Origin of the sequence: Nocardiopsis alba (genome assembly GCF_000710955.1) — a bacterium.
Classification (GTDB): Bacteria; Actinomycetota; Actinomycetes; order Streptosporangiales; family Streptosporangiaceae; genus Nocardiopsis; species Nocardiopsis alba.
Map to the genome: position 1 here is coordinate 270,839 of NZ_BAZE01000005.1, position 115,343 is coordinate 386,181.

At 70.4% G+C, this 115,343-nt stretch carries 101 protein-coding genes and 1 pseudogene (1 of these 102 cut by a window edge); 43 read left to right on the forward strand and 59 right to left on the reverse strand.

Annotated features, from left to right (window positions below):
* Positions 1–240: 240 nt before the first annotated feature.
* From recD2 to TR33_RS11820, 3 genes are all read right to left on the reverse strand, one after another.
* Positions 241–2,496, reverse strand: coding sequence for an SF1B family DNA helicase RecD2 (recD2, locus tag TR33_RS11810; RefSeq protein ID WP_187294526.1), 2,256 nt, complete (start codon positions 2,494–2,496; stop codon positions 241–243).
* Positions 2,435–2,917 carry an MmcQ/YjbR family DNA-binding protein gene (locus TR33_RS11815; RefSeq protein WP_014911329.1) on the reverse strand — a complete coding sequence of 161 codons (483 nt, stop codon included), beginning with the start codon at positions 2,915–2,917 and terminating at the stop codon, positions 2,435–2,437. Before TR33_RS11815 ends, recD2 begins: the two co-directional genes overlap by 62 nt.
* 69 nt (positions 2,918–2,986) lie before the next feature.
* Entirely contained in the window at positions 2,987–3,538 is a 552-nt protein-coding gene (locus TR33_RS11820; protein ID WP_014909583.1) for a hypothetical protein, read from the reverse strand.
* Positions 3,539–3,862: 324 nt separating this feature from the next.
* Here TR33_RS11820 and TR33_RS11825 point away from each other — a divergent pair, with 324 nt between their 5' ends.
* The 3 genes from TR33_RS11825 to TR33_RS11835 all read left to right on the forward strand — a co-directional run bounded on the left by TR33_RS11825 (position 3,863) and on the right by TR33_RS11835 (position 8,295).
* Complete coding sequence (locus TR33_RS11825) at positions 3,863–6,010, forward strand: bifunctional metallophosphatase/5'-nucleotidase (RefSeq protein WP_042283116.1); 2,148 nt, start codon at positions 3,863–3,865, stop codon at positions 6,008–6,010.
* Between the two features lie 265 nt (positions 6,011–6,275).
* Positions 6,276–6,944 carry a response regulator transcription factor gene (locus TR33_RS11830; RefSeq protein ID WP_014911258.1) on the forward strand — a complete coding sequence of 223 codons (669 nt, stop codon included), beginning with the start codon at positions 6,276–6,278 and terminating at the stop codon, positions 6,942–6,944.
* Between the two features lie 64 nt (positions 6,945–7,008).
* Positions 7,009–8,295: a sensor histidine kinase gene (locus TR33_RS11835; protein WP_026124799.1), complete on the forward strand. Its 1,287-nt coding sequence runs from the start codon at positions 7,009–7,011 to the stop codon at positions 8,293–8,295.
* A gap of 376 nt (positions 8,296–8,671) precedes the next feature.
* On the opposite strand, the gene TR33_RS11840 is transcribed toward TR33_RS11835, so the two are convergent.
* From TR33_RS11840 to wecB, 3 genes are all read right to left on the reverse strand, one after another.
* On the reverse strand, positions 8,672–10,864 hold the full coding sequence (locus TR33_RS11840) for a glycosyltransferase (RefSeq protein WP_042283118.1): 2,193 nt from the start codon (positions 10,862–10,864) through the stop codon (positions 8,672–8,674).
* A gap of 166 nt (positions 10,865–11,030) precedes the next feature.
* On the reverse strand, positions 11,031–12,782 hold the full coding sequence (locus tag TR33_RS11845; RefSeq protein ID WP_017533457.1) for a hypothetical protein: 1,752 nt from the start codon (positions 12,780–12,782) through the stop codon (positions 11,031–11,033).
* A gap of 177 nt (positions 12,783–12,959) precedes the next feature.
* The gene (gene wecB, locus TR33_RS11850) at positions 12,960–14,069 is read right to left on the reverse strand and encodes a non-hydrolyzing UDP-N-acetylglucosamine 2-epimerase (protein ID WP_014912035.1); all 1,110 of its coding nucleotides are present in this window, start codon (positions 14,067–14,069) and stop codon (positions 12,960–12,962) included.
* Between the two features lie 284 nt (positions 14,070–14,353).
* Here wecB and TR33_RS11855 point away from each other — a divergent pair, with 284 nt between their 5' ends.
* The 4 genes from TR33_RS11855 (at position 14,354) to TR33_RS11870 (ending at position 19,651) form a co-directional block, all read left to right on the forward strand.
* Positions 14,354–16,027, forward strand: a complete 1,674-nt coding sequence (locus tag TR33_RS11855) for a glycosyltransferase family 4 protein (RefSeq protein WP_199806132.1) — start codon at positions 14,354–14,356, stop codon at positions 16,025–16,027.
* A 101-nt stretch (positions 16,028–16,128) separates the two neighbouring features.
* A complete protein-coding gene (locus TR33_RS11860) occupies positions 16,129–17,502 on the forward strand; it encodes a nucleotide sugar dehydrogenase (RefSeq protein ID WP_042283121.1) in 1,374 nt (457 codons plus the stop codon).
* A gap of 234 nt (positions 17,503–17,736) precedes the next feature.
* The gene (locus TR33_RS11865) at positions 17,737–18,936 is read left to right on the forward strand and encodes a glycosyltransferase (RefSeq protein ID WP_042283236.1); all 1,200 of its coding nucleotides are present in this window, start codon (positions 17,737–17,739) and stop codon (positions 18,934–18,936) included.
* A gap of 109 nt (positions 18,937–19,045) precedes the next feature.
* Positions 19,046–19,651 (forward strand): malonic semialdehyde reductase, encoded by a 606-nt coding sequence (locus TR33_RS11870; protein ID WP_042283123.1) that lies wholly within the window; start codon positions 19,046–19,048, stop codon positions 19,649–19,651.
* Positions 19,652–19,798: 147 nt separating this feature from the next.
* Here TR33_RS11870 and TR33_RS11875 read toward each other — a convergent pair whose 3' ends face one another.
* The 8 genes from TR33_RS11875 to TR33_RS11910 all read right to left on the reverse strand — a co-directional run bounded on the left by TR33_RS11875 (position 19,799) and on the right by TR33_RS11910 (position 26,925).
* On the reverse strand, positions 19,799–20,629 hold the full coding sequence (locus TR33_RS11875) for a glycosyltransferase family 2 protein (RefSeq protein ID WP_193789589.1): 831 nt from the start codon (positions 20,627–20,629) through the stop codon (positions 19,799–19,801).
* Between the two features lie 301 nt (positions 20,630–20,930).
* Positions 20,931–21,701 (reverse strand): CDP-alcohol phosphatidyltransferase family protein, encoded by a 771-nt coding sequence (locus tag TR33_RS11880; RefSeq protein WP_014912685.1) that lies wholly within the window; start codon positions 21,699–21,701, stop codon positions 20,931–20,933.
* A complete protein-coding gene (locus TR33_RS11885) occupies positions 21,679–22,728 on the reverse strand; it encodes an iron-containing alcohol dehydrogenase family protein (protein ID WP_014909142.1) in 1,050 nt (349 codons plus the stop codon). Before TR33_RS11885 ends, TR33_RS11880 begins: the two co-directional genes overlap by 23 nt.
* Before the next feature lie 5 nt (positions 22,729–22,733).
* Positions 22,734–23,465: a phosphocholine cytidylyltransferase family protein gene (locus tag TR33_RS11890; RefSeq protein ID WP_014908159.1), complete on the reverse strand. Its 732-nt coding sequence runs from the start codon at positions 23,463–23,465 to the stop codon at positions 22,734–22,736.
* Between the two features lie 33 nt (positions 23,466–23,498).
* Entirely contained in the window at positions 23,499–24,257 is a 759-nt protein-coding gene (locus TR33_RS11895; RefSeq protein ID WP_234305829.1) for a DUF5941 domain-containing protein, read from the reverse strand.
* The gene (locus TR33_RS11900; RefSeq protein ID WP_014913134.1) at positions 24,254–24,940 is read right to left on the reverse strand and encodes a hypothetical protein; all 687 of its coding nucleotides are present in this window, start codon (positions 24,938–24,940) and stop codon (positions 24,254–24,256) included. The genes TR33_RS11895 and TR33_RS11900 overlap by 4 nt, the downstream gene beginning before the upstream one ends.
* A 198-nt stretch (positions 24,941–25,138) precedes the next feature.
* A complete protein-coding gene (locus TR33_RS11905; RefSeq protein ID WP_014909394.1) occupies positions 25,139–26,077 on the reverse strand; it encodes an ABC transporter ATP-binding protein in 939 nt (312 codons plus the stop codon).
* Positions 26,077–26,925 carry an ABC transporter permease gene (locus tag TR33_RS11910; RefSeq protein WP_042283126.1) on the reverse strand — a complete coding sequence of 283 codons (849 nt, stop codon included), beginning with the start codon at positions 26,923–26,925 and terminating at the stop codon, positions 26,077–26,079. The genes TR33_RS11905 and TR33_RS11910 overlap by 1 nt, the downstream gene beginning before the upstream one ends.
* 418 nt (positions 26,926–27,343) lie before the next feature.
* On the opposite strand from TR33_RS11910, the gene TR33_RS11915 reads away from it, so the two are divergent.
* A complete protein-coding gene (locus TR33_RS11915; RefSeq protein ID WP_042283128.1) occupies positions 27,344–28,111 on the forward strand; it encodes an IspD/TarI family cytidylyltransferase in 768 nt (255 codons plus the stop codon).
* The gene (locus TR33_RS11920) at positions 28,108–28,860 is read left to right on the forward strand and encodes a glycerophosphodiester phosphodiesterase (RefSeq protein ID WP_014909055.1); all 753 of its coding nucleotides are present in this window, start codon (positions 28,108–28,110) and stop codon (positions 28,858–28,860) included. Before TR33_RS11915 ends, TR33_RS11920 begins: the two co-directional genes overlap by 4 nt.
* Here TR33_RS11920 and TR33_RS11925 read toward each other — a convergent pair.
* Both TR33_RS11925 and TR33_RS11930 read right to left on the reverse strand, forming a co-directional pair.
* Complete coding sequence (locus TR33_RS11925) at positions 28,857–29,927, reverse strand: DUF4429 domain-containing protein (RefSeq protein WP_042283129.1); 1,071 nt, start codon at positions 29,925–29,927, stop codon at positions 28,857–28,859. The two genes, TR33_RS11920 and TR33_RS11925, sit on opposite strands and share 4 nt — an antisense overlap.
* Positions 29,928–30,027: 100 nt before the next feature.
* Positions 30,028–31,023 carry a glycosyltransferase family 2 protein gene (locus tag TR33_RS11930; protein ID WP_014910779.1) on the reverse strand — a complete coding sequence of 332 codons (996 nt, stop codon included), beginning with the start codon at positions 31,021–31,023 and terminating at the stop codon, positions 30,028–30,030.
* Between the two features lie 302 nt (positions 31,024–31,325).
* Between TR33_RS11930 and TR33_RS11940 the strand changes: the two genes are divergently transcribed.
* From TR33_RS11940 to TR33_RS11970, 7 genes are all read left to right on the forward strand, one after another.
* Positions 31,326–32,837, forward strand: a complete 1,512-nt coding sequence (locus tag TR33_RS11940; RefSeq protein WP_042283239.1) for an LCP family protein — start codon at positions 31,326–31,328, stop codon at positions 32,835–32,837.
* A 43-nt stretch (positions 32,838–32,880) separates the two neighbouring features.
* A complete protein-coding gene (locus tag TR33_RS11945) occupies positions 32,881–33,582 on the forward strand; it encodes a hypothetical protein (protein WP_042283133.1) in 702 nt (233 codons plus the stop codon).
* A gap of 257 nt (positions 33,583–33,839) precedes the next feature.
* Complete coding sequence (locus TR33_RS11950) at positions 33,840–35,171, forward strand: UDP-glucose dehydrogenase family protein (protein ID WP_014913087.1); 1,332 nt, start codon at positions 33,840–33,842, stop codon at positions 35,169–35,171.
* 141 nt (positions 35,172–35,312) lie between these two features.
* The gene (locus TR33_RS11955) at positions 35,313–36,047 is read left to right on the forward strand and encodes a TNT domain-containing protein (protein WP_014912149.1); all 735 of its coding nucleotides are present in this window, start codon (positions 35,313–35,315) and stop codon (positions 36,045–36,047) included.
* A 194-nt stretch (positions 36,048–36,241) separates the two neighbouring features.
* Positions 36,242–36,424, forward strand: a complete 183-nt coding sequence (locus TR33_RS11960; RefSeq protein WP_017533445.1) for a DUF397 domain-containing protein — start codon at positions 36,242–36,244, stop codon at positions 36,422–36,424.
* A 145-nt stretch (positions 36,425–36,569) separates the two neighbouring features.
* Positions 36,570–37,307, forward strand: coding sequence for a VOC family protein (locus TR33_RS11965; protein ID WP_042283135.1), 738 nt, complete (start codon positions 36,570–36,572; stop codon positions 37,305–37,307).
* A 162-nt stretch (positions 37,308–37,469) separates the two neighbouring features.
* Positions 37,470–38,033 (forward strand): DUF6939 family protein, encoded by a 564-nt coding sequence (locus tag TR33_RS11970; RefSeq protein WP_042283137.1) that lies wholly within the window; start codon positions 37,470–37,472, stop codon positions 38,031–38,033.
* 29 nt (positions 38,034–38,062) lie between these two features.
* Here TR33_RS11970 and TR33_RS11975 read toward each other — a convergent pair whose 3' ends face one another.
* On the reverse strand, positions 38,063–39,583 hold the full coding sequence (locus TR33_RS11975) for an MFS transporter (protein ID WP_042283139.1): 1,521 nt from the start codon (positions 39,581–39,583) through the stop codon (positions 38,063–38,065).
* Between the two features lie 69 nt (positions 39,584–39,652).
* Here TR33_RS11975 and TR33_RS11980 point away from each other — a divergent pair, with 69 nt between their 5' ends.
* Positions 39,653–40,228 carry a TetR/AcrR family transcriptional regulator gene (locus TR33_RS11980; protein ID WP_042283142.1) on the forward strand — a complete coding sequence of 192 codons (576 nt, stop codon included), beginning with the start codon at positions 39,653–39,655 and terminating at the stop codon, positions 40,226–40,228.
* Positions 40,229–40,286: 58 nt separating this feature from the next.
* Here the strand turns inward: TR33_RS11980 and purE are convergent, their stop codons facing one another.
* Positions 40,287–40,820: a 5-(carboxyamino)imidazole ribonucleotide mutase gene (gene purE / locus TR33_RS11985; RefSeq protein ID WP_014911560.1), complete on the reverse strand. Its 534-nt coding sequence runs from the start codon at positions 40,818–40,820 to the stop codon at positions 40,287–40,289.
* Positions 40,817–41,974, reverse strand: a complete 1,158-nt coding sequence (locus tag TR33_RS11990) for a 5-(carboxyamino)imidazole ribonucleotide synthase (protein WP_042283145.1) — start codon at positions 41,972–41,974, stop codon at positions 40,817–40,819. The genes purE and TR33_RS11990 overlap by 4 nt, the downstream gene beginning before the upstream one ends.
* A 198-nt stretch (positions 41,975–42,172) precedes the next feature.
* Between TR33_RS11990 and TR33_RS11995 the strand changes: the two genes are divergently transcribed.
* The gene (locus TR33_RS11995; protein ID WP_042283147.1) at positions 42,173–42,652 is read left to right on the forward strand and encodes a GtrA family protein; all 480 of its coding nucleotides are present in this window, start codon (positions 42,173–42,175) and stop codon (positions 42,650–42,652) included.
* Between the two features lie 8 nt (positions 42,653–42,660).
* Here the strand turns inward: TR33_RS11995 and TR33_RS12000 are convergent.
* Positions 42,661–43,675, reverse strand: a pseudogene (locus tag TR33_RS12000) (CPBP family intramembrane glutamic endopeptidase).
* A gap of 376 nt (positions 43,676–44,051) precedes the next feature.
* On the opposite strand from TR33_RS12000, the gene TR33_RS12005 reads away from it, so the two are divergent.
* Positions 44,052–45,191 carry an Mrp/NBP35 family ATP-binding protein gene (locus tag TR33_RS12005; RefSeq protein ID WP_014908528.1) on the forward strand — a complete coding sequence of 380 codons (1,140 nt, stop codon included), beginning with the start codon at positions 44,052–44,054 and terminating at the stop codon, positions 45,189–45,191.
* A 79-nt stretch (positions 45,192–45,270) separates the two neighbouring features.
* On the opposite strand, the gene TR33_RS12010 is transcribed toward TR33_RS12005, so the two are convergent.
* From TR33_RS12010 to sigE, 4 genes are all read right to left on the reverse strand, one after another.
* Positions 45,271–46,404 (reverse strand): S1C family serine protease, encoded by a 1,134-nt coding sequence (locus tag TR33_RS12010; protein WP_042283149.1) that lies wholly within the window; start codon positions 46,402–46,404, stop codon positions 45,271–45,273.
* Positions 46,405–46,916: 512 nt separating this feature from the next.
* Entirely contained in the window at positions 46,917–47,990 is a 1,074-nt protein-coding gene (locus tag TR33_RS12015) for a sigma-E factor regulatory protein RseB domain-containing protein (protein WP_042283150.1), read from the reverse strand.
* Positions 47,987–48,793, reverse strand: a complete 807-nt coding sequence (locus tag TR33_RS12020; protein ID WP_042283153.1) for an anti-sigma factor family protein — start codon at positions 48,791–48,793, stop codon at positions 47,987–47,989. The genes TR33_RS12015 and TR33_RS12020 overlap by 4 nt, the downstream gene beginning before the upstream one ends.
* A 2-nt stretch (positions 48,794–48,795) precedes the next feature.
* Positions 48,796–49,410: an RNA polymerase sigma factor SigE gene (sigE, locus tag TR33_RS12025; protein ID WP_042283155.1), complete on the reverse strand. Its 615-nt coding sequence runs from the start codon at positions 49,408–49,410 to the stop codon at positions 48,796–48,798.
* Between the two features lie 320 nt (positions 49,411–49,730).
* Here sigE and TR33_RS12030 point away from each other — a divergent pair, with 320 nt between their 5' ends.
* Positions 49,731–50,321, forward strand: a complete 591-nt coding sequence (locus TR33_RS12030) for an O-methyltransferase (RefSeq protein WP_014909692.1) — start codon at positions 49,731–49,733, stop codon at positions 50,319–50,321.
* Positions 50,322–50,393: 72 nt separating this feature from the next.
* On the opposite strand, the gene TR33_RS12035 is transcribed toward TR33_RS12030, so the two are convergent.
* The 4 genes from TR33_RS12035 to TR33_RS12045 all read right to left on the reverse strand — a co-directional run bounded on the left by TR33_RS12035 (position 50,394) and on the right by TR33_RS12045 (position 53,859).
* On the reverse strand, positions 50,394–51,881 hold the full coding sequence (locus tag TR33_RS12035; RefSeq protein ID WP_042283156.1) for a leucyl aminopeptidase: 1,488 nt from the start codon (positions 51,879–51,881) through the stop codon (positions 50,394–50,396).
* Between the two features lie 95 nt (positions 51,882–51,976).
* Complete coding sequence (locus tag TR33_RS26010) at positions 51,977–52,144, reverse strand: DUF3117 domain-containing protein (RefSeq protein ID WP_014909697.1); 168 nt, start codon at positions 52,142–52,144, stop codon at positions 51,977–51,979.
* Between the two features lie 371 nt (positions 52,145–52,515).
* A complete protein-coding gene (locus tag TR33_RS12040) occupies positions 52,516–53,097 on the reverse strand; it encodes a hypothetical protein (protein WP_042283158.1) in 582 nt (193 codons plus the stop codon).
* 222 nt (positions 53,098–53,319) lie between these two features.
* Positions 53,320–53,859 carry a hypothetical protein gene (locus TR33_RS12045; RefSeq protein WP_187294527.1) on the reverse strand — a complete coding sequence of 180 codons (540 nt, stop codon included), beginning with the start codon at positions 53,857–53,859 and terminating at the stop codon, positions 53,320–53,322.
* A gap of 63 nt (positions 53,860–53,922) precedes the next feature.
* Between TR33_RS12045 and TR33_RS12050 the strand changes: the two genes are divergently transcribed.
* Entirely contained in the window at positions 53,923–54,327 is a 405-nt protein-coding gene (locus tag TR33_RS12050; protein WP_017533435.1) for a hypothetical protein, read from the forward strand.
* Between the two features lie 28 nt (positions 54,328–54,355).
* On the opposite strand, the gene TR33_RS12055 is transcribed toward TR33_RS12050, so the two are convergent.
* The 3 genes from TR33_RS12055 to TR33_RS12065 form a co-directional block, all read right to left on the reverse strand.
* Positions 54,356–55,132, reverse strand: a complete 777-nt coding sequence (locus TR33_RS12055) for an LOG family protein (RefSeq protein ID WP_187294528.1) — start codon at positions 55,130–55,132, stop codon at positions 54,356–54,358.
* A gap of 96 nt (positions 55,133–55,228) precedes the next feature.
* Positions 55,229–56,293, reverse strand: a complete 1,065-nt coding sequence (dapE, locus tag TR33_RS12060; protein WP_042283240.1) for a succinyl-diaminopimelate desuccinylase — start codon at positions 56,291–56,293, stop codon at positions 55,229–55,231.
* A gap of 151 nt (positions 56,294–56,444) precedes the next feature.
* Positions 56,445–57,281: a 2,3,4,5-tetrahydropyridine-2,6-dicarboxylate N-succinyltransferase gene (locus TR33_RS12065; RefSeq protein ID WP_014912853.1), complete on the reverse strand. Its 837-nt coding sequence runs from the start codon at positions 57,279–57,281 to the stop codon at positions 56,445–56,447.
* Between the two features lie 267 nt (positions 57,282–57,548).
* Between TR33_RS12065 and TR33_RS12070 the strand changes: the two genes are divergently transcribed.
* Positions 57,549–58,421 carry a hypothetical protein gene (locus tag TR33_RS12070; protein ID WP_017533433.1) on the forward strand — a complete coding sequence of 291 codons (873 nt, stop codon included), beginning with the start codon at positions 57,549–57,551 and terminating at the stop codon, positions 58,419–58,421.
* A 45-nt stretch (positions 58,422–58,466) separates the two neighbouring features.
* A complete protein-coding gene (locus tag TR33_RS12075; RefSeq protein ID WP_017533432.1) occupies positions 58,467–58,802 on the forward strand; it encodes a VOC family protein in 336 nt (111 codons plus the stop codon).
* A 48-nt stretch (positions 58,803–58,850) separates the two neighbouring features.
* Here the strand turns inward: TR33_RS12075 and dapC are convergent, their stop codons facing one another.
* A complete protein-coding gene (gene dapC / locus TR33_RS12080; protein WP_026124793.1) occupies positions 58,851–59,963 on the reverse strand; it encodes a succinyldiaminopimelate transaminase in 1,113 nt (370 codons plus the stop codon).
* Between the two features lie 158 nt (positions 59,964–60,121).
* Positions 60,122–60,442 (reverse strand): ferredoxin, encoded by a 321-nt coding sequence (gene fdxA / locus TR33_RS12085; protein WP_014908468.1) that lies wholly within the window; start codon positions 60,440–60,442, stop codon positions 60,122–60,124.
* Between the two features lie 181 nt (positions 60,443–60,623).
* Between fdxA and TR33_RS12090 the strand changes: the two genes are divergently transcribed.
* The 3 genes from TR33_RS12090 (at position 60,624) to TR33_RS12100 (ending at position 63,539) form a co-directional block, all read left to right on the forward strand.
* Entirely contained in the window at positions 60,624–60,869 is a 246-nt protein-coding gene (locus TR33_RS12090; RefSeq protein WP_017533430.1) for a putative acetyltransferase, read from the forward strand.
* A gap of 163 nt (positions 60,870–61,032) precedes the next feature.
* Positions 61,033–62,394: a hypothetical protein gene (locus tag TR33_RS12095; RefSeq protein WP_014909873.1), complete on the forward strand. Its 1,362-nt coding sequence runs from the start codon at positions 61,033–61,035 to the stop codon at positions 62,392–62,394.
* A 101-nt stretch (positions 62,395–62,495) separates the two neighbouring features.
* Entirely contained in the window at positions 62,496–63,539 is a 1,044-nt protein-coding gene (locus tag TR33_RS12100; RefSeq protein WP_042283160.1) for a site-2 protease family protein, read from the forward strand.
* Positions 63,540–63,545: 6 nt separating this feature from the next.
* Here TR33_RS12100 and TR33_RS12105 read toward each other — a convergent pair whose 3' ends face one another.
* Together TR33_RS12105 and mshB are read right to left on the reverse strand one after the other, a co-directional pair.
* Complete coding sequence (locus tag TR33_RS12105; RefSeq protein WP_234305831.1) at positions 63,546–64,067, reverse strand: hypothetical protein; 522 nt, start codon at positions 64,065–64,067, stop codon at positions 63,546–63,548.
* Positions 64,068–64,112: 45 nt separating this feature from the next.
* Complete coding sequence (mshB, locus tag TR33_RS12110; protein ID WP_193789587.1) at positions 64,113–64,979, reverse strand: N-acetyl-1-D-myo-inositol-2-amino-2-deoxy-alpha-D-glucopyranoside deacetylase; 867 nt, start codon at positions 64,977–64,979, stop codon at positions 64,113–64,115.
* A 122-nt stretch (positions 64,980–65,101) separates the two neighbouring features.
* On the opposite strand from mshB, the gene TR33_RS12115 reads away from it, so the two are divergent.
* A complete protein-coding gene (locus TR33_RS12115; protein WP_017533426.1) occupies positions 65,102–67,282 on the forward strand; it encodes a S9 family peptidase in 2,181 nt (726 codons plus the stop codon).
* Between the two features lie 73 nt (positions 67,283–67,355).
* Here TR33_RS12115 and TR33_RS12120 read toward each other — a convergent pair whose 3' ends face one another.
* Genes TR33_RS12120 through TR33_RS12135 form a run of 4 tightly spaced genes read right to left on the reverse strand, consistent with a single transcriptional unit; the run spans position 67,356 to position 74,964 of the window.
* Complete coding sequence (locus TR33_RS12120) at positions 67,356–69,386, reverse strand: serine/threonine-protein kinase (RefSeq protein WP_042283163.1); 2,031 nt, start codon at positions 69,384–69,386, stop codon at positions 67,356–67,358.
* 34 nt (positions 69,387–69,420) lie between these two features.
* Positions 69,421–71,211 (reverse strand): serine/threonine-protein kinase, encoded by a 1,791-nt coding sequence (locus TR33_RS12125; protein ID WP_042283164.1) that lies wholly within the window; start codon positions 71,209–71,211, stop codon positions 69,421–69,423.
* A gap of 56 nt (positions 71,212–71,267) precedes the next feature.
* A complete protein-coding gene (locus TR33_RS12130; RefSeq protein ID WP_042283166.1) occupies positions 71,268–73,196 on the reverse strand; it encodes a serine/threonine protein kinase in 1,929 nt (642 codons plus the stop codon).
* A 43-nt stretch (positions 73,197–73,239) separates the two neighbouring features.
* Entirely contained in the window at positions 73,240–74,964 is a 1,725-nt protein-coding gene (locus TR33_RS12135) for a serine/threonine-protein kinase (RefSeq protein WP_042283168.1), read from the reverse strand.
* Positions 74,965–75,141: 177 nt separating this feature from the next.
* On the opposite strand from TR33_RS12135, the gene TR33_RS12140 reads away from it, so the two are divergent.
* The 5 genes from TR33_RS12140 (at position 75,142) to TR33_RS12160 (ending at position 78,158) form a co-directional block, all read left to right on the forward strand.
* Entirely contained in the window at positions 75,142–75,519 is a 378-nt protein-coding gene (locus tag TR33_RS12140; RefSeq protein ID WP_014910708.1) for a DUF3054 domain-containing protein, read from the forward strand.
* 45 nt (positions 75,520–75,564) lie between these two features.
* Positions 75,565–75,945 (forward strand): hypothetical protein, encoded by a 381-nt coding sequence (locus TR33_RS12145; RefSeq protein WP_017533421.1) that lies wholly within the window; start codon positions 75,565–75,567, stop codon positions 75,943–75,945.
* Between the two features lie 80 nt (positions 75,946–76,025).
* Positions 76,026–76,727: a TrmH family RNA methyltransferase gene (locus tag TR33_RS12150; protein WP_017533420.1), complete on the forward strand. Its 702-nt coding sequence runs from the start codon at positions 76,026–76,028 to the stop codon at positions 76,725–76,727.
* A 61-nt stretch (positions 76,728–76,788) separates the two neighbouring features.
* The gene (locus TR33_RS12155; protein WP_042283169.1) at positions 76,789–77,424 is read left to right on the forward strand and encodes a GNAT family N-acetyltransferase; all 636 of its coding nucleotides are present in this window, start codon (positions 76,789–76,791) and stop codon (positions 77,422–77,424) included.
* A gap of 98 nt (positions 77,425–77,522) precedes the next feature.
* The gene (locus TR33_RS12160; RefSeq protein ID WP_042283171.1) at positions 77,523–78,158 is read left to right on the forward strand and encodes a GNAT family N-acetyltransferase; all 636 of its coding nucleotides are present in this window, start codon (positions 77,523–77,525) and stop codon (positions 78,156–78,158) included.
* A gap of 62 nt (positions 78,159–78,220) precedes the next feature.
* On the opposite strand, the gene TR33_RS12165 is transcribed toward TR33_RS12160, so the two are convergent.
* From TR33_RS12165 to TR33_RS12175, 3 genes are read right to left on the reverse strand one after another with little or no spacing between them, the layout of a single operon-like run.
* Positions 78,221–78,967, reverse strand: a complete 747-nt coding sequence (locus tag TR33_RS12165) for a succinate dehydrogenase/fumarate reductase iron-sulfur subunit (protein WP_014913004.1) — start codon at positions 78,965–78,967, stop codon at positions 78,221–78,223.
* Positions 78,964–80,910, reverse strand: a complete 1,947-nt coding sequence (locus TR33_RS12170; RefSeq protein ID WP_014913164.1) for a fumarate reductase/succinate dehydrogenase flavoprotein subunit — start codon at positions 80,908–80,910, stop codon at positions 78,964–78,966. The genes TR33_RS12165 and TR33_RS12170 overlap by 4 nt, the downstream gene beginning before the upstream one ends.
* Positions 80,911–81,561, reverse strand: a complete 651-nt coding sequence (locus tag TR33_RS12175) for a succinate dehydrogenase cytochrome b subunit (RefSeq protein ID WP_081536465.1) — start codon at positions 81,559–81,561, stop codon at positions 80,911–80,913.
* Between the two features lie 131 nt (positions 81,562–81,692).
* On the opposite strand from TR33_RS12175, the gene TR33_RS12180 reads away from it, so the two are divergent.
* Both TR33_RS12180 and TR33_RS12185 read left to right on the forward strand, forming a co-directional pair.
* Positions 81,693–82,667, forward strand: coding sequence for a LysR substrate-binding domain-containing protein (locus TR33_RS12180; RefSeq protein ID WP_014913455.1), 975 nt, complete (start codon positions 81,693–81,695; stop codon positions 82,665–82,667).
* Positions 82,668–82,789: 122 nt separating this feature from the next.
* Positions 82,790–84,532 (forward strand): glycosyltransferase family protein, encoded by a 1,743-nt coding sequence (locus TR33_RS12185; protein ID WP_042283173.1) that lies wholly within the window; start codon positions 82,790–82,792, stop codon positions 84,530–84,532.
* A 301-nt stretch (positions 84,533–84,833) separates the two neighbouring features.
* On the opposite strand, the gene TR33_RS12190 is transcribed toward TR33_RS12185, so the two are convergent.
* The 5 genes from TR33_RS12190 to TR33_RS12210 all read right to left on the reverse strand — a co-directional run bounded on the left by TR33_RS12190 (position 84,834) and on the right by TR33_RS12210 (position 90,846).
* Positions 84,834–85,469, reverse strand: a complete 636-nt coding sequence (locus TR33_RS12190) for an MBL fold metallo-hydrolase (RefSeq protein ID WP_017533415.1) — start codon at positions 85,467–85,469, stop codon at positions 84,834–84,836.
* Between the two features lie 94 nt (positions 85,470–85,563).
* The gene (locus TR33_RS12195; RefSeq protein WP_017533414.1) at positions 85,564–86,559 is read right to left on the reverse strand and encodes an adenylate/guanylate cyclase domain-containing protein; all 996 of its coding nucleotides are present in this window, start codon (positions 86,557–86,559) and stop codon (positions 85,564–85,566) included.
* A gap of 135 nt (positions 86,560–86,694) precedes the next feature.
* On the reverse strand, positions 86,695–87,216 hold the full coding sequence (locus TR33_RS12200; protein WP_026124788.1) for a PH domain-containing protein: 522 nt from the start codon (positions 87,214–87,216) through the stop codon (positions 86,695–86,697).
* 91 nt (positions 87,217–87,307) lie between these two features.
* A complete protein-coding gene (locus TR33_RS12205; RefSeq protein ID WP_042283176.1) occupies positions 87,308–88,147 on the reverse strand; it encodes a biotin--[acetyl-CoA-carboxylase] ligase in 840 nt (279 codons plus the stop codon).
* Between the two features lie 137 nt (positions 88,148–88,284).
* Complete coding sequence (locus TR33_RS12210; protein WP_042283178.1) at positions 88,285–90,846, reverse strand: phosphoenolpyruvate carboxylase; 2,562 nt, start codon at positions 90,844–90,846, stop codon at positions 88,285–88,287.
* A 324-nt stretch (positions 90,847–91,170) separates the two neighbouring features.
* Between TR33_RS12210 and TR33_RS12215 the strand changes: the two genes are divergently transcribed.
* The 5 genes from TR33_RS12215 to TR33_RS12235 all read left to right on the forward strand — a co-directional run bounded on the left by TR33_RS12215 (position 91,171) and on the right by TR33_RS12235 (position 98,207).
* Positions 91,171–92,781, forward strand: coding sequence for an acyl-CoA carboxylase subunit beta (locus TR33_RS12215; protein WP_017533411.1), 1,611 nt, complete (start codon positions 91,171–91,173; stop codon positions 92,779–92,781).
* Positions 92,778–93,002 carry an acyl-CoA carboxylase subunit epsilon gene (locus TR33_RS12220; protein WP_014909689.1) on the forward strand — a complete coding sequence of 75 codons (225 nt, stop codon included), beginning with the start codon at positions 92,778–92,780 and terminating at the stop codon, positions 93,000–93,002. The genes TR33_RS12215 and TR33_RS12220 overlap by 4 nt, the downstream gene beginning before the upstream one ends.
* Positions 93,003–93,090: 88 nt before the next feature.
* Positions 93,091–94,857, forward strand: coding sequence for an acetyl/propionyl/methylcrotonyl-CoA carboxylase subunit alpha (locus TR33_RS12225; protein ID WP_017533410.1), 1,767 nt, complete (start codon positions 93,091–93,093; stop codon positions 94,855–94,857).
* 457 nt (positions 94,858–95,314) lie between these two features.
* Positions 95,315–96,778 (forward strand): dicarboxylate/amino acid:cation symporter, encoded by a 1,464-nt coding sequence (locus TR33_RS12230; RefSeq protein WP_014909129.1) that lies wholly within the window; start codon positions 95,315–95,317, stop codon positions 96,776–96,778.
* 190 nt (positions 96,779–96,968) lie between these two features.
* Positions 96,969–98,207, forward strand: a complete 1,239-nt coding sequence (locus TR33_RS12235) for a hypothetical protein (protein ID WP_017533409.1) — start codon at positions 96,969–96,971, stop codon at positions 98,205–98,207.
* Here TR33_RS12235 and TR33_RS12240 read toward each other — a convergent pair.
* The 3 genes from TR33_RS12240 to TR33_RS12250 all read right to left on the reverse strand — a co-directional run bounded on the left by TR33_RS12240 (position 98,204) and on the right by TR33_RS12250 (position 100,759).
* Positions 98,204–98,908, reverse strand: a complete 705-nt coding sequence (locus TR33_RS12240; protein ID WP_014912215.1) for an AAA family ATPase — start codon at positions 98,906–98,908, stop codon at positions 98,204–98,206. The genes TR33_RS12235 and TR33_RS12240 overlap by 4 nt on opposite strands.
* A 7-nt stretch (positions 98,909–98,915) precedes the next feature.
* A complete protein-coding gene (locus tag TR33_RS12245; protein ID WP_014909029.1) occupies positions 98,916–99,227 on the reverse strand; it encodes a TFIIB-type zinc ribbon-containing protein in 312 nt (103 codons plus the stop codon).
* Positions 99,228–99,370: 143 nt separating this feature from the next.
* The gene (locus TR33_RS12250; RefSeq protein ID WP_042283182.1) at positions 99,371–100,759 is read right to left on the reverse strand and encodes an NAD(P)H-quinone dehydrogenase; all 1,389 of its coding nucleotides are present in this window, start codon (positions 100,757–100,759) and stop codon (positions 99,371–99,373) included.
* A 235-nt stretch (positions 100,760–100,994) separates the two neighbouring features.
* Between TR33_RS12250 and TR33_RS12255 the strand changes: the two genes are divergently transcribed.
* The gene (locus TR33_RS12255) at positions 100,995–101,819 is read left to right on the forward strand and encodes a purine-nucleoside phosphorylase (RefSeq protein ID WP_017533407.1); all 825 of its coding nucleotides are present in this window, start codon (positions 100,995–100,997) and stop codon (positions 101,817–101,819) included.
* Between the two features lie 458 nt (positions 101,820–102,277).
* Here TR33_RS12255 and TR33_RS12260 read toward each other — a convergent pair whose 3' ends face one another.
* From TR33_RS12260 to TR33_RS12280, 5 genes are all read right to left on the reverse strand, one after another.
* Complete coding sequence (locus tag TR33_RS12260) at positions 102,278–102,925, reverse strand: PH domain-containing protein (RefSeq protein WP_042283242.1); 648 nt, start codon at positions 102,923–102,925, stop codon at positions 102,278–102,280.
* A complete protein-coding gene (locus TR33_RS12265; protein WP_042283185.1) occupies positions 102,925–104,022 on the reverse strand; it encodes an adenosine deaminase in 1,098 nt (365 codons plus the stop codon). The genes TR33_RS12260 and TR33_RS12265 overlap by 1 nt, the downstream gene beginning before the upstream one ends.
* A gap of 99 nt (positions 104,023–104,121) precedes the next feature.
* A complete protein-coding gene (locus tag TR33_RS12270) occupies positions 104,122–105,357 on the reverse strand; it encodes a M20 family metallopeptidase (RefSeq protein WP_042283187.1) in 1,236 nt (411 codons plus the stop codon).
* Between the two features lie 30 nt (positions 105,358–105,387).
* Positions 105,388–106,560 carry a glutamate--cysteine ligase gene (locus TR33_RS12275; protein WP_017533404.1) on the reverse strand — a complete coding sequence of 391 codons (1,173 nt, stop codon included), beginning with the start codon at positions 106,558–106,560 and terminating at the stop codon, positions 105,388–105,390.
* A gap of 158 nt (positions 106,561–106,718) precedes the next feature.
* On the reverse strand, positions 106,719–107,831 hold the full coding sequence (locus tag TR33_RS12280; protein WP_042283190.1) for a YihY/virulence factor BrkB family protein: 1,113 nt from the start codon (positions 107,829–107,831) through the stop codon (positions 106,719–106,721).
* Between the two features lie 208 nt (positions 107,832–108,039).
* Between TR33_RS12280 and TR33_RS12285 the strand changes: the two genes are divergently transcribed.
* Together TR33_RS12285 and TR33_RS12290 are read left to right on the forward strand one after the other, a co-directional pair.
* Positions 108,040–109,161: a galactokinase family protein gene (locus TR33_RS12285; protein ID WP_042283192.1), complete on the forward strand. Its 1,122-nt coding sequence runs from the start codon at positions 108,040–108,042 to the stop codon at positions 109,159–109,161.
* 142 nt (positions 109,162–109,303) lie between these two features.
* Positions 109,304–110,557, forward strand: coding sequence for an LCP family protein (locus tag TR33_RS12290; RefSeq protein ID WP_014910162.1), 1,254 nt, complete (start codon positions 109,304–109,306; stop codon positions 110,555–110,557).
* A gap of 496 nt (positions 110,558–111,053) precedes the next feature.
* Here the strand turns inward: TR33_RS12290 and TR33_RS12295 are convergent, their stop codons facing one another.
* Both TR33_RS12295 and TR33_RS12300 read right to left on the reverse strand, forming a co-directional pair.
* On the reverse strand, positions 111,054–112,271 hold the full coding sequence (locus tag TR33_RS12295; protein WP_014908604.1) for an NADP-dependent isocitrate dehydrogenase: 1,218 nt from the start codon (positions 112,269–112,271) through the stop codon (positions 111,054–111,056).
* A 175-nt stretch (positions 112,272–112,446) separates the two neighbouring features.
* The gene (locus TR33_RS12300) at positions 112,447–112,809 is read right to left on the reverse strand and encodes a DUF3017 domain-containing protein (RefSeq protein WP_017533403.1); all 363 of its coding nucleotides are present in this window, start codon (positions 112,807–112,809) and stop codon (positions 112,447–112,449) included.
* Positions 112,810–113,337: 528 nt separating this feature from the next.
* On the opposite strand from TR33_RS12300, the gene TR33_RS12305 reads away from it, so the two are divergent.
* A complete protein-coding gene (locus TR33_RS12305) occupies positions 113,338–113,943 on the forward strand; it encodes an FHA domain-containing protein (protein ID WP_014909505.1) in 606 nt (201 codons plus the stop codon).
* Between the two features lie 66 nt (positions 113,944–114,009).
* Here the strand turns inward: TR33_RS12305 and TR33_RS12310 are convergent, their stop codons facing one another.
* Positions 114,010–114,870: a bifunctional methylenetetrahydrofolate dehydrogenase/methenyltetrahydrofolate cyclohydrolase gene (locus TR33_RS12310; protein WP_014909936.1), complete on the reverse strand. Its 861-nt coding sequence runs from the start codon at positions 114,868–114,870 to the stop codon at positions 114,010–114,012.
* Between the two features lie 17 nt (positions 114,871–114,887).
* Positions 114,888–115,343: the end of a bifunctional phosphoribosylaminoimidazolecarboxamide formyltransferase/IMP cyclohydrolase gene (gene purH, locus TR33_RS12315; protein WP_014909912.1), read on the reverse strand. Its footprint extends 1,110 nt past the window's final position; only the last 456 of its 1,566 coding nucleotides appear in the window; its start codon lies off the right edge, out of view — the gene reads right to left on this strand; the stop codon is at positions 114,888–114,890.

The window sequence follows — 115,343 nt, forward strand, 5'->3', positions numbered from 1 at the left end:
AAAACACACCCCCGGGCGCCGGCCTTCTGCGGCCGGCGCCCGGGGGTCGGCGCTCTCCGGGGGGAGGAAAGGGCGCCGTTTCTCATGTTGGCCTCGATAGCACTCGCGGGAAGCTTCTCGCCGGTGAACGAGTGACTGTTCGAGAGCCTATGCATCCGGATGAGCCCATGGGGGTGGTTCGGGGAAGGTTTTCGAACTTATTCAGGGACGAAAACGGTCTTTTCCCCACGCAATGGGCGCTCAGTTGAGGGAATCGGCGCTCGAGTAACCGGAGAGACGCAGTCGATGGCCGAGCGCGGTGTGACGACGCCCCGAGGAGACGTTGCGCACCGCCTGCGCCAGGGCACGACGGGACCCCACCAGCACGACCAGCCTCTTGGCCCGGGTGACGGCGGTGTAGAGCAGGTTGCGCTGCAACATCATCCAGGCGCTGGTGGTCACGGGGATCACGACCGCCGGATACTCGCTGCCCTGGGAACGGTGCACGGTGATGGAGTAGGCGTGGGCCAGCTCGTCGAGTTCGGCGAAGTCGTAGGCGATCTCCTCGTCCTCGTCGGTGCGCACCGTCACCTCCTGGGCGACGGGATCGAGGCCGGTGACCACCCCGAGGGTGCCGTTGAAGACACCGTTGCGGCCCTTCTCGTAGTTGTTGCGGATCTGGGTGACCTTGTCGCCCACCCGGAAGATCCGGCCGCCGAACCGACGTTCGGCGACACGTTCGCCCGGCGGGGTGAGCGCGGCCTGGAGCGCGGAGTTGAGGTTGGCCGAACCGGCGGGGCCGCCCTTCATCGGGGTGAGCACCTGGACGTCGCGGAGCGGGTCGAGCCCGAAGCGTCGGGGGATGCGGCGGGCGACCACGTCGACGGTCATCTCCGCGGCCTCCTCCGTCTCCTCACAGGGGAAGAGGAAGAAGTCGGCCATCCCCCGCAGGTGGGGAGGCTCCCCCTGGTTGATCCGGTGCGCGTTGGTGACCACCCCGGACTGTTGGGCCTGCCGGAAGACGTGGGTCAACCGCACGCTGGGGATCGGCGACCCCTCCTCCAGAAGGTCGCGGAGGACCTGCCCGGCGCCGACCGAGGGGAGCTGGTCGACGTCCCCCACCAGCAACAGGTGGGCTCCCGGCGGGACCGCCTTGACCAGCTTGTTCGCCAGGATGAGGTCGAGCATGGAGGCCTCGTCGACCACCAGTAGGTCGCAGTCGAGGGGGTTGTCCCGGTCGTGCGCGGCCTCACCACCCGGGCGCAGCTCCAGGAGCCGGTGCACGGTGGAGGCCTCGTGTCCGGTGAGTTCGGTGAGGCGCTTGGCGGCGCGACCGGTGGGCGCGGCCAGGATGACCTCGGCGCCCTTGGCCCGCGCCATGGTGACGATGGAGGAGACGGTGAAGGACTTGCCGCAGCCGGGTCCGCCGGTGAGCACGCACACCTTCCGGGACAGGGCCTCCCGGACCGCCTCCTTCTGGGCCTCGGCGAGGGAGGTACCGGCGCGGCGGTCGAGCCAGTCCAGCGCCACCGGCCAGTCGACGTCGGCGAAGGCGGGCATGCGCTCCTCGGGTGTGTCCAGCAGGGTGCGCAGCCCGGTGGCCAGACCCATCTCGGCACGATGGAAGGGCAGCAGGTAGACGGCCCGGACCGGCTCCCCCTCGGGGCCGGGGACGTTCTCCCGGGCCACCCCCTCGTCGGCGACGAGGCGGGCCACGCACTCGATCACCAACCCCGCCTCCACCTGGAGGATCTTCACGGCGGCGGAGATCAGCCGCTCCTCGGGCAGGAAGCAGTGCCCCTCGTTGCTCGACTCGGACAGGGTGAACCGGATCCCGGCCATGACCCGCTCGGGGCTGTCGTGCGGGATGCCCACCGCCTGGGCGATGGTGTCGGCGGTCTTGAAGCCGATCCCCCACACGTCGTCGGCGAGCCGGTAGGGCTCCTTCTGGACGACCTCGATCGAGGCGTCGCCGTACTGCTTGTAGATGCGCACGGCCAGCGAGGTGGTGACCTGAACCCCTTGGAGGAAGAGCATGACCTCCTTGATGGCCTTCTGTTCCTCCCACGCGTCGGCGATGAGCCGGGTGCGCTTGGGGCCCAACCCCGGAACCTCGATCAGCCGGGCGGGGTCCTCCTCGATGACGTCCAGGGCGTCGGTTCCGAAGTGGCCGACGATCCGTTCGGCCATCTTGGGTCCGATGCCCTTGATCAGGCCGGATCCGAGATAGCGGCGGATGCCCTGCACCGTGGCGGGCAGCACGGTGGTGTAGTCGTCGACCTGGAACTGGCGGCCGTACCGGGGGTGGGAGCCCCAACGGCCGCGCAGCCTCAGTGCCTCGCCGGGCTGGACCCCGAGGAGTGAGCCGACGACGGTGAGCAGGTCGTCGGAGCCCCGACCGGTGTCGACCTTGGCGACGGTGTACCCGGTCTCCTCGTTGGCGTAGGTGATGCGTTCAAGGACGCCCTGGACCACGGCCTGTTTGAAGGGAGGAGAGGTCTCGGATGGGGTGGGCACCGCGCGTCGCCGTCCTTTCTCGGTCGTCGGCGTCGTCCGTCGGAAGTCGGTCTCCCAGGGCCCCGAGCACCCGGTCGCGGTCGGCGCGACGCAGGCCTCGGGCGACGCTCCGGTAGGAGTGGTCGACCATCTCCACGAACTCGTCGTCGGGGACGGTCCCGTCCAGCCGCACGGAGTTCCAGTGCCGCTTGTTCATGTGCCACCCGGGGGTGACGGCCGGGAAGAGGGCCCGTAGTTCCAGCGCCGTCTCCGGGTCGCACTTGAGGTTGACCACGGCCGGCCGGTCCTCGTCACCCGGCATGAGCAGCGCGAACATCCTCTGCCGGGCGATCTTGTAGACCAGGGGCCCGGGGCCGAAGGGTTCGCTCTCCTCCGTCTCGGGGAACCACAGGGCCACGTCGATGAACCGTTCCGGTGTCATCCGTCCTCCCTCGCCGACGATCGTCGTCTCCTCCGAGAGTGCCAGAGGTCGACGACGATCGGGACGACGTCAGAGGAGCCCGTAGTGGGCGCGCCCCTCCTTGGAGAACATGTTGGCCAGCATCCAGCAGGTGAAGCCCAGCGGGACGAGCATGAGGAGCCCGCCGCCGAGGACGTTCCACAGCAGGAACAGGCCGGCCAGCCCCTGGAACACCACGACGCCCCAGTAAGCGCCGACGGTCCGGCGGGCCAGCCGCCGACCCAGCATGAGGGAGGCCACGCCGTACAGGCCGGTGACGAGCGCGTAGACGGCCATCAGGGCGCGCATCGTCTCGACGTCCATGACCATCTCCACCCCCTCCTCGGCCATGAGGGCGGTCTGCTCGTCCAGGGCCTGGGCCATCATGTCGGTCGGGAACGCCAGGGGCAGCAGGAAGATGAGGGAGAGCAGGACACCGCACGCGCCGCCGATGTACATCAGCATGCGGGTCGTCACGACCTTCGCGGGCATGGGGGCGTCGGGGCCCATGGCCTCGAAGCGTGCGTTGAAGTCCGACATCCCGCGCGGCGAGGGGACCCCGCCCCGATTCGGGTCGTACGGGTCCTGGCCAGAGGAAAACACGGACGTCCTCCGAGGGATGAGCGAGCCGACGGTCCCCACCATGGTAGAGGCGCGCCGGTGCGACGGCCACGGGCTCCCGACGATCGGTACGGGATCGCGCCCCGGTCCGGTCACCCGGGGCGACCGGCCGCGGCGGACGGTGACCTCGGACGACCCGTGCGGGGCGGTCGTCCTTCGAACGCCGGGAGATTCTGCAAATCGTAACCCCCTGGTCCGTGCCTCAACACCCGACCACGCCTAGGGTGAACAGGCTCCGCCCCCGTTCACCCCGGCGGTGCCCCCGACAGTTCCCCCGCACGATCCCCCGAAGGAGTAACAGCGGACATGTCCAGACTCGTGCGTGCCTCCGGCGCACTGTTCCTGAGCGGCGCGCTGGTGGTGCCCCTAGCGCCGGCCGCCGCGGCCGAACCCATGAACGCCTCCGACGAGGCGGCCTTCACCCTCACCGTCCTGCACGCGAACGACCCCGAGTCGGCGCTGCTGGGTGCCCCCGCCGATCCGGAATACGGCGGAGCCGCCCGGTTCGGCACCCTCGTCCAAGAGCTGCGAGAGGACGAGAACGCCGGCGTCGACGCCGAGGCCGGCGAGTCCGAGAACCGCGGCGTGGTCACCGTCAACTCCGGTGACATGTACCTGCCCGGCCCGGAGCTCGCCGCCTCCCTGGAGGAGGACGCCCCCTTCTACGACGCGATCGGCGCCTCCTACGTCGGCTACGACGCGATCTCCATGGGCAACCACGAGTTCGACTTCGGCCCCGACCTGTACGCCGACTTCATCGGTGAACTGTCCGAGAACACCACCGTGGTCGCCGCCAACGTGGACGTGTCCGCCGAGCCCGGGCTGGCCGCGCACGAGGCCTCCGGCAGGATCGCCCCGAGCACCGTCGTGGACGCCAATGGCGAGCAGGTGGGCATCGTCGGCGCCCTCTACCCGCCGCTGGCCACCATCACCAGCTCCCGCGACGTGGTCGTGGACGAGGTCGTCGGCCCGGTGCAGGCCGAGGTCGACCGCCTCACCGAGGAGGGGGTGGACAAGATCATCATGATCTCCCACCTCCAGAACATCACCTACGAGGAGCGGGTCGCCCGTGAGCTGACCGACGTCGACGCCATCGTCGCGGGCGGCGGCCACGAGGTGATGGGCTCCGAGGACGACGTCCTCGTGCCCGGCGACTCGGTGAACACCCACCCCGGGACCGGTGAGCCGCTCACCTATCCGCTGGTGGCCCAGAACCCCGACGGGGTCGACGTCCCGATCGTGACGGCCGGCTCCAACTACAAGTACGTGGGCCGTCTCGTCATCAACTTCGACGCCGAGGGGAACCTGGTCTCCGTCGGCGACCGTTCCGGTCCGGTCGTGGTGGACGGCTCCGTCACCCCGCACCCGGAGATCGAGGAGCGCGTCTCCGGCCCCGTGGCCGACCACGTGAACGAACTCGCCGAGACCGAGATCGCTCAGAGCGAGGTCGACCTCGAAGGCCGCCAGTCCCCCGGCGTGCGCACCCAGGAGACCAACCTGGGGAACCTGATGGCCGACGCCCTGCTGGACACAGGCGCGCGCAACGCCGCCGAGTACGGGGTTCCCGAGCCGCAGATCGGTATCCAGAACGGTGGCGGCATCCGCAACGCGTCGCTCATCCCGTCCGGTCCGATCACCGTGCTGGACACCTACTCCATCGCCCCGTTCGCCAACCAGGTCGCGGTGGTCCCGGACATCCCCCGCTCCCAGGTCAAGGAACTGCTGGAGCAGAGCGTGGTGGCCGCGCCGGCGGCCAACGGCGGGTTCATGCAGGTCGGCGGGGTCAACTTCGCCTACGACCCCGAGCGCACCGCGCAGGTGGTCGACGAGGAGGGCACCGTCCTCACCCCGGGCGAGCGCGTGCGCAACGTGATCCTGCACGACGGGACCGTGCTGGTCGAGGACGGCGAGGTCGTGGAGGGCGACCCCATCACCATCGCCACCAACGACTTCTCCGCGCGGGGCGGCGACATGTACCCGTTCCGCGGCGCCGACTACACCGTGGTGGGCTCCAACTACCAGGGCGCCCTGGAGCTGTTCGTCACCGAGACCCTGGAGGGCCGGATCGGTGCCGAGGACTACCCCGAGGGCGGTTCCGGCCGCATCGTGGTGGGCGACGAGGCCACCGTCCCCGGTGACGACGGAGGCGAGGGCGGCGACCCCTCCTCCACGCTGGAGCTGGACCGGACCCCGGTCCGCGACGGCATCGCGATGCACCTGCGCTACACGACCGACGCCCCGGACGCCGGGAACGTCGTGGCGATCTTCCGCGGCGGTGACGAGCCGGGGGTCGACGCCCCCTTCGCGGAGATCAAGGCCCACAAGTCCGAGGGCCGTGCCGTGACGAACACCCGCGGGCTGGGCACGGGCGAGCACCGGGCCTACCTGCTGACCGACACCGGTGAGGTGTTGGCGGGTCCGCTGACCTTCGAGGTCGTGCCCCGCAGGGGCTGAACGAGGATCCGGTGATCCGGGATCGAGGGGCCGACGTCCATGACGGGCGTCGGCCCCTTTCCGTGTTCCGTGCTTCTTTTCGTGCGCGCGGTACTCTTCGTCATCGGAGTTCCTCCCCGACCACACCAAGAAAGTCCAAAGAAAAGAATCTACGTAGCCGATTAACCTATTTGACCGTTATGTGATTAGCGTATTTTCGGTCAACCTTGGGCCATCCGGCGCGCATAATAGGGAAATGCGCCACCCTGGACCTACGATCGGCTCCATGACCTGCGTTTTGCTGGCCGAAGACGATGTCTCGATCTCCGAGCCTCTCGCGCGTGCGCTACGCCGCGAGGGCTACACGGTGGACGTGACCGTCAACGGCGTTGAGACACTCGACCGCGCCCGCGCCGGAGACATCGACCTCATGGTCCTGGACCTCGGCCTGCCCGAGATGGACGGTCTGGAGGTGGCACGTCGTCTCCGCGCCGAAGGACACGGAACGCCGATCCTCATCCTCACCGCCCGCGCCGACGAGGTCGACACCGTCGTCGGCCTGGACGCCGGTGCCGACGACTACGTCACCAAGCCCTTCCGGCTCGCCGAGCTCCTCGCCCGCGTCCGCGCCCTGCTGCGTCGCGGAGGAGCCGAGGTCCCCGTCGTCCACGGGGTCCGCATCGACAACGACTCTCGTAGAGCCTGGCTCGGCGACCGTGAACTCCAGCTCACCACCAAGGAGTTCGACCTGCTCCGCGTCCTCGTACGCGACGCGGGCAAGGTGGTCACCAGGGAACAGATCATGCGCGAGGTGTGGGACACCAACTGGTGGGGGTCGACCAAGACCCTCGACATGCACATCTCGTGGCTGCGCCGCAAACTCGGCGACGACGCCAACCAGCCGTCCTACATCACGACCGTCAGGGGCGTCGGCTTCCGGTTCGAACGAGACTGACACGACCTTGGGTTCGACGCGTTCCCCGGTCGACCTCGCCCGGGTCGGACGGACGTGAGGTGACATGCGCAGGCGGATGGTTTTCTCCACCCTGGTGGTGACCGTCATCGCCGTCATGCTGCTCGGACTGCCGCTGGGTGCGCTCACCTACAAACTGGTGCACGACGAGAACAGCCGCCAGATCGAGGGCGAGGCGGAGCTGCTCGGCTTCGAGATCGACAACATGCTCGAGCGGGACGACGAGGTCGACCTGACCTCGATCGACCGGGAGTACAAGGACCGTTACGTGCGGATCACCACCGCCGACGGTTCCACCGTGCTCACGGCCGGAGACCCGAGGCTCAATCCTCGCGCCGCGGACTCCCCCGGGCTGATCCGGGGCTCGGCGACCACCGAGGCGGGCACCACCGTCGAAGTGTGGACCGACTCCGAATCACTTCAGGAGAGCGTCATCCGGGCCTGGCTCGGCATCGCCTCACTGTCTCTGCTGGCCATCGGCGTCGCCGTCGGTCTGTCCATGGTCCAGGCCCGCAGGCTCACCCTGCCCCTGGTCGACCTGGCGGCCACCGCCGAACGTCTCGGCTCCGGCGTCACCACGCCCTGGGGCCACCGCTACGGCATACCGGAGGCCGACCGCGTCGCCGAGGTCCTGGACCGCAGCGCCGAACGCATCGCAGGCCTCATCGCCACCGAACGCCACTTCGCCACCGACGCCTCCCACCAACTGCGCACCCCGCTGACCGCGCTCACCATGCGGTTGGAGGAGATCATCGCCGAGGCCCGCAACCCCGAGGTCGTACGCGAAGAGGGAGAAGCGGCCCTCGCCCAGGCCGAACGCCTCACCGAGACCGTCGAAAGCCTGCTCGGCCGCGCCCGCAAGAGCCAGAACCCCGAGGTCGAGGCCGTCGCCCTCGACCCCGTCCTCAACCATCTCCAGGCCGAATGGTCCCCCGTCTTCCAGCAGGAACAACGCAGGCTCCTGGTGACCGGCGACCCCGGCCTGACCGCCATGACCGTCCCCGCCGACCTCGCCCAGATCCTGGCGACCCTCGTCGAGAACGCCTACAAACACGGCGCCGGGACCGTCACCATCCGCCGCCTCGACACCGGACAGTCCGTCCGCATAGAGGTCAGCGACGAAGGTGAGGGCGTGCCCGAACACCTCTCCGGACGCATCTTCGAACGCGAGGTCAGCGGCGGCGGAGGCACCGGCCTCGGCCTGGCGCTCGCCCGCCACATCGCCGAATCCGAAGGCGCCCGCATCGAACTCGTCCAGACCAGGCCCACCACCTTCGCGCTCTTCCTGCCCGCCGGAGCCGGCGGCCTGTCGAAGATGACGGGGCCTGTCTAGGGGTGTGCCTCCGCCGGTGCTTCGAGTGCCCCGGGGGGAGGTAGGAGGTCGGGTGACCGTGACACCACAGGGGGTCGAGGTAGGAGACCGCGGGCCCGTTCAACCCTGCTGGGGCTGGGGCCCGAGAGTGTTTGCTTTGCGCCTCCGCTGGCGCTTCGGCGCGTGTTCGGGCGCCAAGGGAGGGAGCGTTCTTCATCCTCGTCTACGCCTGGCTCGTTCCTCGCTGGCGGCTTGACTCGTCTTGCAGAACACTCCCGGCGCCCGAACGGGCAACCCCCCGTGGCCGGGACAGGAGACCGCGTACAGCGACCCCAGGGGGTGCGGGTAGGAGACCACGTGCACCGACCCCTGGGCCTCTTCGGCCCAGGGGCGAGGGTCAGCCTCCGGTGGTGGCGTGGGCGGTGGAGGGGGCCTGTTCGGGAAGCCGGCCCTGGACGACCAGGTCGCTCCAGAGGGAACGCACCCGCTCCAGGCCGTAGACCGAGGTCACCTCGGCGCGGGCGCGTTCGCTCTCCTCGGCGAACCGGCCCTCGGAGACCGTCGCGTGGATCGCCTCGGCCATCGCCACCGGATCGTCGTGGATCCAGTGCGGGTCGTAGATGGTGTCCGAACCGGGCCACGGCAGCAGAGCCGGCACTCCCCCGGAGGCCGCGCATTCGGCGGGCGCCAGGTGGAAGGACTCGTCGTCGCTGGTGGAGAGCATGAAACCGACCCGGCGCAGCCAGGTGGCCACGTCGGGGCCGAAGGGGTCGAAGATCACCCCTGAGGCGAGCGACTCGTCGCGCTGGATCCTCCGGTAGACCCGTTCGAAGTAGGTCCGCTCCTCAGGACGGTTCCAGATCCACCAGTACTCCCAGGGCTGCTTGGTCTTGACCGACATCGTGTAGCGCGGGTCCAGACGTCGCAGCTCGGCGAGCACGTCCAGGCCTCGGTCCAGGCGTTTGCGGGAGGGCGCGATACCGATCATGCCCAGCGAGTACTCGGCCCCCGCCAGCTTGGGACGGTCCAGTTGGCGATCGTCCACCCAGTTGGGCAGGACCACCACCTTCTCGGCGGGCCAGCCGGTGATCTCGCGGGTCAGGTCCGCGTAGTGGGGGCTCACGCACACCACGGCGTCGACCTTGGACACGTCCAGGCGGCGCGGCCACTCCGCGTACAGCTCGAAACGGTGCAGGCGGACGATCAGGCGCTGCTCGGGCCGCTTCCACTTGGCGTAGAAGAGGGCGTTGGGGCCGCACCACTCACAGATGACCACGTCCGCCCAGGCGGCGAGTTCGCGGGAACGGTACTGGTCGTGGGTGCTCAGTCCCTCCCACTCGTCGATGCGCACGTCCAGACCGGGCAGCGAGTCGAGGTACTCGGCGAGGCGGGTGAAGAACTTCAGGTCGTGGCCGGCGATGACCACCTTCAACGGCAGTTCGGGGTCGGTGCCCTCGGGGGCGGCCGGCAGGGCCTCGGCCAGGTGGCCGCGCAGTCGTTCGGCGGCCCGCTCCAGGGCGTGGTCGGCGGCGGCCGTCCGGCAGCGTTCCGCCGCGTCGGCGTACACGGCGCGGTCGTTGTAGGCGCGGGCGATCACGGCGGCCACCGAGGCGGTGTCCTCCCCCGCGAAGAGCGGGTAGTCCTCACCGAGCATCGCCTCGTGCATGGGGGTCCGGTTGAGCACCACCGGTAGGCCGAGCGCGCCCAGCTCCAGGACCTTGGTGGACAGCTCCAGGCTCGCGTCCATGTCCGGGTCGCGCCAGGAGAGCCCGAAGTCGCACTCGGCCGACTGGCGCAGCGCCTCGGCGCGGGCCATACCGCCGCGCCAGTCCACGTTGGGCGTGCCCTCCAGGGCCTTGCGCATCCGTTTGGCCCAGTCGGCGGGTTCGGCGTGGATCTTGTCGCCGATCATCACCAGTTCCGAGTCGACTCCCAGACGGGAGAGCTCCTCGGGCAGCCCGGTCATCTCCAGGGTGTTCCAGCGCGGGGCGAACTTGCCCGTGTAGGTCAGGCGGGTGCGGGCGTGCACCTGTCCGTCGGCGGAGACGCCCGGGGGCACCACCACGACCGGGGGGAAGAGCACCGAACGTCCGCACGCGGCGGGGACCGTGGTCTCCAGGAACGCCCGCAGTTCCTCGGTCTGGCAGAGCAGGAAGCGGGAGGCCAGGGCGATCTCGGTGAGTTCGGCGGTGGCCGTGGCGGTCAGTTCGTCGACGCTGTGCGGGAAGTCGGTGAGGTAGGTCCACAGACGTCCGGACAGGGCCTCCTCCTGGGCGGCCAGACCGGCGACCCGACGGCCCCGGACGACCACCAGGTCGAAGGGCTTACGGGCGTGCAGTCGTCCCGCCAGCTCCACGGCCTGCTCGGGGGTGATCCCCCGGGGACCGAGGTCAGAGAGCATACGGTCCTCGTAGGGACGGACCAGTCGGACCCCGGGGACCTTCTTCAAGGGCGCCGTGAGCCGGTCGGTGCGCACCGGCGCCTTCAACAGCAAGGTGACCTCGCAACCTGCCGCGGCCAGGGCCTGGGCCATCGACTGCGCCCAGATCGCCGAACCGTCGATGATGTTGAGGTCCACGTCGCCGTACAAGAGTGCGCGCGGAGGAACTGTGCTCACGTTCTTCCCTTCGGATGCTGGTGGGTGGCCCATGCGGGAGAGTTCGCCGCGCCGGAGCCGTCGCCGCCGGGCGACGGACGGGAGTCACCGCGCCGCGGGCGTCCGTCGAGGGTGGCGGCGGGTGACGAACGGACGGGGGTCAACCCACGGCCCCCGTGGAGGCGTCGACGTGGGTGGAACCCTCGTCGTCGCCGTCGGGCCCCGTCCCGTGGTCCGGTCCCAGGGCCAGGAGCCGGGTGCCGCGCCGGTTCCATTCTCGTGGGTGCCAGGACTTCCGGAGCAGGTCGGTGCGGGCCAGCTCGGGCTCGATCCCGGTGACGAACACGTACTGTCGGACCCCGGTGTTCCGGTCGAAGAAGCCGCGTTCCCCGCCCCCGTCCGGTTCGGTTCCGTGTTCGGCGGTGTCGGGGATCCCGACGGCGTCGGCGCCGGAGCACTCGGCCGCGCAGACGAGGTCGACCAGACGGTGTCCGCCGATCGTTCCGGTCCACAGGTAGGCCCAAGGTCTGGTGGCGCGTTCGGCCAGGGCGGCCCACTGCCCGGGGGCCAGGCCGCCCGGTCCGGTGGTGCCGGCCTCCCGTTCCAGCTCCTCCGGGGTGTCGGGCGCCGAGAGGTGGACCGTGAGGACGGTGACGCCCTCCGCCCGCAGCCGTTGAAGGCCGGGCAGCCGGCCCGCGGTGTCGGGGACGACGACCTCGGCCGGTCGCAGGCGCGAGGAGAGCAGGTCCTCGGCGAGTCGATCGGCCTCCTCCGCGGAGCCCGGGTCGGCCAGGACCGCGACGCCACGCCCGCTGAGCGGGAGTTCGGTGCCGGGGGTCCCCTCGGAGAAGTCGAGGCCCTCCAGGAGCGTGGCCAGGCGGACCGGGGTGGCCTCCTCCAGGAAGACCTGGCGGAGCATGGTCCGTACCTCGCGCGGCGTGGGGCCGAGCGAACGCAGTCGGGGAACGCTGACGGTCAGGTCCTCGCTCTCGGGGGCGGGGACGGCCGGGTGGGAGACCACCCGGGTGCCGCAGGCCCAGGCCCGGCGCCGCAGGGCGGCCTCGCCGGGGGTGGATTCGGGGATCACCGCGACGTTCGCGGCGCGCAGGGCGTCGGCCAGTCCGGGCGAGTCCACGTCGATCACGCCCACGCCGAGTTCGAGGAGCACGTCGGGGACGACGGTGTCCGGGCCGGTGCGGACGTAGACCGCCTCGGGGCCGAGGGCGAGCTCGGCCGCGACCGGGTTGAACAGGTGCAGGGGCACCCCGGCGTCGCCCTTGTACACGCGGTCGAAGCCGAGCCTGCGCAGTGCGGGCGGGGCGGTCCCGTCGTCGAGGAGGACGGTGGGGATGCCTCGGGAGCCGGCGGACTCCAGGACCCAGTGCAGGGCCCGGGTGCGGTCGACGGCGGCCGGGTCGCCCACGTGCGCCCACGAGGAACCGGGGGCGGCGGCCGAGGACGAGACCAGGAGAAGGTCGACGTCGACGGCGTCCATGACGATCTGCGCGTCGTGCGGGCGCAGCACCACCGAGCTCAGATAGGGGTCGATGGCCTTCTGGACCTCGGGTCCCACGACGGTCGCGGCGACCAGACGGTCGGTGCCGCCTCCTCCGAGGCCGGTGAGGAGGCGGGCCTCCTGGCGTTCGGCGTCGAAGGAGCGGACCGGTTCGACCCGGCGGCGTTCGGCGTGGTTGGTGGTACCGCTGCGGCGCCATAGGCGGTAGAGGTCGCGCGGCAGGCGGACCAGGGAGCGGCCCGGTCGTTTGGCCGCCGCGGTGAGAGCCCGCCCCACTTGGAGGGAGGTGGACCCTTCCAGCGCCGCCAGGCGGGCCTGGGCCTCCTGAAGCTGGGCCTCGCGTTCGGCCAGGGCTTGCCGAAGCTGTTCGGTCTGGCTCTGTTCACGCCGTTTCACGGTCTGCCACCTTGTGCTCGGGTCGGACGGCCCTGTCGCCCCTCGGGTGCGCGGCACCCTGGTTCGGCGGGAACGCCGTCCGACGTGTGCCGGGACGGGTGCGAAGGCCCGGGGTCGACCGGACGGCGGACCGTTCGGGACCCCCGGGGTGCGCGTGGGAGGGCTGCATGGCTTCTCTCACCTGGACCACTGCGTGAGGACCGAGGCGATGCGCTCACCGGACCGTCCGTCCCACAGCGGCGGGGTGTCTCCGAGGCGTTCGCCGACGTGGCCGTCGAGGACCTTGTCGAGCGTGGCGAGCAGGTCGGCCTCGGTGACGAGCCGGTTGGTGCCGTGGGTGATGGTGATCGGCCGTTCGGTGTTGGGGCGCAGGGTCAGGCAGGGGACGCCGAGGATCGTGGTCTCCTCCTGGACGCCGCCGGAGTCGGTGACCACGGCCTCGGCGCCCCGGGTGAGGGCGACGAAGTCGAGGTAGCCGAGCGGTTCGAGGAGGCGTACGCGCGGGTGGTCGCCGAGACCGGCCCGGTCGAAGGAGGCCTTGCCGCGCGGGTGCACGGGCATGACGACGTCGACGATGTCGGCGATCTCGTGCAGGCGTCCGGTCAGGCGGGCGACGCTGTCGGGGTCGTCGACGTTGGCCGGCCGGTGCAGGGTGGCCGCCACGTAGCGTTCGGGCAGATCGAGTCGTGCGCGCAGCGCGTCGGCGTCGAAGCGGTCGAGGTTGCCCAGAAGGGTGTCGATCATCGGGTTGCCGACGAGGTGCACGCGGCTCGGGTCGATGCCCTCGCCGGCGAGGTGGCCGACGGCCTCCGGGCTGGTCGCGAAGCACAGGTCGCTGAGCCGGTCGGTGACCTTGCGGTTGATCTCCTCCGGCATGGTGTCGTCGAAGGAGCGCAGCCCCGCCTCGACGTGCGCGACCGGGATGCCGAGCTTGGCGGCGACCAGGGCCGCGGCGACGGTCGAGTTGACGTCGCCGTAGACCACCACGGCTCCGGGCGGGTTCTCGACGAACTCGCGTTCCAGACCGACCATGAGCGCGGCGGTCTGGGAGGCGTGCGAGCCCGATCCGACGCCGAGATCGACGTCGGGGGTGGGCAGGCCCAGGTCCCGGAAGAAGACGGCGGACATGCGGTCGTCGTAGTGCTGTCCGGTGTGCACGACCCGCTGGTGCGCGCCTCGACCGCGCAGGGCGGAGACGACCGGGGCGGCCTTGACGAAGTTGGGACGGGCGCCGACCACGTGCGCGATCGCGGTGTCCTCACTGCCTGGGGGGGCACTCGTTGCCACGGTTGTTTCCTTCTGCTGGTGTTCACGTTGGCTGTGGTGTCGGTGGCTCGGAGGGGGCGTCTCCGAGGCGGACATCGGGAACATACGGGACGATCCGTTCGAGTGGCGGGCTTCTTTGCCCCATCTGTCCCGCCCATGTCGCCGTGGTGTCACCACCTGGTCACGTCCACGTGGTTGTGTGACTGACCGTGCAAGACACCCAGACTCCCGAACCCCGACCGTCTCGTCCGCGCGCTCTGTGGCCCCGGGCGGTGACCTTCACCGCGTCGCTGGCCTGGAACCACATGCGGTCCGACCCCGCCCGGCTGCCGCTGTTGGCCGCCCGGTTGATGCCGGGTCCGCTGCGTGGTCCGGTTCGCGCCGTGGCCGCCCGCTCGGGTGCCCTGCCACGCGCCTACTCCCTGTGGGACCAGGGTCGACGCGAGGAGGCCCGAGAGGCGCTGCTGGCCGCGGCGCCCCGCCGTTCTCCCCGAGGACTGGGGCGCCTGGTCACCGCGGCCTTGGCCGCCGGCGATTCCGAGACCGCCCGTGAACTCGTGGAACGCATCCCACCGGGTCCGCATCGGAGTACGGCCGAGCACCGGACGGCCCTGGCCACGGGACGTGCCGTCCCCGCGTCCATGTCCGTTTCGCCTGACCGTCACGGGATCACGTTAACCCGCGATGCGCCAACGCGGCCTGACGACACGGTGAACGCTCGGCGACCGGCCCTCGCGGAGGACGCCCCCCGGGTCCTGCACCTGGTCACCAACGCCCTGCCGCACACCAACGCCGGGTACACCCAGCGCACGCACAAGATCGCGGTGGCCCAGCGTGAGGCGGGCATGGACGTGCACGTGGTCACCCGGGTCGGCTACCCGCTCACCAAGGGCGTTCCGGATCCGCGGACCCGGGTGGAGATCGACGGTGTGACCTACCACCGACTGCTGTCCTGGACCGCCCCGGCCGATCCCGCCGAGGAGCTGCGGGTCGGGCTGCGGTTGGCCTCACGGCTGGTGGAGGAGGTGCGCCCGGACGTCCTGCACGCGGCGAGCAACCACCACAACGCGCGGCTGGCCCTGGAGCTGGGACGCCGGTACGACCTGCCCGTGGTCTACGAGGTGCGGGGATTCCTGGAGGAGTCGTGGCTGTCCAGGGATCCCTCCCGGAGCGTGGACGACGCCTTCTACAAGGCCGAACGCGCCAGTGAGACCGAGTGCATGCTCGCCGCCGATCTGGTGGTCACCCTGGGCGAGGCCATGCGCGCCGACATCGAGGACCGCGGGGTCCCCTCGGAGCGGCTGCTGGTCGTGCCCAACGCCGTCGACGCCTCCTTCCTGGACCCGTTGCCCTCGGGTTCCGAGGTCCGCGAGGGCCTGGGCATCGGGGCCGAGGAGTTCGTGGTGGGGACCACCACGAGCTGCTTCGGGTACGAGGGGCTGGACGTGCTCTTGGAGGCGGTGGCGCTCCTGCGCGAACAGGGCGGGTCGGCGCACGCCCTGATCGTCGGCGACGGGCCCGAACTGCCGGCCCTGCGCTCCCTGGCCGACCGGCTCGGCCTTGAGGGCGCCGCGCACTTCACCGGGCGGGTCCCGGCCGATCGGGTCCGTCACCATCACGCGGCGCTCGACGTGTTCGTCGTCCCTCGCCGAGATGAACGGGTCTGCCGTCTGGTGACGCCTTTGAAACCCGTGGAGGCCATGGCGGGAGGACTTCCCGTTGTTGCCAGTGATCTTCCTGCTCTTAGAGAGATCGTGGAACCAGGGGTGACAGGAGAGTTAATTCCGGCGGGCGAATCGGCACGTCTAGCTGATGTCATCACAAAACTCGCCTACAGTCGGCAAAAGCGGACGTCCTATGGACGAGCAGGTCAGGACCGTGTAGGCGCGAAGCGCACATGGACTGAAGCCGCATACCGCTACAACCAGGCGTATCGGGTTCTCATTCGAAAAATGTCCGGACCAGGCCAGATCCCGTAACCGTGGACAACAGCTGCCTACACTCGGACGTCCATCACTCCGAATGGCAGTCCTCGAATATGTGCGCCCGTTCACGAAATGAATGCGAGTGTGACCACGAAGTGGATGCCGCAGCCAACAACCCAGCCACTGTCCCCGAGCAGAACAACGGCTCGGCGACCGATCTCGTCGTCCTCGGGCTCGGTTACGTCGGTCTACCCTTGGCCGCCGAGGCCGTGTCCTCGGGGCTGAGAGTGACCGGCTTCGACGTCAGCGACCGTGTGGTCGACGGGCTCAACCAGGCGATCTCGCACGTCGACGACCTGTCCTCGGACGACGTGGCCATGATGCTGGACCAGGGGTTCAGCGCGACCACGGATCCCGCGTGCCTGGCCACGGCGCGCACCATCGTCATCTGTGTGCCCACCCCGCTGTCCGCGGAGGGCGGCCCGGACCTGGGCGCGGTCACCTCGGCCGCCAAGGCCATCGCCGCCCACCTGACCCCGGGCACCCTGGTGATCCTGGAGTCCACCACCTACCCGGGCACCACCGACGAGGTCGTCCGCCCGCTGTTGGAGGAATCGGGCCTGGTCGCGGGGTCCGACTTCCACCTGGCCTTCTCGCCCGAGCGCATCGACCCGGGCAACCCGACCTTCGGCGTCGCCAACACGCCCAAGGTCGTCGGCGGCCTCACCGAGGCGTGCGGAGAGGCCGCGGCCTCCTTCTACGGACGGTTCGTGGAGACGGTCGTCCGCGCCCGGGGCACCCGCGAGGCCGAGATGGCCAAGCTCCTCGAGAACACCTACCGGCACGTCAACATCGCCCTGGTCAACGAGATGGCCATCTTCTGCCAGGAGCTGGGCGTGGACCTGTGGGACTCCATCGCCGCGGCGGCCACCAAGCCGTTCGGCTTCCAGGCCTTCTACCCGGGCCCGGGCGTGGGCGGTCACTGCATCCCGATCGACCCGAACTACCTCTCCTACAAGGTCAAGACCCTCGGCTACCCGTTCCGGTTCGTCGAGCTGGCCCAGGAGATCAACGGGCGGATGCCGTCCTACGTCATGCAGCGGGCCCAGGAGCTGCTCAACGACTCCGGGCTCGCCCTGTCGCGCTCCAAGGTCCTGCTGCTGGGCGTGACCTACAAGGCCGACATCGCCGACCAGCGTGAGTCGCCCGCGCGTCCGGTCGCCCGCAAGCTGGCCGCCAAGGGCGCCACGCTCACCTACCACGACCCGCACGTGGAGTCCTGGCAGGTGGACGGCGTCGACGTGCCCCGCTCCACCGACCTGGAGCAGGCCCTGGCCGAGGCCGACCTGACCATCCTGCTCACGGACCACAGCGACTACCGGCCCAAGCTGCTGAGCGAGTACGCGCGACTGCTCCTGGACACCCGGGGCGTCCTGCGCCGCTCCGAGCCGGAGGAGACCGCGATCGCCGCCGGGGTGCCGACACAGGAGCGCCGGCGAATCCAGCGCGAAGGTCTTCAGGTGTTGTAGAACAGAGCCGTTCACCAGGGCACGCCGCTCTGAACGCCCATGGCGTTCGACGGCGTGCCTTCGTGTGTTCACCACCCGCCGACCGAAGGTTCACCGGAACCACCCCCGGAGTCCATCCGGGTGTCCTCCGTGCGTTTCCCCAGGTGAATACCGTGTCGTACAGCGAATATCGCCGCTAAACGGCGGATCATCGCTGTAGTCGGTACAAATCGGTGACACACGTAGGTGATCTTCATGCACGCGCTTGTGGCCACGATCGTGCACCACCCGGAGGACGCCAGGATCCTGCACCGCCAGATCCGTGCCCTGGTGGACGCAGGACACACCGTCACCTACGTCGCCCCGTTCCGGGAGTGCGGGGTGACCCCCTGGGACCGGGTCCGCTCCGTCGACGTACCGCGTGCCCAGGGGCGTGACCGACTCTCCTCACTGCGCGCCGCCAGGTCCGCCCTCGCGGCGCTGGCGCCCCAGGCCGACCTGCTGCTCTTCCACGACCCCGAGCTCCTGCTCGCCCTCCCCTCCAAACGCCCCGTGACCGTCTGGGACGTGCACGAGGACACCCCGGCCGCCCTGCTCACCAAGCCCTGGATCCCCGGACCGCTGCGCCGCCCGCTCGGTCGGGTCGTCCGGGGCTTCGAACGCAGGGCCGAGCGTCGGATGCGTCTGCTCCTGGCCGAGGAGGGATACCGCCCCCGCTTCCGCGGGAACCACCCGGTGGTCCCCAACACCACCGAGGTCCCCGACGCCCCGCTGCGCCCTCCCGGCGACGAGCGCGTCGTCTACCTGGGCCACGTGTCCGAGGCCCGCGGCGCCCTCGAGATGGTGGAGATGGGACGTCGGCTGCGCGAGCACGGCGTGCGTCTGGAGATCATCGGCAACGCCGACGGGGCGATCCGACCGCTTCTGCGCGAGGCCCACCAGGAGAACGCCCTGCACTGGTACGGGTTCGTGCCCAACGACCGCGCGCTGCGGATGACCGCGGGCGCCCTGGCCGGGATCAGCCTGCTCCACGACACCGACAACTACCGGCACTCCCTGCCGACCAAGGTCGTGGAGTACATGGCGCACGGGCTTCCGGTGGTGACCACCCCGAACCCGATGGCCGAGGCCCTGGTGACCCGTCGTCCCGAGGGTCGTTCCGGGACCGTGGTGCCCTTCGGCGACCCGGAGGCCGCGGCGGAGGCGGTGCTGGAGCTGCGCCGGGACGAGCGGGTCCGCCGCGAGTACGCGCGCACCGGCCACCGGATCGCGCAGAGGTCCTTCCACTGGCCGGTCCAGGCCCGGCTGTTCGTGAAGCAGTTGGAGGAGTGGGTGGCCGAGGCCGGGGGGCCCAAGGTCTCCGATGAGCGCCCCGAGCCCACCACCCCGACCATCGTGCCGGGGCTCGTACCTCGTCAGCACCGGCGGCATCCGCGCACCGCCCTTAGTGAATGACGTCACATATGGTCGGTTGCAGAAATATCTTCCTAGCAAACTAGGTTGTGCTGCTCGTCGCCCTCGGGCGAGACTTCCCACGTTCAAGAGCACAACGAGGTTTTCGATCATGACCGACACCCTGGCCCTCGACAAGAACGCCCAGGACCTTCTGTTCCGCAGCGCCCGCACCGCCAACTCCTTCACGGACGAGCCGGTGACCGACGAGCAGCTCCGCGCGATCTACGACCTCGTCAAGTTCGGCCCCACGGCCATGAACAACCAGCCGCTGCGCGTCACCGTCGTGCGTTCCCCCGAGGCCCGTGAGCGTCTGGTCCGCCACATGCAGGGCAACAACGGTCCCAAGACCTCCACCGCTCCCCTGGCCCTGGTCCTGTCCGCCGACAGCGACTTCCACGAGCACTTCCCCAAGACCTTCCCGGTCGCCCCGGACGCCCGCGACAACTTCGCCGGCATGCCGGTCGAGGCCCGCGAGTCCATGGCCCTCCAGAACGCCTTCCTCCAGGTCGCCTACCTGATCGTGGGCGTGCGCGCCGCCGGCCTGGCCGCCGGCCCGATGACCGGCTTCGACGCCGAGGGCCTGCGCAAGGAGCTCTTCGGCGAGGACTCCAAGCAGCGTCCGATCGTCGTCATGAACATCGGCAAGCCCGGCCCCGACGCCTGGTTCGACCGTCTCCCCCGCCTCGACTACGACGAGGTCGTCACCGAGATCTGATCTCTCGGAAGAGCACACGAAGGGGGCGGGCGCCGTACGGCGCCCGCCCCCTTCCTCACGCATGGGATGAACCGTCAGGGCCCGAGGGGACCCCTCCGTCCCGAGTGGGCGCCCGGAACGGCCTCCTCGGGAAGGACGGTGCGATGCTCAGATGATCGGCGGCCGGCCGGCCCGGGTCATCCGCCAGGCGGTACGCCAGCCGATCGGCGTGCGACGGCCGGCGTCCTCGCGCCAGCCCTCGCGGAAGCCGCCGAACCAGGCCTTCAACGACTCCTTGTCGCGTTCGCGCAGGACCGTGAGCCCCACCCAGGTGCCCAGGTAGGCGAAGGCCAGCGGCCAGGGCAGGTTACGGCGGGCCAGCCACACCCGGTTGCGGGCGTTGAGCCGGTAGAAGTTCTCGTGTCGGGTCGGCGCCACCGCGGGGTGGTACATCACGGCGTCGGCGTCGTACTCGATGGTGTAGCCGGCGTCCATGATCCGCCAGGCCAGGTCGGTCTCCTCGTGGGCGTAGAAGAACTCGCCGGGAAGACCGCCGCCCTCCTCGAAGGCGGTGCGACGGATGGCGCACGCCCCGCCCAGGAACGTGGTGACCACACTCGACCTGCGGGAGTCGCCCACACGCAGGCGGGGGACGTGTCGACGCTGGTCGGGGCCGCCGTCGGGGTCGGCGATACGGAACGAGAGGGCGCCCAGCCTCGGCTCCTCGGCGAAACGGTCGCGCACGTGCCGGGCCAGGTCCATGGAGCGGTACCAGCCGTCGTCGTCCAGGAACAGGATCACGTCGCCGTGGGCCGCCCGCACCCCGTGGTTGCGTCCCTCCGGGATGCCGAGGTTCTCCGGCAGCCGCACCGTCACGACGTTCTCCGGCAGCTCCGGAAGGTCGGCGCCGTTACCGACGACGATGACCTCGACGTCGGCGCCCTCCTGCTCGAACACGCTCGTGATCGCCCTGCGCAGCTCGGCGGGGCGGGTGCCCATGGTCAGCAGGACACAGGACAGAGTGGGTTTACCGGGCACCTGAGGACCGCTCCGTTCCTGCGCTCGGGGGTCCCGCGCCCTGGACGTACCGGAGTCGGTGGACGAGACGGAGCCCTGCGAGGGCGGAATCACTGGTGTGGCCATGATCGCGAACCGTTCAATGGACGACGTGCGGCTGACAGGTGGACACATGTCAACGTTCGCAGAAACAGACTAACGAAAGGATAAAAGTGGAGTGTACGGAGCCGTGGACCGGGTACCGTCCACGGCCCCGTAACGTCACCGGAGCGTCATCGACGCGTTATTCGAGGCGTCGGGAGGCGAGCACGCTCACGAAGTGGGCGAAGCTCATCAGGACGGCCACCGCCGCGCAGGCCACCACCAGGATCCGGGTGGCGAGCAGATCCCCGAGGAAGAGGTCGGCCACGGCCGCCACCACCACGATCAGGGACAGCTCGACCGCCTGGATGAGGCGGTGCACCTTGAGCGCCGAGGCCAGACGACGGGCCAGACTCAACCCCGAGGACTTGGGCCGCATGGCCTCCTCGGTGATCTTCTCGGGCAGCCCGGCCTTGGCACGGGCCACGACCACGTTGTCGGTCTCGGCCTTGATCAGCACGACGCCGAGCGCGGCCGCCATACCGAGGACGACCCAGCCGCCCGCCTCGAACTCTCCCTGGGCGCGGATGCCCAGACCGACGAGGAGGGCGACCTCGGACACGTAGTGACCGATCCGGTCGAGGTAGATCCCGGCCACGCTGGTGCGCCCCGTGTAACGGGCCACCTCGCCGTCGGAGCAGTCCAACAGCAGGTAGATCTGCACCATCACCGCGGCCAGGATCGCCGACCACAGTCCACCGAAGGCGACGACGACGCCGGCGAGCACCCCGAACACCATCATCAGGTAGGTGATGGGGTTCGGGGGGACCCGCAGCCGCACGAAGAGCGTGGACAGGTACGGGGAGATGTCCCTCATGTAGAGACGACCCGCCCAGTGCTCCTCGTTGACGCGCTCCTTGATCCCCGCGGGCTGACCTCCCGCGCGGACCTCAGCGACCGACGGCTTCGACATAGTCCGCGACACTCCGCCCGATCTCGGCCTCGGAGAGGTTCAGGTGTTCAAGGATGGTGAACCGTCCCGGACGGGTGTCCGGGGCGTGCGCCACCGCCTTCGCGAACGAGGCCTCGTCGAGACCGACGTCGGAGGGGACGATGGGCAGTTCGTGGCGGAGCAGGCAGGAACGGATCTCGTCCAGCCGGGCCTGAGGCCAGTCCAGGTGCCGTACGCGCAGGAACGACGCGTACAGGGAGCCCAGACCCGCGAGCTCGCCGTGGTTGGCCGCCCCCGGGTACAGCTGGGTCACCGCGTGCAGGACCTCGTGGCAGGCGCCACTGGCGGGCCGGCTGGAACCGGCGACCGACATGGCCATCCCGGACAGCACCAGCCCTTCGGCCAGCACCTTGAGGAAACCGTCGGACTCGATGGAGTCGGGGCGGTGCAGGACCGCCTCGGCCGCCACGCGCGCGAAGGTGACCGCCATGCCGTCGACCGGCTCGTCGTTCACCCTCCCGGCGAGTTCCCAGTCCTCGATCGCCGAGATGTTGCTGACCACGTCGCCGATCCCGGAACGGACCAGACGCGAGGGGGCCGCCTGGACGTAGTCGACGTCGATGACCACCGCGATGGGCATGGTCACGCCGATCGACGGCTTGCCGCCCTCGTGCTCCAGGGAGCTGACGGGAGAGGCGATGCCGTCGTGGGCCAGGTTCGTGGCCACCGCCACCATGGGGATGCCCGCCATCGTCGCGGCGAACTTGGTGACGTCGATGGTCTTGCCGCCGCCGATGCCGGCCACGGCCTCGTAGGCGCCCGAGCGCAGCTTCTTGCCGAGCTCGGTCGCCGCGTCGACGGTGCCCTCCTCGACCTGGAAGACCTCGCACTGGGGCAGGTCCAGGTCGGCGGCGATCTGCGCCCCCTGACCCGGGCCCACGGCCACGGCGATACGTCCCTCGGTGGCGATGCGGCGGTCGGCCAGCACCGTTCCCAGCGAGGAGATGGCGCCGCGGCGCACGTCGATCGCCAGGGGCGAGGGGAGCATTCGGGCTAGTAGCGGCACGCGATCTCCCTCGCCTTGGCCAGGTCGTCGTGGTCGTCGACCTCGACCCAGTCCACCTTGCCGATGGGGGCGACGGCGATCTTCTCGCCGCGGCGGACCAGCTCCTGGTAGCCGTCCTCGTAGTAGAGCTGCGGGTCGCGCTCCCAGGTGGCCTTCAGGGCGTCGGCCAGACGGGAGTCGAGCGAGCTCTCGATGAGGGTGGCGCCGATGTACTCGCCGGCGGCGGTGGCCGGGTCCATCAGCTTGGTGATGTTCTGGAGGTGGCCGTCCTCGTCGAGGGTCACCTTCATCTCCTCGTCGGCGAGGTTTTTCACGTTGTCCACCGCGAGGAGGAGTTCCGGTCCCCTGGCGGCGAGTAGCGTTTCCTCGACACTCACGGGGTGAACGGTGTCGCCGTTGACCAGGAGGACGCCCTCGGAGAAGAACTCACGCGCGGTCCACAGGGAGTAGGCGTTGTTCCACTCCTCGGCCTTGTCGTTGTAGCTGAGGGTGATCTTGACGCCGTGGCGCTCCTCCAGGGCCTCCTTGCGCTCCTCGACCGCCTGGGCGCAGTAGCCGACCACGACGACGACGTCGGTGAGCCCGGCCGCCGCCAGGTTGCGCAGCGAGATGTCCATGATGGTCGTCTCGCCGTCGACGGGCACCAGGGCCTTGGGGAGGCTGTCGGTGTAGGGACGCAGACGGCGCCCCGCGCCTGCGGCGAGAACCATTCCGAGCATGAGGGCGAGTTCCTCCTTAGGTCGAGGAGGCGCTCACGCCTCCCCGTTCGTTCCGGAGGCCGATTGGCCCCCGTCTCCGTCGTGGGGGATCGACCGATCCCCCGGGTCCGCCCCGCCGGGGGTGGCGGGTCGGGTCCGCACGTCGGACACCGGTGTCGCGCTCCAGGTGCGCACGCACTCGCGCACCATCAGGACCACCAGGTATCCGGCGAGTATGCCGTAGGCGGCGGTGAGAGCGGAAAACGCGCCCCCGACCGCGATGACGAGCATCCGGCCGTCCCACCCGAGCGCCGCGTGGCGTACCCCGAGGGGTCGATCCACACCGACCGCGGGCCGCGCGACGTCGTCGCGATGGTGACAGACGATCGTCACCAAGAGTACGAACACCATAGGACCGGGTACGCCGGACGCCGAACCCAGCACCGCCAGGTAGCCGTATTCGGTGACACGCAGGACGGGCGGCACGAACAGGTCGAACCGTCCGTCGTGGGGATGGCCCGAGGCCGCACCGGACAGTAGCAGGGCAGCGACCGGTGCGAACAGGGTAATGCCTGTGAGCTGTCCGCGGTCCGCCGCCAACAGGACGGCGACGACGAGGGCTCCGGCCACCGCCGTGAGCAGCGGCGGAGCGATCCCCGGGGCGACCCTCCCCCACAGCCGGGCGATATGACCGTCATCACGCAGGTGACGCAGATCCGGTACGGCGGGCACGAGCCTCTCCCGCGCCCGGGGCACGTCATGGCCGTTCACGCCTTCTCCGGTCCCGAAGCCGTTCACCGGTCTTCCGTTCATCGGCCCTCCCCGCGCGAGGAGGGATCGACGAGTTCTCCGGTGATCGCCACGGCGCAGCCCACGATGAGGCTGACGAAGGCGATCCTGGCGTCCCACAGCGTGGTGGCCACCGCGATGACGAGGAAGCGGGTCGGCTGCCCGAAGGCCATGACCCGACGGACCAGGAGCGGCAGCGGCAGCGAGGGCTCGGGGACCCCGGCGGGGCGGGGCCTGGGCACCCCGGGTGGCCGAACGGCCTCAGAACGTCGCTGGGCGGGCACGAAGAGGGCGGGCGACGCCGAACTCGCGGGCGGGGCCGCGAAGGCCACCAGGAGCGCGTTGCGCAGAGCCAGGGCGATCAGGGCGCCGGCCGCCCATCCCCAGGCGCTGGCGTGGCCGGCCGCGGCGGCTCCGAAGGCCAGTCCGACGTAGACCACGTACTCCCGAAGTTGGGAGGCCATGGACACGGTCCACAGCGTGAGGGCGTCCCGGCGGTCGGAGCGCATCCGGGAGCGGACCGCGTCACAGGCGAGGATCAGCGCGAGGAACAGGGATCCGAGGACGGCCCCGGTGGGGTCGGCCCGGCTGAACCAGACCGCGGCGGCGACCGAGGCGACGAGGCTGACACGGGTCACCCCCGACCGGGTGACGTGCCTTCGCTCGATGATCCTCGCGGTCGCCCGCGCCACGGTTCCCTCGGCCATGTCCGTGCCCTCCCGATGTCAACTGAGAGTCACCGTCACCCACCGTCTGTACACAATCCATCACCGACACGCTCAAGGCCGCCGTTACGCCCTTTTCGCACGTGGAAAGCGGTTTCAGACAGGTCCGAACAGCGAAGAACGCACCTCCGGAACATGCCGTGGTGCGCTCTCGCCGCAGGTCGTGAAGGGTGGATCCGGTCAGGCCGCCCGGCCCCCGTCCTTGCCCTCGCCCTTCTCGTCCTTCTTCTCGGCCTTGTCCTCGGCGTCGGCCTCGACGGCCTTCTGCTCGGACTCGACCTTCTTCGCCTTCTCCTCGGCGCGCTTCTTCTTCGCCTCGTCCTTCTTCTTGCGCTCCTCGATCTCCACCTTGGTGTCCGCGTTGTAGGCGGCCAGGGCCGAGTCGATGTCGGTGTCCAGGGCGAGCTCGCCGCCCTTGATGTACAGACCCCGGTTGCAGAAGCGCTTCAGGTCCCGTTCGTTGTGCGAGACCAGCACCATGGTGCGCTCGTTGGCGAGCATCCGGTCGATGGCCTCGTAGCACTTGCGCTTGAAGGCCTTGTCGCCCACCGCGAGCACCTCGTCGACCAGCATGATCGGGTGCTCCAGCTGCGAGATGAGGGCGAAGCCCAGGCGTACCTTCATCCCGCTGGAGTAGTGCCGGACCGGGGTGTCGATGAACTTCGGCTTGACCTCGGCGAAGTCGACGATCTCGTCGAAGCGCTCGTCGATCTGCTTCTCGCTCATGCCGTGCAGGGAACCGACCAGGTACACGTTCTCGCGTCCGGTCAGATTGTCGTTGAACCCGGCGCGCAGCTCCAGCAGAGGCGCCACCTTGCCCCGGACCTCGACCGTGCCCTCGTCGGGGATGAGCACCCCGGCGATCATCTTGAGCAGGGTGGACTTGCCCGTGCCGTTCTTGCCGACGATGCCGACGCAGTCGCCCTTGGCGATCTCGAAGGACACGTCGCGCAGCGGCCAGAACTCGTTGCCCTCGGCGTTGGGGTCGCGCTTGTTGCCGTGGATGAACATCTCACGCAGGCTGCGCTTGCGGCGACGGTTCACGGCGAACTTCACGCCGAGCCCCTTGGCCTCGATGACCGGACCGCCGGTGACCGCGGCCTCGTAGGTGGACGCCATCACAACTCCTTCAGTACGGACATCTCCAGACGACGGAACGTCCAGTATCCGATGGCGAGCATCAGGATGGAACCGACCACCGCGGAGGTCACGGCGAGCGGGCTCGGGGTCAACTCCTCGAACCCGGCGAACCATACGGTGCGGTGCATCTGGAAGATACCCATAAGCGGGTTGAGCTCATAGATCGTCTTCGCCCACCCGGGCACTCCGTCGCTGTGGAGCACCATCGAGGCCGGGAAGAGGATCGCCGAGCCGTAGAACAGGATTCGGGTCAGGATACGTGTCAGTCGTTCCACATCGCGAAGCAACACGTTGACCGAGGCCAGGAACAGGGTGACGCCCAACCCGAAGGCGAAGGTCAGCACGATCGCCAGGGGCAGCCAGACGAGCATGCCCTCCCAGGTGAAACGGCCGCCCAGGGCGAACACGAAGATGAGCAGGACCGGCCAGGTCAGCAGGTACTCGACGAACTTGGTGCCCACGGTGGCCATCGGGAAGATCTCCCGGGGCACCTTCATCGTGGTGATCAACTTCGAATGCGTGAGCATGGCCTTCGGCGCCTCGCCGAGGATCGCGCCGAAGGTCGTCCAGGGCAGAATGCCGGCGACGAGGAAGAGGACGTAGCCGCCGTAGGGCTTGGCCTCCTCGGGTATGCCGCGGTCGGCCTCGAGTACGAGACCGAAGACGAAGTAGTACACCAACGTCAGGGCGAGGGGTTCCAACATCGTCCAGGCGTACCCCAGCACGGACTGCTGGTACTTGACCTTCAGGTCGCGCCGGACCAGGAGGCCGACGACCTTCCGGTGCTCCCAGACGGCCAGCGTCCTTGACGCCACCGCCACCTCCAAGGTTTGAGATCGTCCGGTTCACGATGTGCCGGACAGTCGCGTCTACGAACTCACCTGTGCGCACCGGCCGTCGACGCGGTCCTACCCTCACCGGGACCGGAACGGGGGGATCCGGCGGAGTCCGGGGGGCGGTCATGAACCACGCCCGGCTCCAACGTCCGAATCGAAAGGAGGTGGGGACCGGGCACGCCCAACAGGCGTCCATAGGTTACCGCCGCATCGGACAGACCGTGTCAACCACATACCGTCCTCCCCCGATCCGACGCCTCTCCTCCTCCCTCCGTTCGGTTAGGGTCGGCCTTCGCACGCCCGTGTTCCCGGAGAGTCGTCCCCTCCCCCTTCCCGTCGTCTCCGGCCCACGAGAGGCGTGTCCCCGTTCGGTCGCCGCCGGCGACCGACGATCGATACGGAGGCGACGATGTCCACAGGTCCGCAGGTGATCGCGGCGGTTCTGGCCGGAGGGGTCGGTTCCCGGATGGGGGCGCCCAGGCCCAAACAGCTGCTCTCGCTGGAGGGCCGCACCATCATCGAGCGTTCGATCGCGGCCTTCGAGTCCGCGCCCGAGGTGGACGAGATCGTGGTGTTGATGGTGGACGAGTACGTGGGCGAGGTCGAGGAGATCGTCGCGCGCGCCGGGTTCGCCAAGGTGAGCCGGGTCCTCCCGGGCGGTGCGACGCGGACGGACACCTCCTACGCGGCCCTGACCGCGGTCGCTTCGGCGGCCGACGACGATCTGGTGCTGCTGCACGACGCCGCCCGCCCCCTGGTGCTCCCCCGGACCATCGCCGCCTGCGTGTCCGCGTTGGGCGAGGCCGGGGCCGTGGGCGTGGCGGTGCCCAGCGCCGACACCGTGGTGAGGGTGACCGAGGGACGCTCCGGCGGCGAGGTCATCGCCCAGACCCCGGACCGTTCGTCCCTGCGCCGGATGCAGACTCCCCAGGGGTTCCGGCTCGGGGTGGCCCGGCGCGCCTACGAGGCGGCCATGGCCGACCCCGATCTGGTGGCCACCGACGACTGCGGGGTGGTGTTGCGCTACCTCCCCGAGGAGGAGGTGCGGATCGTTCCGGGTGAGGAGGACAACATCAAGGTCACCAACCCCGGGGACGTGGAGATCGCCGAGACCCTGCTGCGTCGTCGACGTGCCCACGACGCGTCCGGGAACGCGATCGCGGAGGGGGTCTCGTGAGCGGGGTGTTCGAGGCGACCGAGGTGATCGGCCATCGGGGCGCCGGCCGGGGCGTGGTGGACGGCGCGGTGGAGAACACCGCGGCCTCCTTCGAGGCGGCCGTGCGCTCCGGAGCCGACTGGGTCGAGATCGACGTACGGCGGACCGCCGACGACGCGCTCGTGCTCCATCACAACGCCGCTCTGGACGACGGACGCGCGATCGTGGACCTGGATCTCGCGGAGTGCCGACGGGCCGGACTGATCGGGCTGGAGGAGGGTCTTGAGGTCGTTCCCGACCACATCGGCCTGGACGTGGACGTCAAGACGGTGATGGAGGACGCCGTCGACGCTCCGGCGCGACGGACCGCCGCGCTGCTGATGCCCTTCCTGCGCCGGGAGGCCGACCGCCGGCGCACGTTCGTCTGCTCTTTCGACCCCGGGCTGCTGGTCGCCGTCCACGAGGGCGCCCCCGGGGTCCCGACCGCCTGGATGCCCTTCGTGCGCAACCCGGCGGACTCGGCGATCCCCGGCGCAGTGGGGCTGGGCTGCCCGGTGGTCGCGGTGGACTCCCGTGCGCTGGACACAGGCGTGGAGGGCCCCGTACCCGGGCGCCGCCCGCTGGAGTACACCGTGGAGATCGCGCACCGGGCCGGGCTGGAGATCATCTCCTGGTGCCCGGACCCGGAGGTCTCGGCGCGGTTCGCGGAGGCCGGGATGGACGCGGTCGTGGTGGACGACGTCCCCGGAACGGTGGCCGCCCTCCGCTAGATCCGGTCGAGGAGTTCGGCCTTCTTGGTCCCGAACTCCTCGTCGGTGAGCAGCCCCTTGGCGTGCAGGTCGCCGAGGCGTTCGATCTGCTCGAAGATCCACGCGGTGTCGGCCCCGGTCCCCCGTTCCGGGGCCGGGTCCGTACCCTCTCCCGCCGTGATGGCGGCCTCGTCCCCGTCCTCCTCCACGGTGGCGCCCCGGCCTCCGGAACCGGGGAGATGGAAGGAGATCCGAGGACCGCGCAGGACGTCGACCGCGTTGCGGGCGGTCTCCTTCCACCATTCGGGGTCGTCGAATCCGGGCTTCGTCTCCTCCTCGGCCTCCGTCCCACCGGAGCCCAGGGCCGGGCGGGGCCGCACGTCGCGGGCCCACTGGTGCGCGGTGACGGTGGCGGCCAGCAGGAAGGCCTGCTGGATCTCGTTGCCCTCCTCGCCCGCGCGCAGCACGTTGAGGTCGTTCTTGGGCTTGGCGTCGGCGACGCGGCCGCGGGTCACCACCCGGACGAAGCCCCAACCCCACTCGTCGACCGGGGCCCACTCCATGTGGGCGATCTCCGAGAGCTCGAACTCACGACGCTGTTTCTTCTTCTTGTAGCCGCTCGCGTAGGTACCGGACCACACCAGGGACAGCCGATCGGCCTCGAAGCGGGCGGTGCCCTCCGAGGTGAGGACGTGCAGAGGCGTCGACGGCACCAGGGAGAGCACGGTGGCCGGGTCGGGAGGGCCGGCCTGCTCGGCGGCGAATCGGAGCTGGTCGACCAGGTACTCGGCCACCAGCTCGGTCTTGGCTGGGCCGGTCAACCGGAAGGGCTGGTACTTCTCGTCGAGCATGGCGCCGACGGCGGCGTAGGGGTCCATGCGGTCGTGCAGCCGCAGCTGGAGGACCCACCCCTTCTTACGACCCGCGCCCGGCCGGAAGTCGATCTCCCGGATCGCCCCGACCGGAAGGTCGAGGGTCCCCAGGAGTTTGAACAGGGGGCTCTTGAACCAGCCCTTCGTCTCGAAGCGCACACGAACGATCTCACTGTCGAACGCCCATGACGCCTGGTCCCCGCGCAACTCGTCCATATCGTCCTCTCCGGTCGTCTCCGCTCTCTTGACTAGCAGAAGCGGAGAATCCACGGGAGGGTGAGAACCCTTACGGGTAGGGCCTCGCCGCCCGGTCTCGTCAGGAACCGGCGGCCTGCGCGGTCCGCGAATCGGCGCCCAGGCCGGGCGGGCTGGTGATGAAACCGACGCCCCACGACATGTGCATGGTCGCCAGCGCGGCCGGGACGAGCGGCCAGGACGAGACCGGCAGCCCCCGGATCAGCGGAACCGAGGCCACGGTGATCAAGGCCAGGTAGGCCGCCGGGACCAGCCACAGCGGCCAGAACAGGAACCCGCCGAGGAGACCGGCGACGATCCCGGCCACGGCCACCGGTGGTGCCAGGTAGCGCAGGTTGATGGTGCCCTTGTGCTGGCGGGCGACCACACGCCGCCAGCGGCCGTAGTGGAAGTACTGCTTCCCGAGCAGCCGCATGTTGCGTCGGGGACGGTAGGAGACGCGCATCCTCGGCTGGAACCAGACCGTGCCGCCGGTGGTGCGGATGCGGTGGTTCATCTCCCAGTCCTGCGCCCGCAGGAAGGCCTCGTCGTAGCCGCCCACGCGCTCCAGGGCCGAACGCCGGAAGACGCCGAGGTAGACGGTGTCGGCCGGGCCGCCCTCACCACCGGTGTGGAAACGGGCGTTGCCCACGCCCACCTTGGAGGTCATGGCGGCCGCGACGGCCTTCTCCCACGGGGTGGTGCCCTCGGCCGCCATGATGCCGCCGACGTTGTCCGCGCCCGTCTCCTCCAGGGTCTCCACCGCCACCTTGAGGTAGTCGGAGGGCATCATCGCGTGACCGTCGATACGGGCGACGATGTCGTGCGAGGAGGCGCCGATGGCGGCGTTCAGGCCCGCCGGGGTCTTCCCCGTGGGGTTGTCCACCACCTTGACCCGGGGATCGGCCGCGGCCAGACCGTCGGCGACCTCCCTGGTGCGGTCCTCGGAGGGACCGACGCCCAGCACGACCTCCAGCTCGCCCGGGTACTCCTGGGCGAGGACGTGCTCCACCGCCGAGGCGAGGTGGCGCTCTTCGTTCAGTACGGGCATGACGACGGAGACAGGCGGCCAGGACACGGGCACTTCCCAGGGTCAGAACATGGCGGGACGGCGTACGGGGGGATCTACGCGCCGTCAACCGTACTGCACACCGCGCCGCCGCTCATCCGTCCGGCGGGGTGTGGAGCCCTACCCCCCGGGGCAGATGTTCCGAGACGTGCGACCCCCCGGAGAACGTTTTCGCCTTCCGACGCGTCCGACCTTGATGAGGACGCCGGGGAGCACAACACGCCGATGGTCGACATCCCGCGCCCTTCGGCGGATCGGGTGACAACCTTAGGTACCGAGGACACCGTGGAACGGGTGGGACGGGGATGCCGATGAGCGACGACGCCGGACGGCACGGACCAAAGGGCGAGTTCCGACGCGAAAGGTCCACGCCCCTACCCCCGGAGGAGCCGGGACGTTCCGCGCGTTCGGGGCGGATCACCGTACCCGGCGCCGGGGTCCGCCGTCGCCGCAACGGTCTGTTGCTGATGAGCGTACTGTCCGTACTGGTCCTGTTGGCCTCGGGCACCTCCTGGGCGATCACCGGATGGATGTCGGGGTCGATCAACCGCTTCGACGTGTTCGGCGGACTGAGCGACGGCGACCGTCCCGACGAGACCGGTGGGCTCACCTTCCTCGTCATCGGCTCCGACAGCCGCGACGAGATGAGCACCGAGGACCAGAACGCGCTCAGCGTCGGCTCCACCCCGGGGCAGCGCTCCGACTCCATGATGCTGGTGCGCCTCAACCACGAACGCGATCACCTCACCGTGGTGGGCCTCCCCCGCGACCTGTGGGTGAACATCCCCGGTGAGGGCGAAGACAAGATCAACGCCGCGTACGCCTACGGAGGGCCGGGGCTCGCGGTCCAGACCGTGGAATCGGTCACCGACGTGCGCGTCGACCACTACGTCGAGGTGGACTTCAACGGCTTCGTCGACGTGGTGGACGCCTTGGACGGCATCGAGGTGTGCCTGCCCGAGGCGATCCAGGACCCCAAGGCGCAGTTGGACATGGAGGCCGGAACGCACCAGGTCGACGGGGTCGAGGCGCTGGCCTTCGCCCGGACCCGGGCCACCGCCCGCGGCGACCTGGACCGGATCGACCGTCAGCAGCAGGTGCTCTCGGCCATGCTCGACAAGGCGATGAGCTCGCAGACCCTGTCCGATCCCGGGAAGCTCACCGCCTTCCTCGACAGCTCCCTGTCCTCGGTGACCGTGGACGAGGGGCTGACCACCAGCGCCATCAACGACCTCGCCTATCAGATGCGCGACCTGGACCTGAAGGACGTCACCTTCGCCCAGGTGCCGATCTCGGACATGGACCACTGGACCCCGCGCGGCGACGTGGCCCTGCTGTGGGACGAACCCGCCGCCCGGGAGATGTTCGCCGCCATCAACGCCGACCGACCGTTGGAGGCCCCCGAGCCCGAGGCCGAGGACGACGGCGGGAAGGACGACGAGCCGGTCCCGGCCGACGTCGGCCTGCGGGTGTTCAACGGCACCGCCACCCCGGGTCTGGGCGCCCGGCTCGACGACAGCTTCACCACGGCCGGTTTCAACGTGACCGACCCGGCCGAGAACTGGACCGACCGGAGCGTGGAGCGGACCGAGGTCAGGTACGGGCCCGGAGAGGAGGCGCTCGCCGAGTACGTCTCCGGCACGCTCCCCGGTTCGGAGACGGTCGAGGACGGGACCCTGGACGAGGGCCTCCAGGTGGTGATCGGGTTCGACTACACGACCTTCGAGGCGCCCACGGCCCCCACCGCTCAGGCCGGGGCCGAGCCGGAGGCCGCGCCGTCCGCCCCCGACACCACCACCGCTCGGGACAACATCTGCGCATAGCCTGGACAAGGGCCGTGGAAGGCCCTGGAGAGAAAGGGACAGAGTGCTCCGCCACCTGCTCGGCCTGCTCGCCGGCATCGCCTTGGCCCCCGTGTTGTGGGTGGGGCTCGCCTGGTCGTCCGAGACGTTCCCGCGGATCGTCGAGGGTGACGTGGGCTTCGCGACGGTCTCGTCCGTGGTGGTGTTGTGCCTCCTGGGAGGCCTGGGCGCCTATCTGGTGGCCTCGCGACGATCGCCGATGGTCGCGGCCTCCTCCGGGGTGCTGCTGAGCGCCCTGTGCCTGTGGCCGGTCCTCTCCCGGGAGAGCCTGGACTCCGCGCTGAGCTGGCTCAACGACGCCAGTTTCCTCTACCCGAACGGGACGGGGCTCGTCGTCGCCCTGCCCTTGGGCGTCCTGCTCGCCGGATCGGCCTTCCTGCCCACGCGGTGGCGCGCCGCCGACGACCTCGGACCCCTGCCCGGCACCAGGGTGGTCGCCTCCGCCAACCGCGACCGGTACCGTTCCGCCCCGATGGAGGAGGCCGACGGGTCCGGCCCGGAGGTCTCCGACGGCGGCCCCTGGAACGACGGAGGCCCGGTCGGCGACACCGTCCCCGACGTCCCGCCGCCCGCCTCGCCCCGGCGCGGCCTCGACGACCCGAACAAGACCACGACCCCGTTCCGGCGTGGAGGCAGCGGGGCCGTGTGGACCCCGCTGGACGATGACTCCGAACACACCCGGATCCTCGACGACGACCGCCGTTGACCCGCCGTCCCCCGGGCTTCACGGCTCCGCGGATCCCCCGTGCGGACGGCCTCCCACCCACCGGTAACCTGTGCGCCTGACTGTTCACGTGTTGTTGGGTCGGGCGCCACGCCCTTGAGCGTAGGGTGATGCACCGTCCCTCTTGGGCACCCCCATCGGCCGTACCATGTCCGTTTTCTGCCCTCGTGCGGGATGTCAGCCGTCATGAGCGGGAAGACTCAGTACGAGGCGCGTGCGGAAGCGAGGAAGGAACACCAGTGGTCGAAGCGGAAAGCAGGCGGGTCACCGTCATCGGGACCGGCTATCTCGGCGCCACCACCGCCGCCTGTCTGGCCGAAATGGGTTTCGAGGTCCTGGGACTGGACGTCGACGAGGCCAAGATCGAAACGCTCCGCTCCGGTCGCGTCCCCTTCTACGAACCCGGTCTCGACGAGCTCCTGACCTCCGGGCTGGAGGCCGGTCGACTCCGGTTCACCACCAGCTTCGCCGAGGCCGCCGAGTTCGCCGACCTCCACCTGATCTGCGTCGGCACCCCCCAGCGCGACGAGAGCGGCGCCGCCGACCTCAAGTACGTCAACGCGGCCGTGGAGTCCCTCGCCCCGCACCTGACCCGACCGGCCGTGGTCGTGGGCCGCTCCACCGTCCCGGTGGGCACCGCCGCGACCCTGGCCGCGCGCCTGAGCGCCCTCGCCCCGGTCGGCGAGGAGGCCGAGCTGGGCTGGAGCCCCGAGTTCCTCCGTGAGGGCTTCGGGGTGGAGGACACCCTGCGCCCCAACCGCATCGTGATCGGCACGGACTCCCCCCGGGTGGAGAAGGCCGTCCGCGCCCTGTGGCAGCGACAGGTCGACGCAGGAACCCCGTTCCTGGTCACCGACCTCCAGACCGCCGAACTGGTCAAGGTCTCCGCCAACGCGTTCCTGGCCACGAAGATCTCCTTCATCAACGCGATGGCCGAGGTCTCCGAGGTGGCCGGCGCCGACGTGATCCAGCTCGCCGAGGCCCTGTCCTACGACGACCGGATCGGCGGCAAGTTCCTCGGCCCCGGGCTCGGCTTCGGCGGCGGCTGCCTCCCCAAGGACATCCGCGCCTTCATGGCCCGCGCCGACGAGCTGGGCGTGGAGCCCGCCCTGTCGTTCCTGCGCGAGGTGGACGCGATCAACCAGCGTCGCCGGGCCCGCACCATCGACATCGCCCGCCAGCTGATCGGCGGCAACTTCGCCGGCCGCACCGTGACGGTGCTGGGCGCGGCGTTCAAACCCAACTCCGACGACATCCGGGACTCGCCCGCCCTGGACGTGGCCTCGACCATCGCCTCCTTGGGCGCCCGGGTGACCGTGTACGACCCGCAGGCCCTGGAGCGGGCCCGGGAGGCGCACCCGGAGCTCAACTACGCCGACTCCATGCTGGAGGCCGCCCGCGACGCGGACGTGGTCCTGCTGCTCACCGAGTGGACCGAGTTCCGCGAGGCCAACCCCGAGGAGCTGGCCGAGGTCGTCGCCCAGAAGCGGATCGTCGACGGCCGCAACGCGCTGGACCCGACGTACTGGCGCGCCTCCGGCTGGACCTACCGGGCCCTGGGCCGCCAGTAGGCACCACCGCCGTTCGAGCCGAAGGAACGGCCGCTCCCGTACGGGGGCGGCCGTTTCCCATGTTCAGAGCCTCGCACCATGGTTGACTTCTCTCTGTAGTTCTCGCGGAACACACCGTGTTCAAGGATCGAACGGAGACCGATGCCGACCTTCCGCGCGGCGGCCCTCACCGCCCTGGCCCTGATCTCGAGCGCCTCCCCCGTCCTGGCCGCGGAGGCCGTCCCCTCCCCGCCCCTCGCACCCGTCACGCCCCTGGTGCCCGAGGCCGGATGCCCCGCTCTGGACCCGCCGCCCACCGAGGAGGACCGGGACCGCTACCTGTGCGGCGACCGACGCTTGGGGCCGAGGGAACTGCCCGCCGACGGGCCGGTCGGCGAACTGGTCGAGGGATACGACCGGCTCGGCGGCCTGACCCCCGTCGAGTTCCTGGACCGCTGGGCCACCGAGGACGGCTGGGACTACCCCGAGCACGACGGCTTCGTGGTGGAGGACGGCAAACCCGTCCAGGAACTGCGGAAACTGCCGGAGGGGTGGATGCTGGACCGCTTCGGCTCCCCGTGGGGGACCTTCCTCGCGCCGGCCGGAGCCTCCTACGCCGAGCGGGCGCTGCCCCCGGACTCGCTCAACACCTGGCCGGACGGACCCGAGCACAACTACAACTGCTACGAGGTCGTCCGCCCCGTCACCGCGCTGGTGGGGCCGATCGCGCCGCACTTCGAGCAGCCCGGCGGCGGAGAACAGCTCCTCGTCCCCGCCGAGCAGGTCCCCGAGGCCGGCGGAGAGGGCTACGTGCCCGTCAACGACCTGCTGGAGTGGCGCTACCTGGAGCAGCGGTCCACCTCGGAGTGCCTCTTCCCCGAGGAGTTCGCCGCCTAGACGGTTCGCGGGGAGGACTCCGGCGCACCGGGGTCCTCACCCCGCGCCGCCCGGTGGATGACACGTTCCTCCGCAGGCGGGCCCGGAGCCGGCCGAGGGGCCGTGCGGGCCTTGTGACGGAATCCCTGACACCGGGCGCCCAGGGGTGGGATCCTTGTCGGAGAGGTCGAGAAGCATCCCCCAGGAGGCACGTCATGGCCGAGCACCCGTCCCTCGTCTTCCACAAGTCCTCGTACAGCACCACCCGGCAGGAGTGCGTCGAGGTCGCCGAGTTCCCCGCGGGCGCCGCCGTCCGCGACAGTGAGCGTCCGGTCGCGGGGCACCTCGTCTTCCCCGCCCACGAGTGGGCCGCCCTTCTGGTCGTCGTCACGCGGTGACGACCGGATCCGGTCACGAAAATCCGTTGCGATGCCCGAGTCCCCCTGCCACTGTCGACCCGCACGCACCACGCTCATCGTCACGCGGTGACGGACGGATCCTCTTCGGACGCCTTCGGGCCCGGACGATCCTCGAAAGGACGGCATGACCCTCCGCTTCGTACAGGTCAATATCAAGGCCCTGGACGCGCCACGACTCGGACGCTTCTGGGCCGAGGCCGTCGGCTGGGAGTTCGACGACAGCAGCCCCGGGGAGATCAACCTCGAACCGGCGGGCTTCGACTACCCGAACCCGAGCGACCTCGTCATCGACCTCGTGCCCGTCGAGGACCCGAAGACGGTCAAGAACCGCGTCCACATCGACCTGACCTCGCGTTCCTCGGAGCACCAGGCGGAGACGGTACGGCGGCTGAAGGCGCTCGGCGCCACACCGGTCGACATCGGCCAGGGCGACAGCTCGTGGGTCGTCCTCGCCGACCCCGAGGGCAACGAGTTCTGCGTCCTCGCGCCGGACGCCCCTTACGAGGGCACCGGTCCGATCGGCGCGATCGCGGTGGACTGCCGCGACCCCGAGGCGATGGTCCGGTTCTGGGACGCGGCCACCGACTGGACGGTGCACGAGGTGAACGAGGACTACGCGAGGATGCGTTCCTCCACCGGGATCGGCCCCTACGTCGACTTCTTCCGGGTCCCGGAGGAGAAGACCGTGGTGAACCGCGTCCACCTCGACCTTCGCCCCTACGCGGACGGCGACCGGGAGAAGGAGGCCGACCGGCTCTGCGAGCTGGGCGCGACGCGCGTGAACGTCGGCCAGGAGGACGTGCCGTGGACGGTCATGGCCGACCCCGAGGGCAACGAGTTCTGCGTCCTCACGCCGAAGTAGGCGAGGTACCCGCACGACGACGGCGAGGCGCTCCTTCCGGGGCGCCTCGTCTCGTTCCACGTGAAGGCGTCGCGATGTCTCCGATCGAGGTCGATTCCAGGGGATATGTCGGTGCCAGGGGGGATACTCGGAGCCCGTGCCGCCGAGACGGAAGGCCTCCCCATGACGATCCACGTCGCCTCCCGCCGCCGCTCGCCCGCCTCACTCGCGGCCGCGTTCCCGGAGGCGGAGATCATCGACGTGACCTCCAGGGCTCCGGAACCGTGGGTGCGGCTGAGCCCGTTCTTCCCGCACGGCGGGATCCCGATCCCCTTCGAAGAGGACCTGACCGGCGCCTCCGTGGAGGGGATCTGGCAGGGCCTCAAGGTCTTCGAGGGCTCGGACGTCGATCCGTCCAGGTTCGACGTGACGACGATGAGGGGGCTGAAGCGGACGGTGCGCCGGTACGGGCCCGTCCTGGGGCACCGCGCCGGTCCGCGTGGAGATCGACTGCTCCCCTACGAGGCGGCGCGGCGCCTGATCTACCTGCCCGTCTACCGGTGGGTCCTCGAACACCGGGTCGCCGACCTGGTGGAGCGGCTGCGCGCGAAGGAGGAGGTCGTGCTCCTGGACCACACCACCAACGGCGACGTCTCCGATCCTTCCAGCCCGCTCTCCCACGCCGCGCTCGTCCGGTCGTACGTCGAGGACGCGTGGCCGGAGGAGCGCGAGCCGACGTCCCCGTGAACTCCCCCTTCGAGGCGGGGAGATCGGGGTCAGGCGTCGATCCGCTCGGGGGCCTCGGTTCCGGCGGGCAGGCGCCGCAGGGCGACCAGGACCACGAGGGACAACGCTCCCAGGAGGGCGACACAGGCCAACGCGGCGGTGTTCACCCCGTGGGTGAAGGCGGCGAAGGCTCCTTCCAGGAGACGCTCGGCCTCCGCGGCCGGTAGCCCCGGCGCCGTGTCCACGGCCCCGGTGACGGTCTCCCCCGCCGGCCCGTCGACCCCCGACATCCCGTTCCGGTAGGCGGTGAGGGAGATCGTGCCGAGGGCGGCGACGCCCAGCGCCGCGCCGAGCTCGGTGCCGGTCTCCGAGATACCGGCGGCGGCCCCGGCGCGTTCCGGCGGCGCGGTGGCCAGCACGAGGGTGTTGGCCAGGGCGCCCACCATTCCAGCGCCGAGGGTGATCAGCGTGTATCCGCCGACGAAGATCGGCAGCGCCGTGTCCGGCCGGACCAGGGCGATCACGGCGAACCCTCCCGCGCCCAGGGCCAGGCCGGCCGCCATGATCGGCGCGGGCCGGACCCGTGAGGAGAGCGCTCCTGAGACGGTCGCCCCCAGAACGGTGCCGAGGAAGGTCGGCAGCGCCCACAGGGCCGCGTGCAGCGGGCCGAGCCCGTGCACGCTCTGGAGGAACGTGAAGGTCAGCAGCCCCATGCCGGCGGCGGCGAAGGAGACGACCGCGTTGCCCGTGACTGCGGCCCCGAAGGCGGGGCGGGCGAACAGCGACAGGTCGATGAGCGGATGTTCGACACGGCGCTGTCTCCTGACGAACAGGGTCAGGAGGAGCAGCCCGAGCGCGAGCGCCCCGATCGCTCGGGGGTCGGCCCCGTACTGGACGAGGCGTTTGACGGCGTGGACCAGGCCGAGGATCGCCATGAGGGACAGCAGCGCCCCGGGCAGGTCGAATCGGGCTCCGGCGGGGTCGCGCGATTCGGGGACGAGGAAGGGGCCGGCCAGGAGCAGCAGGGCCATGAAGGGCAGGTTGATCAGGAAGACCGAGCCCCAGGGAAGGAACTCCAGCAGCGCGCCACCGATGATCGGTCCGGCGACGGCCCCTCCGGTGAAGGCCACGGTCCAGGCTCCGACGGCGGCGGCCCGCTGTCGGGCGTCGGTGAACATCGCCCGGATCAGGGAGAGCGTGGAGGGCGCCAGGGTCGCCCCGGCCAGTCCGAGCAGGGCCCGCCCGATGATGAAGAGCCCGCTGGAGGGGGCGAAGGCGAGCAGGGCCGAGGCGAGCCCGAACAGCAGGGCACCGGTGAGCAGTAGCCGGCGCCGGCCGATCCTGTCCCCGAGGGCGCCCATGGTGACCAGGAGTCCGGCCAGGACGAAGCCGTAGACGTCCATCATCCACAGCCACTGGGCGGCGGTGGGTTCGAGGTCGCGGGCGATGGCGGGGGCCGCGACGAAGAGCACCGACAGGTCCATGGAGACCAGCAGTGCCGGGATGAGCAGAAGGAGCAGCCCGATCCGGGTGCGGACGGGCGCTCGTGGGGATCCGGTGGTCGTGTTCATGGATTTTATCGTACGTACGTCAAAATCCACCGTCAATATGTACGTACGTCAAAATGTTAGGGTGGGCGCATGAGCCAACGTGAGGACCTGCTGGCCGGCGCCAAGAGGTGCCTGGCCGAGAAGGGCTACGGCAAGACCACCGCACGCGACATCGCGGCCGCCTCGGGCGCCCACCTGGCGTCCATCGGCTACCACTTCGGTTCCAAGGACCGACTGATGAACACCGCGGTGCTGGAGGCCACGAGCGAGTGGGGCGACGTGCTCACCCGACTCGTCCGGGAGTCCTCCTCCGCGGCCGCCCCCGAGGAGCGGATCAGGGCCGTGCTCACCTCGCTGTTCGAGGCCGTCCCCGCCCACCGGGACCTCATGGTCTCCAGCGTCCAGGCCTTCGCCCAGGTCCAGTTCGACGACGAGACGCGCGCCGCCCTGGCCGACGGGATCGAAGGGGCCCGCGAAGAGCTCGCCGCCCTGCTCCTGGGGGTCGCGCCGGAGGAGCTCGACGCCGACACCGTGGCGGGCCTGGGCTCCATGCTCTACAACATCGTCACCGGCTACGTGCTCCAGTACCTGGTCTCCCCCGAGCACATGCCCACCGTGGACCAAGCGGTGGCCGGGATCCGCGCCCTCCTGCCCCCGACCCCCTGACCCGGGACGGGAGAAGGCCCCGGCGTCCACGAGGGACGCCGGGGCCTTCTCCTGGCCCTCAGAAGCCGAAGCCGGTGGGCTTGTCGCCCTCGGAGACCTCGCGGCGCAGCCGCTCGCCCTTGGCGTGCGCCTGGGACTTGAGCTTCTCCTGGAAGCGGGACATCCTCTCGGCCAGCTCCGGGTCGTGGGCGGCCAGCTGGCGCACCGCGAGCAGGCCGGCGTTGCGGGCCGCGCCCACCGCCACCGTGGCCACCGGGACCCCGGCGGGCATCTGCACGATCGACAGCAGCGAGTCCATCCCGTCCAGGTACTTCAGCGGCACCGGGACGCCGATCACCGGGAGCGTGGTCACCGAGGCGAGCATGCCGGGCAGGTGGGCGGCGCCCCCGGCCCCGGCGATGATCGCCTTCAGGCCCCTACCGGCGGCCTCGGAGCCGTAGGCGATCATCTCGTGCGGCATGCGGTGCGCCGAGACCACGTCCGCCTCGAAGGGCACGTCGAACTCGCGCAGGGCCTCGGCGGCCTCGCGCATCACCGGCCAGTCCGAGTCCGACCCCATCACGATGCCCACCACGGGGCTGTTCTCGGTCACTTGTGGTCTCCTCGCAGATAGTCGGCGGCGTCGCGGGCGCGCTCCAGCAGGTCCTGGTGGTCGTCGCCCATCACGGTGACATGCCCGATCTTGCGGCCGGGACGCACTTCCTTGCCGTAGAAGTGCACCTTGACCTCGGGGTCCTTGGCCATGACGTGCAGGTAGCGGCGGTAGACCTCGGGGTCGTCGCCGCCCAGCAGGTTGGCCATGACGGTGAAGGGGGCGTTGAGGCGGGGGGAGCCCAACGGCAGATCGAGCACGGCGCGCAGGTGCTGCTCGAACTGGGAGGTACGGGCGCCCTCGATGCTCCAGTGCCCGGAGTTGTGCGGACGCATGGCCAGTTCGTTGACGACCACCCCGTCGGCGGTCTCGAACAGCTCCACGGCGAGCATCCCGGTGACGCCGAGCGCGTGCGCGATCTCGATGGCCAGCCGCTGGGCGCGGGTGGCCTTCTCCTCGTCCAGGCCGGGGGCCGGCGCGATCACCTCGTGGCAGATCCCGCCGCGCTGCACGGTCTCGACGACCGGATAGACCGCCACCTGGCCGTAGGGGGACCGGGCGACCTGCACGGCGAGTTCGCGGGTGAACTCGACCTTCTCCTCCACCAGCAGCGGCACGTCCTCGGCGGCGGCGCGTTCCACGACCTCGCGGGCCTCGTCGACGTCGGCGACGACCCACACGCCCTTGCCGTCGTAACCGCCGCGCGCGGCCTTGAGCACGACCGGCCAGCCGGCCTCCTCGGCGAAGGCGGTGACGTGTTCGAGGGTGGTCACGGCACGCCAGAGCGGGGAGGGCGCGCCCAGTTCCGCCATACGCGTCCGCATGCGGAGCTTGTCCTGGGCGAAGCGCAGGGCGTCGCGGCCCGGACGCAGCAGCCCACCGGCCTCCTCCACGGCGCGCAGGACGGGTTCGGGCACGTGCTCGTGGTCGAAGGTGACCACGTCGTTGGCCTTGGCGAAGGCCAGGACGTCGTCGAGCCCGCGGTCGTCACCCAGGGTGACGTCACCGCAGACCAGGGCCGCGCTGTCGTTCGGACGGGCCGCCAGGACGGAGAAGTCCACCCCCAGGGCGATGCCCGCCTGGTGGGTCATTCGGGAGAGTTGACCTCCACCGACCATTCCCACGCGGGGGACGATGCGGTTACGCTCGCTCACAGTTCCTCAACTCAATGCTCGTGAACCGCGGATGCGGGACGGTCCCGCCCCTGGCGGAACCTGGCCGTTCCGGCTCGGAACCCGCGGCCGGGGTGTTCCTCGTAGCCCCGGTTAGAGAGTCTAGGACCCTCGGTCGGACCCACCGAGGGCCGCTCCCCGCCCACCCTCACGCTCCCCCAAGGACTGGAGGCGCAGGTCGTGCGCGAGTTCCTCGCCCGGCATCCCCGCATCGCCGCGTTGGCGGCCGAGGTCGGCAAGTTCGGCTCCGTCGGCGCCATCGCCTACGTGGTGCAGGTGGCGATCACCAACCTGGTCTGGAGCGTCACCGACCTGTCGCTCATCGCGGGTCAGGTGATCGGCACCACCTGCGCGATCGCGGTCGCGTTCATCGGGAACAGGTTCTGGACCTTCCGTGATCGTCCCGGAACGGGGCTGGGTCGAGAGACCCTCCTCTTCCTGCTCATGAACGGCGTGGGCATGCTCATCCAGGTGGGCTGTCTGAGCTTCGCCGTGCACGTGCTGGGGCTGGACGGGCCCGTGGCGACCAACATCGCCGGCAACGTCGTGGGCGTGGGGCTGGGAACGCTGTTCCGCTTCTTCGCCTACCGGACGTGGGTGTTCCCCCGACGGGCCGAGGACCCCGAGCCGACCGAGGCCCCCGAGAGCCGGGTGCCCTGAGACGGGGCTCAGGCGTGGACGGCGCTCCGGGTCGCGGGTCCGAAGCGGCGCAGGCACCACAGGACGACGGCGACGTACAGACCCACCTGGGCGACGGTGAGGAGCAGTGTCAGCGGGGTGTCGGCCCCCACCGGCAGTCCCGCGCCGATGACCACCCCGGTGCCCACTTCGGACAGGCGTCCCTCCAGCGCGCAGCGGGTGAACTGGAAAAGGCTGTTGACCACGTGCAGCCCGATGGCGGCCTCCAGGCCGCCGGTGCGCAGTGTGAGCCAGGACATGGCCGCGCCGAACACCACGAGGGAGGCCGTGGTCCACACGTGTCCCGGGTGGGTGGAGGCGTACAACGCGGCGAACAGGGTGCCACCGGCCAGGATCGCCGGCCATGGGGACCGCATCACCCTGGAGAAGGCGCCCTCGCCGTGTTCGGAGCCCAGCGACCCGACGAGCTGCATCACCAGCCCGCGCATCGTGAGCTCCTCGGCCGCCGATTGGAGCGGTACGAGGAGGACGATCACGGTGAGCGCCGCGAGCAGGACCTGGACCCCGGCTCGGGTGCCGGCCGAGGTGGCCTCGACCGCCGCGTCGTCGGCGGAGTGGAGCGGGAGCATCGGCACCAGGGCCGCGCACGTTCCGGCGAGCATGAGGGCGATCAGCAGGCACACGCCCGTCCACGGAGATCAGGGAGCCGGCGCTGCGCCACTGCACCACGCGGGCTATGAAGAGCGCGAGTGGGATGAGCAGGGCCATCGACGACAGTCCGAAGGCGAGCCCGGCGATCTCACCGACCCGGGCCGAGTCCGGTGCCAGCCCGCCGCCGCCGAGGATCGCGACGATGGTCATCACGACGACGACGCCGATCCACAGGAAGGACAGCAGGACCGCGAAGACGAGGATCGCCAGTGGCGGGATCCACCATCGGAACAGTGGCGTACGGGCCAGCCTGTGATAGGACTCACCCTCGGGGATCTCCGCGCGGGCGAAACGGCTCCGCCGTACCGGCCGGGGAGGTGGCCAGGCCCACACCGACGGTGCGGGGGTCAACGCCGGGTGGCCGCCCGGCGGTGTCCTTCGCTCACCCCCGGGCGGCCAGGCCCAGGTCTGTTCCCGAGGCTGTTCCTCCGCACCACGAGCCCGCCCATCCGGCCCCTCGGGCGCGGTGGGCCAGGACGAACCAGGCGGTGGCGGCACATTTCCCATCGTGCGGCCGAGGCTACTATCCGGGCATGTATCGCCTGCGTTAAGGCCACGCCGTTATCGGCCGGTCACGGTGTGGAGCCGGGTGTGGGGAAAGGCGGCGACCGGGCCGGAATAGCGACGAACCGCCCTTCCGTTGGAAGGGGTGGACCTGGGGTGACACCACAGGCCTCGTACCCCGTCCCGCTGACCTACGATTGAGTACATGTCCTCCACACCAACCACCGAGCAGGTAAACAAAGCCCTGGCCACGGTGCAAGACCCGGAGATCCGCCGCCCCATCACCGACCTCGGCATGGTCAAGAGCGTCGACATCGCCGACGACGGTGCCGTGCACGTGGGTATCTACCTCACGGTCGCGGGCTGCCCGATGAAGGGGCGTATCGAAAAGGACGTGACGGCCGCGGTGACCGAGGTCGCCGGCGTCACCTCCGTCAAGGTCGAACTCGACGTGATGAGCGACGAGCAGCGCAAGGAGCTCCAGACCAAGCTCCGCGGCGGTCAGGCGGAGAAGGAGATCCCCTTCGCCAAGCCGAGCTCGCTCACCAAGGTCTACGCCGTCGCCTCGGGCAAGGGTGGTGTCGGCAAGTCGTCGGTGACCGTCAACCTCGCCGCGGCGCTGGCCGCCCAAGGGCACAAGGTCGGTGTCGTCGACGCCGACATCTACGGTCACTCGGTGCCGCGCATGCTGGGCGCGTCGGACTTCCCGACCAAGGTCGAGGACATGATCCTGCCGCCCACCGCGCACGACATCAAGGTCATCTCGGTGGGGATGTTCACCCAGGGCAACCAGCCGGTGGTGTGGCGCGGCCCGATGCTGCACCGCGCCCTCCAGCAGTTCCTCTCGGACGTCTTCTGGGGCGACCTGGACGTCCTGCTGATGGACCTGCCCCCCGGCACGGGTGACATCGCCATCTCCGTGGCGCAGCTGCTGCCCGGGGCCGAGCTCCTGGTGGTCACCACGCCGCAGCAGGCCGCCGCCGAGGTCGCCGAGCGCGCGGGCGCCATCACCGCCCAGACGCACCAGCGCATCGCCGGTGTCATCGAGAACATGTCGTACTACAAGCCGGACGCGGGCGCCGAGCCCGTCTACCTGTTCGGCCAGGGCGGTGGCCGCCAGGTCGCCGACACCCTGACCAAGACCCTCGGCGCGGAGATCCCGCTGCTGGGCCAGGTGCCGCTGGACACCCGCCTTCGCGAAGGCGGTGACGAGGGCGAGCCCCTGGTCCTGAGCACGCCGGACGCCGAGGCCTCCAAGGTGATCACCGAGATCGCCGAGAAGCTGGTCAGCAAGCCGCGCGGTCTGGCGGGGATGCAGCTCGGCATCTCCCCCGCCGGTCGCTGAGGCCGGCCTCCGGGTCGATCGGAAGACGCGAACGGCCCCGAACCGTCCGGTTCGGGGCCGTCGTCGTGTCCGAGGAGGGTCAGTCCTCGGAGCCCAGCGTCACGGTGACGGTGGTGCGGTCACCGTCGCGCTCGTAGCCCAGCTCGACCTCTTCGCCGGGGTTCTTGTCGCGGACCATCGCCTGGAGCTCGCCGTGGGAGTTGACCCGACGGCCGTCGAAGGAGACGATCACGTCCCCCGGTTCCAGACCGGCCTCGTCGGCGGGGCCGCCGCGTTCGATGGCGTCGTCCTCGTCGGAGATCACCGCTCCCACGACCGGGCTCTCCTGGTCGTAGGTGACGCCGAGGTCGGCGTAGGCGGTCTCTCCGTGGTCGATCATCCGGCCGATGACGCTCTCCGCCTCGGTCGAGGGGATCGCGAAGCCCAGACCGATGCTGCCGGTGGGCTGCTCTCCGAAGGCTCCACCTCCCATGCTGTAGATCATCGAGTTGACCCCGATGACCCGCCCCTGCATGTCGACCAGCGGCCCACCCGAGTTGCCGGGGTTGATCGCCGCGTCCGTCTGGATCGCGAAGAACTGGGTGTCCCCCTCGTCCGGGCTGACCGGACGGTCCAGGGCGCTGATGATGCCCTGGGTGACGGTCCCGGCCAGACCCAGCGGAGCCCCGATCGCGATGACCTCGTCACCGACGATCGCCTCGTCCGAGTTCCCGAACTCCAGGGGTTCCACGTCACTGGGGTCGTCCAGTTCCAGGACGGCCAGGTCGGAGCTGGGGTCGGAGCCCACCACCTCGGCCCCGGTGCTGCTGCCGTCGCTGTAGTCGATCACGATCCCGTCGTCCTCCAGTACGGAGGAGACGTGATCGTTGGTCACCACGTAGTCGCCTTCGATGACGAACCCCGAGCCTCCGCCGCCCACACGCGGGTCGGCGCTGCGCAGGGAGACCACGCTGGGGCTGACCCGCTGGGCCACGCCCGCGACGGTGTCCGGTGCCCGTTCGGGGGCTTCGGGCGGGGGCTCGTTCATGACCGGCCCGTCCTGGTCGGAGTCGGTCGCGCCTCCGTCCGCCGAGGAGAGCATCGTTCCGGCGACACCGCCCGCGCCACCCGCCAGGACGGCGACCAGGAGCGCGCCGGTGAGCGCCGCCCACACCGGCACCCCGCGTCGGCGGCGTTCGGGGGGCGTGCCGGGGGGTGCGGCGCCGTGTTCCATCGGCGGGACGGCGAAGTGACCGGGGCCGGTGGAGCCTCCGGGGGCTGCCATGGCGGGCGGGGCCGAGCCGCTCGGCCCCGGCCCGGGGGCGCCGGATCGGTTCTCCGCGGGGGGCGCCGCAGGGTTCGGCGGGCGCTGTGGGGGGTTCCCACCGTTCTGCGGCCAGGCCCCTACGTGACCGGGACGTCCACCCGGTTCGTTCGGGGCGGGCCCCCTCCCCTGGGGGGCCTGTGGCGCCGGTCGTGGCGGGCCGCCCGGGAACGGCTCTCCCCCCGGTGGTCGACGCGGCTCGTTCCACTCGCCCGGCCGTCCCTGAGGACGGTCTCCGGGTGCCCGTGCGGGGTCCACGGGCGGCGGCACGGCCGGTCGGGACGGTCCGCCGTTCGGCGGGGGCGGAGGCGGGGTGCCTCGGCCCTCAGAGGGTTCCGAACGGTCGTTCTCCTGACTCAAAGACCTGCTCCGTACGTCGGTTGGCTTTCGGCTCGGCACACGCTCCACCGACCGGGCGGGTCCTACACCAGACCCAGCCGGGACAGACCTCTCCGGACCCTGGGCCAGAACCCGGAGGACTCCTCCGGACCGGGCAACGCCGTCACCGCCGATGAGGCCAGGCCCGCGGGGGCGTCGGCCAGGACCGTGTAGACGAAGCCGTCCGCCTGCCACATGCTCTGGTACTGGCCCACGCCACCGCCGAAGATCGTCTCGTGTCCCCTTGTGACGCCTTCTCCCCCCGTACCGGTTCCGGCGTATCCGTTCCGATCTGTGGAGGGATGTGCCTCCCCCAGCTTGCCACGCTGACTGAAGACGGAGATCTGGGACAGACCATCCGAATAGATCGTGTGGACGACCCGCTCGCCCCCGTGGTCGGTGGATCGGGCGTCCACCAATCGAAGGTTCCAGGTGAGGTACTCGGGCAGCTCCCAGCCCGCGTCGCGCAGCCTGTTCCGTTCGCCGTGGTCGAGGTCGTCGCCCCAGGGCGAGCCCCCCTCGGCGTTCTCGGGCCACCCCTCGGTGTCGAAGCGCAGGTCGGTGAGGCGGCTGCTGAAGGCCACCTCCTCCGCCCGGTCGTAGACCACGCGCCCCAGGAGCAGGGCGGTCTCGGAGTCCACCCAGAAGCGTCCGGCGACGGTGGAGTCGGACCGGCGGGCCTCGACCAGACGTGCCCGTCGCCCGCCGATCGCGTCCACGCCCACGTCGGTGACCATGTAGGTCTCCTCCAGCATGGCGAGAAGACGCTCGTCGAGGGTGTCCAGGTCCGAGGAGTCGCGCACGACGAAGGCTCCCTCCTCCGTGCCCGTCGGGGACATCGCCAGTCCCTCCCCCGGCCGGTTGACCACCCGCACGTCGAGCCCGTCCCGCAGTGCGCCCTCCGGGCCTCGGAGTTCGCGGACCGCGGTATAGGCGACCTCCCCTTCGGCGTCGGCGGCGTCGCGCAACACGGGCATGCCGTCGTCCTCGCCCTTGGCGGGGACGGCCGTGGGCGCGGGGTGCGCGCCGGCGGTGAGCAGCAGGACGCACAGCGCCAAGAGGAGGATGACGGTGACGGGACCGGATTCGGAGCCGGAGGAGGTTCCCCAGACCCTCACCGGGTCGTTTCCGTCGACTCCGAGGGGACCTCGGGGTCGAACGAAGGCTGTCGGTCGCCCACCGGCCGGACCGGGTGGGAGGTGGCCGGACCGGGGTCGACCACGGGTATCTGCCGGCTGGTCACCGCGTGTTCGATCGCGTAGTCGGACAGACGGGGTTCGACCACCGGGGTGTCGTCGGAGCCGTCACCGCCCGCGATGAACGCGCTTCCCAGCAGGGTCGTGGCCACCGCCAGACCCGCGACGGCGTAGCGCCCGCCGGAGAAGGAGGGCAGCAGGCCGGAGAAGCCCTCGCCCTGTCGTGCGGTGCGCGGCGGAACGTGGCGTTCGGGTCGGGTCCGCGGCTGTTCGCGACGTGTCCCCTGTTCTTTCTCGACCACCGTGCCCTTCACCGCCGGGGCGGCCTCCGAGAAGGCCTCGGGTCCCCGGGCGGGACCCGGGCCGTTCGGCATCGGCGGCCCACCCCCCGGGAACCCGCCGAGGGGCCGGGAGGATCCCAGTGGTGGGCTGGAGCCGAAAGGGCCGCCGCCCGGAGGTTCCTGTGGTCCGCGCCCTCCGAGACCGCCGGAGGGGCCTCGGTCCCAGGGACTCTCGCCCCCGGGGCGGGCCATGAGCCGGCCCATGAAGTCCATGTCGGGTTCGGGTTCGCCGAGCCCGGTGAGGCGGCGTTTGAGCCGGCGCATCATGTCGGCCTCGAACCGGCACGACTCGCACTTGGCCAGGTGGATGAGGGCGCGTTCGTGTTCGGCGGCGCCCAGTTCCCCGTCGATGAGCGCGGACAGGCGCTCTCCGAGGTGGTCCATGCTCACTCCGCCTCCCCGTTGATCACGTTCGCTCCGTCGCGGGCCCGTTCCTCGGCCGCGAGAGAGCGCCGGTGTTCGAGCGCGCGCCGTAGCTGGGCGCGGCCCCGGTGGATACGACTGCGAACCGTGCCGAGCTTGACGTCGAGCGTCGCGGCGATCTCCTCGTAGGAGAGCCCTTCGATGTCGCACAGCACGACGGGGGCCCGGAACTCGGCGGGGAGGGCGTCCAACGCTCCCTGGATGTCGGCGTCGAAGTGCCGGTCGTCGTAACGCTGGGCGGGCGAGGGCTCACGGCCCTCGAGACGCTCGTCGGCGTTGTCGGCCAGCCCCTCGAACCGGATCCTGGCCTTGCGTCGGGCCATGTCCAGGAAGAGGTTGGTGGTGATGCGGTGCAGCCATCCCTCGAAGGTGCCGGGGGTGTAGTTGGCGAGGGAACGGAACACCCTGATGAAGACCTCCTGGGTGAGGTCCTCCGCGTCGTGCTTGTTGCCGGTGAGCCGATAGGCCAGGCGGTAGACCCGGGGCGAGTGGACCCGGACGACCTCTTCCCAGCTCGGCGGCTCCCACTCCTCGAACGCGACGGCAGGGCCGGTCTCTGGCACCGCTGCTCCCTTCATCCCGCTGAACGACCGATCGAGGGCTGCTCTGGGGGGAGTTGCTTCGTGACGATCAACGTACTTTCATCCCGATTCAACGTCGGGAGACGCCGTTTAAGTTCCCGCCGCCACGCTCGGAGTTTCGGGCCGGATCAGGCTAGGCTTTCGACCAGGGAGACTACCTGGCCGCTACCGCCATTCTACGGTGGGTGACGATCCCCCGGTCAGAACGCACGCCCCCTTCGTGAAACTGGGCATGGGAGGCCGTCATCAGCGCTGAAGAGAGCGTCGCACGCACGACGTGGGTCCGGACCGAGCAGGAGAGGTTCGAGGAGAACGCCATGGGGGACGGCCCTCTGGCCGACGCCTACGACGCCGGGGTCCGCTCGGCCGCGCCCCCGGTGGACGCCGCCACCGGGGCCGCGCTGAGATTCCTGACCGCCGCGATCGGCGCGCGTTCGGTGGTGGAGGTCGGCACCGGCTGCGGCACCTCGGGGATCTGGCTGCTCCGGGGTATGGCGCCGGACGGGATCCTGACCACGGTGGACGTCAACGCCGCCTACCAGGACTACGCGCGTTCGGCCTTCGGCCGCGCGGGTTTCGGCGCCGGGCGGGCCCGGTTGATCCGCGGGGTCGCGTTGGAGGTGCTGCCCAGGCTCACCGACGGCGGATACGACATGGTCTCGATCGACGCCGACCCGGTCTCCTACCCCTCCTATCTGGAGGAGGCGCTGCGCCTGCTGCGGCCGGGCGGGGTGGTGGTCTTCAACAACATGCTGGTGACCTCGGGTGAGCCCGACGGCCCCCTGCGCGTGCCGGACCCGGCGGAGATCGCGATCCGCGAGGTGATGCGTCGCATGCGGGAGGACGAGGACTTCATCCCCTTGCTGGTGCCCGTGGGCGAGGGCCTCCTGGCCGCAATCCGCCCCTGAACGCCTCTCTCCCCGCGCACGGGAACGGGGTCCGGACGATGTGATCGTCCGGACCCCGCGAGAGAACGTCCGTCAGCGCTCGGCGAGCCAGCGCAGCAGGGTCCGCGTGGTGAAGGCGGTCCCGCCCTTGCTCAGCAGACCGCTCTCCTTCATGGAACGGCCCGGACCCGCGATGTCCAGGTGGGCCCAGGGCAGCCCGCCGGTGAACTCGCGGAGGAACAGCGCGGCGTCGGTCGCCCCGGCCGGGCCGAGTTCACGACGTGTCCCGATGTTGGCCAGGTCGGCCACCCGGGACTCGGTCGTGGGCACGTACTCCTCGGTGAGCGGCATCCGCCACAGCGGCTCGCCCGCGGCGTCGGCCGCCTTCGTCAGCTCCGCCGCGACCTCGTCGTCGTTGCTGTACAGGGCGCCCATGCCGGTGCCCAGCGCCACCTTGGCCGCGCCGGTCAGGGTGGCCACATCCACCAGCAGATCCGGCTCCAGCTCGGAGGAGGCGTAGCCCAGGGCGTCGGCCAGGACCAGACGTCCCTCGGCGTCGGAGTTGAGCACCTCGACGGTCTTGCCCGTGTAGGTGGTCAGCACGTCGCCGATACGGGTGGCGTCGCCGGAGATGGAGTTCTCCGCCAGCGCCAGCAGACCGGTGACCTTGGTCCGAACACCCAGGTCCCGCAGGGCCGAGAGGACCGCCAGGACGATCGCCGAGCCGCTCATGTCGGTCTTCATCAGCGACATGTTCTCGTTCGGCTTGAGCGAGAGACCGCCGGTGTCGAAGATGATGCCCTTGCCCGCCAGGACCACGTGCCCGACGGGGTTCTCCGGGGTGTAGGTCAAGCGCACCAGACGCGAGGCGCGGGACGAACCCTGACCGACGGCGAGGATCGCGCCGAACCCCTCGTCCTGAAGGTCCTTCTCGTCCCAGACCCGGACGGAGAGCTCCGCCTTCTCGGCCACCTCCCGGGCCCGGGAGGCCATCCACTCCGGGTCCTTGGTCAGGGAGGGGGTGTTGATCAGGTCCCGGGCCAGGGCCGTGGCCTCGGCCAGGCGAGCGCCCCGGGTCAGGGCCTCGGCGACGGCGTCGGTGGCGCCGACCACCTCGATCCGTTCGGCGGGGCGCCGGTCCTCGGGAACCGGCTCGGACTTCATCGTGAACGTGTAGGAGGCCAGGAGGGCACCCTCGGCGAAGGCCGTCGCGGCCTCACCGTCGGCGCCGGGCCAGGCCAGGGCCACACGTCCGTCGCCCCGAGCGGCCCGGGCGAGGACGGCGCCGGCCTTCCGGAGGTCGGCGGGGCTGCCCGAACCGACTCCGAGAAGGGCCAGACCGACCAGGCCCCCGTCCCGGGACACCGGGAACCGGGAGAGCTCACCGGGTGCTCCGGTGAGCGAATAGTGAGCGAACAGCTCGGTGAGCGGGGCCGGAAGGGCCGATGTCAGTCCGCCGTCGGCGACACCCTCGGCCGCCTCGGGGCCTTCCCCTCCCGTGAGAACGGGGAGGACCAGCAGGTCCGCGGTGGATTCGGCGAGGGTCCCCGGCCGGGGACGGATCTCCGTGGCGAAAGGCACAGCCGCTCACAATCGTTCGCTCGTCATGGGAGGTGTGGAACCTCGGGGGTCATCGGGGCGTTCCGGCCCGGTGGGGGAGATTCGATCGGTCGGAGTTACCCGACGACGCCCTGGAGCGCGTCACGCAGTTCGGTCGCCTCGTCGGGCGTCAGTTCGACGACCAGACGGCCTCCGCCCTCGAGCGGTACCCGCATGATGATGCCGCGACCCTCCTTGGTGACCTCCATCGGCCCGTCACTGGTCCTCGGCTTCATCGCCGCCATGCCATTCCCCTTTCTAGGTGTTCCTCGTGTCAGGGCCGCCCCACGATGTCGGCGCCGATCCACGTGTGTGTCCCGGATCCGCGGCCGTGGGCCGGGTTCGTGTGACTCGTGCCCATGTGACTTAAGGGACGTGAATCACTCTTCGCCCATTATCTCGGAGGTCGGCCCGTGTATGTGCGCCAGGCGACAGTCGGACCGCCACCGATAACGAGGAGGCTTCGATCAGTAAGGTTATATCGATCCCGCCCGACACCCGATCTCGACGAGCGCGTTACGCGCTCCGACGGCCCTGTCCTCAGGGGTTCCGGTGGTGTTCGGACGTCTTCCGGAAGAAGGGATCCGGCCGAGACCGGGGTCCGCCTCGCGCGTTCTCAGTCCAGGGTTCCGGTGGAGACCATGCGCGTCCCCTCGCGGGTGATCGAGGCCCATTCCGCGTTGAGTCCCGGGCCCGAGTCGGGCCACAGGGTCAGTTCGGCCTCGTCCACGCAGCGTTCGTCGGGATCGGCGATCTCGGTGTAGGTGTACACCAGCCGGTCCCCGTCGCGCGCGGACAGTTCCAGCGTGCCGGAGCAGGAGAAGGTGGTCCAGGAACTGGTGCCGCGTTCGGCCCCGTCCTCGATCCGCACCTCGGCGTCCCACTCCGCCACCGGTCGGCCGTCGGTGTCGACCTGGTTCATCCGCCCCGACCAGGACCCGACGAACTCCTCGGGGTCGGAGGTGACCGTGGCCGGCCCCTCGTCGGAGGGGCCCCACAGGGTCCATGCGGCGGCCGTTCCTCCGGCCGCCAGCACGAGCGCGAAGGTCACCACGGCCAGCCGGGTGAAGCGGCGCCGACGCTTGCCGGAGTGCCGGTTCGAGCGGGGCGGCGGCCATAGGGACATCTGGCGCACCGGGGTGGGGGAGCTCCCCGATCCGTCCTCCTCGCCCGCCCTGAGTTCGGCTGCTGTGTCCATCCTCGCCATCCTCACCGATGGTCCGCCCCGCTCCGGCGGAGCGGGGGTACGCATGTACAGCGAACGAGAATAGAGCACACGGACCACCCCCCTCGGACCACGAGGGGGGTGAGGGTGTGACGCACGGCATCCCGTTCTCGGCCGCGTCGAGGCGTGTCACGGCTCTTCCGCGCCGCTCACCGGCAGGGTCCGAGCCGACGAACGCGCCGTTCGGGAGACGGTTCAGGGACGCTCTTCGCCCCGGCCACCGCCGACGGTGGCGCCGTCCCCCTCGGGGGCGTACTCGGCCGGGTCCACGGGGGCCTCGACCCGGTCCGTCCTCGGCTCCGTCGCCTCGGCCTCGGCGGCCCGCTCCACGTTCGCGTCCTCGTCCTTCGGCGTGATCTCCTCGACGCCCTCCGGGAAGTCGCCCGGCAGGTGGGCGCCGGGCGCGGGGCCGGTGCCCTGCGGCACGTAGGAGGGGTCGAGGCGGGCCAGACGCCATTCCAGGTCCGCGATGCGTTCCTCACGCTCGCGCAGGGTGGAGGTCAACCTCAGCAGCAGGGCGTCCACCGCCCGCACGTGGTAGCCCCACAGCGACAACGGCAACAGCAGGCCGGACAGGTCACGGGAGCCGACCGGGCGCCCATCGGGCAGGTCCAGTGGGGGGAAGTCGGCCTCGAACCGGGCGAGCCCCCCGCCCTTGCCGAGTACGACGTAGACCACTCCCACGAGGACGGCGAGCGCGGCGACGGCGACCAGGATCATGATGAAGTAGGGCACGGCTCCGATCGTGCCACACACGTCCCCTGTCCCGGGAGTGCCGGAGCGTGGGAGACTCGGCGGGTGCCGAACGAACCCTTCCGAGTCCTGACACCCGAGGAGCTCGCGACCGCCGAGGGCTCCTCCGCCGACCCGGTCGTCTCCCGCGCGATCGACGCCGGGCGCCGACCGTCGACGGCCCGGGTCGAGGAGTTGGCGGCGTCGGGTACCCCGGTCCTGGTCCGCTGCGACCCGGCCCCCGAGACGAGTGCCGCCCCGGCCGAGCCGACCACCGTCCCGGCACCCGCCCTGGCGGGCACGGTCCCGGTGGAGGCGGCCGAGGAGGTCGCGCTCGCCTCGGTCTACGCCTGGGCCGGTGCGCGGGTGTTCGTCACCGACCATCCCGAGCGGGTGCGTCGGGCCCTGGACATGGTCGCGTCGATCCGAGGCGAGCGTCCGCCCGCCGCCGTCCGCCGCGGCCTGGTCTGAGCCCGGCCCCGCCCTTCCGTCTTCCGGATCAGCTCGACGGGCCGGGGCGGTCCCGCTCGAACGTGTCCTCCAGGTGGCGGTGGGACCGCTGGATCACGGAGATCACCTCGTCGGGATCGTCGGTCATGTACAGCAGGTCCATGTCCTGGGGCGAGATGAGGTTGTGCTTGAGCAGGCTGGACTCGACCCAGTCGCGCAGACCGCCCCAGAACTCGGTGCCCACTAGCACCACGGGGAAACGCGTCACCTTCTTGGTCTGGACCAGGGTGATGGCCTCGAACAGCTCGTCCAGGGTGCCGAACCCGCCGGGCAGTACCACGAAGGCCTGCGAGTACTTCACGAACATCGTCTTGCGGACGAAGAAGTACCGGAAGGTGACGCCCATGTCGACATAGGGGTTGAGGGACTGCTCGAAGGGCAGCTCGATCCCGAGCCCGACGGACAGACCGCCCGCCTGCTGGGCCCCCTTGTTGGCCGCCTCCATCATGCCGGGGCCGCCCCCGGTGATGGTGGCGTAGCCCGCCTCCGCGAGCCGGGCCCCGACCTGCTCGCCCAGCCGGTAGTACTCGCTGTCCGGCCGGATCCGCGCCGAGCCGAAGACGCTCACCGCGGAGGGGAGCTCCGACAGCAGCCCGAAGCCCTCGACGAACTCCGACTGGATGCGCAGTACCCGCCAGGGGTCGGTGTGCACCCAGTCGGTGGGGCCCCTGCGGTCGAGCAGACGCTGGTCGGTGGTGGTGGCGGGGATGGCGCTGCCGCGGTAGGTGAGCGGTCCGGCGCGCCTCACGTTCTCTTCTTCCGTCATGCACGTAAAACTATCCGGACGGAGGCGCCTCACACCTGAATCGCGTGTGACCCGCGGGTGGCCACTGATGGCCGCCGCGGGTCACGCGCTCGGGGGTCAGTCCCGGGCGGTGAGCCAGGCGACCATGCGCTCCTCGGCCTCGCGGATCTGCGAGATCGTCGCGTACTCGTCCCTGGTGTGGGCCAGCATCGGGTCGCCAGGACCGTAGTTGACGGCGGGAACGCCCAGCTCGGAGAAGCGGGAGACGTCGGTCCAACCGAGCTTGGCGCGCGCCCGGCCGTCCCCCACCGCGGTGACGAACGCGGCGGCCGAGGGGTCGTCCAGTCCGGGGCGGGCCGGGGCGGCGGAGTCGGTGAGGGTCACCTCGAAGCCGGCGAACACCTCGCGCAGGTGCGCCTCGGCCTCGGCCGGAGAACGGTCCGGGGCGTAGCGGTAGTTGACCTTGACCACGCACTCGTCGGGGATGACGTTGCCGGCCACGCCGCCTTCGATGAACACGGCGTTGAGACCCTCGTGGAAGGCCAGACCCTCGACCTCGGGCTGTCGAGGCGTGTAGGCGCGCAGGACGTCCAGGATCGCCCCGGCCTTGTGGACGGCGTTCTCGCCCTTCCAGGAGCGGGCGCTGTGGGCGCGCTTGCCGGTGGCCTTCACGTCCACGCGCATGGTGCCCTGGCAGCCGCCCTCGATCATGCCGTCGGTGGGCTCCATGAGGATCGCGAAGTCGCCGGCCAGCCACTCGGGGTGGTTGCGGCTCAACCGCAGGAGGCCGTTGAGGGAGGCGTCGACCTCCTCGTTGTCGTAGAAGACGAAGGTGAGGTCGTGGACCGGCTCGGTGACCAGGGCGGCCAGCTTGAGCTGGACGGCCACACCGGCCTTCATGTCCGAGGTTCCGCACCCGTAGAGCCGGTCGCCGTCCACGTGGGAGGGCACGTTGTCGACGATCGGCACGGTGTCGAGGTGACCGGCGATCACGACACGACGGCCGCGTCCCAGTTCGGTGCGGGCGACGACCGCGTCGCCGTCACGGGTGACCGTGAGGTGGGAGAGGGTCGACAGCGCGTTCTCGACCGCGTCGGCGAGGTTCTTCTCGTCACCGCTCTCGGAACGGATGTCCACGAGGGCGGCGGTCAGGTCCGCCACGTCCGAGGTCAGGTCCAGCATGGTGTCGCCCCGTTTCACTGGGTGTGGGTTCGCGTCCTGTTCGGTGCGTGCGCGCCCCGAGTGCGCGGCAGGCACCTGGAACACCCTAGAACACGCGACGGGGCGCCCTCCCACGTGCGGAAGGACGCCCCGGATCCGAACGCGTCGGACGTCAGGCGTTGACGCCGTGCTCGCGCAGGAGGTCGTTCAGGGCGAGCTTGTCGTGCTCCTGCCCCTCCTCCAGACGCTTGAGCACCAGCAGCACCGGCATACCGAAGTCGCCGCCGGGGAAGCTCTTGGTCCGGTTGGCGGTGACGCACACCGACCAGGCCGGGGCCTCGCCGCGCGCCAGTTCCTCACCGGTCTCGGCGTCGAAGACGCGCGTGGAGGAGGTGAGGATGGTGCCCGCGCCGAGCTTGGCGCCCTTGCGCACCCGGGCGCCCTCGACGACCATGCTGCGCGAGCCCAGGAAGGCCTCGTCCTCGATGATCACCGGGGAGGCCTGCGGGGGCTCCAGGACGCCGCCGACGCCCACGCCACCGGACAGGTGGACGTTCTCGCCGACCTGCGCGCAGGAACCGACGGTCGCCCAGGTGTCGACCATGGTGCCCGAGCCGACGTAGGCGCCGATGTTGGTGAAGGACGGCATGAGGACCACGCCGGGGGCCAGGTAGGAGCCCCAGCGGGCGATCGCGCCGGCGACGACGCGGACACCGTCGAAGCGGGTCTTCAGCGGCATGCGGTCGTGGTGGTAGAAGTCGCCGACCGTCGACTCCTTCATGTCCAGGACCTTGAAGCCGAGGAGGATGGAACGCTTGGCGCGCTCGTCGACCACCACACCGTCGGTGGCGGGGTCGACGAAGGCCACACGGGCCTTGCCCTCGTCGATCTGGTCGATGGCGCCGGTGATGATCTCACGCGCCTCGGAGTGGTCGGGGGTCAGTTCGGAGCGCCGCTCCCAGAGTTCGTCGATCTGGTCGGGCAGCGGACTGGTGTACGAGCTGGTCATGTGAACCCACGTTAGTCGCTCATCGGGGGTGGGCCGTATCCACCCCGCCCACCTGTGGCGAGGGATCGGTCACCGGGGCGGCCCCGCCTCGGGAAGCCTTCCTATGAGTCTTCGTAGCTCCTACTACAATGCGGCCGAGGCCCGCCGGCCGCCCTCCTCACGGAATCCCTCCGAAGGATCTCCCCGGCGGCCCGGCGCACGGCCTCGGCCCCGCACGCCGCGGGGGCGATACGTGCGTCCCACCCGTCGCCGACCCTTGGTTCGCCCGTGCCCAGTAAACGCAGGAAGTTCTCCGCGTTCGCCAAGATCCTCCTCATCCTGACCTTCGTCTGCTCCCTGTTCGTGGCCGGCGCCTACTACGTGCTGACCACGTTCGAGCCGTTGAACACGGAGGAGGCTCCCGAGCCCGGATGCCGTCTGACGCTGTCGGACGGCACCTACGACCTGGAAGCGGACCAGGCCGTGAACATGACGACCGTCGGCGGTGTCGCGTACAGCCGGGACCTGCCCGAGGAGGCGGTGACCGTCGCCTACGCGACCGTGTGGCAGGAATCGCGCTTCTACAACATCGGGTACGGGGACCGGGACTCGGTGGGTCTGTTCCAGCAGCGCCCGTCCCAGGAATGGGGCGACCCCGAGGAGATCATGGACCCGGTGTTCGCCAGCCGGTCGTTCTACGACGCGCTGATCGAGGTGGACGGCTGGGAGGACATGCCGGTCTACGAGGCCGCGCAGCAGGTGCAGCGCAGCGCCCACGGGTTCGCCTACGACCAGCACGAGGCCCTGTCCAGGAGGATGGCCGAGGCCTTCACCGGCGGCGAGGGGACCGACGTGACCTGCTGGTTCGACGCGGAGACGGCGGAGGCGCTGCGCGAGGGCGAGGCCGACACGGCCGGGGCCGAGGAGGAGATCGCCCGGGTGTTCGGCACCGATCCGGCCGTCCTTCCGGTGGACTCCGAGCCGAGGACCGGCGACCTCGGTCGGGCGATGGCCCAGTGGGCCGTGACGCACGCCGAGGAGTACGGTCTGTCCTCCGTGAGCTACGAGAACCTGCGGTGGCGCGCCTCGGACGGCATGGACGGCGCCGAGCAGTGGACCGAGCTGGAGGAGGGCACCGACGGACGCCTCGTGCTCCGCTAGTCGACGCCCTAGGATCCGGCGTATGAGACCGGGAACCATCGACCAGTGGGTCATCGACGCCGTCGCCCCTCCGCCCTCGCCCGCTTCTGGGCCGAACTCTTGGGAGGCGTCCCGGTGGACCGGCCCGACGGGTGGTCCTACGTCGACCTACCGGGGGCGCCCCGATTGTCCTTCCAACCCACGGACGAGCCCGAGAGGACGCCTCACCGCGTCCACGCGGACGTGCGTGTGACCGACATCGCCGAGTCGGCGGAGCGGCTGCTCGCGCTGGGGGCGACCGCCGTGGGCGAGACCGCCACCGACGCCCAGGGGGCGTTCCGGGTCATGCGCGACCCCGAAGGGAACGAGTTCTGCCTGGTCCGTCCGACCGGACGCCCTTGAGCACCGCCGGGCGCCGGGGAGACCCCCGACGCCCGGACGGGCCTCACATCACTTCGCCAAGCGCTCGACGGCGGCGTCGACACGCTCGTCGGTGGCGGTGAAGGCCACCCGTACGTGACCTTCGCCCGCCGTGCCGTAGAAAGCGCCCGGGGCGACCAGGACGCCGCGTTCGGCGAGCGCGCCCACCGCCCCCCAGGAATCGTGGTCCGGGTGGCTCGCCCACAGGTACAGGCCGGCCTGGGAGTGCTCGATCCGCCAGCCCGCGCCCTCGAAGGCCGCGCGCAGCCGGGCACGGCGGGCGCGGTAACGCTCCTTCTGCTCGGCCGCGTGGGCGTCGTCGTCCAAAGCCGCGCGCATGGCCGCCTGGACCGGGGCGGGAACGATCATCCCGGCGTGCTTGCGCACCGCCAACAGTTCCGCGACCAACTCGGGGTCGCCCGCGACGAAGGCCGCGCGGTACCCCGCGAGGTTGGAACGCTTGGACAGCGAGTGCACGGCCAGCAGGTTCTCGTGCGAACCGCCGCAGACGTCCGGGTGCAGGATCGAGATCGGCTCGGCGTCCTCCTCCCAGCCCAGGTCGAGGTAGCACTCGTCGGAGGCGACGATGGCGCCGTGCTCGCGGGCCCAGGCCACCACCTTGCGCAGGTGGTCCTTGCCCAGGACCCGCCCGGTCGGGTTGGCGGGGGAGTTCACCCACACCAGTCGTACCGGGGCCGGACCGAGCGCGGTGAGGCCGTCGGTGGCCACCGGGGTGGCTCCGGCGATCCGTGCCCCCACGTCATAGGTGGGGTAGGCCAGCTCGGGCAGGACCACCGTGTCGCCCTCGCCCAGGCCGAGCAGGGTCGGCAGCCAGGCCACCAGCTCCTTGGAGCCCACCGTCGGCAGCACCGCGCCCTCGGCCACGCGCACGCCGTGGCGGCGCTCCAGCCAGCCCTGGATGGAGGCGCGCAGCTCGGGCGTCCCCCAGGTCAGCGGATATCCGGGCGAATCCGCAGCGGCGGCCAGCGCCTCGCGCAGGTTCGCCGGGACCGGGTCGACCGGGGTGCCGACGGACAGGTCGACGATGCCGTCGGGGTGGGCCGAGGCCGTCGTCTTGTACGGCGTCAGACGGTCCCAGGGAAAGGTCGGGAGACGATCGGTCACCGGTCGCCGTTCACCCATCGGGGCGTTCTCCATCCTGTTCGGAAGCTGTGGTTCCTTCTCCGCACAACAGCGTCGCGCCGACCCCGCCTCGGGGATCGGCGCGACACATCACGCTCGGGGCAGGCCTCACGCCCACGCGACCTCTGCGCCAAGGGGATGCGTTGGCGTAGCGTCGCTCACTCGGCCTGCGGAGGAAGCTTGGCGACGATCGGGTGGTCGCGGTCGATCTTGCCGACCTTGGAGGCGCCGCCCGGCGAGCCGAGGTCGTCGAAGAAGTCGACGTTGGCCTTGTAGAACTCGGACCACTGCTCGGGCAGGTCGTCCTCGTAGTAGATGGCCTCGACGGGGCACACCGGCTCGCACGCACCACAGTCAACGCACTCGTCCGGGTGGATGTAGAGCATGCGGTCGCCCTCGTAGATACAGTCCACGGGGCACTCGTCGATGCACGCCTTGTCCAGAACATCAACACAGGGTTGCGCGATGACGTAGGTCACGTCGTACTCCTTGTCTCACCCCCGCTCACCCACGGGGGAGGCGGGGACCTTCAGAGTTCCCGGGGCCACGATCGACGTGCGGGCGTCGCCCGTGCTCCCGGCTCTGCAAGCTATTGGCACAGATGTCGTCGTCCTAGTATGGCGCCGGACGACATTCGGCGCACACTCGGGGGCGGGAATCATGCACTTGCGGGGCCGGCTGGTCCACAGAATCACACGGGATGACGTCGGTCGGCGCGTCTCCCTGCGAATCACCCTCCCCGAAGGGGACTTCACCGATATCGTCGGTGTGGTGGAGTCCTGGTCCGAGGGGATCCTCACCGTGCGCCGCAGGGACGAGTCGACGGTCGAGGTCGCCGAGAACGCCATCGTCGCCAGCCGTGTCGTTCCCCCCGTACCCCCACGACGGCGGGGTGAGCGTTCCTAGACCCCACATCACGGCATTCTTCACCCTTTCCCGGGTAGGAGAGGCTGAGCCCTGTCGACGGCGCCCCCCAACCGTGACCTCGGGCCGACAACGAAGCACCGTGCCCGGACGTCCTGTTCCCCGGACGGACGGGCCCTAGGCACGCGGGGAGGTGGTGCCCACCATGAGGGAGGCGGTCGCGTCGGCTCTCGCCGAACTGGCCCGTAGGGACGAGCGGTCGGCGGAGATGGCGGCCATTGCACTGCACACCCTGGCCCCGGAGCAGGATCTCGAACGGCTCCATCAACACGCCGTCCAGCGTCTCTGCTGGTACGAACTCCCCCTCAGGTTCCAGAACTCCCCCGAGGACCGTCGGCTGGCCGTGGGTTCCCTGGGGCGACTGTTCCAACTCCTCGAACTGTTCCGCTACGCCGGTGTCTGTTCCTCCCCCGAGACCGCCGCCCTGCTGGACCTGTACGAACGCGACCACAACGCCGCCCTGGCCATGTACGAGCGGCTCATGTGGGAATCCGGGGTGGAGCCCCCCGACCTTCCCGAACTGACCTGGGGCACCGCCGTCGGCGACGTGGAACTGACCGTGCGCGGCGAGACCGCCGCGGCCCTGGAGTTGGCGGTCTCCCTCGGTGACATCCGGCCGGGCAAGCGCGGCTGGCGACCCGCGCAGGAGCGTTTCGCCCGCTCCTTCCTCACCCAGCCCGACCGGCACGGCCTGAGCCGGCTGGACCGGATCCGCGAGGAGCGTGTCCGCGCCTGGCTGGGCTCTTCCGCCCACCCGCATCGGCAGCACCTGTGGCCTCTGGTCGGACAGATCATCGCCGGAGCGGACACCCCCAGGGACGCCGAGACCGCCATGGCCCCGCTACGCCGTCTGCTCGATCTGGCGGCGGAGGGGATCTCCCTCACCCAGATCGGCTACATCTCCCCCGGCGTGGTCAGACTCATGTGCGAGGACTTCGGCTGGCGCACCACACCCGACCCGCCGCGCAACGAGACCGACGCCACCCAGCTCATCGCTCTGCACCAGGTGCTGAGGTCCATGCGCGCGGTCCGTCGATCCGGACGCCGACTCGAACTCACCCGCCGCGGCAGGCGGCTGCGCGAGGACCCCGATTCCCTGTGGGTCGCCGCCACCGAGGCCCTGGGACGGGGCGGCGGTCTGGAACAGGCCGCCGCGGAGACGCTTCTGGGGCTGCTGCTGACCCGCTCCCCTCAAGGACTGGGGTCCCACGCCCGGCGGGGCACCTCCGACGCCGAGGCCGCCGAGCGGGTGCTCACCGAGTCCGGGTGGCGTCCGTTCGAACCCCCTGTGGCCTCCGGCCGGCACGCGGCCGCGCACCGCCGCACGGCCGAGAACTCCTCCGATCGGATACGCGCCATGGTGATGGCGGTGGGCTGGTTGTTGGAGGCGCTCGGGCTGGTCGTGGGGGACGAGAGCGTGGGCCGCCGTGAACTGACCCCGGTGGGACGATCGTTCGCCCTGGCCTGTCTGCACAGGTCGGCGGTGTCCCCTCGCGCCGTCGTCTGACCCCGCCCGTACGACCACTCCACGTGAGGGCACCCGCTGCGCGGAGCTCGAAATCAGGGCCTAACCTGGAGCGCGAACCACCCGCGACCAGCAGGAGCCTCATGCCCACGCCCGAGTCACCCCAGCAGACGGAACCCGAGAACACGACCGTTCCCGACGCCGAGGACCCCGGCAGCGGCGACGAGGCCCGCTCCGCCGATCCGTGGTCCCGGATGCCCGAGGACGCCCTGAACAGATCGGGGGTCGGGGCGGACGAGGACGGCGGTTCCGAGGAGGGACGCGAGGGCGACGCGACCGACTCCGATGAGTCCGATGAGACGCCCGAGAGCGCGGAGTCCGACACCCCCTCGCGGGGACCGGCCGACTTCCTGCCCAGCCCCCTCTTCCTGCTCGTCCTGGGCCTGGCCGGGTTCGCGGGCTGGCTGTCCTGGCGCGCCGTGGAACTGGACTGGGCCGCCGACGGCGCGGCGGTCACCCCGTTCATCCCGCCCCTGCTCATCCTGCTCGGCTGGATCGTGTCGGTGGCCGTGCACGAGTTCGCCCACGCCCTGGCCGCCTACCTGGCCGGCGATCGTTCCCTGCGGGGAAGCGCCTACCTGCGGCTGAACCCGTTCGGATACCGGCAGGCCTTCGGTGGCCTCGTGCTGCCCACGGCCTACCTGGGGCTGGGCGGATTCGGTCTGAACGGCCCCCCCACCTACGTGGAATGGGAGAACATCCCGGGTCGCGGTCGCCGGGTCATGGTGGCCCTGGCCGGACCGCTGGCGAGCCTGCTGCTGTCCGCGGTGCTGGCGTTCACCGTGTCGATCCTGGTCCCGGCGGGCCAGGACAGCGTGAACTGGGCGATCTCCTCGATGGCCTTCCTGGCCTTCGCCAACATGACCAGCGCGGCGGTCAACCTGCTGCCGCTGCCCGGCCTGGACGGCTACCACGTCCTGGCCGCCTTCCGCGGCACGCGCTGGACCGCGTTCGTGGCGGCCAACGGCCTCTTCTGCTCGATCGCCGTGTTCGCCGTGCTCTGGCTGCCGGTGGTCCGGGACCTCTTCGACGACCTGTTCTACGCGTTGTTCGAGCTGCTCCTGCCCAACCCGGCCATCACCGGGATGATGTTCCACGGCGAGCTGCTGTTGCAGTTCTGGGGCTGAGCGGGCTCAGTCTCCGACGGAGCGGGGCGGATCGGCGGGAGCGTCGATCCGCCCCGCCCCGTTCTCTCCGGTGGTGGGCGCGGGCGGCCACTGGAAGGGCGCCGCGCTGCGCACCACACCGAGGGCCAACGCCACCATCGAGCCGAACAGGAAGACGTAGTTGACGATCGCGTCGGGGAAGATGATGTCCCCGCCGGGCAGATAGCCGATCATGCCCATCAGGGACAGCGCGAAGCCCGCCGAGAATCCCAGCGCCCCGGACTGACGGCGGCTCCCCCAGCCGGCCAGCCGGGTCAGCGCGTACAGCGCCACCAGCAGGAGCAGGACCCCCGCGACGGCCTTGACCTGGGCCAGGCCGCCCAGGGGCCACTCACGGGCGAACCAGGACACCCCGAAGCCGGACAGGACGCCGGTGGCCGTCCCTGTCGCCATCAGGACCAGGAACGACAGCACGGTCACCGTCGGGGACACGAACGAGGGCACGGGACGGCGGCCCTGGGGCTGTGGGGTGGAAACAGGTGTGCTCACGGAAACCGAGGGTAGGCGCTCGGCGGACCGTGGCCGGCCCGAAGCTCACAGACCGGCGAAGAGGTCGGTCTCGTAGCCGTCGGGGCCGGGCTTGGGGGGAGTCCCCATCAGCAGGGTGAAGTACTCGACCGCGTCGATCTCCTGGGCGATGTCGTTGGAGAGGGCGAAGCGCTCCCCCTCGACGGTGATCTGGGTGGCGTGCGCGCGCATCGCCAGGGCCTTGGCCGCCCAGTGGTCGGTGGCGTCGATCCGGGTGGTGACGATCGAGTCCGGGGTGCCTCGGGCGATGTCGGAGACCCGACTCGGCGGGGTGAAGGGCCCCGCCTCCTCGTTGAGGCGGGCGATGGAGGCCTCGATCCGGGAGACCGGCTGCGCGATCGCGTAGAGCCTCTCCACCTTCCAGGGGGCGCCGGGGAGGGTGCGCTCGCCGGCCTTCGCGCAGGCGCGGCGGGTGACCCGGTGGGCCTGGATGTGGTCGGGGTGCCCATAGCCGCCGTGCTCGTCGTAGCTCACGAGCACGTGGGGACGGACCTCGCGGATGATCTCGGCGAGCAGGGCGGCCGGCTCTTCGACGTCCACGCCCCAGAAGGCCTTGGGGTGACGGTTCGTGGGGCCGCCCATCATCCCGGAGTCGCGGTAGTGCCCGGGGCCGCCGAGGAAACGGTGGTCCCGCACCCCCAAGGCCCCGCAGGCCTTGTCCAGCTCCCCGATCCGGTACTCGCCGAGTCGGTCATCACGGTCGGAGGTCAGGTGGGCCAGTTCCGGCGGAATGACCTCCCCCTCCTCGCCCAGGGTGCAGGTCACCAGGGTGACCCCGACCCCCTCGGCCGCGTACTTCGCCAGCGTGGCACCGGTGACGATGCTCTCGTCGTCCGGGTGCGCGTGCACCATCATCAGTCGCCTGTCCATCACCCAGCGAACAATACCCCCCGGACCAGGCCTTCCCTGAACAAAGGCCTGAATTCGACCGGTCCGCTCCCCGGGCGTCGAAGCCGCCGCAGCGCCCCGTCCAGGTGATGGGACACAATCGGCCTATGAGCTTTCCTCGTCAACAGGCCCGGACCCAGCGCTTCACGATCGGGGTCCCCCGCAACTTCCAGATCTCCCCGGACGGGGAGAGCGTCACCTTCCTGCGCGGCCGGAACGGCACCGACACGGCGACCTGCCTGTGGCGGTACACCCCGGAGAACGGCGCGGTGACCGTGCTCGCCGACCCCCGAGAGCTCGGCGCGGACGACGAGAACCTCCCCCCGGAGGAGCGCGCCCGCCGTGAGCGGATGCGCGAGCACGGCGGCGGCATCGTCTCCTACACCGTCGACGACGCCTTCACCCGCGCCGTGTTCACCCTGTCCGGTCGCGTGTTCTACGTCGACCTGGTCGGCGACGACACCGCTCCGCGCGAGCTTCCGGTGGCCACCCCGGCCGTGGACCCGAGGATCGACCCGGCCGGCGACCGGGTGGCCTACGTGCACCAGGGCGCGGTCCGGGTCATCGACATCACCGACAACGGCGACGAGGACCGGGACCGGATCCTCGTGGAGCCGGACGGCGAGCACGTCACCTGGGGTCTGGCCGACCTGGTCTCCGCGGAGGAGATGGGCCGGGTCCGCGGCTTCTGGTGGTCGCCCGACGGCGCCTCCCTCGCGGTGAGCCGCGTCGACGAGTCCGAGGTGAACCGCTGGTTCGTCGGAGACCCGAACCGCCCCGATCGGGAACCGCAGCCGCTGCGCTATCCGGCGGCGGGCACCGCCAACCCGGACGTGCGGCTGGCGGTCGTCTCCGTCCCCTCCCCCACCGCCTACCGGGCCGACGGCCGCCCCACCCCCGCCCCGATCGAGTGGGACCGGGAGGCGCTGCCCTACCTGCCCACCGTGGGTTGGACGACCGGCCCCGACGGGAACCCCACCCTGATCTTCACCGCCCAGAGCCGCGACCAGCGGACCCTCACCCTGTTCAGCTCCGACCCCGCCACCGGACTGGTCTCGGCGGTGCGCACCGAGAGCGACGAGGTGTGGGTGGAGCTCATGCCGGGTGTTCCGGACTTCACCGCCTCGGGAGCCCCGGTGTGGATCGCCCGTGAGGAGGGCACCGGCGCCCGTCGCGTGTACGTGGGCGAGAACGCCGTGAGCGCCGCCGACGTGTACCTGCGGGGCGTGGTGGACGTGGACGGCGACCGGGTACTGTTCTCCGGCTCACCCGAGGGCCGCCCCGGCGACCTGGCGCTGTGGCTGGCCGACACCCGCGAGGGCACCTGCCTTCCGGTGGAGGTACCGGGCGGCGGCGAGGGCGGTCTGCTCTCCGGGCGCCTGCGCGGCGACACCCTGGTGCTCCAGCACCGTTCCCTGGACTTCACCGGGGTGCGCACCCACGTGATCCGCGGCGCGAGCACCGAGACCCGCCGCACGCACGGTGAGATCGAGAGCCTCGCCGAGACCCCCGAACTGCCCGAGCCCCGGGTCGAGACCTGGTTCGCCGGCGAACGTCGCGTCCCCACCTCGCTGCTCCTGCCGTCCTGGTGGAAGGAGGGCGAGGGATCCCTGCCGGTGCTGATGGCCCCCTACGGCGGCCCCCACGCCCAGCGGGTGCTCAACGCGCGCGGCGCCTACCTGACGGCCCAGTGGTTCGCCGAGCAGGGCTTCGCCGTCCTCATCGCGGACGGACGCGGCACCCCGGGCGTGAGCGTGGAGTGGGAGCAGGAGGTCCACCACGACCTGGCCGGCCCGGTGCTGGACGACCAGGTGGCCGCCCTGGAGGACGCGCTCGGCCGGTTCGACTTCCTGGACGCGACCCGGGTGGGCATCCACGGCTGGTCGTTCGGCGGCTACCTGTCCGCGTTGGCGGTCCTGCGCCGCCCGGACGTGTTCCACGCGGCGGTGGCGGGCGCCCCGGTCATCGACTGGGCGCTGTACGACACGCACTACACCGAACGCTACCTGGGCACGCCTCAGGAGCAGAAGGAGGTGTACGAGCGTCTGTCGCTGGTCTCGGACGCCGTAGAACTGCGACGTCCGCTGATGCTCGTCCACGGGCTCATCGACGACAACGTCGTGTTCGCGCACACCCAGCGCATGTCGGAGGCCCTGCTCGCCGCCGGCCGTCCGCACACCGTGCTGCCGCTCGCCGGCGTGACGCACAGCCCCGCCGACCCGGTGACCGCGGAGAACCTGCTGCTGCTCCAGGTCGACTTCCTCAAGGAGAACCTGAAGGGCGCCTAGCGCGCATGGGCCCCGGTGCCGTAACGGCGCCGGGGCCCATCATTTCCGAAGAGGCGGGGACGCCACCTGAAGATCACGAAGGTTCGTCCCGGATCTCGTCCGCGGTGGGGACGTAGAGGTCGATCGGTTGGTCGAAACCGGCGAACTCGACGCGATACCCGTGTTCGACGGGTCTCCCGGTGTCCGGGTCCGTTCCTCCCGGCGAGACGTTCTGATCGAAGTACAACGGATACCCGGCCTCATCGACCCAGAACTCCAGTGTGGCCTCCACGTCCCCGTAATCCAGGTAATCCTCTTCGATATAGGTGCCCGTATATCGATGCCCCGGACGCTCCAACACTTGGCCATAGGCGAAGAACTCGTCGGGGAGAAACTCCGTCGGGGTCGTACCGGTGCCCTCGTAGATCAGATCGACCGGTTCCAGATAGGCGAACACCACGTCGAGAAGCTCCTCCCAAAGCTCTCGGGGGTGCTCCGGCGCGCTGGTCCCGTACCCGTCCGACCGGTAGTACTCGCGCTCCGGCGCTTCACCGGGGTCGAAGGACGTGTTGGAAAAGTACACGACATCGTCCAGACCCTCCCCCAGAGCCATGCTCCCGCCGGTGATCATGTAGTTGTTCACGAGGATCGCGGGGACCGGCCCCCCTGTCTGAACGTAGTAGCCGGCGGGTCTGTCACCGAGACCACTCGCGTATACGAAGTCGTAGGTGGTGAAGCTGTCGGCCTCCAACGCCAGAGTGAAGGCCTCGGCGACCACGGCCGCGCCATCCTCCGGGTTCATGTCGACGGCGAGGCCGGCCTCCTCGGGCTCCTCGGCGGCCGCCTCCTCCGCCGGAGCGTCGTTCCCGAGATACCAGGCCCCTCCCGCCGCCAACCCGCCGACCAGCGTCAACGTCCCCAGAGCGGCGACGAGGCCCTTGGTCCCGCCCAGGACTCCGAGCAGCCCACCGCCACCGGTCGCGCCCGCGCCGAGCGACCCTCCGCCGGCCGCGGCGCCACCGGCCTTGCCCACGGCTCCTCCCACCACACCCGCGGCGGACACCCCCGTGGTCGCTCCGGTGCCCGCGCCGGCGCCCAGGGTCCCCGCCCCGGCCACGCCCAGACCCGCCGCGGAGACGGTTCCCAGCGCGGCGGCCCAACGGGCCGGGTCGTGACCGGCCGAGTCCACCCCGTGCCAGTAGTCGGCCAGCATCCCGCGCAGCGCCCGCTGCGTACGGGCGCGGTCGGAGTCCGGCCCGGCCTGAACGTTCGACTCCATCGTGGCGGGCGGCAGCAGAGCGGTCAGGAGGTCGAACGCGGTGGGCCGTTCGGCGGGGAGCACCGACAGCGCCCGCTCCACCAGGGACAGCAGCTCCTCGGGGACCCCTTCGACGTCGTGGTCGCCCGCCTGGACCCGTGCGGCCAACTCCGCCGCGTCCCCTTTCCCGAAGGGGGCGCGGCCGGTGGCGGCCAAGGCCACCAGCCCGCCCCAGGCGAACACGTCCGCCGCCGGATCGGCGACGGCGCCGGTGTAGCGTTCGGGCGCGGACCAGCCCGGGGTCCCGTAGGAGGCCGAGGCGTCCCGCTCCGGGTCGGTGCCGACCTCGACCGCGATACCGAAGTCCACGATCTTGGGCCCGTCCGGGGCCAGGATGACGTTGCCCGGCTTGATGTCGCGATGCGCGATCCCCGCCGAGTGCAGGGTGGCCAGCCCTTCGGCCACGCCCAGGGCGAACGTGCGCAGCATGTCACCGGTCAAAGGGCCGAACTCGCGCACGTGGCGACGCAGATCCCGGCCGGGCACGTAGTCGAAGGCCAGCCACGGCACCGGCGCCGTCGGGTCCGCGCCGTGCACTCGGGCGGTGCTGACCCCGTCGGCGCGGCGCAGCATCTCGACCTCTCGTGCGAACGCCTCCCGATGTCCGGGTCGATCCGCGTACTTCGCGTGGACGGTCTTGAGCGCGACGCAGAGGCCACCGGGGTCCAGCACCGCGTACACCACGCCCATCCCTCCCGCCCCGATCCGACCCAAGAGCCGGTAGGGGCCGATCAGGCGGGGGTCGGTCTCGGAGAGCGGTTCGAGGCCGGGCGGCAGGCCCGGGTTCTCGGTGGGGGATGTGCTCATCGTTTCCCTTCACGATGACGGGGGTGTTCCGAGCTCAGGACCCGATCTCCGACCCCTCGGGGACGTGGATCTCGCGGGGCACGTGGAAGATGTAGTCCCGCTCCTGGTCGAAGGTCGCGTCGGGTTGCGCTGGGTTCTCCGGGTAGATCACCCCGGCCGCGTCGATACGCAGCGGGTAACCCTGGTCGTCGATCCACAGGTCGAAGTCCACGATGGTCTCGCGGGCCTCCGGCCTCTCGGACCCGTCGACGTAGGTCCCGCTGTAGTGGTGGCCTTCGGTCGCCTCGAACACCAGACCGTCGCTGATGGTGTCCTCGAAGCTCGTTTCGTGGGGGACCGCGCTCAGACCCAGGTACTCGATCTCCGCGCCCGGCTCCAGAATCCATTCGAGCGGCCACTGTGCCTCCTCCCACAGCTCCGTCCCCGTGGCGGATCCTCCTTCGCTCCGGTGATAGTCGATGTTCCCGGTGTCGCCCGTAGTGGGGTCGATGGTGCCTTCGACCTCCTCCGCCAGGTCGGCGCCGAAGCGCAGACTCACCGAGGCCCCCATCGGGTGGTAGTTCATGTTCCGGACCGCCCGGACCGGCTCCTCGGTGTATTCCAGGACGGCGACCGACGGACTTCCCCCCTCGTCGATACTGAAGTGCTCCCGGTACAGGAGGTCCGAGGCCCCTCGAACCAGTTCGAGCGCCTCGGCGACCACGGCCGCGCCGTCCGTGGGATCGCTTTCGACGGCGAGGGTGGTCCCCTCCTCGGCCTCTCCGGCCCTCTCGGATCCTCCGCCCGAGGTCGCGTCCTCCTCCCCTCGTGTGTCCTGTGATCCGGAGCCGGTCGGGCTCAGGGCGCCGAGCGGACCGCCGGAGTCGTCTCCGCTCCACAGCAGGCCGCCCACCAGCGCGCCCACCAGCACGACCGAGGCCGCGCCCACCACCACCGGTGTGCGCGACCGGCGGACCCGACGCGGTTCGGGGGCGCTCACCCCGGTCCACGAGCCGGCCAGAAGGTCGGAGACCGCTCGCCCCAGGTCACCTCCGGATCCGGGCGTGAGCTCCTCCAGCAGCCGGAGCGCGGTGGGCCGTTCTCCGGGTTCCCTCCGCGACGCCTCGCCGATGAGCGAGGCCAGGGGGTCGGAGACGGCGCCCGTAGCGGGGTCGTCCGTCATCGTTCCGGAGGGTTCCGCGCCGGTGGCCGCGTAGCGCATCAGGAGTCCCCAGGCGAAGACGTCGGCGGACCCGTCGACGGCCCCCTGTTCCGGGGCCGCCCAACGCCCGTCGCCGAGCGGGCGGCCGGTGGCGGAGGAGATCCCCGGATCCACGATCTTCGGGCCCCGTGGGGACAGGACGACCCTGGACGGGTCCAGGGCGAGGTGGAGGCCGCCGAGGGCGTGCCAGGCGGCCAGGGCCTCCGCCGTCCCCGCGGCCAGCGCGGTGAGCGTCTCTCCCCGCAACGGACCGTGTTCGGTGACGTGTTCGCCCAGGGTCCGCCCGGGAACGTACTCGGTGGCCAGCCAGGGCTCGGCGGCCTGAAGGTCGGCGTCCCGGTACCCGGCCAGGCACAGGGCCCGAGCGCGGGAGAGTCGACCGGCCTCGGCGGCCAGACGGGCCCGCACGTCGGGGCCGTCGGCGACCTCGGCGGGGAGGAGTCGGACCGAGGCGAGGGCGCCGTCGGCGGCCTCCGCCAGCAGGGTCGCGCCCGCCGCGTCACGACGGATCACGCCGAGCGTCCGGTAGGGGCCGACCCTCTCGGGGTCCTTCCTCCCGAGCCCCACGACTCCGGGGGGCAGGTGACCGCGATCGACGCGGGCGGTGGGTGTGGGCGACGTCATGGATCGTCCTGTTCCGTTAGGGGTGAAGGAGGTACGGGTTCTCGATCGCGGTGGGGTCAGAAACCGGGCGAGGGCCGATCGGGCAGGATCTCCGCCTCGTCGGGAACGTAGATCTCGCGGGCCTCGCCGAAGTCGAAGTCGCGGACCTCGGTCATGGCCACGTCCGGATGGTCGGGGTTGTCGGGGACCCAGAGCGTGGAGCCGGCGAAGCGCAGCGGGTAGCCCTCGTCGTCGATCCACAGATCGAAGCTCATGGACTCGCCGTCGGAGTGTTCCAGGCCGGTCCGCTGGGTGACGGTCCCGCTGTAGTGGTGTCCGTCGGTCTCCTCGAAGCCCTCCAGCCACCGGCTGACGCCACCGTCGACGAACTCCTGTTCGTGGGGGACCCGGCTTCGCCCCTGATACTCGATCTCCGCGTCCGGTTCCAGGATCCACGCCAGCCCCCAGCCCAGCTCCTCCATTGGGTCCCACTCGCCGGTGGGGTTCCCCTCCTGCCGGTAATAGTCGGGGTCCTCCTCCGATTCGAGTTGGGCCATGGGGACCAGCCCGAACACCTGGTTCTCCAGATCGTCGCCGTAGCGGAGGTTGAGTCCGATCCCGGCCAGGTCGTAGGTCCGCTTCTGGAAGACGCGCACCGGATCCCCGCTGTACTCGACGACGGAGGCCACCGGATGGCCTCGTTCCTGGTCGGCGTGGGAGTCCGACCGGTACAGGAGGTCCGGCGCCCCCTCCATCAGCTCGATCGCCTCGGCGACCACCGCCGTACCGTCCTCGGGGACGCTCTGGACCAGCGGGGCCCCATCCTCCACCGTGCCGGAATCCCCTCCCGAACCGTTCCCGCCATCGCCTTCGTCGGCACCGCTCCCCCAGGGCAGGCCGTCGGTCGAGGAGGAGCCCTCTCCTCCGACGCGATCGACCACGAGCAGACCGCCGATCAGCGCGACCACCAGCGCGGCGGCCCCGGCGGACAGGAGCAGGACACGGCGTGGACCGCGCACCCGGCGGGTCCCCGGATCGCTCACCTCGGTCCATTCGGTGGCCAGCAGTTCGGGCACGATCTCCGTGGGACGCGCGTCCGTCCCCGACTCCCCCGCACCGTCGGGCGGTGGCGCCTCGGCCGGCATGATCCGGGTCGCCGACCAGCCACGGGTCAGCTCCATCAGGGCCTCATCGGCACGAGGGCGACCGCCCGGGTCCTTGGAGAGCGAGCGGCCCACCAGGGACATCAGGTGCTCGGGCACCCCGTCCAGGTCGGGCTCCTCGTACCTGCTGCGATGGATGACCCCGTCCACGGCGCCCTTGCCGAACGGGTCCCTCCCGGTCGCTGCGAGGGCCACCAGGCCGCCCCAGGCGAACATGTCGGAGTAACCGGTCGCGTCGGCCCCCTCGTACTGCTCGGGAGAGACCCAGCCCGGTGTCCCGTGCAGGCCGCCGGTGGCGGTGAGCACGGTGCCGTCGGCGGCTCGTGCGATCCCGAAGTCCAGCACCTTCGGACCGTCCGGGGCCAGGATCACGTTGCCCGGCTTCAGGTCACGATGCACCACGCCGGCGGTGTGGATCGCGGTCAGCGCCTCGGCCAGGCCGACCGCGAACGCGGTGAGCATGCCCCCGGTCAACGGACCGTTCCGCTTCACGTGCTGCCGCAGGGTCAGACCCGGGACGTACTCGGTGGCCATCCACGGGGCGGCGGCCTCGGTATCGGCGCCGAGGAAGGCCGGGGCGCAGGTGGCGCGGACCCGGGAGACCAGGCCGACCTCACGGGCGAAGCGGGCCCGGAACTCGGGATCGGCCGCGAACTGTGCGTGGACCACCTTGACCGCGGCGGCCGAACCGGCGTCGGTGACACCGGCGTAGACCGCGCCCATGCCGCCCGCGCCGATCCGCCCTACCACCCGGTAGTCGCCGAGCCGTTCGGGGTCGCCTCGCCCGGGCGGGTCCACACCGGGCGGCAGGCGGTCGTGCGAGAAGGGGGCGTTGGGGGGCATCTGCGTTTCCTGTCGAGGTCGGGGATATCGAGGTGGGGCGGGGTCAGCCGTTCGAGAGAAGGTCCTTGTTGGGGCCGTAGACACAACCGTTCGTCGGCGAGCCCCCCGAGAGGGTCGCGTCGAAGGGGGTGGGCTCCTCCGGATCGGGGACGCCGTAGGATTCGCTCATTCCGGCGCCGCGCCAGAGGTAGCAGAGCCCTCCCGGGTACCCGACCTCCGGCCGGGTACCGCCGTGGGCCACTTCGCCGGGGACGTAGTAGACGGCGAAGACGTCGTCCCTCTCCGAGGCGTTGCCGCCGGTCACGAAGACGAGTGAGAACCCGGCGGTCGGTTCCTCCGGGGAGAGGACGGCCAGGGTTCCGCCGCTGTTCGCCGGCACGGTCGTCAGATGCGTGTCCTCGGGTTCGATCCGTTCGACCATCGCGAAGTCGTTGCTGTGGATCCGGAGCTCCCCGAAGTCCAGGAGGTACTCGGCCGTGACGGTGATGGTCGGGCTCATGTTGTACGACCAGGTGTGCTCGCTCATGTCGAGCCGGACCTGGTCCAGAGCATCCCCGCCCCCGTCCGACCCGATCGTGCGGACGAGCGTGTCACCGGCGCTCTCGTCCGGGGCCACGGTCACGATCCCGTTCTCGTACAGGTCGCGGTACTCCTCGGGGACATCGGCGGGTATCGATCCGCCTCCGCCGGCCCCACCCACCGGTTCCCCCTCGGACCCGGTCCCACCGGCGACATTCCCGGTCGCGCCGTCACCGGCGAGACGCCCCTCGGCCAGGGCCCACAGTCCGGCCCCCGCCACCAGGGCGAGCGTCAGCCCCGCCGCCCCCAGGGACAGCGCCCGCCGGTGGCGGCGCGGCCAGGAGCGACGGGGCGGGGCGTACCCGCTCCACGCCTCGGCGCTCTCCGCCAAGGCCCGAGGCGCACCGGTGAACGTCCCCCCAACGGGTTCGATCGCGGCCACGGCCTCGGCGGCGGTGGGGCGCCGGCCGGGATCCTTGTCCAGGGCCCGCTCCAGAAGACCGCGCAGGGGTTCCGCGACCCCGACCAGGGAGGGCGGCTCCGACAGGACCCGGGCGGCCACCACATCGGAGGTCCCCTCCCCGAAGGGCCCGTTCCCGGTCGCCGCGTAGGCGATCAGCCCGGCCCAGGCGAACACGTCGGAGCGTTCGGTGGCCTCCGCGCCTCCGTACTGTTCCGGGGAGATCCAGCCCGGGGTCCCCACCAGACCGCCGGTCCGGGTCAGGGCGCTCTCCTCGGCCGCCCGGGCGATCCCGAAGTCCAGCACCTTCGGCCCGTCCGGAGCAAGGATCACGTTGCCCGGCTTCAGATCACGATGCACCACCCCCGCCGCGTGGACGGCGACCAGCGCCTCGGCCACGCCCCGCGCGAAGACGCTCACGTCCATGCCCCGGAGCGGACCGTGCTCGCGTACATGACGATCGAGGGTGGGACCGGGGACGTACTCGGTGGCCAGCCAGGGCAGGTCGGCCCTGGTGTCGGCGCCCAGGAAGGCCGGAACGCTCTTCGCCCGGACCCGGCGCACCAGCCGCACCTCCCGGGCGAACCGCGCGCGGAACTCCCGATCGGCCGCGTGGGAACGGTGGACGCACTTGACGGCCGCCCGACGGTCGTTCCCGTCCACCGCCGCGTACACCACCCCCATGCCGCCCGAGCCGAGTCGGCCGAACAGCCGGAAGGGGCCCAGGTGGGAGGGGTCTCCTGGGACGAGGGGCAGGACACCGCTCGGGAGGGGGGACGTCGAAGTCATGGAAGGGGGCGTTCCCGGATCTGAGGGGGAAGGGCTGAGAAGGGCTACGGGGTTCCGAGGCCCGTCCTCTGGGACGCCCTTTCCCCCTGTACGGTTCTCTCTCGGACGGCGGCCGGGCCCGCGCCCGGATCCCCGCCCCTCCTTCAGGGGTACGGGAGACGGGTCTAGCCTGGGACTATGCGTTCGTATGCGGTGCCGCTCGCCTTGGCGGCCGACCTGGTCTGCGTGCTCGTCTTCGTCGTGGTGGGCAAGGCCGACCACGAGACCGGCCTGACGCCGACCGCCGTGCTCGGGACGGCGTGGCCGTTCCTGGTCGCGCTCGCCCTCGGGTGGGCGGCCACCCTCGCCTGGCGCTCCCCCGCCCGGCTCTGGCCGACCGGGGTGCTCGTGTGGGCGGTGACCGTCGTGGGCGCGATGCCGCTGCGGCTGCTCTCCGGGGAGGGCGCCCCGTTCTCCTTCGTCCTGGTGACCTCGCTGTTCCTGGCCGCGACGATGCTCGGTTGGCGGGCCATCGCCCTCCTGGTGTCGCGAAAGGGGCGACGGACCCCGGCCTGAGGGGAAGACTGGGGACGACAGAACCCCACGAACAAGGAGCCCCCCATGTCGGACCCCGTCATCCTCTCCATCGCCACCGCCGTCGCCACCGGAGTCGCCACCAAGCTCGGTGAGGGGGCCAACGCCCTTCTCGGAAAGCTCGCCCAGGCGCTGACCCGGCGCTTCGTCCAGGACCCCGAGGCCCAGAGCGCGCTGGTGAGCGCCCGCTTCGAGGGGCCCGAACGGCCACAGGCCATCGAGGTCGTGGCCGAACGTCTGGAGCGGGCCGAGGAGGAGGACCCCGAGATCCGCGAGCTCGTGGGTCGGCTTCGCGCGGAGGCGACCCGAGAGAGCGATGATTCCGTCGGCAACGTGATCGAGGGGAACGTGTCCGGTGACGCCAGGGTCATCATGGGCCGGGACTTCAACGGGGACATCCGGCTCTGAGCCGGTCGGGGCCCGTGCGCCGACGCGGGCCCCGGACCGTCCGGGGAATCCGGTGGGGGGCCGTTCATAAGCTGGAGTCGATGAACGAGCACCCCGCCGCCGAGGCCGCACCGACAGTGATCCCCGTCGAGTCCACCGAGGGAATGGACGAGGCACGTGAGGTGGGTGTGGGCCCCTGGTCCGGCCCTTGGCCCGAAGGCGACCACTACGATCCCGAACTGCTCGCCGGAGGCGACCGGCGCAACGTGGTCGACCGGTACCGCTACTGGCGACGTGAGGCGATCATCGCCGACCTGGACACGGTCCGGCACGATTTCCACGTGGCGGTGGAGAACTGGTCGCACGACTTCAACATCGGATCGGTCGTGCGCACCGCCAACGCCTTCGGGTGCTCGGCGGTGCACATCGTGGGCAAGCGCCGGTGGAACCGTCGAGGCGCCATGGTGACCGACCGCTACCAACACGTGCACCACCACCCGGACACCGGTTCCCTGGTGGCCTGGGCGGCCGAACGGGATCTGGTGCTGATCGGGGTGGACAACCTTCCGGGCGCCGTCCCGTTGGAGACCTATCCCCTCCCCCGCAACGCCGTGCTGGTGTTCGGTCAGGAGGGCCCGGGGCTCTCCGAGGAGGTGCGCGAGGTGTGCGCGGCGGTGTTGTCGATCGCACAGTTCGGTTCGACACGGTCGATCAACGCAGGGGCGGCCGCGGCGGTGGCGATGCACGCCTGGGTGCGGGCCCACGTCTTCGCCCAGCCCGTTCCCGACGCGAGCACCACGTGAACACCGTGACCGCTTCGTGATCTACCATGAACGGAACCCACCTACCAGGAAGTAGCAAGCGATGAGTCCGACCGCCACCTCAGTTGCTCGCGCCGCCACGCTCGACGACGTCCCCGGCATCGCCCGGGTCCTCTCCCTCGCCCTCCACGACGACCCGCTCTTCCTGTGGCTCTTCCCCGACGAGGAGACCCGCATGGCCAAGGTGCGCCGTTTCTTCGCGCTGACCTCCGGGTTCGGCTACGTGCCCGCCGGGGACACCCGCGTGACCGAGCTCGCCGAGACCGAGGACTCCGCCCCGACCGTGCGCGCGGCCGCGCTCTGGGCCCCGCCCACCTCCAACCCGGAGGGTCCCCTGGTGTCGATGCGCACCTGGCCGCACTGGGGCGCTCTGATCGGCCGGGCCAGGCTCACCGCCTTCATCCGCCTGTTCGCCGAATGGAAGATGGCCACCCCGCAGGAGCCGCACCTGTACCTTGCCGCTCTGGGCGTCGACCCGAGCGCGACCGACCTCGGACTGGGCCGTTCCCTGCTCGCCTCCGGGCTGGAGGAGGCCGACGCGCAGCGCCTCCCCGTGTTCACCCAGACCCTCGACGTCAAGAGCGTCGGCTTCTACGAGCGCTTCGGCTTCGAGGTCGTCCGCGAGGTCGAGCACGAGGGCGCCGGTACCAGCCACTTCCTCTTCCGCCCGGCCGCCTGACCCTTCCCGAGGCCACCGCCCCTCGGCGGGAACGCCCGTTATGACGTTCCCGAACCCTAGTGTGGGCGGCGATGCCACCGAAAGAAGGAAACGGTTCGATGCACCCCACGGACACCCGGGAACGCTCGATACACGACGCCGGTATGGACGACGTCCCCGCGATCGCGCGCGTCCTGGGCAGGGCCTTCTACGACGACCCCCTGTACCGTTGGTTCTTCCCCGACGACGAGACCCGCATGGCCCGCTCGATCCGGATCAACGCCCTGCTCGCCGGTTTCGTCCACGTGCCCGCCGGGCAGGCCGAGGTGCTCCGGGTACGCGAGGAGGACCGGAGCGTGGTGCGCGGAGCGGCCCTGTGGACCCCTCCGGGCGCCGATGCCCAAGGGGTCGCCTATCTGCTGCGGTCCCTGCCGCACTGGGCCGATCTCGTGGGCCCGAGGCGGGTCCCCCGGATCATGCGCTACTTCGCGCAGCTGAACCCGCCGGCCCCGAAGGAACCGCACTGGCACCTGGCGGTCCTGGGAACCGACCCCTCGGTCCAGGGCACCGGTGTGGGGACCCGCCTGCTGAGGTCCGGTCTCGACCGCGCCGACGCCGAGGGGGTCCCGGTCTCCCTGGAGACGATGAACCCGGCCAACATCGGCTACTACGAGCGGCACGGCTTCCACGTGTTCCACGTCCTGGAGGGCCCCGAGATCCCGACCACCCACTTCATGCTCCGTCCCACCTCCTGAGAACGCGGAAGGGGCCGCCCCCCCGATGGGAGGCGGCCCCTTCGTCGCGATCGGGACCGGTACTAGCCGATGCCCTTGCTGAGGGAGCCCAGCAGGTCGCGGTTGAGCTGGGAGATCGTGTCCAGCGGGATGCCCTTGGGGCAGACCGCCGCGCACTCACCGATGTTCGTGCAGCCGCCGAAGTCCTCTTCGTCGTGCTGGTTGATCATCTTCACCACGCGCGAGGCCCGCTCCGGCTGCCCCTGCGGGAGCATGCCGAGGTGGGTGACCTTCGCGGCGGTGAACAGCATGCCGGAGGCGTTCGGGCAGGCAGCCACGCAGGCGCCACAGCCGATGCAGGTCGCGGCGTCGAACGCGCGGTCGGCGTCCGGCTTCGGGATCGGGTTGGCGTGGGCGTCCGGGGCGGTACCCGTGGGCGCGCTGATGTAGCCGCCGGACTGGATGATCCGGTCGAACGCGCCCCGGTCCACGACCAGGTCCTTCACGACGGGGAAGGCCTTGGCCCGCCACGGCTCCACCGTGATGGTGTCGCCGTCCTTGAAGCTGCGCATGTGCAGCTGGCAGGTGGTGGTGCGCTCGGGACCGTGGGCCTCACCGTCGATCACGACGCCACAGGCACCACAGATGCCCTCACGGCAGTCGTGGTCGAAGGCGACCGGGTCCTCGTTCTCCAGAGTGAGCTTCTCGTTGAGAACGTCGAGCATCTCGAGGAAGGACATGTCCGGCGAGACGTCCGTGAGCTTGTACGTGACCATCCGGCCCTCGTCGTCACGGCCCTTCTGACGCCAAACGCGCAGGGTGATGTTCACTTGTAGCTCCGCTGCTTCATCTCGACGTACTCGTACTCCAAGGCTTCCTTGTGGAGCACGGGCTTGCTGTCAGTGCCACCGAACTCCCAGGCCGCGACGTAGGCGAACTCGTCGTCGTGGCGCAGAGCCTCGCCGTCCTCGGTCTGGCTCTCGGCGCGGAAGTGACCACCGCAGGACTCACGGCGGTGCAGGGCGTCGATGCACATGAGCTCACCGAGCTCCAGGAAGTCGGCCACGCGGTTGGCCTTCTCCAGAGCCTGGTTGAACTCCTCGTTGGTGCCGAGGACCTTGACGTCGCGCCAGAACTCGGCCCGCAGCTCGCGGATGAGTCCGATGGCCTTGCGCAGGCCCTCCTCGTTGCGCTCCATGCCGCAGTAGTCCCACATGATGTGGCCGAGCTCCTTGTGGAAGGAGTCGACGGTGCGGGAACCGTTGATGGAGAGCAGCTTGTCGATACGAGAGGTGACCTGCTCCTTGGCCGCGGCGGCCTCGGGGTGGCTCTCGTCGACCTTCTCGAACGGACCGGCCGCCAGGTAGTCGTTGATGGTGTTCGGGAGGACGAAGTAGCCGTCCGCCAGACCCTGCATCAGCGCGCTGGCGCCCAGGCGGTTGGCGCCGTGGTCGGAGAAGTTGGCCTCACCGGTCACGAACAGACCCGGGATGGTGCTCTGGAGGTCGTAGTCGACCCACAGGCCGCCCATGGTGTAGTGCACGGCGGGGTAGATGCGCATCGGAACCTCGTACGGGTTCTCACCGGTGATGCGCTGGTACATGTCGAACAGGTTGCCGTACTTGGCCTCTACGGCGTCCCGTCCCATGCGCTCGATCGCGTCGGCGAAGTCGAGGTAGACGCCCAGACCGCCGGGACCGACACCGCGGCCCTCGTCACAGACGTTCTTCGCGGCCCGGGAGGCGATGTCACGCGGCACGAGGTTACCGAAGGACGGGTAGATGCGCTCCAGGTAGTAGTCGCGCTCGTCCTCGGGGATCTGACGCGGGTCGCGGTCGTCGCCACCCTGCTTGGGCACCCAGATACGACCGTCGTTGCGGAGCGACTCGCTCATCAGGGTCAGCTTGGACTGGTAGTCGCCGCTGACCGGGATGCAGGTCGGGTGGATCTGCGTGTAGCAGGGGTTGGCGAAGTAGGCGCCCTTGCGGTGCGCGCGCCAGGCGGCGGTGACGTTCGAGCCCATCGCGTTGGTCGACAGGAAGAACACGTTGCCGTAACCGCCGGTCGCCAGGACCACGGCGTCGGCGAAGTGCGTCTCGATCTCACCGGTGACCATGTCACGGGCGATGATGCCGCGCGCCTTGCCGTCGACGATGACCAGCTCGAGCATCTCGTGCCGGGTGTACATCTTGACGGTGCCGGCCGCGATCTGACGCTCCTGCGCCTGGTAGGCGCCGATCAGCAGCTGCTGACCCGTCTGGCCCCGGGCGTAGAAGGTGCGGGAGACCTGCACGCCACCGAAGGAGCGGTTGTCGAGCAGACCGCCGTACTCACGGGCGAAGGGCACGCCCTGGGCGACGCACTGGTCGATGATCTCGACACTGGTCTGCGCGAGACGGTAGACGTTCGACTCGCGGGAGCGGAAGTCACCGCCCTTGACCGTGTCGTAGAACAGACGGTGGATGCTGTCGCCGTCGTTGCGGTAGTTCTTCGCGGCGTTGATGCCACCCTGCGCGGCGATGGAGTGCGCGCGACGCGGGCTGTCCTGGTAGCAGAACGAGGAGACCTGGTAGCCGGCCTCGCCCAGGGTCGCCGCGGCGGAGGCGCCGGCCAGGCCGGTGCCGACGATGATCACGGAGAGCTTGCGCCGGTTCGCGGGGTTGACCAGCTTGGCCGAGAAACGGCGCTCGTCCCAGCGCTCGTTGATCGGCCCCTCGGGGGCCTTCTCGTCCCGGATCGGGGCGCCCTCGGTGTAAAGGTCGATGTCAGACAATTAACTCACCAGTCCAAAGGTGACCGCCAGGGGCGGAAGCAGGAAACCGACGGTCACGACCAGCGCGATCGCCACGGCGACCGCGTTGATCCTGCCCTGGCGGGCGGCCGTGTTGAAGCCCAGGGTCGCCATCCCGCTCCAGATCCCGTGACGCAGGTGGAAGCCGACCGCGATGACCGCGGCGATGTAGAACAGGGTCACGAACCAGAACTCGGGCTGGAACCCGTTCACGAGCCGCTCGAACGGGCTGTCGGACTTGCCGCCGGGCGCGATGACGTTCACCGTCAGGTGCAGGATGTGGAAGATCACGAAGAGCGCGATCAGCACGCCGCCGTAACGCATGGTGTAGGAGGCGTAGGTGCGCTGCACCCGCTTCTTCACCACGTAACGCTGCTCGCGGGCGTTGCGCGCGCGGATGGTCAGAACCGCGGCGGAGTAGATGTGGATCAGGATGCTCGCCAGCAGGACGATCCGGAACACCCACAGGAAGCCGCTCTCCGGCAGGAGCGGGTAGCCGATCTCGCGGAGACCGTGAGCATAGCCGTCGAAGGCCTCCTGGCCCGCGAAGACTTTCAGGTTGCCGTACATGTGCGCGATCAAATACAGCACGAGGATCGCACCGGAGGCAGCCATTGCTGACTTGAGCGCCACCGTGGTCCCGTAGGCCGTAGACCGCTTCTTGGTCAAGGTACTGTTCGCCACAGCCTGCCACCCTAAATTCGAGGTAAGCCCGACGTCCAAGTCATCGGGCCCCTGGTGTCGATAGCCATAGGCTATGGATCATGCAGTTCCAACAGCTCGCGTACTTCGTGGCCGTGGCCCGTACGCGCCATTTCACCCGCGCAGCCGAGCTTTCACGCGTCGCGCAGCCGAGCTTGAGCAAACAGATCCGGAGCCTTGAGCGCGAGTTGGGCGCCCCGTTATTCAGTCGTGCCCGGGGGAACATCACACTCACACCGGCCGGTGAGGCGCTCCTTCCGCTCGCCCAACGCATCCTCACCGACCTGGAGACGGCCAGACGCGAGGTGGCCGAACTGGCCGGCGTACGGCGCGGCCGCGTCCGGTTGGGGGCCACCCCCTCCCTGTGCGCCGGACTGCTCGCCGACGTCCTCGCCGACTTCCATCAACGGTTCCCGGGGATCGAACTGCATGTGGAGGAGAGCGGCTCACGCGACCTCATCCGGAACCTGGGCCGGGGCGAACTGGACCTGGCCCTGATCATCCTGCCGCTGCACAGCAGCGACCCCGACTTCTCGACCACGCCGATACTGCGGGAGAACCTGGTGGTGGCGAGCTCGGCCACCCGCCCCTCCCCCAACCGGCGGGCCTCGATCCGGATCACCGAACTCCAGGGACGCCCGCTGGTGATGTTCCGTCGCGGATACGACGTCCGTGAGGCCACCATCCGCGCCTGCCGCGCGGCGGGCTTCGAACCGCAACTCGCCGTGGAGGGCGGCGAGATGGACGCCGTGCTGCGGTTCGTGGAGGCCGGCCTGGGGCTGGCCGTGGTCCCCAGCATGGTCCTGCGCAACCGCCCCGGCCTGCGCGGCACCCCGCTGTCCCGCCCCCGCCTCCTGCGCACCGTGGCCCTGGCACGACGCAAGGACGTGGAACCCTCCCACGCGGCGGACGCCTTCCGCCGCCACCTGAACGACTACCTTCTGGCGATGTCCCCGGAGGACCTGGGCCCCGACCTGGAGGTACTGCTCACCTCCGTCGACAGGCCGCGGCCGGACGATCGGCCCACCCTTTCCTGAGGTGCCCCTCTCGCCCGGAAAGCGGGGAACCTCCTTCGAACACCACCTCCCGACCCCGAACCCTTCCATGGGTGAATCTGGGCCCAACGTTCACCGTCCATAGAAGAACTCAGGGGCCGTCCATGGGAGTCTCAGCGATTCCACATAAGTACGTCGCGGTGGTGGCCGTCGGGATCTCCGCCCTCGCCATCGCCTTCAGCCCGCCCCGGATCGGCCTGGTCGTCGCCTTCATCGCTCTGTCCGGTGTCGTCCTCGCCGTCGGAGCCCTGCTGGAGCGTTCCCGCCGCGAATCCACCGCGCCGCTGCACGATCTGGGCGAGGCCGTCGAGCAGGTCGCCGCCACCCAGCACGAGGAGCGTCTGGCCGCCCGGCACCGGGCCACCACGCTGGACGAGAGGCTCCAGGAGTACCGCGAGGCGATCGAACGCCCCGCCCCTCCGGTCCCGCCGCCGCCCGGGACCGTCCGGCTGCGCCGTGCCCAGGACCTGCTGTGGTGCGGATTCTCCAGCGAGGGCCTGGAGCGTCTGCGTTCGCTGGGCTCCGACATGGACGTCACCGAGTCGGTGCGCTCCGAATCCCACCGTTCGCTGGCCAACTGGTACACCGCCGCCGGGGAGGGCGCCCGCGCCCGCGAGCACGCCCACCTGGCCGACCTCGCCGCGCCCAGGATCTCCCGAGAGGCCACCGGCGTTCCCCGCCGTGTCGCCATGGGCCGCGATCGCACCCGACGCGACCGCCACTTCGACGTGGTCGTCCTCTCCGACTTCCGGCTGCCCGGAGGCAGTACGGGCAGCAACCTCCAGGAGATCACCGCCCAGCGCAGGGCCGGACTGCGCACCGGCCTGGTGCACCACCCGGTACGCTCACGCGGTCTCTCCGGAGGGGTGAACCCCAAGGTCCTCGCCGCCGTCGACGGAGACCTGGTCAGGTTCGTCGCCCCCGACGAGAGGATCACCTGTGACCTGCTCGTGGTCCGTGTCCCCAGGATCGGGGAGCGGATCATGGACGAGATGCCTCAGATCGAGGCGGAGCGCTCGATCGTCGTCCTCAACCAGACCCCGAACCGCTGCTACGGGGTCCCGGACTTCCGGGGCAACGAGGCCTGGAACGTGGCCCGGTGCGCGGCGGGGTTCGGGGAGATGCTCGGCGAGCACCGCTGGTACCCGATCAGTTCTCGCGTCCGTGAGGCCATGGAGGTCGAACACGCGGCGGAGATGGCCGAGGCGGCCTCGTGGGGGATCACCCTCGCCGACGAGGACTGGACCAACATCATCGACGCACCCGCCTGGCGGCGCGGCACCCGACGTTCCCCGGACGGCCGGGTCCTGCTGGGACGTCACTCCCGCGATGACAAGGACAAGTGGCCCGACGACCCGAGGACGCTCCAGAGCGCCTATCCCGAGGAGCCGGGTTGGCAGACCCGGGTGCTGGGCGGGGCCTCCGTCCCGGAGCGGATGCTCGGCGATCTCCCGTCGAACTGGCAGGTGCACCCCTTCGACTCGGTCCCGGTCCGCGAGTTCCTGCACGGCCTGGACGTGTACGTGTACTTCACACGCAAGGGCCACCTGGAGCCGTTCGGGCGTTCTCCTCTGGAGGCCATCGCGGCGGGGGTCCCGACCCTGCTGCCGGAGTCGTTCCGTCCGGTCTTCGGTGACGCGGCCATCTACACCGACCCCGCGGGGGTGCGTGCCGAGGTGGACGCCCTGATGGCCGACGAGGCGCGCTACGCCCGCCAGGTCGCCCGCGGTCACGAGGTGGTCGAGCGGATGTTCGGCCACGACGCGCACCTGCGCCGTCTGGCGGAGATGGGCGTGCGGACGCCGGAGACGAGCGTGAGACCGTCACCGGTCGTACCCGTGTCCTGACCGCCGGGACGCACCGACCCCCTGGGGCGCACGGGAGAACCTCTCCCCCCACCCCAGGGGGTCGGTGCACGCGGTCTCCTACCTCGCCCCGGGGGGTCGAGGTAGGAGATCGTGTCACCCTTACACCCTGCCGGGGCTGAGGCCCGAAAGTGTTCGCTTTGCGCCTCCGCTTCGCTTCGGCGCGTGTTCGGGCGCCAAGGGAGGGAGCGTTCTTCATCCTCGTCCACGCCTACGCTCGTACCTCGCGGGCGGCTCGACTCGTCTTGCAGAACACTCCCGGCGCCCGAACCACACCCCCCGCTCAAAAACCTCGGCGGGACCAGCTCTCCAGGTGGGCGGCGGCCTCGGCGATGGTGGTGGACTCTCCGTGGCCCGGGTGCACGACGGTGTCTCCGGGGAGGGAGACCAGGTGGTCGCGGATGGAGGCGATGATGGTCGGGAAGTCCGACGACGGCTGGCCGGTGGCTCCGGGGCCGTCGGGGAAGAGCGTGTCGCCGCTGAACACCACGCCGAGTTCGGGGGCGTGGAGGCTGACCCCTCCCGGGGTGTGGCCCGGGGTGTGCAGGACGTGGAGTTCGATGCCGCCGGCGCTCAACACCTCACCGTGCAGCAACGGGGCGTCCGGTTCCCGGTAGGGGTACACCTGGTTCCAGAGCTCGGAGTCGTCGGGGTGGATGAGGATCGGCGAGTCGGTGAGGTCCGCCAGGGCCACGGCCGCGTCGATGTGGTCGGGGTGGCCGTGGGTGCACACGATGGCCATGAGTTCACGGTCGCCCAGCCCCCTGGCTATGCGCTCGTGGTCGTGGGCGGCGTCGATGACCACGGCCGTCTCGTCGTCGCCGACGATCCACACGTTGTTCTCGACGTCGGACTCGGCACCCTCCAGGCTGAGGATTCCCGAGGTGCGTAGCCGCTGAACGGGGGACAGGGCACTCACAGGCTCACCACCTGAACTCTTCGCGGGGCAGGAGCCTCGAGCCTATCCCGCCACCCACCCTCGTACACGTGGTTCGGCCCGTTCTCCCCGTGTGTCAGGGGTTACCCGCGTCGAAGTCGCGGCGCAGCGTGTAGGGCTGGATGAGTCCGAGACCGTGCGCGTGCCTGGCCCGTACCTGGACCACCTGGAGCCCCTCCTCGTCGGTGAGGCTCTCGGCGAGCGTCTCGTCGATGAGGACGGTCCCCGGCCGGGCGAAGGAGGTCAGTCTGCTGGCCCGATTGACGGTGGTGCCGAAAACGTCTCCGTGCATGGTCAGGACGGGCCCGTAGGCCACACCCACCCGCACGTCGGGGACCTCCACGTGGGTCTTGACGCCCGAGGCGAGGCGCAACGCGATGTCGGCGGCCTGGTGGGGCGAGTCGGCCACGTAGAGGACCTCGTCGCCGAGGGTCTTGACCACCCGTCCGCCCCCGGCGGCCACCAGGTCGGCGGCGGTGGACTCGAAACCCTCCACGACCCCGGCCAGTTCCACCTCGTCGAGTTCGCGGCTGAGGGTGGTGAAGGAGACCAGGTCGGCGAAGCCCACGATCAGCGGGTAGTAGTTGGGCACGATGTCGTTGCCGTTGGACATCACCGCGAGGGTGCGCCCGGTGGAGGCGGCGAGTTGGCGGCGCCAGATGTGCAGCAGCAACCGTTCGACGTCCGGCAACAGCCCCTTGACCTGCTGCATGAGGGAGCTGGTCGTGGGGTCCTCGTGGCCGTCCTTGAAGATGAGGGTGCTGAGGATGCTGGTCTGCCAGTCGGCCAGACGCGCCATGGTCTGGCCCATCGCGCGGGCGAAGCGGACCACGCCCTCCTCGTCGAGGATGCCCTCCTCCAGGAGGGAGTTGGCGATGCGCAGGGCCTCGACGTCGCTCTCGGTGAAGGTCACCGAGTCGTCGCCCAGGGTCGGGAACCCCAGGGCTCGCCAGACGCGACCGGCGAGTTCCGGATCGGCTCCGGAGAGCTCGACCGCCTGTTCCCTGGTGTAGACCGCCTCACCACCGAGCAGGGCGGACTCGATCGCTTTCGGGTCAGGACGCGACGGCATACGTTCTCTTTCACGGGAGCGTCCCCGGCGCACGGGGAGCGGTCACTACGGCACCGGCCCCTGGGGGCGCGGCCTTGGCTCCGGTTCCAGCCTACGCCCGTCCCCTCGCGGAGACCGGCGGCCCGGAACCGCTGGTCACATCTGTGGGCCGGGCGGATACTCCGGCCGCTGGGCCACGTTGACCTGGCGGTAGATCTCCGACTGGAACCACTGGGGCTTGGGGACTCTCTGGAGGACCATGCCCTCCTGTTCGGACGCCGACTGAACGGACAACGTTCCGTACCGCATGATCCGTTCCCAGAGAGTGATGTTGAAGGAGACGTCGTTCACCCTGGTGAGCGGCATGTCGCGCCCTTGCTTGGAGATGACGCCGTCCCGCATCATCAGCCGCCGGTTGGTGAGGATGTAGACGGTCGTCGCCCACTTGAGCATGGGCACGAACCAGAAGGCCAGAGCGGCGACGATCCCGATCGCCACCACGACCCCTCCGGCGATGAGGCTCCAGTCCTCGCTCCAGGGGATGAAGAAGAGCGCGACGGCCACGACCGCGATGATGAGGAGCAGCGCGACGAACTCGCCCACGAGGACGGTCCAGTGCTGCCGGGCGACGTGGACGAGCTCCTCGTCGTCGGAGAGATAACGATCCGCTATAGCCATAACGGTGATCATGGCACAAGCCTCCCCTTCGTGGGAGAGGTCGGATTCGGCCTGTGGACGAACTTCTCGTCTCAGGGAGCGGACAGGGGTCTCAGGAGCCGGGACGAACGTGCACGACGTCGCCCACGTTGAGCGCCCGCTCCCCCGCCGGCCCGGACAACAGCAATCGCGCCTGGTCGTCCACACCGGAGACGGTGCCCTCGACGGCCCGATCACCGGGGAGGTGGACCCGGACCCGGCGGCCGATCGTCACGCACATCTCCCGGTACTCGTCGGCCAGTCCGCAGGCCTCCGCGTCCCCGGAGGTCGCGAGCCAGGCCTCGTAGCGCTCCTCGAACTCGGCCAGGACGGCGAGCAGCAGCTCCTCGCGTCCCACACCGGTGACGCCCTCGGCCCGCAGCGAGGTGGCGGTCTCGACCGGCAGGCCGTCCCTCCCCTGGGACACGTTGAGCCCCATGCCCACGACCACTCCGACGGCGTCGGGAGAGGAGAAGTCGGCCTCGGCGAGGATCCCGGCGAGCTTGCCGTCGGCCTGCCCGGGTTCCGAGCGCAGCTCTCCCGGAACGAGGACGTCGTTGGGCCACTTCAGCGCGGCCTTGACCCCGGCCCTTCCGCGCACCGCGGCGACCGCGGCCACTCCCAGCATCGGGGAGACCCAGCCCAGCCGGTCCGTCGGCACCTTCGGTCGGACGAGGAGGGAGAAGGTGAGCGCGACCCGCGGCGGGGTGGTGAACCCGCGTCCGAGTCTGCCCCGACCGGCGGTCTGATGTTCGGTGGCCAGCACGGTGCCCTCCGGGGCGCCCTCCCTCGAGCGCTCCGCCAGGTCGCTGTTGGTGGACCCGGCCTCGGGCACCACGTCCACGCTCCGCCACAATCCGCCCGGGCGTACCACGGCCGCTTCGATCACGGCGCGGTCCAGGGGAGGGATCATCGGAGTGTGTTCGCTGGTCATACCCCCATTACAGCAGTACATGGGGCGGTGGGAGAACCCGGGCGGCCGGGCCCGAGCGCGAAACGGCGAGGGGCCCGCGTACGGACGACGCGGGCCCCTCCGGGGAAGGCGGTGGATCAACCGGTGTTCTGAAGACCGGCGGCCACTCCGTTGACGGAGAGCAGGAGCAGACGCTCCAGGTGTCCTCCGTCCTCCTCCGACAGCGTGTCCGCCTCCTCACCGCGCAGGGCCTCCAGGGCCCGGAGCTGGAGGTGGCTGAGCGCGTCCACGTACGGGTTGCGCAGGTCGACGGCCCGGGAGAGCACCGCGCGGTTCTCCAGCAGCCGTTCGTGCCCGGTCACCCGCAGGACGAGACGACGGGTCAGGTCGTACTCGTCGAGCACCTTCTCGGTCAGTTCGGGGCGGCCGCCCAGCGCCAGGTAGCGCTCGGCGATGGTCCGGTCGGTCTTGGCCAGGCTCATCTCCGCGTTGTCCAGCAACGAGGCGAACATCGGCCATTCCCGGTAGGCGGCCTGGAGCGCGGGCAGGTCCGCGACGGCGGCCAGGCCGGTGCCCAGACCGAACCAACCGGGCAGGTTGACGCGGGTCTGCGTCCAGGCGAACACCCACGGGATGGCCCGGAGGTCGCCCAGCCCCCGGGCGGCCCCGCGCCTGGACGGCCGCGACCCCAGCCGCAGCTCGCCCAGTTCCTCCAGAGGGCTGATCCGGGAGAACCACACCGCGAAGTCCTCGGTGCCGATCAGGTCGAGGTAGGTCTCCTGGGCGGCGCCGGCGATCGTGTCGGCGTAGGGGCGGAACCGTTCGGCGGCTGCGCGTTCGCGTTCCAGAACCTCGTCGGTGGAGGCCATGAGGACGGCGTGCCCGACCTGTTCGATGTGGCGCCGGGCGATGGCGGACTGGCCGTAACGGGCGAAGATGACCTCGCCCTGCTCGGTGACCTTGAACCGTCCGTCGACCGATCCGGGCGCCTGGGCCAGCAGGGCCCGGCTGGCCGGGCCTCCGCCTCGGCCGAGGGAGCCGCCGCGGCCGTGGAAGAGGGTGAGTCGGACGTCGTGCTCCCGTGCCCACGCGGACAGCCGGGCCTGGGCGTCGTACAGGCGCAGGGTGGCGCTGACCGGCCCCACGTCCTTGGCGGAGTCGCTGTAGCCGAGCATGACCTCCAGTCGGCGGTCGTTGTCGTCCAGGCGGCGTCGCACCTGCGGAAGCTCCAGCATTCCGGCCAGGACCCGGGGCGAGGCCTCCAGGTCGGCGCCGGTCTCGAACAGCGGGATGACGTCCAGGACCGGGACCCGCTTGGGAGGCAGCGCGTAGGTGGCCAGCTTGTGCACGGCCTCGATGTCCTCGGCCGAGCGGGTGAAGCTGACGATGTACCGGTTGCAGGCCTCCACCCCGAAGCGCTCCTGGATCCAGGAGACGGTGCGCAGGGTGGCGAGGACCTCCTCGGTGCGGTCGCTCAGGGGCCCGCCCGACTCCAGTTCGGCGAGCGCGGCGGCGTGCACCTCGCTGTGCTGTCGGATCTCCAGTTCGGCCAGGTGGAAGCCGAAGGTCTCGGCCTGCCAGATCAGGTGCTGGAGTTCGCCGTAGGCCTGGCGCGCGGCGCCCGCCGCGGCGAGGGAGTCCTGGACCAGGCGCAGGTCCGAGAGGAAGGCGTCGGCCCCCGGGTAGGCGAGGTCGGCGTCGCGTTCGCGGGTGGCGCTCAGCCGCGCGGTGGCCAACAACAGGAGTCGACGGTGCGGCTCGTTCGGGGAACGCTTGCCGATCTCGGCCATCAACGTCGGATAGGCGGCCTCGGCCTCGGTGAGGGTGTCGATCAGCGCGCGGCTCGCCGGGGTGAGGTTGGCGTAGACGGTGAGCGTGCGCCCCACCCGCCCACAGGCGTTCTCCAAGGCGCGCAGGACGTGCTCGGACTGGATGGTGACGGCCTCCCTGGTCACCTCGTGGGTGACGAAGGGGTTGCCGTCGCGGTCGCCGCCGATCCAGCTCCCGTAGCGGACGAAGGGCGTGGCGCGCGGAGGCCGCGTCCCGCTTCCCTCGGGGTCGATGGCCGTGTCCAGGGTCCGGTACACCTTCGGCAGCGTGGCGAAGATGGTCTCGTCGAAGGCGGAGAGCGCCGTGCGCACCTCGTCGAGCGGGTCGAGCTTGGTGTAGCGCAGCTGGGAGGTGCGCCAGAGCAGGTCGATCTCCTCGAGGAGACGACGGTGGGCCTCGGCGGCCGCGGCGCTGCCCTCGTGGGCGGCGTGCCAGGCGTCGAGTTGGGCGCTGATCCTCAGGATCGAGGTGGACACGGCGCGGCGTCGGGCCTCGGTGGGGTGGGCCGTGAGCACCGGGTGGAATTTCATGCCCGCGACGAGTTCGTTCAGCCGTTCCTCGCCGCCGTCCTCCTCGCGGATGGCGCGCACGGCGGCGGCCAGGGACTCCCGAGGCGGGTTGGCGGCGTCGTCGCGCTCGCGCAGGGCGCGCATGCGCTGGTGTTCCTCGGCCAGATTGGCGAGGTGGAAGTAGACCGTGAAGGCGCGCGCCACCTGCTTGGCCCGTTCCAGGGGCCAGGCGCCCACGAGGGCGGTGATCTCCTCGGTGGTGACGGCACCCTCCCGGGCACCGATCACCTTGTGCCGGAGTTCTTCGACATCGGCGAGCAGATCCTCGCCACCGCTTTCCGCGAGGATCGTTCCGAGCATCTCCCCGAGGAGTTTGACGTCATTCCTGAGTTGTTCGGGGACTTCCTGGCGGGCACTGTCGCGTTCTGCGCTAACCGCTGTCATGAGGGGGACGATACCGAGATCGCTTCGAGGCGGGAACGAGCGGGGGGCGTTTTCGGACGTTTTACCAAGGCGTTAATCATTGTTCCCTCCAAGGGGAAATTCACATTCGATCACGAATTCCCGTATGTTCCGGGCGCCTTTTCCGTCGACTCGGCCGGGAGGCGGCGAACCTCGCGAACCACCACGTAAGCGAGGGGCACTCGTGGGCCCGGGACCCCCTCGGAGCTAGGCTGGGTTGCTATGGCCACCGAAGCCCCAGAACCGCTGTCCGCGGCCGAGATCGACATCCACACGACCGCGGGCAAGCTCGCCGACCTGCGACGACGCAGGTACGAAGCCGTACACGCCGGCTCCGAGCGAGCCGTGGAGAAACAACACGCCAAGGGCAAGATGACCGCGCGGGAGAGGATCGACGCACTCGTCGACCCCGGCTCCTTCGTGGAGTTCGACGCCCTGGCCCGCCACCGTTCGACCAACTTCGGTCTGGACGCCAACCGCCCCTACGGCGACGGCGTCGTGACCGGCTATGGGACCGTCGACGGACGACCGATCGCCGTGTTCAGCCAGGACGTCACCGTCTTCGGCGGCTCCCTCGGCGAGGTCTACGGTGAGAAGATCTGTAAGGTCCTCGACCACGCCCTCACCAACGGGTGTCCCGTGGTGGGCATCAACGAGGGCGGCGGCGCGCGGATCCAGGAGGGCGTGGTCGCCCTCGGTCTGTACGCCGAGATCTTCAAGCGCAACACCCACGCCTCCGGGGTGATCCCCCAGATCTCCCTGATCATGGGCGCCACCGCGGGCGGGCACGTCTACTCTCCGGCCCTGACCGACTTCGTGGTCATGGTCGACGAGACCTCGCAGATGTTCATCACCGGACCCGACGTCATCAAGACCGTCACCGGCGAGGACGTCTCCATGGAGGAGCTGGGCGGCGCCGCCGCGCACTCCTCGAAGTCGGGGGTCGCCCATTACATGGGCTCCGACGAGCAGGACGCCATCGACTACGTCAAGAGTCTGCTGTCGCACCTGCCCGACAACAACCTGGAGGACGCCCCGAGGCTCGCCCCCGAGGACGACCCGGGCGAGGAGACCACCGCCGAGGACCTGGCGTTGGACACGTTCGTGCCGGATTCGGCCAACCAGCCGTACGACATGAAGCGGGTCATCGAGACGGTCCTGGACGACGGCGAATTCCTCGAGGTGCACGAACGCTTCGCCACCAACATCGTCGTGGGGTACGGGCGTGTGGACGGCCGTTCCGTCGGCATCGTCGCCAACCAGCCGATGAGCCTGGCGGGCTGTCTGGACATCGACGCCTCCGAGAAGGCCGCCCGTTTCGTCCGCACCTGCGACGCCTTCAACATCCCGGTGCTGACCTTCGTCGACGTCCCCGGCTTCCTGCCCGGTACCGACCAGGAGTGGGACGGCATCATCCGCCGCGGCGCCAAGCTGCTGTACGCCTACGCCGAGGCCACGGTCCCGCTGATCACCGTGATCACCCGCAAGGCGTTCGGCGGCGCCTACGACGTGATGGGCTCCAAGCATCTGGGCGCCGACATCAACCTGGCCTGGCCCACCGCGCAGATCGCGGTCATGGGCGCCCAGGGCGCGGTGAACATCCTGCACCGACGCACCCTGGCCGCGGCCGACGACGTCGAGGCCGAGCGCGCCCGTCTGGTCGGCGAGTACGAGGACACCCTGCTCAACCCCTATTCGGCGGCCGAGCGGGGCTACGTCGACGGCGTCATCCTGCCGTCGGAGACCCGGGTCCAGGTGGCCAAGGCGCTGCGGGCCCTGAACAACAAACGCGAGCAGCTGCCGCCCAAGAAGCACGGGAACATCCCGCTGTGAGCGCGCCGCAGAACCCGCCGCACCTGGTCGTGGTGCGCGGCGAACCCTCCCCCGAGGAGCTCGCCGCGCTCACGGCCGTACTCGCCGCCCGAGCGGCGGCCGCCCACGCCGTACCGACGTCGGAACCACGGCGGACCGTCTCCGGATGGCGCGACCGCTCACGCGGCATGCAGGCCCCGCCGCGTCCGGGCCCCGGGGCCTGGCGTATGAGCACGAGGTGACCCCTGACGTGCTCCTTCGTTCCCTAGACTCTTCGTCGAGCGGTCGGCGCGTGACCCGCTCCACGCTCCTGCTGGAGGTTTTCCCACCGTGCGTAAAGTTCTGATCGCCAACCGCGGCGAGATCGCCGTGCGCATCGCCCGCGCCTGCCGCGACGCCGGGCTGGCCAGTGTCGCCGTCTACGCCGAACCCGATCTGGACGCCCTGCACGTCAAGGTCGCCGACGAGGCCCACGCCCTGGGCGGCTCCACCCCCGCCGACTCCTACCTGGACATCGCCAAACTCCTGGCCGTCGCCGCCTCCTCCGGCGCCGACGCCGTCCACCCCGGCTACGGGTTCCTCGCCGAGAACGCCGACTTCGCCCGGGCCGTCATCGACGCCGGGCTGACCTGGATCGGTCCGCCCCCGTCCGCGATCACCGCTCTGGGCGACAAGGTCCAGGCCCGCCACATCGCGCAGAAGGTCGGTGCCCCGCTGGTCGCGGGCACCCCCGACCCGGTCGAGTCGGCCGAGGAGGTCGTGGCCTTCGCCGAAGAGCACGGTCTGCCGATCGCGATCAAGGCCGCCTTCGGCGGTGGCGGCCGCGGCCTGAAGGTCGCCCACACCCTGGACGAGGTCACCGACGCCTACGAGTCGGCCGTGCGCGAGGCCGTCACCGCGTTCGGTCGCGGCGAGTGCTTCGTGGAGCGCTACCTGGACCGGCCCCGGCACGTGGAGACCCAGTGCCTGGCCGACACCCACGGCAACGTCGTGGTCGTCTCCACCCGGGACTGCTCGCTCCAGCGCCGTCACCAGAAGCTGGTGGAGGAGGCCCCGGCCCCGTTCCTGTCCAGCGACCAGATGGAGCGCCTCTACAGCGCCTCCAAGGCCATCCTCGCCGAGGCGGGCTACGTGGGCGCGGGCACCTGCGAGTTCCTCGTCGGCACCGACGGCACCATCTCCTTCCTGGAGGTCAACACCCGTCTTCAGGTCGAGCACCCCGTGACCGAGGAGGTCGCCGGGATCGACCTGGTCCGTGAGATGTTCCGGATCGCCGACGGCGAGGAGTTGGGCTACGGAGACCCCGAGGTCCGCGGCCACTCCTTCGAGTTCCGGATCAACGCCGAGGACCCGGGGCGGGGTTTCATGCCGGCCCCGGGCACCATCACCACCTTCGATCTGCCCGGCGGGCCCGGTGTGCGGGTGGACACCGGCTGCGAATCCGGGTTCACCGTGCCGCAGGCCTTCGACTCGATGGTCGCCAAGCTGATCGTGACCGGCCGCACGCGCGAGGAGGCGCTGGCCCGTTCCCGGCGGGCGTTGGCCGAGTTCACCGTGGGCGGCATGCCCACGGTGATCCCCTTCCATCGGACCGTGGTCGAGGACCCCGCGTTCGCGCCCGCCGACCCGGATCAGGCGTTCGGCGTGTACACGCGTTGGATCGAGACCGAGTTCGACAACACGATCGCCCCCTGGGACGGCGCGCCGGGCGAGACCGAGGAGAGCGCCCGCGAGACCGTGACCGTCGAGGTGGGCGGTCGACGCGTCGAGGTCGTCCTGCCCGCCTCCCTGGGCGTGGCCGCGGCCCCGGCCGCCGGTAACGGCGGTGGGAAGAGGAAGCGTTCCTCCCGCAAGGGCGGGGCCGGTGCCGCCGTGAGCGGTGACGCGCTGGTCTCTCCGATGCAGGGCACCGTGGTCAAGGTCGTGGCCGAGGAGGGCGCGAGCGTGGCCGAGGGCGACACCGTCGTGGTGATCGAGGCGATGAAGATGGAACAGCCGCTGACCGCGCACCGGGCCGGAACGATCACCGGTCTGAAGGTCTCCCCCGGCGAGACCGTGAGCGGCGGCGCCGTGGTCTGCGACATCAAGGACGCCTGACCCGATTCCGTTCCGTCCGAAGGGGCGGCGCCGATCCTCGGCGCCGCCCCTTCGTCGTTCCTCGGTCCGTGAGGCGGGGAACAGGGTGATCCTCATCGCGTCCGAGGGTGGGAAGAGCCTGCGCAATAGGCGCTCCGAGCCGGCCCGGGAAGATAGCCGATCGGCTGTGTATGGAAAAGCCGGGCAAATCGGGTTATCGTCTTGCATCGTGACGAACATTTGGGGACTGACACGAAGGTGGCACATCGACCTGTGCCGCTTCGCCAGTCAAGCGTGTAGCTAGGTCCACGCGCCGCCCGTAACGGGCCGCGCGCCGCCACGCCCTGCCCTTGGTCCCCGCGTCACCCCTCTTTCCGGTGGCGCCGACTCATCTTTCCCCCAGCCGGAGAACCCTCGCGTTCCGCCGATCGTCGACGCGTGCCCGAACTCCGGCCCTCACACGCTTGGAGTCACTTTCGTGTCCGCACAGACCGCAGAGGTCAAGCCGAAACGGCGTATCCCACTGCCCTCCTTCGGCGTCCAGGTCGTCCTCGGTCTCTTCCTTGGACTCCTCCTGGGTTTCGTCGCCCTACAGATCGGTCCGGTCGGCGACGGTGAGCCGAACTGGCTGGCCGTCACCCTCCAGACCATCGGCAGCACCTTCGTCACCCTGCTGCGCGCGATCGTTCCGCCGCTGATCGTCCTGGCCGTCATCTCGTCCATCGCCAACCTGCGCAACGTCACCAACGCCGCGCGTCTGGCCTGGAAGACCCTGCTCTGGTTCGCCATCACCGCCCTGATCGCGGTGGGCATCGGCGTCGCCCTGGGTCTGGGCGTCCGTCCCGGGGTCAACAGCGCCGTGGACGCCGCGACCGTCGCCGAGCCCTCCAGCCACGGCTCCTGGCTGGCCTTCATCGAGAGCATCGTCCCGGCCAACTTCCTGGGCCTGGCCGCCGACACCTACGCGGGCGACGACGGCTCCCTGACCACCTCGCTCAGCTTCAACGCCCTCCAGCTGATCGTCATCGCGATCGTCCTGGGCATCGCCGCCGTCAAGGTCGGCAAGCCGGCCGAGCCGTTCATCAAGTTCACCGAGTCGACCCTTCAGGTCGTGCTCAAGGCCCTCTGGTGGGTCATCCGTCTGGCCCCGATCGGCACCGTGGGTCTGCTGGGCAACGCCGTCTACAGCTACGGCTGGGACACCATCGGCTCCCTCGGCAAGTTCACGCTCACGATCTACATCGGCCTGGCGCTGGTGCTGTTCGTCGTCTACCCGATCCTCTCCTTCGCCAACGGCCTGTCCCCGGCGAAGTACTTCTCCGGTGTGTGGCCCGCGCTCCAGCTCGGCTTCGTCTCCCGCTCGTCGATGGGCACGATGCCGGTCACCCAGCGGGTCACCGAGCAGAACCTGGGCGTGCCGCGCTACTACTCCGCGTTCGCGGTGCCCTTCGGCGCGACCACCAAGATGGACGGCTGCGCCGCGATCTACCCGGCGATCTCGGCGATCTTCGTCGCCCAGTTCTTCAACATCGACCTGTCGATCACCGACTACCTGCTGATCGTCTTCGTGTCGGTCATCGGTTCGGCCGCCACCGCGGGTACCACCGGCGCCATCGTCATGTTGACCCTGACCCTGTCCACGGTCGGTCTGCCCCTGGAGGGTGTGGGCCTGCTGCTGGCCGTCGACCCGATCCTGGACATGGGCCGTACCGCCGTGAACGTCGCCGGTCAGGCGCTGGTCCCGGCGATCGTCGCCAAGCGCGAGGGCATCCTCGACCTGGTCCGCTTCAACGCCCGTCGCGGCCCGAGCGGCTTCGTCCCGGTGGACGAGCCGGGCACCCTGAGCGCCGAGGAGGCGGCCGCCGAGGCCGCCACCGAGGACGCCGAGGAGAACGCCCCCGAGGGCGAACGCGTCACCGTGGGAACGGCCTCCAAGAGCTGACCGTTTCCTCGCCACCGATGAGGGCCCGCCGGGAGATCCCCCGGCGGGTCCTCGTCGTTCCGGAGGTGGGAGAGGTCGGCCACAAGGGGTTCCGTGTCCGGGCCGGCGGGAACTGTCCGGCCCTCCCGTTCGTCCTGTGGACAAGGGAGGCGAGAGGAACGACATGTTGCGCCGCTTGGTAACACCCACAGTGCTGACCGCCGGGCTCGTGATGGCGATGGGCGCCGTCGCGGCCCCCGCCGCAGCCGACACCGTCGAGGCACCCACCACGCAGGAGATCGTCGAGGAGCTGGAGAACGACGGGGTCTTCATCGACCCCTCCATCGACCAGATCTCCACCGCCGACGAGGGGGCTCTGGAGGCCGCGGCCTCGGGAGCCGACACCCCCGTCTACTACGTGATCCTGCCCGGGGAGGTCGCCACTTCCGAGGCCGGGATCAACACGCTCATGGCACCCGTCATGTCCGAGGTCGGCGACGGGGCCTACGGTGTCCTGGGTGGAAGCGACCACTTCTACGTCACCTCCCCCGACCTGGACGACACGGCGATCATCAGGGAGACCGCGCTCAACGAGGGCGGCAACCCGATCGACACCCTCGCCGCGCTGCCGCAGGCGGTCGAGACCACGCAGACCCAGAACGAGGCCCCCTCGGGCGGCGGCGGTTCGGGCCTGGTCCTGCTGGCGATCCTGGTGCTGATCGCGGCCGCGGGCGGCTGGTACGTCTACAACAGCCGCAAGAGGCGCGAGGCCGAGAAGGCCAAGCAGATGGAGGAGATCCGGCAGATGGCCACCGAGGACGTCGTGCGCCTCGGCGAGGACGTCGCCCGGCTGGAGATCGACCTGTCCAAGGTGGACGACGCGACCCGGAGCGACTACTCCCGGGCCATGGACTCCTACGACCAGGCCAAGTCGCTGCTGGACACCATCCGGGAGCCGGAAGAGGTCAAGCAGGTGACCAGCGCCCTGGAAGACGGTCGATACTACATGACCGCCACCCGGGCCCGGATGAACGGCGAGCCGGTGCCCGCGCGGCGCGGCCCCTGTTTCTTCAACCCGCAGCACGGCCCCTCGTCCGAGGACGTCACCTGGGCCCCGCCCGGCGGTTCTCCCCGATCGGTCACCGCGTGCGCGGTGTGCGCCCAGGCGGTGCGCACCGGCGGTCAGCCCGACGTGCGCATGGTCGAGGTCGACGGTGAGCGTCGTCCCTACTACGACGCCGGCCCCGCCTACTCCCCCTACGCGGGAGGCTACTTCGGCATGAACATGATGATGGGCATGTTCACCGGCATGATGATGGGCTCCATGATGGGGTCGATGATGGGTGCCGGGATGATGGGCGCCGGGGCCGAGGACGCCGGTGGTGACTTCGACGGCGGCGATTTCGACGGCGGAGGCGACTTCGGGGACTTCGGCGGCTTCGACTTCTAGGCCGTGTCCACGTGGAGGGCCTCGGGATCTCCCGGGGCCCTCTCCCGTGTCCGGGGTCGGCCCTCGCCGGAGGGCCCCGACAGGCGTGCGTCGACCCAGCGGAGCACGGCCTCGGCGGTCTCGGAGAGGGGCCGTCCCGTGGTCTCCAACAGGGACACGGGCGGATGGAGCCGGTCGGCCTCGGCCAGCAGCCAGTCCTGGTACTCCAGGGTCTCGATGATCCGCTCCTCGTCCCAGCCCCGCCAGGCCGGGCGGGCCCGCAGCCGTTCCGCGAGGACCTCCGGCTCGCAGGTGAGCGCCAGGTAGTGGACCCCGTCGAACAGGGCCCTCTCGGGCAGATGTTCCAATTCCGGAGGGACCACCGTCCCGCAGAGCACGACGGGACGCCCGCTCTGCTGCACCATGGCCGCGGTGCGCAACCACGTGGAGCGGAAGAGGCGGTGGTCGTCGGCCGGGTCGCGCAGACCGCCCACCCAGAGCAGGTCCTGTTCGAGCACGACGCACCGTTCCCGGAGCCCTTCCAGGAGGGCTCGCGCCACCGTGGACTTCCCGGTCCCACTGGGTCCGGTCACGCACAGCAGTGGCAGCCGCAGGAAGGGCCGGGTCAGTCCGCAGAAGGAGCAGCGCAGCAGCCGGGCCCCGGCCCCGGTGTCGGGTTCGGGGTCCCATTCTCCACAGTGCGCGCAGATCAGAGGGTGCACGATCGGATCAGTCGAAGAGTTGTTCCAGGAAGCCCTTGCGCCGACGGCGGTAGGGGCGAGGGGAATCGTCGTACCCGCGGTAGGGGCGGGGGGAGTCGCCGTACCCGCGGTAGCCGCGCGGGGAGTCCGGGTAGGGGCGGCGGCCGCCCTGAGGGGCGTAGGGGTCCGCGGGCGGGGGCATGTGGGGGTCGGTGGGCGCCATGCCGTAGTGGCGCTGTTCGGCGCTGACGATACGCTCCAGCTCGCCTCGGTCGAGGAAGATCCCCTGGCAGCCGTCGCAACGGTCGATGTGGACGCCCTGACGGTCGAAGGTACGCATCGGGCTCTGGCATTTCGGACAGATCACGACGAAAAAGTAAGACCTCGACCGTCAAGGCGGGGTAAGCGCCGGCCCGAAACCCGCCGTGTGCCCTGCACTGATCCACACGGCGGGTGGTTCCGGCACCCGTGACCGGGCTCCGTCTACTCCGGCGAGGCCAGCATGAGGGAACGGGCGGCCTCGGTGACGCTGCCCGACAGCGACGGGTACACCGAGAAGGTGTGCGCGAGGTCGTCGACGGTCAGTCGCTGCTGGACGGCGATCGAGACGCCGAGGATGAGTTCGCTGGCGCGCGGGCCGACGATGACGCCGCCCAGGACGATGCCGGTGTGCTGACGGCAGATGAGCTTGACGAAGCCGTCCCGGACCTCGTTCATCTTGGCGCGCGGGTTGGTGTTGAGCGGAAGGGTGACGACCCGACCGTCCACACGGCCGCTCCGGATGTCGTCCTCGCTGACGCCGACCGCGGCCAGCTCGGGGTGGGTGAACACCGTGGAGGCGACGGTGGAGAGCTGGAGCGGGGCCACGGCCTCGCCCAGGGCGTGCCACATCGCGATGCGGCCCTGCATGGCGGCCACGGAGGCGAGCATGTTCACGCCGGTGCAGTCGCCGGCGGCGTAGACGCCGGGGACGGTCGTCCGGGAGACCCGGTCGACCTCGACGAATCCCCCGTCTCCGAGGCGGACGCCGGCCTCTTCCAGACCCAGCCCGTCCGTGTTGGGGATCATGCCGACGGTCATCAGACAGTGGCTTCCGTCGACCGTGCGCCCGTCGGAGAGGGTGACGCGGACGCCGTCCTCGGTGCGCACGACCGACTCGGCGCGGGTCTGGCTGAGCACGGTCATGCCGCGGCGGGCGAAGACGTCCTCCAGCACCTCGGCCGCGTCGGAGTCCTGCGTGGGCATGACCAGCTTGCGGGAGGACACCAGGGTGACGTCCGAGCCCAGGGCCTGGTAGGCGCTGGCGAACTCGGCGCCGGTGACGCCCGAGCCGACCACGATGAGCCGCTCCGGGAGCTCCTCCAGGTCGTAGAGGTGGCGCCAGGTGAGGATGCGCTCTCCGTCGGGCTTGGCGGTGGGCAGCTCACGGGGGTGGGCTCCCGTGGCCAGGAGGACCACGTCGGCGTGGACACGGCGTTCGCCGACGGCGACGATGTGCGGGTCGACCAGGCGGGCCTCGCCGCTGACGACTTCGACGCCCTCCTTGATCAGACGGGCCCGGGTGTCGTCGGACTGGGCACGGGCCAGGCGTTTGATCCGACCGTTCACCTGGTGGATGTCGACCTCGACGGCCGGAACGCAGCCCTCGGCCTCGGCCTCGGGGATGTGGATGCCCAGTTCCGCGGACTCACGTACGTAGGTGGTCCGGGTGGAGGTGGCGATGAGGCTCTTGGAGGGAACGCAGTCGGTGAGGACGCAGGAACCGCCGATACCGTCGCGCTCCACCACCGTCACGTCCGCGCCGAGCTGTGCGGCGACCAGAGCCGCCTCATAGCCCCCGGGTCCGCCACCGATGATCACGACCTTCGTCACGCTGCTTCACTCCCTCTGCGGGGCGATGCGGCCCGCCCGTTCCCGGTCCGGGGTGACCGTGGGCATGGCTGGGCACCACCTGATTTTCTCGCTTGCCTCCATTGTCGACCATCCCGACCATCGGAATCCGCAAGGCACCCCCGCCCGGAGAACGGATCGCCGGCAATGGGGAGGGAAGCACACAAGAGCGTTGCGTTGCGGAGTCATGTGATGACACAGAGGTAGCATCCGAATTGTGAGTGAATCAGAGCAGCCACCCCGAAGCACCCGTGAGGCCAGGACGCTGGCGGAGGAGGCGGCCAAGGAGCTGCTGACCCGCGCGGGCGCCGACAGTTTCGACGCCCTCGTGGTGCTCGGCTCCGGCTGGGAGGCCGCGGCGGACACCCTGGGCACGGACGACATCGAGTTCGACGCGGTCGACCTGCCCGGCTTCGTACAGCCCACGGCCGAAGGACACAGCGGTCGTATCCGCAGCATGTGGGTCGGCGACAAACGCGTGGTCGTCTTCATGGGCCGCGTGCACCTCTATGAGGGACACGGCCCCATGGCGGCCGTGCACGCCGTCCGCACCGGGATCGCCGCGGGCGCCCGCACCGCCGTGCTCACGGGCTCCGCGGGCTCTCTGCGCGCCGACTTCTCCCCTGGACAGCCGGTGCTGTTGCGCGACCACGTCAACCTCACCGCCGCCTCGCCCCTGGCGGGGGCCGACTTCGTGGATCTGAGCGAGGCCTACAGTCCGCGCCTACGGGAGATCACCCGGCAGGTGGACGGCGCGCTCGCCGAGGGTGTGTACGTGACGACCTCGGGCCCCCAGTTGCAGACCCCGGCCGAACTCCAGCTGCTCCGACAGGCGGGGGCGGACGTGGTCGGTCGATCGATCGCCCTGGAGACCATCGCCGCCGTGGAGATGGGGGCCGAGGTCCTGGGGTTGGCGATCGTGAGCAACGACGCGTTGGGGGCGATGATCGAGCCGTTCCGGAAGGAGCGGGCACTGGAGGTCGTCACTCGACGCTCCCGTGAGCTCGGAGAACTGATCCAACGGGTGCTCGGCGACGCCTGAGACCACGAGGACGCGACGAAGGCCCGGTGTCCACCGGGCCCTCACCTGTGTCGGAAGGATGGGGCACCCTCGACCGGAACGACGTGGCCGGTACCGGCGTGGCGAGCGTACATCCCGAGGCCTTGGGATGGACGGTACCGACCGTGGTTCCGATCGAGGGCGGTGCTTTCCCCGGTGCGCCCGTCACGCGGAATCCCCGCAGATCCCGTTGGACTCGCGACGTACGACACCTTTTCTTCCCGTTATTCGGTTGAACCGCGCGCGTGCCTTCGAGAGGGATCCGGGTGGGTGGCCATCCGCGCGAAGCCCGCCCACCCGGAACACTCTCCCTTAGGCATGCCTAACCTAACCAGAAGCCCGGGGTGCGCGTCAACCCCGGCTCGGAAACGAGAAGGACCCGGTCACCCGTGTTCACGGGGCCGGGTCCGAGAGGGGGGGAGAACCCTCGAGGAGGAGGCTCAGGTCAGCAGCAGCACCGCGACGAGCTGCACCACGGCCGCCACGGAGACGACGATGACCTCCAACGGCACCATCGTCTGGGGCCGCTCCTCGGCACCCGGCGCGGCCGGACCCGCCTCGTCGATCTCCTTGATCGGACCGCTCAGCGGACGCGTCTTGTACCGCTCGGCGTCCCGCCTCAGCTCACGTGCGACCAGCTCCATCGGACGCATCGTAGTCGGATCGTCGTTGTCGTCGGGGTCCACGTATCCGGAGTCCCGACGCAGGTTCTCCCGGACCTTGGCCCGCTTGGTCTCCCTCAGCGGCCAGGAACGGAAGGTCCCCTGCGGGGTGTGCACCCGCACCACGTCCACCACGTCCACCCACACCACGGCGGCCCACGGCACGAAGGTCTCGCGCAGGGGGTTGACCATCCGGATGCCGCGCGGAGTGGAGATCACGCGGGGACGCAGCCAGGCCAGGTACACGGCGGCGACGCTCAGGACCAGCACCGACCCGGCGATCCAGGCGGTGCGATCCGTCCCGCGCAGCACCAGGTCCAGCAGCAACAGGACCGCGATGACGATCCACGCGACCGCCATCACCCGGGAGGAGGTCGAGGCGTGGGTGGTCCCCCGGGCGGACCCCCCTCTGTCATCGGCGGTCATCAGCTCGTCGCCCACTTCAGCTGCGCGAACCCGGGCTTGATGATCCCGTTGATCAGCGCGAGACGCTCGTCGAAGGGCAGGAAGGCCGACTTCATCGCGTTGACCGTGAACCACTGGAGGTCGTCCCAGTCGTAGCCGAAGGCCTCGCTCAACTTGGCGAACTCCTCGGACAGGCTCACCCCGCTCTGAAGCCGATTGTCGGTGTTGACCGTGACCCGGAAGCGCAGTTCGCGCAGGAGGGAGATCGGGTGCTCGGCGATGGACTCCGCGGCCCCGGTCTGCACGTTGGAGCTGGGGCACATCTCCAGGGGCACGCGCTTGTCGCGCACGTACTGGGCGAGACGGCCCAGCTCGGGCGCGCCGTTCCCGTCGGTGGTGATGTCGTCGATGATGCGCACACCGTGCCCCAGACGGTCGCAGCCGCACCACTGAAGGGCCTCCCAGATGGAGGGCAGACCGAACGCCTCACCGGCGTGGATGGTGAAGTGGAAGTTCTCCCGCCTCAGGTACTCGAAGGCGTCCAGGTGACGGGTGGGCGGGTTGCCCGCCTCGGCGCCCGCGATGTCGAAGCCGGACACCCCGGCGTCGCGGTAGCGCACCGCCAGCTCGGCGATCTCGGAGGAGCGCGCCGCGTGACGCATCGCCGTCACGAGCTGTCCGGTACGGATGCTCCGACCGGCGTCGGCGGCCCGCTTCTCCCCCAGCTCGAGCCCCTCCTGGACGGCCTCGACGACCTCCTCCAGGGTGAGTCCGCCCTCCAGGTGCTGCTCGGGCGCGTAACGCTGTTCGGCGTAGACCACACCGTCGGCGGCCAGGTCCTCCGCCGCTTCGGCGGCCACCCTGACCAGGGCCTCACGGGTCTGCATGACCGCCGTGGTGTGGGCGAAGGTCTCCAGGTAGCGCTCCAGGGAACCGGAGTCGGAGGCGTCCCGGAACCAACGACCCAGTTCCTCCGGGTCATAGGTGGGCAGGCCGGTGTAGCCCACCTCTCGGGCCAGTTCGACGACCGTGGACGGGCGGAGACCGCCGTCGAGGTGGTCGTGGAGGAGCACCTTGGGCGCTCGCCGGATCTGTTCGACAGTGAGTGGCTGGTTCATCCACTCAGGATGCCATCGGCGCATGAGCGGCCCCGACACGGCGCAACGAGGGCACCGGGAAACCGATGGAGGCGCCTGTCGGGTCGTGGAGGGGGCCGGTCAGGCCATCGCCTCACGATCCGTGGTCTCCCCCTGGCGGGAGATGTCCCACAGGGCGGTCAGGGCGGTGGTCACCATGAAGCGGGTCCCCACACCGATCGCCCTCTCGTCCACGTCGAAGGTGCCCCGGTGCAGGTCGAGCATGGGCCCGTCCCAGTCCGGGGAGTGCGTGCCCAGCCGGGCCAGCGCGCCGGGCGCGTGCTCCAGGTACCAGGCGAAGTCCTCGCCGCCCAGGCTCTGCGGGGTGGGCGAGACCGCGTCGGCGCCCAGGGCGAGGGTGACCGCGTCGCGCATGATGTCGACGCTGGTCGCCTCGTTGATGGTCGGGGGAACACCACGACGGTAGGTCACCTCGGCCTCGGCTCCGTAGGCTCCGACGACCGACTCCACCATCCCCTTGAGGATGTCGGGGGCCCGGTGCCAGACCTCGTCGTCCAGGCAGCGCACGGTGCCCTCGGCCACCGCGTCGTCGGGGATGACGTTGGGGGCCGAACCGGCGCTGATCCTCCCCCAGACCAGGCTGAAGCCGGCCCTGGGGTCGACCCGGCGGGAGAGCGCGGCGGGCAGTTCGGTCACGATCTTGCCCAGCGCGTAGACCAGGTCGGAGGTCAGGTGGGGGCGGGCCGTGTGCCCGCCGGGCCCGGACAGACGGACCATGATCTGGTCGCAGGCGGCGGTGATCCCACCGGTGCGCAGCCCCACCCTGCCGACCATCAGTCGGGGATCGCAGTGCAGTGCGAAGACGCGTTCCACATCCTCCATGCCGCCGGCGTTGATCACCTCCACCGCGCCGCCCGGAAGCTCCTCGGCCGGCTGGAACAGCAGCCGGACCCGGCCGGGGAGCGCACCCTCACGGGCCTGCCGGGCGAGGAACATCCCCGTCGCCAGCAGGACCGTGGTGTGCACGTCGTGTCCGCAGGCGTGCGCCGCGCCCGGGACGGTCGAACGGTAGGGGACGTCCTTCTCGTCGGTGAGGGGGAGCGCGTCGATGTCGGCGCGCAGGGCGACCAGGGGACCCGGACCCTCGCCCACGTCACAGATCAGACCCGTGCCCTGGGGGAGCACCCGGGGTTCGAGTCCGACCGCGCGCAGACGCTCGGCCAGCCGGCCGGTGGTGCGGTGCTCGGCGAAGGCGAGCTCCGGGTGCATGTGCAGGTCCCGGCGGAAGCCCGTGAGCTCCCGTTCATGCCGCGCCAGAAAAGCGGTCAACTGTTCCGGCAGGTCATGTCCCCGCATTGGAGGGTCCCCTCTATAAACTTCGCGTCGTTATCGCACACCGGCTCCGTCGCCGACGCCGACCGTGGCGCGGGTGAGGTCCCCGACGAACTCGGCGGAGAGCATGTCCACGACGTCCTGGAGCGAGCCTCCCTGGGCCACGACCGCCCGTTGGCGTTCGTAGGAGGCGCCCTTGTCCAGGATCTCGGAGATCAGGTCCAGGTCCTCCGCGCAGCCCAGGCGGGCGGCGACCGGTGTCAGCTCGCGGACCAACTCGTAGAGATCGTCACGGATCGGAACGGTGGTGCCGTGCGAATCCGTGATGACACGAGCGTCGAGTCCGTAGCGGGTGGCCCGCCACTTGTTGTCCTTCACCACCCAGGACGGCGGGCTGGGCAAGCTGTACCCGCGGTCGAGCTGGTGATCGAACAGCTCCACCAGGCTCTGGGAGAGAGCGGCGGCCATTCCCACCTCGCGCAAGGTGGGAATCCCGTCGAACATCCGGATCTCGATGGTGCCGAAATCAGGGTGCGGACGGACGTCCCACCACACTTCCTTGATAGAGGCGATGGTACCCGCCTTCAGAAGGGTTTCGAGGTATTCCTCGAAAGCGGGCCACCCGGACAGGTTCGGAGGTGGGCCGGAGGTGGGGAGGGCGCCGAAGACAATGGACCGCGCGGAGGCGAGACCGGTGTCATGACCGCTCCAAAAAGGGGACGAAGCACTCAAAGCAAGAAAATGAGGTATATACTTCGCGAGCGCGTTCACGATCGGAATGGCCTTCTCCCGATCCCGCACTCCGACGTGGACGTGGACCCCGCAGGTCAGGATTCGTCGGGCGAGCCACTGCATCTGCTCTACCAGTTCCCCGTAGCGCTCGCCGGGGCTGAGGGTCTGATCCCGCCAGTGGTCGATCGGATGGGTCCCCGTGCAGGTCAGGACGGTTCCCCGAGGTTCGAGCACCTCCCGCATCCGAGTGACGCTGCGTTCGAGATCGCGCTTGGCCTCGTCCACCGTCTCGCAGATCCCCGTCACCACCTCGACCTGGGACTGCATCAGTTCGTGGCGCAGCGGGGGGACCGCCGCGTCGCCACTCAGGTCCGGGAGATCCGCGAGGAGTTGTGCCGCCTCCTGCCGCAGGTGACGGCTGTTCCGATCGACGAGTTGGAGTTCCCACTCGACTCCTAACGTCGCGCGCTCGGACGACTTGAATGCGATTCCCATCTGCCCTCCGCAAGGTGTGGACGACCGTTCGGTCGGCGCAGCACGGTAAGCCCCGGAGAACCGGTCAACCGGGACAGGAGAGGACTACCCGCCGTACACGTCGCGCATACGGAGGAGACACCCAATAAACGAAGGAATTGCCCCTCCGGCAATTTCCCCTAATCCCGCCGGAAGGCCTCGCGACCGAGTGCGGAAGCGGCACCCAGGGCCGCGATCACCGCCGCCACCAGCGACAACAACAGGGCGAGGGTCTTCTGGGCCCATCGTCGTTCGGCCAGATCCCGCTCCGAAGGCCGTAGCACCGTGATCGGACGCCGCCAGTCCACCCCGCTCTCCTCCGGCAACGGCAGCGAACCCGTGTAGGGCGGCGGAAGCGTCAGGCCCGTCGCCGTCCAGGCGGCGCTGAACATGACCACGCGCATCACCAGGTTGATCCAGACCAACAGCCCGACCAGGACCGCGAAGGAGGCGTAGATCGGGTTGCCCAGCGTGCTCGCCAGCAACGTCGTCGCCAGGTTCTTGAGCACCTCGAACGCGACCGCGCCCAACAGCGCGCCCCGCCACATCACCGGCGTCGGCCTCCCCTCCCCCGAGAGCAGGGAGAAGATCAGCACGAACAGGCACATGTTCACACCGATCGCGATGATCAGGCCCAGAGCGCGCAACGCCAGGCCGGCCGGCAGGGAGCCGTCCAACCCGACCAGTGAGAGCACGAACATCGTGGAGCTCTGCGCGAAACCGGTGAAGGCCACCGTGAACACCAGCGCCGCCCCGAGCCCCAGCATGACCACCAGGTCGAGCAGCTTGCGCACCAGGAAGTTCGGCCCCTGGCCGGGCTTGCGCAACCAGATCGTGTGCAGGGCCTCCCGCAGCGACCAGATCGAGTTCAGACCCGCGTAGAGGAGGCCCAGGGCGCCGATCACCCCGGCGCCCACACGCGCCTCGGCGATCTGGTCCATCGGCAACTGTTGGGACAGCCCGGGAAGGACGTCGTCCAGTGCCTTCTCCAGGTACGTGGAGAGCTCCACCTGGAGCGACGCCAGATAGCCGACCACGGCGAAGGCCAACGCCAACAGGGGGAAGAAGGACAGGAACGCGAAATAGGTGACCGCCCCCGCCAGCTGACTGCCGCCCCGGTCGGAATAGCGACCGTACGCCCGCACCAGGTGATCCGCCCACGCGTGGCGCCGCCGCAGCTCCCAGTGGCCGTCCATCACCAGGTGCCGGTAGCGCGCGGCCGTCCCCTTGGCCCGCTCCAGGATCGTGGGCATGTTCCTCCAGGCTGTGTCGGTTCGGCTCCCCGACCTCCCACGCCCCCGCGGCGAGGTGGGAGGCCGTGTACCGGTGGAGGCGCCGGAAGCCACAGTTCGGGATCAACCTAGACCCGTCGGTGCGCTCCGGAGAAAACCCCACGCCCGGACACTCCCGAACCCACGGCAGACTGAAGAGTGGCGAGAGACCGACGGCGGAGGGCTGAACATGGGCGTCACCGGGGCACGGCTGCGGGCGGTGCTGGGGGCGGGACACGCGCGCCCCGTGGGAGTGTGGCCGGAGGCCTCCCCCGGTCCCTCCGCCCTGACCGCGGGGTTCATCCGCTGGTTCGGTACGCCCCCTTCCGGTCTGTGGCACGCCCCCGGGCGTCTGGCGCTGATGGGCGAGCACACGGCCGCCTCCGAGGGGCCCGCCCTGTACGTCTGTCTTCCGTGGGGCGTGACGGCCGCCGTCGGCACCGCCGAGGACCCCGGGGTCCGGGTGGCGACGGTCAACGGCCCGCTGAGCGAGCGGCACCGGGCCGTACGCGAGGTGGCGTCGGTGGTGGCGTCCGCGCGCGACGCGGGCCTGCTGAAGGCCGATCACGGCGTGCGGGTGGTCCTCGGCTCCGACCTGCCCGAACACTCCTCCCTCGGCCACTCCGTCGCGGTGGGCGCCGCCGTGGCCCTGGCCCTGTCCGACCTGGCCGGGACCACACCGCCCGACGGGCTTCCCGTGGCGCTGAAGGTCGGCCTGGAGGCCCGCTCCGGCCATCTGGTGCGGGTGAACAGGCGGGGTGGCCGCACCGCACTGTTCCCCTTCGATCTGGAGGGCTCCGACCTGCGGCTGGTGGTGGTGGACACCGGCGCGCTCCCCCGGCGGGACCTCCGACCGATCCGGGCCGCCGAACTGGCCCGCGCCCAGGAGGCGTTGGGTCCGCTGCGCGCCGTTCAGGACCTCCCCGCCGCGCTGCGCCGGATCCAGAACCCGGCCCTGCGCGACCGTGTGGAGTTCGCGGTCACCGAGACCCATCGGCTCAACGCCGCGGTCGGCCTGCTGCGCGAGGGACGGTTCGGGGAGGTCGGACCGATCCTGTCCGCCTCGCACCTGTCCCTGCGCCGGTTCGACCTGCCGCTGCCGGCGGTGGAGACCGCGGTGGAGTCGGCCGCGCGTTCGGGCGCGCGCGGCGCCCGAATGTCGGGTTGGGCCGGAACCTCCTACGCCCTGGTGCCGTCCGAACGGGTGGAGAACGTCGTCTCGGGTATCCGTGAGGCCTTCCGCGTCCGGGGTCGCCCCGAACCGCGGGTACGGGTCGCACTGCCTTCCGAGGGCGCTCGCAGAGTGGACTGATCCCCCGACCCTCCCGGGTCCCGGTTCGCTCGCCGACGGCCGCCGGCGGCGAACGATTCGAACCGGACTACCCTGTCAGCGATCACAAGGGACAAAGGACACACCGAGCGGCATACGGCGCCGAGCAGATAGGCGAAGACCCATGGCTGACCGACGACACCGGGACGATCCCGGCTCGACCGGCGAGCACGACAGAGGCGGCGTGTTCCGGCGCGCCGGCGACCCGGGAAAGCCGGACGAGTTCGAGAGGCTCTACCGCTCCCGTGAGTCCGAGCAGCGCGTGGTGGGAGAGACCCGCCGCCTCCCCCCGGCGGACCGGGTCCCCCCGCACCGGCCGCCCCGGCGTCGTACCCACGCCGAGGGACGCGAGTACGACGGGCGCGGGATCAAGCGCAGGGCCAGGGAGCAGCGCAAACGACGGTTCCGCACCACCGCGATCATCCTGTTGGTGGTGCTCTTGGTCGCGCCGACCTCGTTCTACCTGTGGGCGAACTCCCGTCTGGAGCGCGTGGACGCGCTCCAGGACTACGACGGCCGTCCCGACCGGGCCCGCGGCACCACCTACATGATCGTGGGCTCCGACAGTCGTGACGGGCTGGACGACGACCAGATCCGTGAACTGTCCACCGGTCGCGCCGAGGGACGTCGCACCGACACGATCATGGTCCTGTACATGCCCCGCGACGGTGACCCCACCATCGTCAGCGTGCCGCGCGACTCCTATGTGCCGATGCCCATCCCCGGGTACGCCGACAACAAGATCAACACGGCCTTCGCGGACTCGGTGTGCGGCACCGACGAGGAGGGCGAGGAGATCTGTGGCGGCCCCGCTCCCCTGGTGGAGGCGTTCGAGCGCGCCTCGGGCGTGCGGATCGACCACTACGTGGAGATCGGCATGGGCGGCTTCGTCGACCTGGTCGACGCGGTCGGCGGCGTGGAGATGTGCCCCGAGGAGCCCATGGAGGACCCCAAGGCCGGTCTCGACATCGAGGCGGGCTGTCAGGAGATGGACGGCGGCACCGCGCTGGGCTACGTCCGTACACGAGCCACCCCCCGGGCCGACCTGGACCGGATCCAGCGTCAGCGCGAGTTCTTCTCGGCGCTGATCCAGAAGGCCAGTGCCCCCTCCACCATGTTCAACCCCTTCCGCGCGGTGCCGCTGGTGACGGCGGGCACCGACACCTTCATGGTCGACGAGGGCGACAAGCTGCGGCATCTGGCGAGCATGCTGATGGCGATGCGCGGCGGCACGCAGACGACCGCGGTTCCGGTCGGTGAGACCCCCACCCTGGACGGCGTGGGCTCGGTCGTGCTGTGGGACCAGGCCAGGTCGGAGATGATGTTCGACGCGATGCGCGAGGGCGAGCCCATCCCCGAGGAGGCCATGCAGGATTGATCCCCCTCCGGGCGGGCGGAGGTCCGCCCGGAAAGGACGAAGGGCCCGTCACCGAGGTGACGGGCCCTTCTTCATGACGTTCCGTACTGTGCGCGCCTACCCCCCAGCGGGCGCACGGCCGGCACGTCGGTCATGGTGGCTCAGGGGCCGCGAGGCCGCCCTGGCCTGCCGGTTCTCACCGGCGTGCCTCCACAATAAGTCAAAGTTCATGAAAGGCGCGAATCGGATCCACGTGTCCTACGTCGCATTGGCACCATGAGTCCCACGCCGACACCGTCATCCTCCCACCTCGAGGACCTCCGTGTCGCCCGAACACGGGAAACACGCCGAGGAAGTCCGCCACTTCCGCGGTCGCGAACCCCCGCGAACACGGCGTTCCGCGCGTCTCACCCGCTGAGATCCGGGAACGACGACGCCCGGGCGCCCCCTCACGGGGACACCCGGGCGTGACCGGTGTCTCACTCGGGTCGTCGGCTCACGACGACCGTGGTGGGACCTAGGCGAGACGCTTGCTCAGGTTCTCGTCCAGAGCGGCGAGGAACTGCTCGGTGGTCAGCCACTCCTGCTCGGAGCCGACCAGCAGCGCCAGGTCCTTGGTCATCTGGCCGCCCTCGACGGTCTTGATGACGACGTCCTCGAGGGTGTTCGCGAACTCGATCACCTTCGGGGTGTTGTCCAGCTTGCCCCGGTGCTCCAGACCGCGGGTCCACGCGAAGATGGAGGCGATCGGGTTGGTCGAGGTGGGCTTGCCCTGCTGGTGCTGGCGGTAGTGACGGGTCACGGTGCCGTGGGCGGCCTCGGCCTCGACGGTGCGGCCGTCGGCGGTGCGCAGCACGGAGGTCATCAGGCCCAGGGAGCCGAAGCCCTGCGCGACGGTGTCGGACTGGACGTCACCGTCGTAGTTCTTGCAGGCCCAGACGTAGCCGCCCTCCCACTTGAGCGCGGCGGCGACCATGTCGTCGATGAGACGGTGCTCGTAGGTGAGGCCCGCGGCGGCGAACTTCTCCTTGAACTCGGCCTCGAAGATCTCCTCGAACACGTCCTTGAACATGCCGTCGTAGGCCTTGAGGATGGTGTTCTTGGTCGACATGTAGACCGGGTAGTTCCGGTCCAGGCCGTAGTTGAGGCTGGCCCGGGCGAAGTCCTCGATGGACTTGCGGTAGTTGTACATGCCCATGGCGACGCCGCCCGCCTCGGGGAACTCGGCGACGTCGAACTCGACCGGCTGGCTGCCGTCGGCCGGGGTGTAGGTCATGGTGACCGTGCCGGGGCCGGGGACCTTGAAGTCGGTGGCCTTGTACTGGTCGCCGTGGGCGTGACGGCCGATGATGACCGGCTTGGTCCAGCCCGGCACCAGCCGCGGCACGTTCTCACAGATGATGGGCTCGCGGAAGACGACGCCACCGAGGATGTTGCGGATGGTGCCGTTGGGCGACCGCCACATCTTCTTGAGGCCGAACTCCTCGACCCGGGCCTCGTCCGGCGTGATGGTGGCGCACTTGACGCCGACGCCGTGCTCCTTGATGGCGTTGGCCGCGTCGACGGTGATCTGGTCGTCGGTGCGGTCGCGCTCCTCGATGCCCAGGTCGTAGTACTTCAGGTCGACGTCGAGGTAGGGCAGGATCAGACGGTCCTTGATGAAGGACCAGATGATCCGGGTCATCTCGTCGCCGTCGAGCTCGACTACGGGGTTTTCGACCTTGATCTTGGCCATGGCTGTGCGGCTGTCCCTTCAGTCTTCGCCGCCTCGTGCGGCGGAGCGGCGGCGCCGGTTCGTGACCGGTGCCGCTCCGCGCGCGGCGATCCCTGATCCCGCCCGGTGTCCGTGTCATCCGGGGAGGCGGCGCTTATCGGTGTCGCGGTATCTCGACATCAAGCTTATTAGACGCTCATGAGGAGAGTTGCGGCGCCACCCATGCCAGGACGATCAGAAGGACCGCGAGGGTCACCAGTGTGAGCAGATCGACCCATCGGCGCCGCACCGCCAGCAGTCCGATCCAGTCCTTGGGCAGCACCAGACGGAAGGTCGCGGCGAGCAGCAGCGCCCCCGCGATGATCGCCGGTCCCCGTTTGAAGTAGGCGGCGGCCACGACCACGATCCCCGCCGCCAGGGTGGACAGCACCAGCGCGTAGGGGACCTGGGAGAGCCAGTACGGCACCGCCCTCCGGACCGGGGCCTTCCTCTCGCCCGCGCCGTCGTCGGGGATGTTCCCGTCCGACCCCGCCACCTCAGCCTGCTCCGCGTCGTTCACCGCGTCCCGACCTGTTCGCTTCCGAGTTGCCTGGCCGCCTCGCGGCTCGTTCTCACGGTCTCTCCCGGGCCGCCGGCCCGGATCGGCCATCCTTCGTCCGGGACTCTGTCCGAAACCGAACGGCGCTCGACCACGGCTCACGTTCGGGAGGCTCCGGCCGATCCCCTCTGAGATCGCGTTCCGCCCTGGGAGGGACCGCGCCCATTGTAGTGTCCGGCCCCGGTGACACCTCAGGTCTCACCGAAACGGACCCACTTCCCTAGTGAGGCTCCGGCGACCGTTTCCCGCTTCCGGTTCGGCCACAAGACCGTAATCCCGGGCCTTATCCCCCTAACTGCGGGGTAAGCGCGTAGAACACGTACCAGCCGGGTAACCCAGCTGGAGATTGAGTGCACCGGTGAGCGAGGACCTACCCCCATGAAGCCCACGCGTCGTATCGATCGGACCGCCACCCCACGTCAACCCGCCCTCCCCCACCGCCGCTCCTACCCGCACCGACCGCACACCGGCGGTTCGGGGGGATCCGCCGTGGAGGGCCCCTACCTTCGTGTCGAGGAGACCGGAGAGGTCCGCCCCCTCGCGGACGAGGTCACCACCGTCGGCCGCGGCGAGGGGACCGACATCCGCCTGGACGACCAGAGCGTCTCCCAGCTGCACGCCGAACTGATCCGCCGCGGACCCTACGTCTACGTGGTGGACCTGGGTCTGTCGCGTAACGGCACTCGTGTCAACGGCCGTCCGATCGCCCGGCGGGTCCTGGAGGAGGGCGACGTCGTCAGCTTCGGCACCGCCCGTTGTCGGATCGGCGGGCTTCCCAAGGAACAGTTGAGCCCCGACAAGGTGCTGCGTCGCGGTGCCACCCCCGAGCTGACCCGACGCGAGCTGGACGTGCTCACCGCCCTGTGCCGCCCGGCCCTGTCCGAGGAGGCCTTCGTCGCCCCCGCCACCGCCCGCGACATCGCCGAGGCCCTGGTGGTCACCGAGGCGGCCGTCAAACAGCATCTCCTGCGGCTCTACCAGAAGTTCCGCATCCCGGAGGGGCAGAACCGGCGTACCCGTCTGGCCAACGAGGTGGTCGCCCTGGGGTTGGTCCGGCCGATGCCGGTGGGAGACCACTCGCGTCGCGCCGTCTGAGCCCGTGCCCGGCACACCGAAGGGGCGGTCCCGTACGGAACCGCCCCTCGCCGTGGACCGGTGCGCTCAGGACCGGGCCGCGGCCTGACGCTCGGCGGCCTCGACCACGTTGACCAGCAGCATCGCCCGGGTCATCGGGCCCACTCCCCCGGGGTTGGGGGAAAGGTGCCCGGCGACGCCCTCCACGCCCGGGGCCACGTCTCCGACGAGACCGGCCTCGGTGCGCGAGACGCCCACGTCCAGCACGGCCGCCCCCGGCTTGACCATGTCGGGGGTGATCAGCCCGGGCACCCCGGCTCCGGCGACGATGACGTCGGCCTTACGGGTGTGCTCGGCCAGGTCACGGGTGCCGGTGTGGCACAGGGTGACGGTGGCGTTCTCCGAACGGCGGGTGAGCAGCAGCCCCAGGGGGCGGCCCACGGTGACGCCGCGTCCGACCACGACGACCTCCGCGCCCTTGAGCGGCACGTCGTAGCGGCGGAGCAGCTCCACGATGCCGCGCGGTGTGCAGGGCAGCGGGGCCTCCTCCATGAGGACGAGCCTGCCCAGGTTGACCGGCTGGAGACCGTCGGCGTCCTTGACCGGGTCGATCAGGTCCAGCACGCGCCCCTCGTCCAGCCCCTTGGGCAGGGGGAGCTGCACGATGTAACCCGTGCACGCCGGGTCCTCGTTGAGCTCGTGGACGGCCCGCTCCACGTCCGCCTGGGTGGCGTCCGCGGGCAGGTCGCGACGGATACTGGCGATGCCCACCTGGGCGCAGTCCCGGTGCTTGCCGCGCACGTAGGAGTGGCTGCCGGGGTCGTCCCCCACCAGTACGGTCCCCAGCCCGGGGGTGATCCCCTGGGCGTGCAACCGCGCCACCCGCCCGGCCAGATCCTCCTTGATGGCCTTGGCGACGGCCTTTCCGTCCAGAACGATCGCGCTCATGCGTTGCTCCTGCTCGGTTAGTGGAAGAAGTGGCGGGTGCCGGTGAGGTACATCGTGACCCCGGCGGCCTCGGCGGCGGCGATCACCTCGGCGTCGCGGACCGAACCACCCGGCTGGACGACGGCGCGGACGCCGGCCTCGGTGAGGATCTCCAGACCGTCCGGGAAGGGGAAGAAGGCGTCGCTGGCGGCCACGGCGCCCTTGACCCGGTCTCCCGCGCGGGAGACCGCGAGCCGGGCCGAGTCGACCCGGTTGACCTGGCCCATGCCGACACCGACGGTGGCGCCGTCGGCGGCGAGCAGGATCGCGTTGGACTTGACCGCGCGCACGGCGGTCCAGGCGAAGGCCAGGTCGGCGAGCGTGGCCTCGTCGGCGGGGGTGCCGGTGGCCAGGGTCCAGGTGGCGGGGTCGTCGCCCTCGGCGTCGACGACGTCGGTGTCCTGGACCAGCAGACCGCCACTGACCTGACGGAA

Excerpts from the sequence above, each read along its gene's own strand:
- TR33_RS12040 (WP_042283158.1), bottom strand. The coding sequence starts at position 53,097 with ATGGACACAGCAGCCGAACTCAGGGCGGGCGAGGAGGACGGATCGGGG.
- TR33_RS11825 (WP_042283116.1), top strand. The coding sequence starts at position 3,863 with ATGTCCAGACTCGTGCGTGCCTCCGGCGCACTGTTCCTGAGCGGCGCG.
- TR33_RS12260 (WP_042283242.1), bottom strand. The coding sequence starts at position 102,925 with ATGACCGCCGATGACAGAGGGGGGTCCGCCCGGGGGACCACCCACGCC.
- TR33_RS12120 (WP_042283163.1), bottom strand. The coding sequence starts at position 69,386 with ATGAGCACATCCCCCACCGAGAACCCGGGCCTGCCGCCCGGCCTCGAA.
- TR33_RS12150 (WP_017533420.1), top strand. The coding sequence starts at position 76,026 with ATGAACGAGCACCCCGCCGCCGAGGCCGCACCGACAGTGATCCCCGTC.
- dapE (WP_042283240.1), bottom strand. The coding sequence starts at position 56,293 with ATGCTGGACCTGACCTCGGACGTGGCGGACCTGACCGCCGCCCTCGTG.
- TR33_RS12295 (WP_014908604.1), bottom strand. The coding sequence starts at position 112,271 with ATGGCCAAGATCAAGGTCGAAAACCCCGTAGTCGAGCTCGACGGCGAC.
- TR33_RS12265 (WP_042283185.1), bottom strand. The coding sequence starts at position 104,022 with ATGAACCAGCCACTCACTGTCGAACAGATCCGGCGAGCGCCCAAGGTG.
- TR33_RS11885 (WP_014909142.1), bottom strand. The coding sequence starts at position 22,728 with ATGCTCCCCTCGCCCCTGGCGATCGACGTGCGCCGCGGCGCCATCTCC.
- TR33_RS12020 (WP_042283153.1), bottom strand. The coding sequence starts at position 48,793 with ATGGACCACCTCGGAGAGCGCCTGTCCGCGCTCATCGACGGGGAACTG.
- TR33_RS11970 (WP_042283137.1), top strand. The coding sequence starts at position 37,470 with ATGACGATCCACGTCGCCTCCCGCCGCCGCTCGCCCGCCTCACTCGCG.
- TR33_RS11835 (WP_026124799.1), top strand. The coding sequence starts at position 7,009 with ATGCGCAGGCGGATGGTTTTCTCCACCCTGGTGGTGACCGTCATCGCC.
- TR33_RS12130 (WP_042283166.1), bottom strand. The coding sequence starts at position 73,196 with ATGCCCCCCAACGCCCCCTTCTCGCACGACCGCCTGCCGCCCGGTGTG.
- TR33_RS11925 (WP_042283129.1), bottom strand. The coding sequence starts at position 29,927 with ATGGACGAGTTGCGCGGGGACCAGGCGTCATGGGCGTTCGACAGTGAG.
- TR33_RS12160 (WP_042283171.1), top strand. The coding sequence starts at position 77,523 with ATGCACCCCACGGACACCCGGGAACGCTCGATACACGACGCCGGTATG.
- TR33_RS12275 (WP_017533404.1), bottom strand. The coding sequence starts at position 106,560 with ATGGGAATCGCATTCAAGTCGTCCGAGCGCGCGACGTTAGGAGTCGAG.
- TR33_RS11900 (WP_014913134.1), bottom strand. The coding sequence starts at position 24,940 with ATGGCCGAGGGAACCGTGGCGCGGGCGACCGCGAGGATCATCGAGCGA.
- TR33_RS12145 (WP_017533421.1), top strand. The coding sequence starts at position 75,565 with ATGTCGGACCCCGTCATCCTCTCCATCGCCACCGCCGTCGCCACCGGA.
- TR33_RS12195 (WP_017533414.1), bottom strand. The coding sequence starts at position 86,559 with ATGCCGTCGCGTCCTGACCCGAAAGCGATCGAGTCCGCCCTGCTCGGT.
- TR33_RS12215 (WP_017533411.1), top strand. The coding sequence starts at position 91,171 with ATGGCCACCGAAGCCCCAGAACCGCTGTCCGCGGCCGAGATCGACATC.
- TR33_RS12055 (WP_187294528.1), bottom strand. The coding sequence starts at position 55,132 with ATGACGGAAGAAGAGAACGTGAGGCGCGCCGGACCGCTCACCTACCGC.
- TR33_RS12125 (WP_042283164.1), bottom strand. The coding sequence starts at position 71,211 with ATGACGTCGCCCACACCCACCGCCCGCGTCGATCGCGGTCACCTGCCC.
- TR33_RS11870 (WP_042283123.1), top strand. The coding sequence starts at position 19,046 with ATGACCGACACCCTGGCCCTCGACAAGAACGCCCAGGACCTTCTGTTC.
- TR33_RS12090 (WP_017533430.1), top strand. The coding sequence starts at position 60,624 with ATGCACTTGCGGGGCCGGCTGGTCCACAGAATCACACGGGATGACGTC.
- TR33_RS12205 (WP_042283176.1), bottom strand. The coding sequence starts at position 88,147 with ATGATCCCTCCCCTGGACCGCGCCGTGATCGAAGCGGCCGTGGTACGC.
- TR33_RS11940 (WP_042283239.1), top strand. The coding sequence starts at position 31,326 with ATGAGCGACGACGCCGGACGGCACGGACCAAAGGGCGAGTTCCGACGC.
- dapC (WP_026124793.1), bottom strand. The coding sequence starts at position 59,963 with ATGGGTGAACGGCGACCGGTGACCGATCGTCTCCCGACCTTTCCCTGG.
- TR33_RS11865 (WP_042283236.1), top strand. The coding sequence starts at position 17,737 with ATGCACGCGCTTGTGGCCACGATCGTGCACCACCCGGAGGACGCCAGG.
- TR33_RS12210 (WP_042283178.1), bottom strand. The coding sequence starts at position 90,846 with ATGCTCGGAACGATCCTCGCGGAAAGCGGTGGCGAGGATCTGCTCGCC.
- TR33_RS11890 (WP_014908159.1), bottom strand. The coding sequence starts at position 23,465 with ATGCTCGGAATGGTTCTCGCCGCAGGCGCGGGGCGCCGTCTGCGTCCC.
- TR33_RS12100 (WP_042283160.1), top strand. The coding sequence starts at position 62,496 with ATGCCCACGCCCGAGTCACCCCAGCAGACGGAACCCGAGAACACGACC.
- TR33_RS12270 (WP_042283187.1), bottom strand. The coding sequence starts at position 105,357 with ATGCGGGGACATGACCTGCCGGAACAGTTGACCGCTTTTCTGGCGCGG.
- TR33_RS11875 (WP_193789589.1), bottom strand. The coding sequence starts at position 20,629 with ATGGGCACCCGCCCCGCCGAGCTGCGCAGGGCGATCACGAGCGTGTTC.
- TR33_RS26010 (WP_014909697.1), bottom strand. The coding sequence starts at position 52,144 with ATGGCGGCGATGAAGCCGAGGACCAGTGACGGGCCGATGGAGGTCACC.
- TR33_RS11895 (WP_234305829.1), bottom strand. The coding sequence starts at position 24,257 with ATGAACGGAAGACCGGTGAACGGCTTCGGGACCGGAGAAGGCGTGAAC.
- TR33_RS12290 (WP_014910162.1), top strand. The coding sequence starts at position 109,304 with ATGGCTGACCGACGACACCGGGACGATCCCGGCTCGACCGGCGAGCAC.
- TR33_RS12200 (WP_026124788.1), bottom strand. The coding sequence starts at position 87,216 with ATGGCTATAGCGGATCGTTATCTCTCCGACGACGAGGAGCTCGTCCAC.
- TR33_RS12115 (WP_017533426.1), top strand. The coding sequence starts at position 65,102 with ATGAGCTTTCCTCGTCAACAGGCCCGGACCCAGCGCTTCACGATCGGG.
- TR33_RS11855 (WP_199806132.1), top strand. The coding sequence starts at position 14,354 with ATGCGGTCCGACCCCGCCCGGCTGCCGCTGTTGGCCGCCCGGTTGATG.
- TR33_RS11965 (WP_042283135.1), top strand. The coding sequence starts at position 36,570 with ATGACCCTCCGCTTCGTACAGGTCAATATCAAGGCCCTGGACGCGCCA.
- TR33_RS11830 (WP_014911258.1), top strand. The coding sequence starts at position 6,276 with ATGACCTGCGTTTTGCTGGCCGAAGACGATGTCTCGATCTCCGAGCCT.
- TR33_RS11915 (WP_042283128.1), top strand. The coding sequence starts at position 27,344 with ATGTCCACAGGTCCGCAGGTGATCGCGGCGGTTCTGGCCGGAGGGGTC.
- TR33_RS12155 (WP_042283169.1), top strand. The coding sequence starts at position 76,789 with ATGAGTCCGACCGCCACCTCAGTTGCTCGCGCCGCCACGCTCGACGAC.
- TR33_RS11880 (WP_014912685.1), bottom strand. The coding sequence starts at position 21,701 with ATGTCGAAGCCGTCGGTCGCTGAGGTCCGCGCGGGAGGTCAGCCCGCG.
- sigE (WP_042283155.1), bottom strand. The coding sequence starts at position 49,410 with ATGAAGGGAGCAGCGGTGCCAGAGACCGGCCCTGCCGTCGCGTTCGAG.
- TR33_RS12005 (WP_014908528.1), top strand. The coding sequence starts at position 44,052 with ATGTCCTCCACACCAACCACCGAGCAGGTAAACAAAGCCCTGGCCACG.
- TR33_RS11815 (WP_014911329.1), bottom strand. The coding sequence starts at position 2,917 with ATGACACCGGAACGGTTCATCGACGTGGCCCTGTGGTTCCCCGAGACG.
- TR33_RS12285 (WP_042283192.1), top strand. The coding sequence starts at position 108,040 with ATGGGCGTCACCGGGGCACGGCTGCGGGCGGTGCTGGGGGCGGGACAC.
- TR33_RS12180 (WP_014913455.1), top strand. The coding sequence starts at position 81,693 with ATGCAGTTCCAACAGCTCGCGTACTTCGTGGCCGTGGCCCGTACGCGC.
- TR33_RS12095 (WP_014909873.1), top strand. The coding sequence starts at position 61,033 with ATGAGGGAGGCGGTCGCGTCGGCTCTCGCCGAACTGGCCCGTAGGGAC.
- TR33_RS12185 (WP_042283173.1), top strand. The coding sequence starts at position 82,790 with ATGGGAGTCTCAGCGATTCCACATAAGTACGTCGCGGTGGTGGCCGTC.
- TR33_RS12065 (WP_014912853.1), bottom strand. The coding sequence starts at position 57,281 with ATGACCAGCTCGTACACCAGTCCGCTGCCCGACCAGATCGACGAACTC.
- TR33_RS12310 (WP_014909936.1), bottom strand. The coding sequence starts at position 114,870 with ATGAGCGCGATCGTTCTGGACGGAAAGGCCGTCGCCAAGGCCATCAAG.
- TR33_RS11975 (WP_042283139.1), bottom strand. The coding sequence starts at position 39,583 with ATGAACACGACCACCGGATCCCCACGAGCGCCCGTCCGCACCCGGATC.
- TR33_RS11955 (WP_014912149.1), top strand. The coding sequence starts at position 35,313 with ATGCCGACCTTCCGCGCGGCGGCCCTCACCGCCCTGGCCCTGATCTCG.
- TR33_RS11960 (WP_017533445.1), top strand. The coding sequence starts at position 36,242 with ATGGCCGAGCACCCGTCCCTCGTCTTCCACAAGTCCTCGTACAGCACC.
- TR33_RS11980 (WP_042283142.1), top strand. The coding sequence starts at position 39,653 with ATGAGCCAACGTGAGGACCTGCTGGCCGGCGCCAAGAGGTGCCTGGCC.
- TR33_RS12280 (WP_042283190.1), bottom strand. The coding sequence starts at position 107,831 with ATGCCCACGATCCTGGAGCGGGCCAAGGGGACGGCCGCGCGCTACCGG.
- TR33_RS12010 (WP_042283149.1), bottom strand. The coding sequence starts at position 46,404 with ATGGAACACGGCGCCGCACCCCCCGGCACGCCCCCCGAACGCCGCCGA.
- TR33_RS12140 (WP_014910708.1), top strand. The coding sequence starts at position 75,142 with ATGCGTTCGTATGCGGTGCCGCTCGCCTTGGCGGCCGACCTGGTCTGC.
- TR33_RS12245 (WP_014909029.1), bottom strand. The coding sequence starts at position 99,227 with ATGCGTACCTTCGACCGTCAGGGCGTCCACATCGACCGTTGCGACGGC.
- TR33_RS11905 (WP_014909394.1), bottom strand. The coding sequence starts at position 26,077 with ATGGCGTCCACCTACGAGGCCGCGGTCACCGGCGGTCCGGTCATCGAG.
- TR33_RS12135 (WP_042283168.1), bottom strand. The coding sequence starts at position 74,964 with ATGACTTCGACGTCCCCCCTCCCGAGCGGTGTCCTGCCCCTCGTCCCA.
- TR33_RS12030 (WP_014909692.1), top strand. The coding sequence starts at position 49,731 with ATGGGGGACGGCCCTCTGGCCGACGCCTACGACGCCGGGGTCCGCTCG.